Origin of the sequence: Bacillus salacetis, from assembly GCF_003581585.1 — a bacterium.
In the GTDB taxonomy this organism is placed as follows: Bacteria; Bacillota; Bacilli; order Bacillales; family Bacillaceae_B; genus Rossellomorea; species Rossellomorea salacetis.
On the sequence record NZ_QXIR01000008.1, the window covers coordinates 1 to 115,343 of the forward strand.

Annotated in this window: 110 protein-coding genes and 1 other annotated feature (1 of these 111 running past the window's edge); of the genes, 39 read left to right on the forward strand and 71 right to left on the reverse strand. The window is 43.5% G+C overall.

The window, feature by feature from the left end; all coding sequences use genetic code 11:
• Positions 1-701: 701 nt before the first annotated feature.
• From pepF to D3H55_RS07665, 11 genes are all read right to left on the reverse strand, one after another.
• Complete coding sequence (gene pepF, locus D3H55_RS07615) at positions 702-2,519, reverse strand: oligoendopeptidase F (protein WP_119546307.1); 1,818 nt, start codon at positions 2,517-2,519, stop codon at positions 702-704.
• Between the two features lie 129 nt (positions 2,520-2,648).
• Positions 2,649-3,761 carry a competence protein CoiA gene (locus D3H55_RS07620; protein WP_119546308.1) on the reverse strand — a complete coding sequence of 371 codons (1,113 nt, stop codon included), beginning with the start codon at positions 3,759-3,761 and terminating at the stop codon, positions 2,649-2,651.
• 304 nt (positions 3,762-4,065) lie between these two features.
• On the reverse strand, positions 4,066-4,734 hold the full coding sequence (mecA, locus tag D3H55_RS07625) for an adaptor protein MecA (protein ID WP_119546410.1): 669 nt from the start codon (positions 4,732-4,734) through the stop codon (positions 4,066-4,068).
• Positions 4,735-5,339: 605 nt separating this feature from the next.
• Positions 5,340-5,735, reverse strand: coding sequence for a transcriptional regulator SpxA (spxA, locus tag D3H55_RS07630; protein WP_113930503.1), 396 nt, complete (start codon positions 5,733-5,735; stop codon positions 5,340-5,342).
• 303 nt (positions 5,736-6,038) lie between these two features.
• Positions 6,039-6,611 (reverse strand): GNAT family N-acetyltransferase, encoded by a 573-nt coding sequence (locus D3H55_RS07635; RefSeq protein WP_119546309.1) that lies wholly within the window; start codon positions 6,609-6,611, stop codon positions 6,039-6,041.
• A 304-nt stretch (positions 6,612-6,915) separates the two neighbouring features.
• Positions 6,916-8,097, reverse strand: a complete 1,182-nt coding sequence (locus D3H55_RS07640) for a putative glycoside hydrolase (RefSeq protein WP_119546411.1) — start codon at positions 8,095-8,097, stop codon at positions 6,916-6,918.
• 231 nt (positions 8,098-8,328) lie between these two features.
• Positions 8,329-9,264, reverse strand: coding sequence for an ABC transporter ATP-binding protein (locus D3H55_RS07645; protein ID WP_119546310.1), 936 nt, complete (start codon positions 9,262-9,264; stop codon positions 8,329-8,331).
• Positions 9,264-10,334 (reverse strand): ABC transporter ATP-binding protein, encoded by a 1,071-nt coding sequence (locus D3H55_RS07650; protein WP_119546311.1) that lies wholly within the window; start codon positions 10,332-10,334, stop codon positions 9,264-9,266. The genes D3H55_RS07645 and D3H55_RS07650 overlap by 1 nt, the downstream gene beginning before the upstream one ends.
• 17 nt (positions 10,335-10,351) lie before the next feature.
• Positions 10,352-11,374, reverse strand: coding sequence for an oligopeptide ABC transporter permease (gene opp3C / locus D3H55_RS07655; RefSeq protein WP_119546312.1), 1,023 nt, complete (start codon positions 11,372-11,374; stop codon positions 10,352-10,354).
• The gene (gene opp3b, locus D3H55_RS07660; protein ID WP_119546313.1) at positions 11,374-12,303 is read right to left on the reverse strand and encodes an oligopeptide ABC transporter permease; all 930 of its coding nucleotides are present in this window, start codon (positions 12,301-12,303) and stop codon (positions 11,374-11,376) included. Before opp3b ends, opp3C begins: the two co-directional genes overlap by 1 nt.
• A 181-nt stretch (positions 12,304-12,484) precedes the next feature.
• Positions 12,485-14,167 (reverse strand): peptide ABC transporter substrate-binding protein, encoded by a 1,683-nt coding sequence (locus D3H55_RS07665; RefSeq protein ID WP_119546314.1) that lies wholly within the window; start codon positions 14,165-14,167, stop codon positions 12,485-12,487.
• Between the two features lie 504 nt (positions 14,168-14,671).
• Here D3H55_RS07665 and D3H55_RS07670 point away from each other — a divergent pair.
• Positions 14,672-15,046, forward strand: a complete 375-nt coding sequence (locus D3H55_RS07670; RefSeq protein ID WP_119546315.1) for a DUF3899 domain-containing protein — start codon at positions 14,672-14,674, stop codon at positions 15,044-15,046.
• Between the two features lie 39 nt (positions 15,047-15,085).
• Positions 15,086-15,310, forward strand: a binding site (T-box leader).
• Positions 15,311-15,376: 66 nt separating this feature from the next.
• Positions 15,377-16,366 carry a tryptophan--tRNA ligase gene (gene trpS, locus D3H55_RS07675; RefSeq protein WP_119546316.1) on the forward strand — a complete coding sequence of 330 codons (990 nt, stop codon included), beginning with the start codon at positions 15,377-15,379 and terminating at the stop codon, positions 16,364-16,366.
• Positions 16,367-16,684: 318 nt separating this feature from the next.
• Here trpS and D3H55_RS07680 read toward each other — a convergent pair whose 3' ends face one another.
• From D3H55_RS07680 to D3H55_RS07700, 5 genes are all read right to left on the reverse strand, one after another.
• On the reverse strand, positions 16,685-17,431 hold the full coding sequence (locus D3H55_RS07680) for a YjbA family protein (protein ID WP_119546317.1): 747 nt from the start codon (positions 17,429-17,431) through the stop codon (positions 16,685-16,687).
• A gap of 258 nt (positions 17,432-17,689) precedes the next feature.
• On the reverse strand, positions 17,690-17,938 hold the full coding sequence (locus D3H55_RS07685; protein WP_240628513.1) for a YuzI family membrane protein: 249 nt from the start codon (positions 17,936-17,938) through the stop codon (positions 17,690-17,692).
• A 186-nt stretch (positions 17,939-18,124) separates the two neighbouring features.
• The gene (locus D3H55_RS07690; protein WP_119546318.1) at positions 18,125-18,907 is read right to left on the reverse strand and encodes a DUF2268 domain-containing putative Zn-dependent protease; all 783 of its coding nucleotides are present in this window, start codon (positions 18,905-18,907) and stop codon (positions 18,125-18,127) included.
• A gap of 352 nt (positions 18,908-19,259) precedes the next feature.
• On the reverse strand, positions 19,260-20,498 hold the full coding sequence (fabF, locus tag D3H55_RS07695) for a beta-ketoacyl-ACP synthase II (protein WP_119546319.1): 1,239 nt from the start codon (positions 20,496-20,498) through the stop codon (positions 19,260-19,262).
• A 65-nt stretch (positions 20,499-20,563) separates the two neighbouring features.
• Positions 20,564-21,499, reverse strand: a complete 936-nt coding sequence (locus tag D3H55_RS07700; RefSeq protein WP_119546320.1) for a beta-ketoacyl-ACP synthase III — start codon at positions 21,497-21,499, stop codon at positions 20,564-20,566.
• A 246-nt stretch (positions 21,500-21,745) separates the two neighbouring features.
• On the opposite strand from D3H55_RS07700, the gene D3H55_RS07705 reads away from it, so the two are divergent.
• Positions 21,746-22,150 (forward strand): hypothetical protein, encoded by a 405-nt coding sequence (locus D3H55_RS07705; protein ID WP_119546321.1) that lies wholly within the window; start codon positions 21,746-21,748, stop codon positions 22,148-22,150.
• 106 nt (positions 22,151-22,256) lie between these two features.
• Here D3H55_RS07705 and D3H55_RS07710 read toward each other — a convergent pair whose 3' ends face one another.
• From D3H55_RS07710 to D3H55_RS07725, 4 genes are all read right to left on the reverse strand, one after another.
• A complete protein-coding gene (locus tag D3H55_RS07710) occupies positions 22,257-22,445 on the reverse strand; it encodes a ComZ family protein (RefSeq protein ID WP_119546322.1) in 189 nt (62 codons plus the stop codon).
• 4 nt (positions 22,446-22,449) lie between these two features.
• The gene (locus D3H55_RS07715) at positions 22,450-23,409 is read right to left on the reverse strand and encodes a BMP family ABC transporter substrate-binding protein (protein WP_119546323.1); all 960 of its coding nucleotides are present in this window, start codon (positions 23,407-23,409) and stop codon (positions 22,450-22,452) included.
• A 174-nt stretch (positions 23,410-23,583) separates the two neighbouring features.
• The gene (locus D3H55_RS07720) at positions 23,584-24,339 is read right to left on the reverse strand and encodes an NAD-dependent epimerase/dehydratase family protein (RefSeq protein WP_136035657.1); all 756 of its coding nucleotides are present in this window, start codon (positions 24,337-24,339) and stop codon (positions 23,584-23,586) included.
• 22 nt (positions 24,340-24,361) lie between these two features.
• A complete protein-coding gene (locus D3H55_RS07725; RefSeq protein ID WP_119546325.1) occupies positions 24,362-25,102 on the reverse strand; it encodes a hydrolase in 741 nt (246 codons plus the stop codon).
• A 315-nt stretch (positions 25,103-25,417) separates the two neighbouring features.
• Here D3H55_RS07725 and D3H55_RS07730 point away from each other — a divergent pair, with 315 nt between their 5' ends.
• The gene (locus D3H55_RS07730; RefSeq protein WP_119546326.1) at positions 25,418-25,600 is read left to right on the forward strand and encodes a YjzD family protein; all 183 of its coding nucleotides are present in this window, start codon (positions 25,418-25,420) and stop codon (positions 25,598-25,600) included.
• 95 nt (positions 25,601-25,695) lie between these two features.
• Here D3H55_RS07730 and clpB read toward each other — a convergent pair whose 3' ends face one another.
• Both clpB and D3H55_RS07740 read right to left on the reverse strand, forming a co-directional pair.
• Positions 25,696-28,290, reverse strand: coding sequence for an ATP-dependent chaperone ClpB (gene clpB / locus D3H55_RS07735; RefSeq protein ID WP_119546327.1), 2,595 nt, complete (start codon positions 28,288-28,290; stop codon positions 25,696-25,698).
• A gap of 101 nt (positions 28,291-28,391) precedes the next feature.
• Positions 28,392-28,571: a YjzC family protein gene (locus tag D3H55_RS07740; RefSeq protein ID WP_119546328.1), complete on the reverse strand. Its 180-nt coding sequence runs from the start codon at positions 28,569-28,571 to the stop codon at positions 28,392-28,394.
• Positions 28,572-28,969: 398 nt separating this feature from the next.
• Between D3H55_RS07740 and D3H55_RS07745 the strand changes: the two genes are divergently transcribed.
• Positions 28,970-29,782, forward strand: coding sequence for an undecaprenyl-diphosphate phosphatase (locus D3H55_RS07745; RefSeq protein ID WP_240628514.1), 813 nt, complete (start codon positions 28,970-28,972; stop codon positions 29,780-29,782).
• A 322-nt stretch (positions 29,783-30,104) separates the two neighbouring features.
• On the opposite strand, the gene D3H55_RS07750 is transcribed toward D3H55_RS07745, so the two are convergent.
• On the reverse strand, positions 30,105-30,413 hold the full coding sequence (locus tag D3H55_RS07750) for a metal-sulfur cluster assembly factor (protein WP_119546330.1): 309 nt from the start codon (positions 30,411-30,413) through the stop codon (positions 30,105-30,107).
• Positions 30,414-30,507: 94 nt separating this feature from the next.
• Positions 30,508-31,275: a prolyl oligopeptidase family serine peptidase gene (locus tag D3H55_RS07755; protein WP_119546331.1), complete on the reverse strand. Its 768-nt coding sequence runs from the start codon at positions 31,273-31,275 to the stop codon at positions 30,508-30,510.
• A 141-nt stretch (positions 31,276-31,416) separates the two neighbouring features.
• Here D3H55_RS07755 and D3H55_RS07760 point away from each other — a divergent pair, with 141 nt between their 5' ends.
• From D3H55_RS07760 to D3H55_RS07765, 3 genes are all read left to right on the forward strand, one after another.
• Complete coding sequence (locus D3H55_RS07760; protein WP_119546413.1) at positions 31,417-32,232, forward strand: Cof-type HAD-IIB family hydrolase; 816 nt, start codon at positions 31,417-31,419, stop codon at positions 32,230-32,232.
• Positions 32,233-32,358: 126 nt separating this feature from the next.
• Positions 32,359-32,511, forward strand: a complete 153-nt coding sequence (locus D3H55_RS24080; RefSeq protein WP_168412990.1) for a hypothetical protein — start codon at positions 32,359-32,361, stop codon at positions 32,509-32,511.
• A 1-nt stretch (position 32,512) separates the two neighbouring features.
• Positions 32,513-32,707, forward strand: coding sequence for a DUF3813 domain-containing protein (locus D3H55_RS07765; protein WP_119546332.1), 195 nt, complete (start codon positions 32,513-32,515; stop codon positions 32,705-32,707).
• A 35-nt stretch (positions 32,708-32,742) separates the two neighbouring features.
• Here D3H55_RS07765 and D3H55_RS07770 read toward each other — a convergent pair whose 3' ends face one another.
• A complete protein-coding gene (locus tag D3H55_RS07770; RefSeq protein WP_168412991.1) occupies positions 32,743-33,480 on the reverse strand; it encodes a BsuPI-related putative proteinase inhibitor in 738 nt (245 codons plus the stop codon).
• Between the two features lie 70 nt (positions 33,481-33,550).
• The gene (locus D3H55_RS07775; protein WP_119546334.1) at positions 33,551-34,405 is read right to left on the reverse strand and encodes a YitT family protein; all 855 of its coding nucleotides are present in this window, start codon (positions 34,403-34,405) and stop codon (positions 33,551-33,553) included.
• Positions 34,406-34,565: 160 nt separating this feature from the next.
• Here D3H55_RS07775 and D3H55_RS07780 point away from each other — a divergent pair, with 160 nt between their 5' ends.
• From D3H55_RS07780 to D3H55_RS07805, 6 genes are all read left to right on the forward strand, one after another.
• Positions 34,566-35,432: a DegV family protein gene (locus D3H55_RS07780; protein WP_119546335.1), complete on the forward strand. Its 867-nt coding sequence runs from the start codon at positions 34,566-34,568 to the stop codon at positions 35,430-35,432.
• Between the two features lie 61 nt (positions 35,433-35,493).
• Entirely contained in the window at positions 35,494-35,625 is a 132-nt protein-coding gene (locus D3H55_RS07785; protein WP_119546336.1) for a DUF3941 domain-containing protein, read from the forward strand.
• Between the two features lie 360 nt (positions 35,626-35,985).
• Positions 35,986-36,477: a YajQ family cyclic di-GMP-binding protein gene (locus D3H55_RS07790; RefSeq protein ID WP_119546337.1), complete on the forward strand. Its 492-nt coding sequence runs from the start codon at positions 35,986-35,988 to the stop codon at positions 36,475-36,477.
• Between the two features lie 211 nt (positions 36,478-36,688).
• A complete protein-coding gene (locus D3H55_RS07795) occupies positions 36,689-38,050 on the forward strand; it encodes a CoA-disulfide reductase (RefSeq protein WP_119546338.1) in 1,362 nt (453 codons plus the stop codon).
• Positions 38,051-38,132: 82 nt separating this feature from the next.
• On the forward strand, positions 38,133-38,993 hold the full coding sequence (locus tag D3H55_RS07800; protein ID WP_119546339.1) for an SDR family oxidoreductase: 861 nt from the start codon (positions 38,133-38,135) through the stop codon (positions 38,991-38,993).
• Between the two features lie 317 nt (positions 38,994-39,310).
• Entirely contained in the window at positions 39,311-40,213 is a 903-nt protein-coding gene (locus D3H55_RS07805) for a nuclease-related domain-containing protein (protein ID WP_240628515.1), read from the forward strand.
• 928 nt (positions 40,214-41,141) lie between these two features.
• Here the strand turns inward: D3H55_RS07805 and D3H55_RS07810 are convergent.
• From D3H55_RS07810 to D3H55_RS07830, 5 genes are all read right to left on the reverse strand, one after another.
• Positions 41,142-42,173 carry a LacI family DNA-binding transcriptional regulator gene (locus tag D3H55_RS07810; protein ID WP_119546340.1) on the reverse strand — a complete coding sequence of 344 codons (1,032 nt, stop codon included), beginning with the start codon at positions 42,171-42,173 and terminating at the stop codon, positions 41,142-41,144.
• A gap of 112 nt (positions 42,174-42,285) precedes the next feature.
• Positions 42,286-43,824, reverse strand: coding sequence for an alpha-amylase family glycosyl hydrolase (locus tag D3H55_RS07815; protein ID WP_119546341.1), 1,539 nt, complete (start codon positions 43,822-43,824; stop codon positions 42,286-42,288).
• Positions 43,825-43,865: 41 nt separating this feature from the next.
• Positions 43,866-44,708, reverse strand: a complete 843-nt coding sequence (locus D3H55_RS07820; protein WP_119546342.1) for a sugar ABC transporter permease — start codon at positions 44,706-44,708, stop codon at positions 43,866-43,868.
• A gap of 1 nt (position 44,709) precedes the next feature.
• Complete coding sequence (locus D3H55_RS07825) at positions 44,710-46,002, reverse strand: carbohydrate ABC transporter permease (protein WP_119546343.1); 1,293 nt, start codon at positions 46,000-46,002, stop codon at positions 44,710-44,712.
• A 160-nt stretch (positions 46,003-46,162) separates the two neighbouring features.
• Entirely contained in the window at positions 46,163-47,449 is a 1,287-nt protein-coding gene (locus D3H55_RS07830; protein WP_119546344.1) for an extracellular solute-binding protein, read from the reverse strand.
• Positions 47,450-47,710: 261 nt separating this feature from the next.
• Between D3H55_RS07830 and D3H55_RS07835 the strand changes: the two genes are divergently transcribed.
• From D3H55_RS07835 to D3H55_RS07850, 4 genes are all read left to right on the forward strand, one after another.
• Positions 47,711-49,468, forward strand: coding sequence for an alpha-glycosidase (locus tag D3H55_RS07835; RefSeq protein WP_119546345.1), 1,758 nt, complete (start codon positions 47,711-47,713; stop codon positions 49,466-49,468).
• A gap of 397 nt (positions 49,469-49,865) precedes the next feature.
• Entirely contained in the window at positions 49,866-51,212 is a 1,347-nt protein-coding gene (locus tag D3H55_RS07840) for an MATE family efflux transporter (RefSeq protein ID WP_119546415.1), read from the forward strand.
• A 168-nt stretch (positions 51,213-51,380) separates the two neighbouring features.
• Complete coding sequence (locus D3H55_RS07845; RefSeq protein ID WP_119546346.1) at positions 51,381-51,722, forward strand: P-II family nitrogen regulator; 342 nt, start codon at positions 51,381-51,383, stop codon at positions 51,720-51,722.
• A gap of 68 nt (positions 51,723-51,790) precedes the next feature.
• Positions 51,791-53,164, forward strand: a complete 1,374-nt coding sequence (locus tag D3H55_RS07850) for an ammonium transporter (RefSeq protein WP_119546347.1) — start codon at positions 51,791-51,793, stop codon at positions 53,162-53,164.
• A gap of 421 nt (positions 53,165-53,585) precedes the next feature.
• Here D3H55_RS07850 and asnB read toward each other — a convergent pair whose 3' ends face one another.
• Positions 53,586-55,442: an asparagine synthase (glutamine-hydrolyzing) gene (gene asnB, locus D3H55_RS07855; RefSeq protein WP_119546416.1), complete on the reverse strand. Its 1,857-nt coding sequence runs from the start codon at positions 55,440-55,442 to the stop codon at positions 53,586-53,588.
• A gap of 168 nt (positions 55,443-55,610) precedes the next feature.
• Between asnB and D3H55_RS07860 the strand changes: the two genes are divergently transcribed.
• Positions 55,611-56,171: a DUF2777 family protein gene (locus D3H55_RS07860; protein WP_119546348.1), complete on the forward strand. Its 561-nt coding sequence runs from the start codon at positions 55,611-55,613 to the stop codon at positions 56,169-56,171.
• Between the two features lie 99 nt (positions 56,172-56,270).
• Here D3H55_RS07860 and D3H55_RS24085 read toward each other — a convergent pair whose 3' ends face one another.
• The 5 genes from D3H55_RS24085 to D3H55_RS07885 form a co-directional block, all read right to left on the reverse strand.
• Entirely contained in the window at positions 56,271-56,435 is a 165-nt protein-coding gene (locus tag D3H55_RS24085) for a hypothetical protein (protein ID WP_168412992.1), read from the reverse strand.
• A 22-nt stretch (positions 56,436-56,457) separates the two neighbouring features.
• Positions 56,458-59,382, reverse strand: coding sequence for an EAL domain-containing protein (locus tag D3H55_RS07865; protein WP_119546349.1), 2,925 nt, complete (start codon positions 59,380-59,382; stop codon positions 56,458-56,460).
• A gap of 370 nt (positions 59,383-59,752) precedes the next feature.
• Positions 59,753-60,124: a YisL family protein gene (locus tag D3H55_RS07875; RefSeq protein WP_119546351.1), complete on the reverse strand. Its 372-nt coding sequence runs from the start codon at positions 60,122-60,124 to the stop codon at positions 59,753-59,755.
• Positions 60,125-60,226: 102 nt separating this feature from the next.
• The gene (locus tag D3H55_RS07880) at positions 60,227-61,132 is read right to left on the reverse strand and encodes a fumarylacetoacetate hydrolase family protein (RefSeq protein WP_119546352.1); all 906 of its coding nucleotides are present in this window, start codon (positions 61,130-61,132) and stop codon (positions 60,227-60,229) included.
• A 29-nt stretch (positions 61,133-61,161) separates the two neighbouring features.
• A complete protein-coding gene (locus tag D3H55_RS07885) occupies positions 61,162-62,346 on the reverse strand; it encodes a DUF418 domain-containing protein (protein ID WP_119546353.1) in 1,185 nt (394 codons plus the stop codon).
• Between the two features lie 128 nt (positions 62,347-62,474).
• Between D3H55_RS07885 and D3H55_RS07890 the strand changes: the two genes are divergently transcribed.
• From D3H55_RS07890 to D3H55_RS07915, 6 genes are all read left to right on the forward strand, one after another.
• Positions 62,475-62,696 (forward strand): spore germination protein, encoded by a 222-nt coding sequence (locus D3H55_RS07890; protein WP_119546354.1) that lies wholly within the window; start codon positions 62,475-62,477, stop codon positions 62,694-62,696.
• Positions 62,697-62,707: 11 nt separating this feature from the next.
• A complete protein-coding gene (locus tag D3H55_RS07895; RefSeq protein ID WP_119546417.1) occupies positions 62,708-62,938 on the forward strand; it encodes a spore germination protein GerPB in 231 nt (76 codons plus the stop codon).
• A 54-nt stretch (positions 62,939-62,992) separates the two neighbouring features.
• On the forward strand, positions 62,993-63,610 hold the full coding sequence (gene gerPC / locus D3H55_RS07900; protein WP_168412993.1) for a spore germination protein GerPC: 618 nt from the start codon (positions 62,993-62,995) through the stop codon (positions 63,608-63,610).
• Positions 63,585-63,764 carry a spore germination protein GerPD gene (locus D3H55_RS07905; protein WP_119546418.1) on the forward strand — a complete coding sequence of 60 codons (180 nt, stop codon included), beginning with the start codon at positions 63,585-63,587 and terminating at the stop codon, positions 63,762-63,764. Before gerPC ends, D3H55_RS07905 begins: the two co-directional genes overlap by 26 nt.
• Before the next feature lie 4 nt (positions 63,765-63,768).
• Positions 63,769-64,143 carry a spore germination protein GerPE gene (locus D3H55_RS07910; RefSeq protein WP_119546356.1) on the forward strand — a complete coding sequence of 125 codons (375 nt, stop codon included), beginning with the start codon at positions 63,769-63,771 and terminating at the stop codon, positions 64,141-64,143.
• 63 nt (positions 64,144-64,206) lie between these two features.
• Positions 64,207-64,425 carry a spore germination protein gene (locus D3H55_RS07915; RefSeq protein WP_113926600.1) on the forward strand — a complete coding sequence of 73 codons (219 nt, stop codon included), beginning with the start codon at positions 64,207-64,209 and terminating at the stop codon, positions 64,423-64,425.
• Between the two features lie 22 nt (positions 64,426-64,447).
• Here D3H55_RS07915 and hlpB read toward each other — a convergent pair whose 3' ends face one another.
• The 3 genes from hlpB to addB all read right to left on the reverse strand — a co-directional run bounded on the left by hlpB (position 64,448) and on the right by addB (position 72,258).
• Positions 64,448-64,753, reverse strand: coding sequence for an HNH nuclease-like protein HlpB (gene hlpB / locus D3H55_RS07920; RefSeq protein WP_119546357.1), 306 nt, complete (start codon positions 64,751-64,753; stop codon positions 64,448-64,450).
• 259 nt (positions 64,754-65,012) lie between these two features.
• Positions 65,013-68,792, reverse strand: a complete 3,780-nt coding sequence (addA, locus tag D3H55_RS07925) for a helicase-exonuclease AddAB subunit AddA (RefSeq protein ID WP_119546358.1) — start codon at positions 68,790-68,792, stop codon at positions 65,013-65,015.
• A complete protein-coding gene (gene addB, locus D3H55_RS07930; protein WP_119546359.1) occupies positions 68,785-72,258 on the reverse strand; it encodes a helicase-exonuclease AddAB subunit AddB in 3,474 nt (1,157 codons plus the stop codon). The genes addA and addB overlap by 8 nt, the downstream gene beginning before the upstream one ends.
• 356 nt (positions 72,259-72,614) lie before the next feature.
• Here addB and D3H55_RS07935 point away from each other — a divergent pair, with 356 nt between their 5' ends.
• From D3H55_RS07935 to D3H55_RS24090, 3 genes are all read left to right on the forward strand, one after another.
• On the forward strand, positions 72,615-73,751 hold the full coding sequence (locus tag D3H55_RS07935) for an MFS transporter (protein ID WP_119546360.1): 1,137 nt from the start codon (positions 72,615-72,617) through the stop codon (positions 73,749-73,751).
• Positions 73,752-73,880: 129 nt separating this feature from the next.
• Positions 73,881-74,489, forward strand: a complete 609-nt coding sequence (locus D3H55_RS07940) for a hypothetical protein (protein WP_119546361.1) — start codon at positions 73,881-73,883, stop codon at positions 74,487-74,489.
• A gap of 3 nt (positions 74,490-74,492) precedes the next feature.
• Entirely contained in the window at positions 74,493-74,756 is a 264-nt protein-coding gene (locus D3H55_RS24090) for a hypothetical protein (protein ID WP_168412994.1), read from the forward strand.
• Here the strand turns inward: D3H55_RS24090 and D3H55_RS07950 are convergent.
• From D3H55_RS07950 to D3H55_RS07970, 5 genes are all read right to left on the reverse strand, one after another.
• A complete protein-coding gene (locus tag D3H55_RS07950) occupies positions 74,751-75,926 on the reverse strand; it encodes a thiolase family protein (protein WP_119546363.1) in 1,176 nt (391 codons plus the stop codon). The genes D3H55_RS24090 and D3H55_RS07950 overlap by 6 nt on opposite strands.
• Before the next feature lie 20 nt (positions 75,927-75,946).
• Positions 75,947-76,687: a 3-oxoacyl-ACP reductase FabG gene (fabG, locus tag D3H55_RS07955; RefSeq protein ID WP_119546364.1), complete on the reverse strand. Its 741-nt coding sequence runs from the start codon at positions 76,685-76,687 to the stop codon at positions 75,947-75,949.
• A gap of 910 nt (positions 76,688-77,597) precedes the next feature.
• Positions 77,598-78,158 carry a signal peptidase I gene (gene lepB / locus D3H55_RS07960; RefSeq protein WP_119546365.1) on the reverse strand — a complete coding sequence of 187 codons (561 nt, stop codon included), beginning with the start codon at positions 78,156-78,158 and terminating at the stop codon, positions 77,598-77,600.
• A 20-nt stretch (positions 78,159-78,178) separates the two neighbouring features.
• Complete coding sequence (locus D3H55_RS07965; RefSeq protein WP_119546366.1) at positions 78,179-78,796, reverse strand: TVP38/TMEM64 family protein; 618 nt, start codon at positions 78,794-78,796, stop codon at positions 78,179-78,181.
• Positions 78,797-79,195: 399 nt separating this feature from the next.
• Positions 79,196-81,169 (reverse strand): S9 family peptidase, encoded by a 1,974-nt coding sequence (locus tag D3H55_RS07970; protein WP_119546367.1) that lies wholly within the window; start codon positions 81,167-81,169, stop codon positions 79,196-79,198.
• Between the two features lie 277 nt (positions 81,170-81,446).
• On the opposite strand from D3H55_RS07970, the gene D3H55_RS07975 reads away from it, so the two are divergent.
• The gene (locus D3H55_RS07975; RefSeq protein WP_119546368.1) at positions 81,447-81,836 is read left to right on the forward strand and encodes a YhjD family protein; all 390 of its coding nucleotides are present in this window, start codon (positions 81,447-81,449) and stop codon (positions 81,834-81,836) included.
• Between the two features lie 126 nt (positions 81,837-81,962).
• Here the strand turns inward: D3H55_RS07975 and D3H55_RS07980 are convergent, their stop codons facing one another.
• Positions 81,963-82,556: a competence protein ComK gene (locus tag D3H55_RS07980; RefSeq protein WP_119546369.1), complete on the reverse strand. Its 594-nt coding sequence runs from the start codon at positions 82,554-82,556 to the stop codon at positions 81,963-81,965.
• A 457-nt stretch (positions 82,557-83,013) separates the two neighbouring features.
• On the opposite strand from D3H55_RS07980, the gene D3H55_RS07985 reads away from it, so the two are divergent.
• The gene (locus D3H55_RS07985) at positions 83,014-83,253 is read left to right on the forward strand and encodes an IDEAL domain-containing protein (protein WP_119546370.1); all 240 of its coding nucleotides are present in this window, start codon (positions 83,014-83,016) and stop codon (positions 83,251-83,253) included.
• 38 nt (positions 83,254-83,291) lie between these two features.
• Here D3H55_RS07985 and D3H55_RS07990 read toward each other — a convergent pair whose 3' ends face one another.
• The 5 genes from D3H55_RS07990 to D3H55_RS08010 all read right to left on the reverse strand — a co-directional run bounded on the left by D3H55_RS07990 (position 83,292) and on the right by D3H55_RS08010 (position 87,860).
• A complete protein-coding gene (locus D3H55_RS07990) occupies positions 83,292-84,227 on the reverse strand; it encodes a hypothetical protein (RefSeq protein ID WP_119546371.1) in 936 nt (311 codons plus the stop codon).
• A gap of 58 nt (positions 84,228-84,285) precedes the next feature.
• On the reverse strand, positions 84,286-85,545 hold the full coding sequence (locus tag D3H55_RS07995) for a M48 family metallopeptidase (RefSeq protein ID WP_205685431.1): 1,260 nt from the start codon (positions 85,543-85,545) through the stop codon (positions 84,286-84,288).
• Between the two features lie 410 nt (positions 85,546-85,955).
• Complete coding sequence (locus tag D3H55_RS08000) at positions 85,956-86,267, reverse strand: AzlD domain-containing protein (RefSeq protein ID WP_119546372.1); 312 nt, start codon at positions 86,265-86,267, stop codon at positions 85,956-85,958.
• Positions 86,260-86,988 (reverse strand): AzlC family ABC transporter permease, encoded by a 729-nt coding sequence (locus tag D3H55_RS08005; protein ID WP_240628516.1) that lies wholly within the window; start codon positions 86,986-86,988, stop codon positions 86,260-86,262. The genes D3H55_RS08000 and D3H55_RS08005 overlap by 8 nt, the downstream gene beginning before the upstream one ends.
• Positions 86,989-87,122: 134 nt before the next feature.
• Positions 87,123-87,860 carry a YdcF family protein gene (locus D3H55_RS08010; protein ID WP_119546373.1) on the reverse strand — a complete coding sequence of 246 codons (738 nt, stop codon included), beginning with the start codon at positions 87,858-87,860 and terminating at the stop codon, positions 87,123-87,125.
• Between the two features lie 179 nt (positions 87,861-88,039).
• On the opposite strand from D3H55_RS08010, the gene D3H55_RS08015 reads away from it, so the two are divergent.
• A complete protein-coding gene (locus D3H55_RS08015; RefSeq protein ID WP_119546374.1) occupies positions 88,040-88,270 on the forward strand; it encodes a hypothetical protein in 231 nt (76 codons plus the stop codon).
• A gap of 41 nt (positions 88,271-88,311) precedes the next feature.
• Here D3H55_RS08015 and D3H55_RS24095 read toward each other — a convergent pair whose 3' ends face one another.
• From D3H55_RS24095 to D3H55_RS08045, 7 genes are all read right to left on the reverse strand, one after another.
• Complete coding sequence (locus tag D3H55_RS24095) at positions 88,312-88,464, reverse strand: hypothetical protein (protein ID WP_168412995.1); 153 nt, start codon at positions 88,462-88,464, stop codon at positions 88,312-88,314.
• Between the two features lie 47 nt (positions 88,465-88,511).
• On the reverse strand, positions 88,512-89,288 hold the full coding sequence (locus tag D3H55_RS08025; protein WP_119546376.1) for an enoyl-CoA hydratase-related protein: 777 nt from the start codon (positions 89,286-89,288) through the stop codon (positions 88,512-88,514).
• Positions 89,289-89,419: 131 nt separating this feature from the next.
• Entirely contained in the window at positions 89,420-90,973 is a 1,554-nt protein-coding gene (locus D3H55_RS08030; RefSeq protein ID WP_119546377.1) for a fatty acid--CoA ligase family protein, read from the reverse strand.
• A gap of 138 nt (positions 90,974-91,111) precedes the next feature.
• Positions 91,112-91,432: a hypothetical protein gene (locus tag D3H55_RS08035; RefSeq protein ID WP_119546378.1), complete on the reverse strand. Its 321-nt coding sequence runs from the start codon at positions 91,430-91,432 to the stop codon at positions 91,112-91,114.
• A 693-nt stretch (positions 91,433-92,125) separates the two neighbouring features.
• Positions 92,126-92,266, reverse strand: a complete 141-nt coding sequence (locus D3H55_RS24100; protein WP_168412996.1) for a hypothetical protein — start codon at positions 92,264-92,266, stop codon at positions 92,126-92,128.
• A gap of 110 nt (positions 92,267-92,376) precedes the next feature.
• Positions 92,377-93,363, reverse strand: coding sequence for a lipoate--protein ligase (gene lplA, locus D3H55_RS08040; RefSeq protein ID WP_119546379.1), 987 nt, complete (start codon positions 93,361-93,363; stop codon positions 92,377-92,379).
• A gap of 13 nt (positions 93,364-93,376) precedes the next feature.
• Entirely contained in the window at positions 93,377-94,111 is a 735-nt protein-coding gene (locus tag D3H55_RS08045; RefSeq protein ID WP_119546380.1) for an MBL fold metallo-hydrolase, read from the reverse strand.
• A gap of 201 nt (positions 94,112-94,312) precedes the next feature.
• Here D3H55_RS08045 and yhfH point away from each other — a divergent pair, with 201 nt between their 5' ends.
• Positions 94,313-94,447, forward strand: a complete 135-nt coding sequence (gene yhfH / locus D3H55_RS08050) for a protein YhfH (protein WP_119546381.1) — start codon at positions 94,313-94,315, stop codon at positions 94,445-94,447.
• 68 nt (positions 94,448-94,515) lie between these two features.
• Here yhfH and D3H55_RS08055 read toward each other — a convergent pair whose 3' ends face one another.
• From D3H55_RS08055 to D3H55_RS08075, 5 genes are all read right to left on the reverse strand, one after another.
• On the reverse strand, positions 94,516-94,857 hold the full coding sequence (locus D3H55_RS08055) for a nuclear transport factor 2 family protein (RefSeq protein ID WP_119546382.1): 342 nt from the start codon (positions 94,855-94,857) through the stop codon (positions 94,516-94,518).
• 1 nt (position 94,858) lies between these two features.
• On the reverse strand, positions 94,859-95,788 hold the full coding sequence (locus tag D3H55_RS08060) for a phosphotransferase enzyme family protein (RefSeq protein ID WP_119546383.1): 930 nt from the start codon (positions 95,786-95,788) through the stop codon (positions 94,859-94,861).
• 502 nt (positions 95,789-96,290) lie between these two features.
• Positions 96,291-97,301, reverse strand: a complete 1,011-nt coding sequence (locus tag D3H55_RS08065; RefSeq protein WP_119546384.1) for a DUF3231 family protein — start codon at positions 97,299-97,301, stop codon at positions 96,291-96,293.
• Between the two features lie 127 nt (positions 97,302-97,428).
• Positions 97,429-99,630, reverse strand: a complete 2,202-nt coding sequence (locus D3H55_RS08070) for a YhgE/Pip domain-containing protein (RefSeq protein WP_119546385.1) — start codon at positions 99,628-99,630, stop codon at positions 97,429-97,431.
• Positions 99,631-99,699: 69 nt separating this feature from the next.
• Positions 99,700-100,275, reverse strand: coding sequence for a TetR/AcrR family transcriptional regulator (locus tag D3H55_RS08075; RefSeq protein ID WP_119546386.1), 576 nt, complete (start codon positions 100,273-100,275; stop codon positions 99,700-99,702).
• 653 nt (positions 100,276-100,928) lie between these two features.
• Here D3H55_RS08075 and qoxA point away from each other — a divergent pair.
• The 5 genes from qoxA (at position 100,929) to D3H55_RS24105 (ending at position 105,046) form a co-directional block, all read left to right on the forward strand.
• The gene (gene qoxA / locus D3H55_RS08080; RefSeq protein ID WP_119546387.1) at positions 100,929-101,942 is read left to right on the forward strand and encodes a cytochrome aa3 quinol oxidase subunit II; all 1,014 of its coding nucleotides are present in this window, start codon (positions 100,929-100,931) and stop codon (positions 101,940-101,942) included.
• Complete coding sequence (qoxB, locus tag D3H55_RS08085) at positions 101,932-103,908, forward strand: cytochrome aa3 quinol oxidase subunit I (RefSeq protein WP_119546388.1); 1,977 nt, start codon at positions 101,932-101,934, stop codon at positions 103,906-103,908. Before qoxA ends, qoxB begins: the two co-directional genes overlap by 11 nt.
• Entirely contained in the window at positions 103,898-104,503 is a 606-nt protein-coding gene (qoxC, locus tag D3H55_RS08090) for a cytochrome aa3 quinol oxidase subunit III (protein ID WP_119546389.1), read from the forward strand. The genes qoxB and qoxC overlap by 11 nt, the downstream gene beginning before the upstream one ends.
• The gene (gene qoxD, locus D3H55_RS08095; RefSeq protein ID WP_119546390.1) at positions 104,504-104,806 is read left to right on the forward strand and encodes a cytochrome aa3 quinol oxidase subunit IV; all 303 of its coding nucleotides are present in this window, start codon (positions 104,504-104,506) and stop codon (positions 104,804-104,806) included.
• 84 nt (positions 104,807-104,890) lie between these two features.
• Entirely contained in the window at positions 104,891-105,046 is a 156-nt protein-coding gene (locus D3H55_RS24105) for a hypothetical protein (RefSeq protein WP_168412997.1), read from the forward strand.
• Between the two features lie 147 nt (positions 105,047-105,193).
• Here D3H55_RS24105 and D3H55_RS08100 read toward each other — a convergent pair whose 3' ends face one another.
• The 4 genes from D3H55_RS08100 to hemE form a co-directional block, all read right to left on the reverse strand.
• Positions 105,194-105,445, reverse strand: a complete 252-nt coding sequence (locus D3H55_RS08100) for a hypothetical protein (protein ID WP_119546391.1) — start codon at positions 105,443-105,445, stop codon at positions 105,194-105,196.
• Positions 105,446-106,350: 905 nt separating this feature from the next.
• Complete coding sequence (gene hemY, locus D3H55_RS08105) at positions 106,351-107,751, reverse strand: protoporphyrinogen oxidase (RefSeq protein ID WP_119546392.1); 1,401 nt, start codon at positions 107,749-107,751, stop codon at positions 106,351-106,353.
• Between the two features lie 33 nt (positions 107,752-107,784).
• Positions 107,785-108,714, reverse strand: coding sequence for a ferrochelatase (gene hemH, locus D3H55_RS08110; protein ID WP_119546393.1), 930 nt, complete (start codon positions 108,712-108,714; stop codon positions 107,785-107,787).
• Between the two features lie 36 nt (positions 108,715-108,750).
• Positions 108,751-109,794 (reverse strand): uroporphyrinogen decarboxylase, encoded by a 1,044-nt coding sequence (gene hemE / locus D3H55_RS08115; RefSeq protein WP_119546394.1) that lies wholly within the window; start codon positions 109,792-109,794, stop codon positions 108,751-108,753.
• Positions 109,795-110,142: 348 nt separating this feature from the next.
• Between hemE and D3H55_RS08120 the strand changes: the two genes are divergently transcribed.
• Entirely contained in the window at positions 110,143-110,655 is a 513-nt protein-coding gene (locus D3H55_RS08120) for an antibiotic biosynthesis monooxygenase family protein (RefSeq protein ID WP_119546395.1), read from the forward strand.
• A gap of 366 nt (positions 110,656-111,021) precedes the next feature.
• On the opposite strand, the gene D3H55_RS08125 is transcribed toward D3H55_RS08120, so the two are convergent.
• From D3H55_RS08125 to liaF, 3 genes are all read right to left on the reverse strand, one after another.
• Positions 111,022-111,672: a response regulator transcription factor gene (locus D3H55_RS08125; RefSeq protein WP_119546396.1), complete on the reverse strand. Its 651-nt coding sequence runs from the start codon at positions 111,670-111,672 to the stop codon at positions 111,022-111,024.
• Entirely contained in the window at positions 111,665-112,660 is a 996-nt protein-coding gene (locus D3H55_RS08130) for a sensor histidine kinase (protein WP_240628517.1), read from the reverse strand. Before D3H55_RS08130 ends, D3H55_RS08125 begins: the two co-directional genes overlap by 8 nt.
• Positions 112,661-112,733: 73 nt before the next feature.
• Positions 112,734-113,537 carry a cell wall-active antibiotics response protein LiaF gene (gene liaF / locus D3H55_RS08135; protein ID WP_119546397.1) on the reverse strand — a complete coding sequence of 268 codons (804 nt, stop codon included), beginning with the start codon at positions 113,535-113,537 and terminating at the stop codon, positions 112,734-112,736.
• Between the two features lie 274 nt (positions 113,538-113,811).
• Between liaF and D3H55_RS08140 the strand changes: the two genes are divergently transcribed.
• Positions 113,812-115,206, forward strand: a complete 1,395-nt coding sequence (locus D3H55_RS08140) for a hypothetical protein (protein WP_119546398.1) — start codon at positions 113,812-113,814, stop codon at positions 115,204-115,206.
• A 41-nt stretch (positions 115,207-115,247) separates the two neighbouring features.
• Here D3H55_RS08140 and D3H55_RS08145 read toward each other — a convergent pair whose 3' ends face one another.
• Positions 115,248-115,343, reverse strand: the end of a protein-coding gene (locus D3H55_RS08145; protein ID WP_119546399.1) for a phosphatase PAP2 family protein. Its footprint extends 225 nt past the window's final position; 96 of the gene's 321 nt are visible here — the last part of the coding sequence; its start codon lies beyond the right edge, outside the window; its stop codon occupies positions 115,248-115,250.

The following is a 115,343-nucleotide window of genomic DNA, read 5'->3' on the forward strand; positions in this document are numbered from 1 at the left end:
AAGGACATCAACACTGCAAATGAGCTCCTAACCTGTCTTGAGTTCCAGTTTCAAGGACATCAACACTGCCTAAGAGCCCCATACCTGTCTTGACTCCCAGTTTCAAGGACATCAACGCTGCCTAAGAGCCCCGTACCTGTCTTGACTCCCAGTTTCAAGGACATCACCATTGCAAAAGAGACCAAAACACGTCTTGACTCCCAGTTTCAAGGACATCAACACTGCAAAAGAGACCTAAACACGTCTTGACTCCCAGTTTCAAGGACATCACCATTGCAAAAGAGACCCAAACACGTCTTGAATTCCAGTTTCAAGGACATCAACACTGCCTAAGAGACCCATACCTGTCTTGAATCTCAGTTTCAAGGACATCACCATTGCAAAAGAGACCCAAACACGTCTTGAATTCCAGTTTCAAGGACATCAACACTGCCTAAGAGACCCATACCTGTCTTGACTCCCAGTTTCAAGGACAAAAACATTGCAAAAGAGACCCATACCTGTCTTGACTACCAGTTTTAAGGACATCAACATTGCAAAAGAGCCACAAAATGGTCGGAAATCCAGGTTGTAACTTGGATTTCCGACCATTTTAACACTCTTTATCCCAGTGGATATCTAGGATTTCTAAATAGCTGTCTTTGAATATTATGACCAAAAAGGGCTCATGATTCAACATCATGGCCCTTTTCCTCATACTATTAAGATAACATTTTTTCCATCTCAATCAGATTTTCTTCAAATACTTTCATCGCTTCTTCAATCGGCTGCGATACTGTCATGTCAACTCCGGCTTTTTTCAATACTTCGATTGGATAGTCAGAACTTCCCGATTTAAGGAACTCGATATACCTTTCGACTGCAGGCTGGCCTTCCTCAAGGATCTGCTTGCTCAATGCTGTTGCAGCACTGAAGCCTGTAGCATATTGATATACATAGTAATTGTAATAGAAATGCGGAATTCGCGCCCACTCAAGACCTATTTCTTCATCGATAGAAATTTCTTCATCCCCGAAGTACTTTTTGTTCAATTCATAGTACTCCTTTGTCAGCATTTCGGCCGTAAGGGCTTCGCCTTCTTGAGCTTTTTTGTGAATGATATGTTCGAATTCGGCAAACATGGTCTGTCTGAATACTGTCCCCCTGAACCCTTCAAGGTAATGGTTCAATAGGTATAAACGCTTTTTCTCATCGTCAATTGTGTTGAGCAGATAGTTATTCAACAATGATTCATTGCAAGTTGAAGCTACCTCTGCAACGAAAATGGAATAATTTCCATAAGGATATGGCTGGGATTTTCTTGTGTAATAACTGTGAATACTGTGGCCGAATTCATGAGCCAAAGTAAACAAGTTATTGACGTTATCCTGCCAGTTCATCAGGATATACGGGTTAGTTCCGTATGCACCAGAAGAGTACGCGCCGCTTCTTTTGCCTTTGTTTTCAACGACATCGACCCATCGGTTTTCAAACCCTTCTTTCAACAGATTGATGTACTCATCACCAAGCGGTGTCAAACCTTCCAGGATCATATCCTTGGCCTCTTCATAAGGAATATCCATTTTCACTTCTTTTACAAGCGGTGTATAAAGGTCATACATATGAAGCTTATCAAGACCAAGTACTTTCTTGCGCAGCTTGACATATCTGTGAAGCAGATGCAGATTATCATTTACCGTCTTCACCAGATTTTCATATACTGTTTCAGGGATATTATTTGCAGAAAGCGCCGCATGACGGGCAGAATCATAGTTCCTTACCTGCGCGCTGAAATTGTCTTTTTTAACTGTGCCGCTTAAAGTGCTTGAGAATGTATTTTGAAATTTCCCATACGTCTTATAAACTGCTTTGAATGCGTCTTCCCTGACACGGCGATCATCACTTTCAAGAAAACGGATGTAACGGCCGTGAGTGATTTCTACTTCTTCACCGTTTTCATCTTTGATGCTGGGGAATTCCATATCGGCATTATTCAGCATACCGAATGTATTGGCTGAAGCTCCCAGTACCTCAGATGCCTGGGCAAGAAGCGCTTCCTGTTCAGCTGTCAGGATATGAGGGCGCTGCAAATTAATCTCTTCAAGTGCATGCTTATAAAGCTGCAAGTCCTTATTCTGCTCCAGGAAGCTGTTCAACTGACTCTCTTCAATCGCAAGCACCTCTGGGACAAGATAAGCAAAAGAGCTTGATAACTGTGTATACAGCGTTTTTGCCCTGTCATCAAGTCCTTGATAATATGAATTGGTTGTATCCTGGTCATATCTCATATGGGAATAAGAGTACAACCTTCCCATTCTTTCGGATACCTCATCCTGGAACTTCAAAGCTTTATAAAGCTGTTCTGGACTCTCAGATAGCGTACCTTGGTATTTACCTGCTTCTTTGATCAGTTCCTGTACCTCTTTATACTCTTTTTCCCATACCTCATCGCTTGCAAAAATATCTTCAAGCCTCCATGTCAATTCTTCCTTGATATCCTTACGATTCGGGAGACTCTTTACTGCTGTTTCGTTTGCCATATGTATCCTCCATTCTTTCGCTTTTCGAAATTAAACCTACCCTCTTACATTCTCTATCAAAAAAGAAAATCCTGCAAGAGATGGGTTTTTTCACAAAGTAAACCAGATTTTAGCCATAGAGTCTTAACGTTATTTAGTATGTGATTGCAGAAGTAAATATTCATAACAGGAGACTTTTTTTATTATGTCTCTTTCTTCCAAAACCATTAAGTAATTTTGCAGGGCTTTCTTTCTTAATTCTTCTTCTATGAGGGGAAGCTTTCGATACTGAATAAAGCCACCCTCTTCTCTGCGCTTCAGGCAATTAATGAAATCAGACAGATGTACTTTTTCACCTGCCGCCTTTCCCTTAAGCACATCACACCAGAGGTAATACTGCCACTCGATCGGATTGCTTTTGAAAAGGAGCATATGCTCACAGGGTAACCCAATAAATACAGGGAGTGCCATTAGATGATCACGGTTTAAATAGAGAGATCTCAACAACAAATCGTTCACTCCCCGGTTATATTTAATTTTGCATTGCTTCCAAGAATCTTGGGATGCTGTAAAACGTTCACTTTGTTGACGGTTTTCGTTATTAAAGGGAAGCTGGAATGGAAAAGGTATGGAGGTAAGAGGAACGGAATAAAGATTGAAGGTAAATATGTTCACTGATAAAGGGAAAAGATTGAAATAAAAGTAGATGGTTTCCGTAGAGCTGTTATAAAGAGCCAGCCAGTAACCTGCATGAACGCTGTATCTGATGAAATTTTGCTGAAAGCTGGATAACAGCAAAGTTTCTGCACCATTTGCCTTCACAGGTTTCCCTAAAATCCAAATTGGATCTATCCCTCTGCTGAGGTATCCGGAAGTCCTTTCAGCAAAGGCGGCACTGCTGATTGGGGTACATTGATACTCAATAGCAAAATGCCTCTTATCCAGTTGAATGAACACATCCGGTCTTTGTCTGATGGAAGGGAAATAGCGCTCTAATGAAACTTCGTCAAGGAATGAAGAAAAATGATGGAAAAGCTGAATTTTCCCTTTGAGATGGCGGGCTGTCTCTGGTTCATGGCTGCCTTCACATCGGGTACCCGAAACATGGGCAAAATGGGGGATCTTAATCTCTCCAGCTTTGATGGTAACCGGGGAACCGCATTGAGGACAAACGAAATTATGTCCTTTTATCATTCTAATCTGTTCAATTGATAATCGAAAAAGCGAGACTATTTCTTTTCGATTGTTTAATGCTGTCAGCATGATTCACCTCCTGTCCCTATAAAATTCTAGATAACCCGCGCTTTTCCTTCTTTTTCATAGGCTCTTTTTATAGACTTTGTTGCTGCTCAATATAAATTTCCAATATATATTGATAATTCGCGGTAAAAACCCCGGTAAGCAAGAAAGAAAAGAGCTACTCTCCCTTTTTCGAGTGAAAGACCTTGGACTACAGCGGAAAATCCGGTACATGGAATTTCTCCGAAAGCTAAAATATATGCGTAAACAGCCTTTTCACAAAAAATAACGCATCCTCCGGCAGAGAATGCGATGAGTGATATATTATTTAACTGAAATGTTTGGTTACTGTGTTGAATACATCCTCATCCATGATGGATGTACCGTATTCACTCAACCGATGTACAGTCAAGCTGGACTCATCCGCGTATTCAAGCATTATGCTCAATACATTATCGATTTCTTCCTCTGTAAAGTGTTCATCTGAAAACTCAATGTGAAGGTAATAAGTTCCTTCAAAGGAAAACAATTTTGTAGAAAGATGCTCATATACAGAGGCTGCCATTTTCTTGGATAGTGATATGACATCTTCAAAATCCTTGAATTTAATCGTGAATTCAAGTGATCCTTCTTGATCTTCCTGATCCTGTTTCATTTGGAAGTGTTGATCAAGAAAGTCTTCAATCCGCTCATCAACAGGCAGGTCCTTCATTTTGTCTTCCGGAATCGGCAGCTCAAATTTCTGTCCATCTTTGGTGACTTGTGCACGTGTTACCAAAACCTCGAGACCTTTGTCGAGAGCTTGTACTTGAATCCATAATGGACCTTCAATCGTAAAGTTCTCTTCCTGATGGACTTCATCCATCATCTCCCAGAAAAGCTCTTCGCTTCGTTCGCGGTTATACCAGATTTCTTCCCGGTCGAAGCCTCTTTCCTCTATATCGCCATATGAAATATAAAACTTTACAGTATTGTCATTAATACGTTCTATCTCCATCAAACACCTCTCCCTTCTGTTCAATTTGGTGAAGGGACTGCACCCCTGAGCCATCAGCTCTGAAAATGATGTAGACTGTTTAACTAATCTCTCTTCCTGGCCCTCAGCATTCATTTTGCCATTCCCTTGAATGCCGGTGACAGTGAAGCATGCCCTGAATTATTGCCATATCCTGAGCAGTTGAATTAGTTTATACCTTGTACTCTTATTTTATGATAAAACATACAGAAATGGAATTAAAAATATGCCTATTTTTCAATCATAGTAAAACCAAATACATTCCAGTGTTTTGGTTATTTTAGCTTAAATTCACTGAGAATTCAAGTTTTAGTGCTTCTCCCTTATTACTAAGTTATCCTATGTCCTATGCTTTAAAACATTTCAATAGGCAATTAAAAGCCTGTCTTCATATTGATTGCAGCTGTCGGGATTCTCCATTTGGCCAGCCAGTATAGAGAATTTTTCCCTTGCAATAAATTATTCATCTCTTCTCCTTCTCTTTTTCAACATTTTGTATAAAGGCATGGTGAATGGACCATATTGAATAGCAACAAAGATCACACAAAAAAAACCTCCATGCCTGGGCATGAAGGAATAAAAATATATTAGTTGACCATACGCTGTGCTTCAAGCAATTGGAATGTACGCACTTTACGCGGAAGAAAACGACGGATTTCATCTTCATTATATCCTACTTGAAGTCTCTTTTCGTCCATAATAATTGGTCTGCGAAGCAAACCAGGATTTTGCTGGATAAGTTCGAAAAGATTCTGCAGCGGAAGAGCATCGAGTTCAACATTCAGCTTTTGGAATGTCTTAGATCGAGTAGAGATGATTTCATCTGTACCGTCTTCCGTCATTCTTAAGATTTCTTTGATCTCATCAATGCTTAACGGTTCTGAGAATACATTTCTCTCTTTATATGGAATTTCATGATCTTCTAACCAAGCTTTCGCCTTACGGCAGGATGTACAACTAGGTGAAGTGAACAAAGTTACCATGAACCATTCACACTCCCTTATATTATTAAGACTTATTTTTTTACAAGTAGAGGTTTCTTTTAAATAAAGGTTTCTTATTTAATAATTAATTTAAAGAAGAAATCTCTCTTATGTATTATACATGAAAAAAGGTAACTTGAATATAGTTTTAACTAAATTGTCAATGATAGATGCAAGCATTTACATAACTTTTGTTTCATTTAACAAATACCCGATTCTATAACACTTAAAACATTTTTTGTGCATTTATTCTTACTTGAGAATAGAAAAGCCTTATTGAAAAATTCAATAAGGCTTTCTCATTCAAATATCCTTCAGGATATCTGTGTTCTTGTCTTCTTCAATATTTAATACTTCATCTGCCGGCTGATAAGATGCACCATAAAATTTTGTGTCTTTATAGGTATGAATCAGTTCATAGGTTTTGATCATGGATTGATAAACCAATTCCTCAGATTCATTTTCAGGTGCCCAATATAAGATTTCCATTTCGTTGATTTCATGTGTGGCAAGGGACCTTCTGCGGTACCCGATGCTGGAAGCGTGTTCGAAACCTTCCCTCTTATAAAACCTCAGTCTCTTTTCGGAATCTGTATCTTCATAATCAACAGGTTCAACTTCAAGAATGATTGGTTTTCCCTTTTTCTTTAATTTTTCAATCAGCTTATGCCCGAGTCCTTGTCCTCTTGCTTTTGAGGACACAAACAGATAATCAATGAATATAAAATCTTTGAGCTCGGCGTACATCAACACATGGTACTCATCTTCGTCCTTATGATAGATATCACTGCGTTCTTTGAGCAATGTTTCCATATGTTCTTTTGATTTCATTTCTTCTACAGGGAAATATTGATTTAACTTCTCATACCAATGCATGGATCTACTCCTTTTGTTTAATTAAGTCAACTTATGTCGCTTATCCACAATACACATTTATTATTTCCTGCCTTCAAAAAACAAAACGGGAAAGCAAAGCCTGGATATTATTTGTATTCTAGGGATATTGATTGCCTTCAGGAAGATGCGAAGGCAGTAAGTGGGATAAAAAAGTGGATGTAAAGCGGTTTTTATTACCAATTTAATTCTATCGTACTGAGAGTAAAAGTCAAATCATATGCGGCTGTGCCGGCCGGACATCAGCAAAAAACCGACAGCTTGCACTGCCGGCTTTCAGGGGAAATCAAGGTGTGAAATCCACATTTTCTGTATAGGTATTTCCCGCATTCCATAGGAGATATTCATTGATTCCCTGCTCTTTAAGTGCTTTGATCTGTGCTTCGACTTCGGCTTTGCCATACTGTTTATAATTACCCGACCCAAGATAAGACGCTGTAAAGTCCTGCAGCCAAGGGCGGGAAACCGGAGGATTTTCCAGTTCAGCAAGCTTTTTGTTCTCAAGTTTCGCATACTCGGTAATCAACTTATAAGGTTCAAGATCTGGTTTGGCTATCCCGAAATAGGAAGTCCAATGACTAGGATAGATCATCGAAGAAATGACATCGACATGTTCAGAGATCTTTGAGAAATTCTGGCCGATTCCAGGGGCTTCCGGTAATGTAGCCGTATAACCGAAGATATCAACTGAAACATCAACCCCATAAGGCTCGAGCTGCTCTTTTGCATATGCCACAAAATCTGTTACTGCATGAACCCTTTTTTGAACATTGTCTTCATCTAAATCAGCATATTCCCCCATGCTGTATTTCAGTTCCGTGTCTCTCTTTTCAAAGCCTTCCGGGAAGCGGACATAGTCAAATTGGATTTCCTGGAATCCCATCTTGGCTGCTTCAATGGCAATGCCCACATTATAATCCCAGACTTCTTTCAGGAACGGATTAACGAAGGATTCTCCCCTTCCGTTTTTCCATACTTCATTGCCTTCCATATAGGAGAGCTCAGGCTTTGCCTTTGACAATACGGAATCTTTGAATACTACTACCCTGGCAATAGGATAGATCTGCTTTTCTTCCATCTTTTTGAGTACTTCGACAGGATCCTTTATATAGGGCTTGCCAATACCTTTATATTCGGATTCCTCTGTCTGGTAGGTGATGTTACCCCAGTCATCCTTGATATCAATTACCATGGCATTCAAGTCAGTATTATCAATTAAGTCTATCAAAGTATCAAAACGGCCGCCGCCCGCAGAGTGCCCTGTTACATAAACACCCCTGACAGCATCCGGATATGTAAATTCCAGGCCTGAATCATAGATGAAACGGGACATTTGCTTAGGCAGTGACTTTTCCTGTAAACCAAGCTCAATGGATGAGTGTTTCTGCATTGTCTTCCCTTCTGTCTCCTCAGCACTTGCGCTGGTAAACGGCAAGAGACAGAGGACTGATATCCCCATCGCTGTCATTGCACTTCTAAATTTCAAAATTAACCTCTCCCCTTAACATTTTAGTGATAGTTTACTAATTTCGTAATTTTTATATTATATACCCTATTTTACCAGTGAATGAGCAATATATAAAACATTTTTACTGACTAAAAGCGAGATTTCCTGGGGAATCAAATCACAACCGTTTAAGAGGCATCTGCCGGGGTATGCATATAAAAAGACCTCAGATAAAATCTGAGGTCTTCTATATTATTGTTTGTATTGTGCTTTATATTGAGCGAATTCCTTTTCAGAACAATATACAAAGTGACCTGGTGCAACTTCACGAAGTTCCAAATCATCACTTTCGGTATAATTGTGGACTGCAGGATCATAGGTTTTACGCTTTCTGGAACGTTCATAGTCCGGGTCAGGAAGCGGTATGGCAGACAGAAGCGATTGTGTATATGGGTGAAGCGGATTCTTATATAACGCATCACTTGGCGCCAGTTCTACAAGCTTACCAAAATACATAACTCCGATTCTGTCACTGATGTATTTAACCATTGAAAGGTCATGGGCAATGAAAAGATATGTTAAACCTTTTTCACGCTGAAGGTCTTTCATCAAGTTAACAACCTGAGCCTGGATTGAAACGTCAAGTGCTGAGATCGGCTCATCCGCAATGATGAAGTCAGGATCTACTGCAAGGGCCCTGGCAATACCGATACGCTGGCGCTGACCGCCTGAGAATTCATGCGGGTAGCGGTTTGCGTGCTCTTTATTCAGACCAACCGTTTCAAGAAGTTCATGGACTTTTTTCAACCGCGCTTCTGAAGAAGTAGCAAGACCGTGAATATCGATTCCTTCAGCGATCAAATCAGCTACCTTCATACGGGGGTTCAATGAAGCGTAAGGATCCTGGAAAATCATCTGCATTTTCCGGTTGAACTTTTTCAGTTCCTTACGGGATTTTTTCCCATGAACGTCTTCACCTTCAAACAAAACCTGTCCGTCAGTGGCATCATAAAGGCGGATGATGGTACGTCCTGTAGTGGATTTACCGCATCCGGACTCACCAACCAGCCCCAATGTTTCCCCTTTGTAGATGTCAAAAGAGATATCATCCACTGCTTTGACCATGTTGGGTTTTCCAGGGTTAAAGTATTGTTTTAAGTTCTTAATTTCTAGTAATTTTTCAGCCATTATGAGCGAACCTCCTCAAATAATACCGGCTCATCATAGTTGGAAGGCATTTTGCGCTGTCTCACTTTAACAGCTTCCGGCGGCTCGACATTTGGAGCATCAGGATGCAGCAACCAAGATTTGACGAAGTGTGTATCAGACACTTTATAAGTCGGTGGTTCTTGTTCGAAATCAATTTTCAGTGCATACTCACTTCTGAGTGCGAACGCATCTCCTTTTGGAGGGTTCATCAGATCAGGAGGAGTACCAGGGATCGCTTTCAGCTCTTGGCCAGTTTCTGTATCAAGTGTAGGCATAGATGCCACAAGCCCCCAAGTATAAGGATGTCTCGGATCATAGAAAATTTCATCCACTGTTCCAGATTCCACAATCTGTCCGCCGTACATGACAGCAACACGATCAGCAACGTTTGCCACAACACCAAGATCATGAGTAATGAAAATGATGGATGTGTCAATTTTGTTCTGCAGATCCTTCATCAATTCAAGGATCTGAGCCTGGATTGTAACGTCCAGTGCAGTAGTAGGTTCATCCGCGATAAGAATCTTAGGATTACATGCAAGTGCGATCGCAATAACGACACGCTGCCTTTGACCGCCTGAGAACTGGTGGGGATACTGCTTGAAACGCCCTTCAGGATTCGGAAGTCCGACAAGCTTTAACAATTCGATTGTACGCTTTTTCGCATCTGACTTACTCATGTTCTGATGCTTCAGAAGCGGCTCCATGATCTGCTTGCCGACAGTCATTGTCGGATTAAGAGATGTCATTGGATCCTGGAAGATCATTGAAATGTCTTTTCCGCGGATCTTTTGCATGTCTCTCTCTGATGCTTTTGCCAGGTCTTTGCCTTCAAAAACCATTTCACCGTTTTTAATGAAGCCTGCTGGTTTAGGTAGCAGCCTCATAATCGCTTTGGTTGTTACAGACTTACCAGAACCTGATTCACCAACGATCGCGAGTGTTTCACCTTTATCAAGATGAAAATCGACTCCGCGAACTGCTTTTACTTCTCCCCCGTATGTCGTGAAGGAGACTTGTAAATCATTAACTTCTAATATTCTACTCATTTTTTCTACTCCTTCCACTATTTACGCATCTTAGGATCAAGTGCATCGCGCAATCCGTCGGCAAGCAGGTTGAATGCTAAAATGATTATAGAGATAACCACAGACGGAATCAGCATCATGTGAGGGTAAGACTGGATAGACTTGTAACCCTCATTCACCAATGATCCCAAAGATGCTTGAGGTGCAGCAATACCCAAACCGATAAAGCTAAGGAATGCTTCCATGAAAATGGCCGATGGTACTGTAAACATCGTTGTAATGATAACAGGACCCATGACGTTAGGAAGCAAGTGTTTCCAGATCAACCGGTTGCTTGTCGCACCGAGTGTACGGGAAGCCAATACAAATTCCTGATTTTTCAATTGCAGGATCTGCCCACGGACTATCCGCGCCATACCGGTCCAACCGGTAATTACCATCGCCATCGTAATGGTGAATAATCCAGGCTCAAATACAAGGATAAACAGTATTACGACGATCAAGTTTGGTATACCAACTAATACTTCGATAACACGCTGCATAAAGTCATCAATTCTGCCGCCGTAGTATCCAGAGACACCGCCGTAAGCAATACCAATGATTAAGTCAATCAAAGCTGCAAGGACACCGATGTATAAAGAAATTCGTGTTCCCTGCCATGTTCTGGTGAAAATATCGCGTCCTAAGTCATCTGTCCCAAACCAATAATTAGTTTCGACTTGTCTTGTTTCATAGGCATTAACCCCATTGTGGTCGATACCATCGAACCACGGCATCCAGGAAAGCGCTTCAATTTTAGGAGGCAGCTTTGCATGGCGGATATTTTGTTCTTTATACGTGAATTCATTCAGACTAGGGCCTATAATCGCCATAATTATAATGAGAATCATTAGTACCAGGCCAATAATGGCACCTTTATTCTTGAATAATCTGAGCCAGGCATCATGCCAGAAACTCAGGCTTGGTCTGCCTATAACTTCGGATTCCGACTCACTTGCCCGCCTAGGTTGGAAGAGGTCAGGATTTAAGTTTTCTAGGTCTTTTCTGTTGTTTACTTCCATTATTTCTTCCCTCCAGCCAAACGGATACGAGGATCAATTATTCCATAAAGGATATCCACCAGGAATATCACGCCAATAAATAGGACACTGAAGAATAATGTTACACCCATGATTACCGTATAGTCATTCGTGTTGATAGAGCTGACGAACTGAAAACCAAGACCAGGAACGGCAAAAATTTGCTCGATTACAAGTGTACCTGTCATGATACCTACAGTCATTGGTCCTAATATAGTTACAATTGGAATCAATGTATTTCTGACAGCATGTTTAAGTATTGTTGCACTTCTGGAAATTCCTTTTGCTTTTGCCAAAAGGATATAATCAGTACCTAATACCTCAAGCATTTCTGTCCTTGCAAAACGGGCGATGGTTGCTACAACTCCTACTGTCAAAGCCAAAGTAGGTAAAATGGTGTGTTTAAATTCTCCCCACAGGGCAACTGGCAACCATTCCAGTTGTACACCAACCCAATATTGCAGAAGACTTGCAAAAACGAATGATGGAATGGAAATTCCTAACACCGCTAAAGTTGTTGCACCGTAGTCTATCCAGGAATTGTGCCGTAATGCTGCAAAAATCCCTAAAGCTAACCCAATGATTGTTCCTAGTACGATTGCTTGGAAACCAAGTTGTGCGGAAGGACCAATACGATCACCGATAATTTGTGTAACCGGGCGATTGTCGTACTGGAATGACAAACCTAAGTCGCCTTGCGCTAAGTTCGTCATGTAAGTTACGTATTGTACTGGGAGAGGATCATTCAAACCATACTTATCTAGGATGATTTGCTGCTGCTCTGGTGAAAGCTTTTCTTGGTTTGTTAGTGGAGACCCAGGAAGGAGCTTCATCAGAAAGAATGTGGCTGTTGCGATAATTAATACTGTAATAAACATATAAGCAAGTCTTTTCAAAGTGTATTTGATCACTCTTTAGCCCCCCTTTTTCTATTTTTTATTTTTTGGCTACCTTACATATTATATCTTATTTCGACAAATTTTCAATCTATTTTTTAAATTGCAATTACTTTCACGATTCAGTGGAAAAGGAGAGTGTATGCCAATGCATACACTCTCCTTTTGAAAGTTTGTTTCATTGAGCGGTTATATGTTACTCAATGTAAGCCCATTTGTAAGTGAAGTCAGCACCGAAAGCATGCTTAAGGATTCCGTGTACATATGGACGTTCAAGGTATGACGCACCAGCTTGGTACATTGGGCTGATCGCTGCATCTTCGAACAAGATCTGTTCAGCTTTCAGTAATGCTTCCCAACGAGCTTCTGGATCGCCAAGCAATGTAGTTTTCGCATCTTCAACCAACTTGTCATACTCAGGGTTAGAGTAAGCCATTTGGTTATGAGCTCCGTCAGTAACGAACATATCAACGAATGTCATTGGATCTGGATAATCCGGACCCCAGCCTGCGAATGAGAAGTCATATTCACCTTTAGTTTCTAGGTCAAGCTTTTGTTTGAATGGCTGTTGAGAAATTGTTACAGTAAGTCCTTCAAGGTTTGATTCAAGCTGTTCTTTCAGGTACTCACCAATTTTCTTAGAGCTTTCAGAGTCGTAGTTCAATAGTTCAAGAGAAACTTCGTCGAACCCTTCCTCTTCTTTAGCTTTAGCCCATGCTTCTTTAGCTGCTTCAACATCAGTTTCATTGAAGTTCCCGTTAGTTTCACGGTAGTCAGCTCCATCAGGACCGAATACGAAGTTCTTTGGAACTAGGTAGTATGCAGGGATGGAACCATTGTTAAGAAGGACTTGTACCATACCTTCCTTGTCCCACGCCATGTCGATTGCTTTACGTGCATTTACGTTTTTCAACACTTCATTCTTCTGGTTAAGACGAAGGAAGTAAACAGAAGTCTTTTCACGAGTTTTGAAGTTTTCGTCACCTTTGTACTGGTCTACGAATTCAGCTGATAATCCTACTGTGTCAGCTTTGTTAGTTTCATACAGGTTAACCCCTGTAGCAGTATCTTTAACGATGTTCCAGTTGATTTCTTCCAATTTAACTACGTCAGCTTCCCAATAGTCAGGGTTCTTCTTAACCTGGAAGCTTTGCTCATGTTTCCAGTCGCTAAGTACGAATGGACCATTGTAAACAGATGTGTTTGCTTCAAGGCCATATTGATCGCCTTGTTCAGTGATGAATTTTTCATTTTGCGGATAGAAAGTTGCGAAAGAAAGCAATGCTTTGAAGTAAGGAACTTGAGTTTCAAGTTGAACTTCAAAAGTCTTCTCATCTACAGCTTTTACGCCAAGTTCGTCAACTGGAAGTTCTCCAGAGTTAACTTTTTGAGCGTTTTTGATGTCATACATGATATAAGCATATTCTGCTGCAGTATCAGGATTCAAAGTTCTCTTCCAAGAATAAACGAAGTCGTTTGCTGTTACAGGGTCGCCATTGGACCAGACAGCATCTTCACGGATTTTGAAAGTGTAAGTCTTGCCGTCTTCGGAAACAGTTGGCTCTTCAGCAGCCATACCAAGAACCGCTTCATCGTTTTCACCTAAACGATATAGACCTTCATATACCTGGTTCATTACGATGAATGAAACCTGGTCAGTTGCTAGAGAAGAGTCCATTGATGGGATCTCAGAACTTTCCAGCAGGTTAAGTACTTGCGGTCTTTCTTCTTTCTGTTCTTCACCTTCACCGCCGCCGTTGTTTCCGGAGTTGGAGTTGGAGTTGCCGTTAGCAGAGTTGCCATTGTTTCCTCCGCAAGCAGCAAGGAATGTAGTTAGTGCCAATAGTAGCACCAGAAGAAATGAAAACTTTTTCTTCATCTTGAAATTGACCTCCTCGTGTTTCATATTTATTTATCTTCCGATTTGTCAGAAGATTCGTTTTCTATTATACAACATACAGAAATTATTGCAATATTAATTTAACAGTTTTTTTGCAAAATTATCACATCTATCTGTAAACCCTGTAATATCAAGGTTTTGACCACTTATTAACCTTTCAGTTTCTGTTACAATCTTTACAAAAGTGACTTTCATAGCATTAATTTCCATAATATTCATATATTCTTTTTACTGTTTTTTAATACTAAGACTAATTTTTATTCAATTAAATGAATGGATATTGTTTATTGGTAAGAAGATATCATTCTGAAAGATTTTTCTATCGTCCTTCTATTTATAGTAATTATCAGAATTTAAAGAAAATATAACCTCTTGTAAATGCTCCGGCATATTAAAAACTTCCTGCATATATATTTAAAATCCCTTGATAATGACCGCCAAGGTTCGATATACTTATAAAAAAAATAATGTTGGTGAAAATGATTGAAAAAAGTTTTATTTGCAGTACTTATTATATATTTGCTTTCAGCCGTATTTTCGTTATTTTACGACGATGGGTTCCAGCTGGAGATCATCAATATCTCCTTCCTTATCGGAATGGGGCTGGCAGTCACAGGCGGGCTGATGAAGGTGGTCGAGTCTGGATTTTTCAACGGCATCCAATACTCGTTCAAACGTTTTCGGAGAAGCACAAAAGAGGGAAACTACATCTCCCAATTTGATGATATGGATCAGACAAAGGAAGCTCATGAAGAATATAATAAGAATAACAAGTTTGCACTGACGAATCCTTTTCTATTAAGCGGAGGTATTGCTGTTGTTGTTGATTTGCTTGTCTCTTATCTCTTCTACACTTGATTTCTGTATTCCTATTCTCTTATAACCATTTCGAATACTGAACTTGCGATGACAAAGAGTAGTACATATAAGCTGTTTTCTCAGAGAGTTTGTGGCAGGTGGAAACAAACAGGCGGCTGTATGGAATGGACTTTCGAGCTTCACTTGTGAATGATAGTAGCTTGTGACGGCAGCCCGCCGATATTGGGGCTCCATGTTTCATGGACCAAGAGGCCTTCAGGGCAACTTAGGGTGGCACCGCGGAATAAATCATTCGTCCCTATCACTATTAATGGGATGGATGATTTTTTTATGTAAATACCAAGAGTAAAATTAATTGGAGGAAATGAAATGCAGACAATATTCAGCGGGATTCAACCAAGCGGAACAATTACTTTAGGAAATTATATCGGGGCATTAAAACAGTTCACTGAACTGCAGGAGGACTATAATTGTTATTTCTGTGTTGTGGATCAGCATGCAATTACTGTACCGCAGGACAAGGCGGAATTAAGAAAGAACATAAAGAGCCTTGCTGCTCTTTATGTTGCCAGCGGAATCGATCCGGATAAGTCGACACTTTTCATTCAATCAGAAGTGCCCGCCCACGCGCAGGCCGGGTGGATGCTGCAATGTGTAGCGTACATCGGGGAACTTGAGAGAATGACCCAATTTAAAGATAAATCACACGGTAAAGAAGCTGTATCCGCAGGGCTGCTGACATACCCGCCGTTGATGGCCGCGGATATCCTATTATATAAGACCAATCTGGTTCCAGTGGGTGAAGACCAGAAGCAGCATCTTGAACTGACAAGGGATTTGGCTGAGAGGTTCAATAAGAAATATAATGACATTTTCACTGTACCGGAAGTCCGCATCCCAAAAGTCGGGGCAAGGGTGATGTCCCTTCAGGATCCGCTTAAGAAAATGAGCAAATCGGACCCTAATCAAAAAGCTTTCATTACGCTCCTGGATACACCCAAGCAAATTGAAAAGAAAATCAAGAGTGCAGTTACTGATTCTGATGGGATTGTAAAATATGATAAAGAAAATAAGCCGGGGGTTTCAAACCTGCTGTCGATTTATTCTATCTTATCAGGGAAGAGTGTGGAGAACCTGGAAAAGGATTACGAAGGTAAAGGCTACGGAGATTTCAAGGGAGATCTCGCACAGGTAGTCATTGATGCACTTGCCCCTATCCAAGAAAGGTATAATGAACTGATCGATTCTGCGGAATTGGATGAGATACTGGATAAAGGTGCTGAAAAAGCAAACTTCACGGCAAACAAAATGCTGATGAAGATGGAAAAAGCCATGGGACTTGGGCGGAAGAGACGATAATATTGATGAGAAAAGGCAGCCATCGAGGGCTGCCTTTTATTTGGTTGTTACATCATTCATCTGGTATGTATCCTGGTTGGTTTTTTTTGTAGTTCCCCTCTCTTTTGGACTTTAAGACCTCTCTACGCGCCTTTTCTCCTTAGCTTCCTTCCTTTTTTGGAATTAAAGATCTCTCTACGCTCCTTTTCTCCATTCCCGCACTTTTGGACTTTAGGAGCGCTCTATGCACCTTTTTAGCGAACTTTTCCAAGGAAACCCACATCCTTGTGTTTCTTCATTTTGTCAAACAGATTAAAAAGCAGCCACGATGGCTGCCTTTTAATTCACTTTTGGACGGTTCTCCAATTCCCATAGTTTCTCAAAGAATGGCTGTCCTTTTATTAGGTTTTCGCAGAAAAGCAGGTGTTTTTTTGACCAGCCTTCTTTTGTTTCTTCAAAGAGGCTCTGCCATGCTTCTTCAAAATCCATTGATTGGATTCTTTCATAATTTCCTGGTGACCATTCTGTACACCAGTAACGGATTTCGGCTGTATTCTTAGAGGAGTGCAACTGATCGAGCGCCATGAACATCAACTGTTTCAATTGCCGTTCCCTTCTCGTCAATCCACTCATTATTGCCGGCTTTGGTGAAAGGATGTGGTAATCTTTAGCTTTTCTTTCAAGCTCGAAATTGTAAGTATAACATTCTTGATCTTCTGTCATTTCATAGACCAGCTGCTCTTGACGTGGTATGATGCGGCTTTTTCTTATAGGGATGGAGTACCCAATGGTGTCCACGGCAAGTATGCCTGTCCCATCCGTGACAATAAAACAATATTCCATCTGGATCCGCTCGTGGTTTTTCCGCAAATATGCTTTTTGATAAATGTCATTCAATAGTGCCTGAGGCAGATCTGACAAATCATTTTCTATGAAGTGGAAAAACCCAGGTGTTACTTTAATCAGCGGAACCTGATCGAGAAGTTCGATTGTGTCCTCTTTTCTCCATTCATGAAAGTGACATACATTATATCCGTTTTCTTCACCTTCGAACCAATTAACCCATACATCATGAAGATATAGCATGATTGACCCCTCGTTTCACCCTATTTGTCAATCAGTATAGGCAAATTTCAGCCAGTTTATTCCTGTATAAGTCCTTCAATTTTCCAAAACTGCCTGATTGGCCTATAAAACTTTGTGAAGGTTCTGCATGACGTTTTTTCCATAAAAATCGCACAGAATTTCAAAACCTAACTATTTTGGTGCTGCAGGCAATCCCTCAGCACGCAGTTAAATTAACATAGCTTTTCAAACAATCATAGAAGCACTAAGTGGAGAAGATTATCTTTTCTTTGGAGGTGAATAAATGGAGAGCGTGACCAGCAGGAGGCCAGCCAGAAGAAGATAGCCTTCCACTCTGCCGGAAATGAAGAGGAAATAGTCCTGAAGTGTGAGGCCTGTTGCCAGTAAATTAAGGTACATAATCAAGGTTACACCGCCAGATACAGAAAGGCCGTAGCCTATCAACAAAATGAAAACTCGAAACATCATCCCTTCCGCCTTTACCGTCCAGATTTTGAAAACATTCATAACCTCACCTTTTCTGCTTGTCCATCTATTAGAAACATATGAAGCGATAAGGGTAAATATGTATGCTGCTAAATAACAAAGCTATTAAGGAGTCCTCCATATCGACCTAGTTTAAATCATGTATTATTGCTTCAGTCCTTTTATCAGTGAACACTTTAGAAACTAAAAAAGAGAGGATACCCCCTCTCAGCTTTCCGTTTCCTGTTCATCCTCTATAAACACAGCAGCATCAAGGGTCATCATTTCCTTTGCAGCCGTTCCATACTTTTTTCTGTATTTTTCAACGATATAGTATCCCATTGCATACCCCAGTAGAGCAGGATACCTGCCCCTGCCAAGAAGCAGCTGATCATGCCTGGCCTCCTGCCGTTTTAAGTGCAGCTGGTTTTTGAAATGCTGATTCCATAATTTCTCAAGCAAGTATCCGCTGTATTTCTTAGTCCAATCACTAACATACTGATTTCCGCAATATTCTTTAACCGCATCCTCTGCCAATCCTTCAAAGATGATGGAATCCAGAAGCGTATATTGTTCCGGGTCTTTTTCCAAGAGATTCATCCTTGTGCAATGATGGTATTCATGCAGAAACAATGCCTCCCATTCCTTTGCATCCTCATCGTCTGATATGAACAAGTAAATTTCATCTCTAAAAGAAACCCCGGATTTCTTAAAGCCATTCGAGAAAAAGCCTCTGCTCTCCTGTACGGGAAAGATATAGATGGGAACGGACGGCCCTTTCCAAAGAGTACGGTATTTTTTGTATAATATGTCCATCTTCTTCCATGCCTCTCGTTTTATTAAAGAAGCTGTCTGTTTTTTTGTGTTCGCCGATGGCGAGTACATCCCAAACATCTTTAAGTATCCGTATAATTCTGCAGCCTTCCTTTTTGTTAACCCCTTCTTCATCAGCATTTCTTCAGGGGCATGTGCATCTTCCTCCAGCCAGCTGTGTGTTTCGATGACTCCCATGGACGTCCTCCTCTTTTAGAATATAGAATAAATAAAAGCACAAGCGTCTAGTCTAGATCATCCCCGACAGGCAAAAGACGATCCGGCGGACCGATTCAAAAAGGCTGTTTTCGCATATATTGTTGCTTTCGGAAAAATCCCAGGTGCCGGATTTTCCCCCTGTATACAAAGGTTTTACTCTCGAAAAAGAATGAACAGCTCTTTTCTTTCCTGCTCACCGGGGTTTTTACGGCGATTTACAAGGATATTATATGAAATATATATTGAATAGCGGCAAAGTCTTCGAAAAGAGCCCTAAAAAAAAGACTGTTTCAAAAGGATTTTTTATATCCTTATGAAACAGCCTGATCATTTATTTATATTTTTTAAAGACGATTGTTGCATTGTGGCCGCCGAATCCAAGTGAATTACTCATAGCGACGTTCACTTCCGCTTTCCTTGCTCCATCAGTTACATAGTCAAGGTCACAATCAGGATCTTGTGTTTCCAGATTGATTGTAGGCGGGAGGACATTATCTTGTAGTGCCAGTACAGAGAAAATCGCCTCGACACCGCCTGCTGCTCCAAGCAAGTGGCCGGTCATTGATTTGGTTGAGCTGACAGCCAATTTATAGGCATGATCGTGGAAGACCTCTTTAATCGCCATTGTTTCATACTTATCATTATATGGAGTGCTCGTTCCATGCGCATTGATGTAATCCACATCTTCTGCAGAAAGGCCGCCGTCTTCAAGGGCAATCTTCATTGCTCTTGCTCCGCCTTCCCCTCCTGGTGCCGGTGCTGTGATGTGATGTGCATCGCCTGTTGAACCGTAGCCGACGATTTCCGCATAGATTTTTGCTCCCCTGGCCAGAGCGTGTTCAAGATCCTCAAGGACGATGATCCCTGCACCTTCCCCCATCACGAAGCCATCACGGTCAGCGTCAAAAGGACGGGATGCTTTAGCAGGATCCTGATTGGTTGATAATGCTGTGTTCGCACAGAAACCAGCCATTGACATTTTTGTTATAGGTGCTTCAGTTCCGCCTGTTACCATGACGTCTGCATCGCCTCGCTGTATGACTTTGAAGGCATCGCCAATTGAGTTCGTTCCTGTAGCACAAGCTGTAACGGTACATGAATTGATTCCCTTTGCTCCAAGAAGGATGGAAACCTGTCCTGCTGCCATATCAGGAATGATCATCGGCACGAAGAATGGACTTACCCGGCGGTAGCCCCGTTTCTGGAAAGTTTCAAACTGATTTTCAAATGTTTCCATCCCGCCGATTCCCGATCCAATCCAGACACCTACGCGATTAGCAATTTCTTCAGTTATATCAAGGTTGGCGTCTTCCACGGCCATCATAGAAGCTGCCACTGCATATTGAGTGAAGCGATCCATCTTTCTTGCTTCTTTACGTTCTACATATTGTTCCGGATCGAAATCCTTCAGCTCTGCTGCTACCTTTGCGGGATATTCATCCGCGTCCAGCCTGGTCAACGGGCCGATTCCGCTTTTACCTTCCAAGACATTAGACCATGTTGTTTCAACATCATTTCCAAGCGGAGTCACTGCGCCCAATCCTGTTACTACTACTCTGCGTTTATTCATTCAGTTCCATCTCCTTTTTATGGTCATAGAAGACTTGATTTAATTTCAATTTGCAAGCTGTGAAATCATCGTCCCCATCTTAGGGCGATGGCACCCCATGTCAATCCGCCGCCAAAGCCCACCATTACAAGTACATCATCATCTTTGATCTTTCCTGCTTCCAATTCTTCTACCAGCGAGATCGGTATGGATGCCGCTGATGTATTACCGTATTTATTGACTGTTTTGGACATCTTTTCTTCTGGAAGCTCAAGCCGTTGCCTTGATGCCTCCATAATTCTGATATTAGCCTGATGGGGAATAAGGAAATCTACATCCTCTTTTTTCAATCCGGCCTTTTCAATTACGTTGATACTGGATTCACCCATTTGTCTGACAGCAAACTTGAATACTTCCCTGCCATTCATGTAAATATAGGAGTCATCCTGGAATAGATGTTTTCCTCCAGAGCCGTCAGCTCCAAGTTCGAAGGAGAGTATGCCTCTTCCCTCTGAAACCGGACCCATGACAACTGCCCCTGCTCCGTCACCAAACAGGACTGCTGTGTTTCTATCGTTCCAGTCAGTGATTTTGGAAAGTTTTTCCACACCTATGACCAGGATATGTTTGTAAGCATTATTTTCGATGAACTGTTTCGCTGTGATCATTCCATACATGAATCCTGCACATGCAGCGCTTAAATCCATAGCTGCCGCGCGTTTTGCACCAAGTCTTTCCTGGAGCATTGTCGCTACAGAAGGAAATGGCTGGTCAGGCGTGACCGTTGCCACAAGTATCATATCAATCTCTTCCGCTGATATGCCCGCATCCTTGATTGCTGCCTTTGCGGCCTCGTAACTTAAATCAGACGTGTTCATATCGTCACCGGCAATCCTTCTTTCTTCGATTCCCGTCCTCGTCCGGATCCATTCATCTGATGTATCTACCATCTTTTCTAAATCTGCATTCGTTAAAACCTTCTCAGGTACATATCTCCCAATCCCGATAACTCCAGCATTCATTCAGAGTCCCTTCTTTCTGGTTTAATTGGCGCAGCACGTTTGCCTCTTTTGTTATAAATTGCTGCGTACGTATGAAGTGGGTGGTTATATCTAATATTTATATCAATTATTATGACTTGGTACTAATTTTAACGAAAATCAGGTACTCATGCAATAGTTTTTAATCCCAAGTTATTTTTCATATATACACGTTTGTCTATACGTGCACTGTAAATTTACATATTTTAATTAAAAGGAGTCTTTAAAATGATCTTTTCGTTATTTAAGATCATTCAAATCGTGAAATTCACCAAGAAAACTCTGGCAGGTAAGAAAGAAAAGAGATGCTTTCCTTTTTCGGATGAAAAACCTTTGAATAAGGGGGCCCGCCCTTGGGATATTTCCGAAAGCAACAATTATTGCGAAAGCATCCATTTTGAAAGAAAGGAGATGGTCTGGATGGAGCACAAACCGCTAAGGCAGCACCCCTTCGATATAATGGTCAGGGGGAGACAAGAGGGTTTGCATGAGGAGGAACAGGGCAAAGAAGAAAATGAGACCGGGAGTGGAGATTTGTTTTCAAATATAGAAACATTGATGACCGCAGTTTCTGATTTAAAGCCTCTTTTGAATAAAGTCATGCCTTATATTACGAAATGGACTAAATCGTAGAGACAAAAAAAGATTGATCTTCAAACAAGATCAATCTTTTTTACAGGCTCCTTCCGCTGCTATCTTCAATTATATATCAGTATATTCGCGAAATCAGTCTATACCATTACTTATTTTCTTCAAGGGCGTCTTTCCTTCCCAATTCGTATGCCTCATTCATGACTTGGGTGAACATGTTCATGAACGGCTGGATCATATCCATTGATAATTCAATGCCTGACTGATCCAATTGCTGCTTTGCTTCTGGCAGATACTTCATGGCGATTTGCATGAATTCCATATTCTTATCCTGCATCTGTCTATTCCTTCCTTTCCTCCGGTAAATTACCGGTTTTAATATAGGCTTGGATATCGTCTTTGATGGCTTTCCGGAACTCCTTATCCACTGCAGGGCTGAATCTGCCCATGGATATGACTTTATCTTGAAAGTCGAATGGGATATTCCCGGAATCCAACTCATCATTGGCAAACCTCTCCGCTACCACTTCATACAGTTTGTCCACATGCTGCACTGTACTGGTCAATACCGTTGATTCTCCCATATCTGACTGGTCGGATACATACCCAACAGCATACAAGCCTTTTTCCTTCAGCTTTTCGATCATAGGGACATTATAACCGTCACCTGCCGGGTATACAATATCCACCCCTTGTTTCAACTGCATATGTAACATGACCATCGCCTTTTCGGTATTATCCCAGTCATCGGTATAATCCACGAGAACGTTCACATCAGGATCCTGATATTTTGCTCCATCAATATACCCTTCGACCTCCGGCTGCCAGGCATAGGAAGCGATCACGCCGATATTCCGGCTTTCCGTTTGATGGGCAGCAGTCATCCCACCGAAAAACCCCATTGCATATCCTTCAAAGTTCAGGCTGGTAGTATTGGAATGGTTGGCATTTCCATTGAAAGAAACGAAATGGATATCCGGGTACTTCTCCGCAATTTGATTAAAGAATGGGGCATACTCCTGTCCATGGCCGAAAATGAGATTGACACCCTTCTTGTCGTACTCTGCCACAGCCTTCTCGACGGCCTGTTTGGTTGTGATCCCTTCCTTGTAGAAGACATCCACACCAAACTCTGATTGGATCTTCAATAATCCTTTATATCCTTTTGTACCCCAAACTTGATCACTTATTGTTTCAGTAACAAGCAATCCCACATTGCCGAGGCTTCCTTTGTCCCCCTGCTGGGAGCATCCGGAAAGTAACAACAGCAGAACCAGGATGATACAACCTGTTTTTTTCATTTAAGCAACTCCTTAAGGATGCCAGCCAATCGCAAATCTCACCGTTGCTGGCAGCTTTATCCGCACCTCAATGCGAATCCCCTGCAGGAAACATCCTATTATGCAAGAGTTTGACTCTTATTATTTTACATGGGTTTATGAGTGAAGAAAAGAAAAATTTAACAGGGCTCCTCCTCAACAGTTTCTTTGTTTATCCAGGACATCCTTAAATAGGGAGGAGGAATGCACCTTCAACTTTTCCACATTATCTGGAATTATATCATTCAGACGCCCCGGCTCCTTGATTTCGGGTCTGCCCAACAGTCCGAGGATTTCACTCCAGCTGTCTGAGCTGCCTGTTGTAAGTTGAATGTTTTTGGATTGGCTGATGTTTTTGATAGTAAGAATGGCGCTTGCGGCATCCTTAACAAAAATCGCATCCCGTATATCATCCACATAATTGACACTTTGTTCTGACTCATCCAGGATTTGCTGAAACAAAAAGGCCCCGGGCTGATGAGGACCGAATAGGGTCGGAATGTAAATCTTATAGTGCTTTTCAAATTGATCCTCAGTGTAGGCAAGCAGCTCCATCAGTTCATTCTCCCTTGTGCCATCTGGTATAACAGAAGGAAGCAGGACAATGGCTTCCGCTATAGTGGAATGGTTGTTTTCAAGGAATTTCTTTATTTCCCCTAAGTGACCATCGGATTTATTGACTGTAAAATGGTCATACAAATTGATGTATGCCCTCTCCGCTGAACACCCGTTCAGCAATGCCTGCTGAAGTGGCTGGTAGGTAATATTGGCGTTTCTGCCCACCTCCAGCCACCTTCTGCCTGCCTTGTCTTCAATATCTACCGCGAGCACTTCAAATCCTTCCTCAAGAAAAGCCAAGCAAAGTTCAAATCCCAAAAAACCCAGTCCGCCCGTAATGACTGTTTTACTCATTATTTCTCCCCCCGCTTCCTCATTATAATTCTTCATGCTGTGCATAGTAGGATACAACCTTCAATGAAGTTTTGTATCTCTTCTCAGGAAGGATAATATATATTTCTCCAGGAAGATCCTTGTCATTTCTTTCTATATATATATCTTTTATGAGAGGGAATTGGTTTTTATAACGGGAGGTGTTGATTGACTGGATTGTATAAATGGGTGTTTCCGCTGCTTTAAGTCTGTCACCTGAAATTATTTTTTTATTTATCATCTCTTCACAATGGGCCTCTTCAACGCCATACGCAAGTGTGATTTCTTTCTTCAGCTTTTTATAAAAAAACTTTTGTTCTTTTTCCTGAGAAAAATGCTCATATAGAGAGACACAGGGTGAAAGCAGGACAACCGAACGCATCTGGTGTCCCATCACCGGCAATAGCTTCTCGATTAACAGCCCTCCCATCCCTTCCGCCAGTACATGAACTTTTTCATTTATGATTTCCCTTCTTTTTACATAATGATAAAGGCGCTGGGTCAGGCTCACCGCTTTTTCACTCGCCCAGTTTGCTCCGTATAAGTTCGAGTAAAACACGATATAGCCTTTGTCCATCAATTCAGAGATGATCGACCTTCTTGTCTCCTGCTGTAGCCAGAAGCTGCTCTGCTCATCCACATAGTGATTAACATCCCCCAGAATAAGGACTGCAAATCCATTTGGGCGGAAAGGATAGTGCACAATGCAAGGTTCATTGTCGATTTTGAATATACGATGGTTCATGTGAAATTTCTCCTTTTAACGTGCTGTCGTTCCCCTCAATCAATTCCTTGTATTAGCGGTCAGCTAAACATAAATCGTCATGATAGTTTATGACATTATTGTACAAATGTTTGGGAGACAGCCTATAAAGCACGAAATTATACACCTGTCCCCCTGCCAGAAGAAAAGGTTTACAATACTGTCATGAAAATGATTTAATATTTTCTGCAAATATGGTACTATAAAACAGAAATTGAATTATTGAAGGATTGCAGTTCCTTTCCGGAATCGATGACACTTTGTTATACATAGATGCAATGAATTGAGGTGAATGTTTTGAGATACTTCTGGACTTTCTTTTGGACTTTCCTGCTGGTGGAAATGCTTACCTATGTAGTGACTTCCATGACCGGCGCTCATTTTGACTTCATGACAGGATTGATCCTGGCGGTGGGTGCGACTATCCTGATTTTTGTGGTTACGTTGGTCATTCCAAACGAACCTGTAGAAAAGCATTAATGCACAAAAAGGAGAATCCGTTCCGGCGGATCCTCCTTTTTTGTATTGTAATGAACGGTTCATCTGCGCACTGCATCCGTTCAACTGACAACCTGTTATTTTTTTAATATAAGGCGTTCATTTTCTATGTCTATAATGACCTCGTCTTCTGATTTGAAATTCCCAGCTATGATTTCCCTGGCAAGCTTGGTTTCAATATTCTTTTGGATATACCGTTTCAATGGCCGGGCACCATAGACAGGATCATAAGCACCTTTAGCAATGAATCCTTTGGCAGCCTCACTGATGACCATATTGATATTTTGTTCCTGTAATCGATTTTGAAGCTCCCTCACTGATTTTTCAACAATCCCCTTGATATTCTCAATACTTAACGGCTTGAAAAGGACGATATCATCAACACGATTCAGGAATTCCGGCCTGAATGAAGACCTCAGCTGCCCCAGCACAAGATCTTTTGTCTTTTCATCGATTTGATCAGTACCCTCTTGTCTTTCAAGCAGGAATTGGGAACCGATATTCGATGTCATGATGATTACGGTATTTTTGAAATCCACTGTCCTGCCTTGTGAGTCGGTGATCCTTCCATCATCAAGGACCTGCAGCAAAATGTTGAACACTTCAGAGTGTGCCTTTTCAATCTCATCCAGCAATATGACTGAATACGGCTTTCTTCTGACTGCCTCAGTCAATTGACCTCCCTCTTCATAGCCGACGTACCCCGGAGGCGCACCAATCAATCTTGAAACAGCATGTTTTTCCATGTATTCGGACATATCGATACGTATCATCTGTTCTTCACTGTCAAACAGCGTATTGGCAAGTGTCTTTGCAAGTTCGGTCTTACCGACACCGGTCGGTCCGAGGAAAATAAATGAACCGATTGGCCTTCCCGGATCCTTTATACCTGCTCTTGCTCTCAATATCGCATCGCTGACCAACTGGACAGCATCTTCCTGGCCGATGACACGCTCATGAAGGATATCTTCAAGTTTGAGGAGCTTTTCACGCTCTCCTTCAACCAGTTTGCTGACAGGAATACCTGTCCACCTGGCTACGATTCCTGCTATTTCTTCCTCCGTGACCTCTTCTCGAAGCAAGCGGTTTTCCTGTTCATTCAACATTTCTTTTTCCATCTGCTGAAGCTGGCGTTCTGCTTCAGGAATTCTTCCATGGCGGAGTTCAGCAGCTTTGTTGAGATTGTAATCTCCTTCAGCTTCTTCGAGCAGTCTCCTGAGCTGGTCCAGCTCTTCCCTTTTTTCCTGAAGGGAGTCGATCTTCTCTTTCTCCTTTTGCCACTTGGCTTTCATTGCATTGCCTTCTTCTTTAAGGTTGGCAAGCTCTTCCTGCAGCAGTGACAGACGACTTTTGCTTGCATCATCCTTCTCCTTCAATAACGCAGCTTCTTCGATTTCAAGCTGCATGATCTTCCTTGTGACTTCATCAAGCTCTGAAGGCATGGAGTCAATTTCCGTCCTGATCAAAGCACAGGCTTCATCCACGAGGTCTATGGCTTTATCAGGCAGGAACCTGTCGGTGATATAACGGTCGGACAGGGAAGCGGCAGCAACAATGGCCTTATCATGAATATTGACTCCATGATGAATTTCAAAGCGCTCTTTCAATCCTCTTAAGATGGATACTGTATCCTCCACGTCAGGCTCTTTGACCAGTACCTGCTGAAACCGTCGCTCCAAAGCAGGGTCTTTTTCAATATACTTTCTATATTCATTTAAGGTAGTTGCCCCGATGCAATGAAGCTCCCCCCTGGCGAGCATTGGCTTCAAGAGGTTCCCGGCATCCATTGCCCCTTCTGTTTTCCCTGCCCCGACTATCGTGTGCAATTCATCAATGAACAGCAGGATGTTTCCATTGCTGCGCTTCACTTCATTCAGGACGGCTTTTAACCTTTCCTCAAATTCCCCCCGGAATTTCGCACCCGCAACCAGCGCTCCCATATCCAGTTCAAAGATCTGTTTATCCTTCAGGCCTTCCGGCACATCTTTGCGGACGATCCGCTGTGCCAGGCCCTCAATGATAGCTGTCTTTCCAACCCCTGGCTCTCCTATGAGCACAGGGTTATTTTTTGTTTTCCTTGATAAGATTCTGATTACATGCCTTATTTCCCCATCGCGTCCAATGACAGGATCCATCTTCCCTGACTTCACTTCTTCAATTAAATCTCTGCCGTATTTCTTTAGTGCTTCATACTTTGCTTCAGGATTTTGAGTATTCACTCTCTCTCCTCCTCTAATGTCTTCTATAATGAAAGAAAGTTTATTTTCGGTAACATGGTTTTGCTCCAGAAAGTCCGTTATCGGATGACGCTTTTGCTTGTATAATGCCAAAGCCAGATGTTCTACTGATAGATAGTCATCTTCCAGCCTCACTTTTTCTTTGTCAGCATCCTGAAACAGCCTGTTTAGTTCCTGAGATGCATACTGCCCGTACGCTGCTCCTTCTCCGGAAACTGAAGGTTTTTCTGAAAGCTTATCATTTATAAAATTTATCAGTGCGTTTTTCTCTATGTCCAGCCTTGCATAGGTGGAAGCCAATAAACCATCTTCCTGCAGGAGAAGGGCTTTCCATAAATGCAGGATGGTGATGTCAGTATGCTTATGTTCAGCAGCAAGCCCGCCTGCTCCAGCCAGTGCCTCCTGTACCTTATAGGTAAATCCATCAATATTCACAGCATTCCCTCCATTTCGTTTGACCATTATTGACCTTTAATATCATTATAATTATTTACAGAAAAAAGTAAAGCCATCCGCTTTGGAATGGCTTTACTTTCTTAAAACTTAGGCATATATGTCCAATACCGATTCTGGTTGGAGGTTTCCGGAAAACGGTCCCCCGCCTTCATTTTGACTTTCTTTGGGTTCATGACCCCGCTGCCGGTTTCACCGATTTCAATATATATCCCATTATTCGGCGCTTTTTGTCCTGAGCGAAATTGTCTTGACTGGCCCATGTCAGCTCCCCCTTTTTGTCAAACTTTTCAATAATCGAACTGCGATTGGATTAATCGCTTACTTTTACTATGACTTTCAACCAGTGAAAAGATTCGCGGCTTTTATTGCCATTCCCTGGTTTTGCATTTCGATATTCGCCATCATACTGCTGGTTGAGCTTTTTGAGCTCATGATTCCTTGCCGGGAACAGTTCCCTCAAACTCACTCAACTTTGAGGAAATGCAGATTAGCGGTTTTCAGGCTACTGTGCATGGCCGCTCATGATCAAATTGGACCGGTCGATAGGTCCCTTCTTCAATTTTTTTCCTACGGACCCTGCCAGTTTTGTCTTGCAGGCTGTCCTTCTTTGATGTTAAATAGATAAATGTGGAGAAATTAATCTTTGGAGGAAACTAAATTGACTGAAACTACATATGAGCTGCTGAAATATCTTTTTCTCGGTTTATTTCAGGGCTTTACAGAACCCATCCCCATTTCGTCAAGCGGACATTTACAGCTCGCACAGCATTACCTGGATATCAACCTTCCCGGATTGACTTTCGAGCTCCTGGTAAATACAGCATCTTTATTTGCTGTACTGATCATATACCGAGGGGATATCATGCGTCTTGTCATGAACGGACTTGGTTATTTCAAGGAGAAAAGCCCTGAGAATAAACGTGATTTTCATTTTATTATTTACCTGATCGTCGGGACCATTCCTGCTGGTGTGATCGGCGTCTTGTTTGGTGATTTTATTTCAGATAATCTTTCTTCAATCAAGACCGTTGCCATCACTCTCATCATTACAGGGATCGCTTTATGGCTGATCAGAAACATGCGCGGCCGGAAACACGATGGTGACCTGACTATGAAAGATGCCATCATTGTCGGTCTTGCCCAAGCAGTTGCCTTGATTCCTGGAATCAGCCGCTCCGGTGCGACGATTGTTGCAGCGATGGCCAGGGGAATGAATCAGGAAACTGCTTTGAGGTATTCATTCCTGTTATATATTCCTGTCAGCCTGGGCGGAATGGTTCTTGGACTATCCGATTTATTGGATGACCCTAATCTCAGCACTATGATGATGCCTTATACAGTTGCCTTCCTTGGTTCATTAGTCGCTTCCTATTTTTCTTTGAAGTGGTTCATGAATGTCATGGCAAAAGGAAATTTGAAGATATTTGCGATTTATTGTGTAATCGTCGGATTACTGGTGTTAATTTTTTAGGAGAACGGATGGATTCCGTTCTTTTTTTGTTGGTTTCAGCTTTTCAGTTCACTCGGCGCAGATTGGAGATCCACTTAGAATCTGTCTAAGGGGTACATTTCTCAGCTGATCTTGCCCTTTCATACACCATCAGGCCAATGTAGGGATACGTTGCTCCACTTGTCGTGCCCTTCAAACACCAACCGGCCAATTTTGCGGTACGTTTCTTCACTGATCCTGAGACAGCTTCTTACCTTTGCAGGGATTCATTTCTTTTATAAACTCTGCGAGACCTTCTAATAAAATAAACCGCCCAGGGCATTCTGGGCGGTTTCGATCAAACTTATCTGATTCCCAATGCGATTTTAGCATAACGGGACATCTTATCCTTGCTCCAAGGCGGATTCCAAACAATATCAACTTCGGTTTCCTTTACTTCAGGCAGGTCGGAAAGCGCTGCTTTGACCTGATCGACAATCGTTCCGGCAAGCGGACATCCCATGGATGTAAGGGTCATCGTTACGATTGCTTTTCCTTCATCGTCCAATTCCACATCATATACCAATCCGAGGTTGACGATATCTATGCCTAATTCAGGGTCGACCACTTGTTCAAGTGCCCCCATCATGCTGTCTTTCATTTCCTGATCCATCTTTTGCTTTCACTCCTTATCTAACCCTTTTTCTATTTTTATCTTAACAAAGAATGTTATGTATAGAAAGTGATACGGTTCCATCTAGGAAGGTCTATAGGTTATCGGCAACCCATTGGACACTTCTGAGCACTCCATCCCGTGAAACCTTATGGCCGCCAAGATCATCAGTCATGAACTGTAAATCATGCAGTTTCGGATGGTCATTTCCCGAAAGCGTTTTGTAGAAATCGTAAGCTGGTTGATAAGGAACCACTGTATCCTGTTTTCCATGCCAGAAGAACAAGGATTTCCCTTCCAGGACCTCAGGCTGTCTACTCAGATCATAATTCCCAAGCATATCCATCATTGAATTCAACTTTTCTTCTGAATAAGGAAGAGTGTATCCCCTCTTTTTCAGCATACTGATTTGCGCATTCGCCAGATCCACATAAGATGGGCATCCCATCAGGCTGACGGCTGCCTTGATCCAGGGAAACTTGGTCAGTGCTCCCAGGGTGACAATCCCGCCCATGGAAGTCCCTGCAACGCCGAGGCGCCCCTCATTGATGAGACCGTTCTTGCTGTAGTGATCCTTGAGAATGCCTAATTCCTCTATGGTCGTCAGGACGATTTCCCAGAACTTAGTGCTGAGGCGGGTTTCGTCGAGTCCTTCCCCTCTTTCTCCGTGGAGCAGTGTGTCGGGCATCAGGACCCTGTATCCTTTCTCCGCAAGGTAGTAGGCATAATGCAGATTATGTTCTTTGGCACTGGTGAATCCATGGATGAAAAATACGGCAGGCAAAGCACTGCTGGCTGATTCATCCATACTGATATTCAGGACTGGTATGCTGCCGATTATATCTTTTTTTATCGTGATCATTGAAATACTCCTTTATAAAAAGCCATTTGTTAAGAATACTTTAAAGTTTACATAAATTAGTTTACCACGGTGGACTTCTGTTTTACGAAACATATACACTATAGATGTATTATAAAATGATTGGAGATTGATTTTATGAGCATGGATAAGCATTTAATCGTTTTGGATTTAGATGGTACATTATTGACTGATGAAAAGAAAATTTCCGAAAAAACCAGACAGACCTTACATAAAGCAAAGGAACATGGTCATGAAGTCATGATTGCGACAGGACGTCCTTACAGAGCCAGTGAGATGTATTACAAAGAATTGGTGCTGAATACACCGATTGTGAATTTCAACGGAGCTTTTGTCCACCATCCCCTTGATAAGGAATGGGGCATTTTCCATGAACCTATGGAAGTGGATGTAGCTAAAGACATCGTCCAAGCCTGCCACGACTTCGATTTCAATTTCAGGAATATCATTGCCGAAGTCATGGATGATGTCTATTTTCATTATCATGATGAACGCTTGATCGATGTATTCAATTTCGGTGAGCCGAATGTTACGACTGGTGATTTGCGCAGCTACCTTAAAGAATCCCCTACCAGTATGCTGATCCATGCAGATGAGGAACATGTAACAAATATCAGGGAACATCTCAGCAGCGTCCATGCCGAAGTGATTGATCACCGCCGATGGGCAGCCCCTTGGCATGTCATTGAAATCGTCAAGAGTGGATTGAATAAAGCGGTAGGTATTGAAAAGGTCGCACAGCATTTACAAATCCCTCAAGATCGGATCATTGCATTTGGTGATGAAGATAATGATCTCGAAATGCTCAAATATGCAGGTTTCGGGGTGGCGATGGGAAATGCCATTGAACCTTTGAAAAGCGTAGCCGATGATATCACACTCAGCAATGAGGAAGATGGTATTGCCGCATTTTTAAACGGCCATCTCCGCCTCGGCTGATTTACAACAGACAACAGACTTTAACAGTGCTGGCAAAAATTCTGCACTCTAATAAGCTGCAGTTCTGCCCATACTAACAGAGAGCACGAGAATGTTGGTGCTTAAACTGACTAAGGGGTGCTGAATATGGGCAGAAGCAATAAATCGAAAAGATTTGTGCAGCAGGGAAAAGATGCGGTTTCAAAACATGATGACCGGATCCCTTACCATTCCACTCTGGCTGAAGCTGAAGCGAAGAAATTGGAAAACGTTGAAAACTCTTCACTTGGAGGCATATAAGATGGGCAACCGCTTATTTCAGGAAGCCCGCCAGTATGTCCAACTAGCCAAAGAGGCTTCATCAGCAGGCAGCGAAGACACCCAGCAAACCATTCAACGTGCCAAAAATGCTCTTTCATCTGCTTACACAAATACGAATAGAGCAGAACAGCAGCAGCTTCGAGGTTTACAGGATGAACTGAATCAGCTTCACTAAAATCAGAAGCATTTGGCAATTGCCAAATGCTTCATTTAATTTAATCTCAGTGTATAGTTATGATGTATTGTTCCTTCTTTCAGGTCCCGTTCATACAGATTCACCAGCACTGGCCTATCTTTTGGAAACTGCCCGGTATCTATTTTAAAGGCAAAGTCAAAAGGGACCCAATTTGGATATTCTTTATTCACTTTCACAAGCGTTTCCTCTTTCAACATATGGTGGCCATCTTCCACAGTATAATAGAAGCTGCCCGCTGATACCTTTGCCTCACCCTTTATCTGGAAAGAACCGTCATTTTTCGATAACTCTACATGTCTGAAAGAAGGATTTTCCTGTGCAACTGCAATGGCAATATTTTTGGTGAAATCAATATTGACAGGTGTACCATTAATATTTTTCACCATGAGAGAGGCATGGATTGTATACTTTCCGGATGGGATCCTTTTTCCATCTGATGATGTGTACTTCCATTGATCTCTCCATATCTTCGTTTCCCCGCTCTTTACTCTCACCCGCTGAACTGCCTGAAGGAATGCTTTATTATCACTATATCTATAAACCTTATTGCCGGCATGATCCCGCACTTCATAATCGTAGAATTGGCTCGTAGGAAATTCCAGAACCATCTCTGCGGGAGTATTATTAAATATCCTGAATTGCAAGTCTGCAGATTCTGGATTCCCGGTAATCTCCACGTCCCAATCAGGCTGCTGGGCGAGTGTACCTCCAGGCAGGCAGTACAGCGACAGCAGAATAATAAATAAATTCACAGCCACTCTTTTCAAAGGCTTACTCCTTTCACTTACGGATGTGCCTTTATTATTCTCAACTTTCCGGGTATTAGTCTCTCCGGAAGAAACCGAAAATCCCGGCTGTTTCAACAATATTAGTAAAGGCACCCGGATCCACTTCTTTGATAATGTGTTCCAGATCATATAACTCATAACGGGTAATAACGATGAACAGCATCTCTTTTTCTTCATTTGTGAATCCGCCTTTTGCCGGCAAGGTTGTAATGCCCCTGACAAGCTTGGAGTGGATTGCTTGTTTCAGCTCTGCTGAATTTTTTGTAATGACCATGGCTGTAAGCTTTTCATGTCTTGTATGGATGGCGTCAATCACCCTTGTGGAAACATAAAGTGTTACCAGGGTGTACAGTGCTTTCTCCCACCCATAAAGCTGGCCGGCAGTAAGAATGATGACTGAATTCATCAGGAAAAAATATGTACCGACCGGCCGATCTTTCAAACGGGAAAGGATCATGGCGATTATATCCATGCCTCCAGTGGATGCACCCCATTTTAACGTAATCCCGACGCCAATTGCGGCAATGACTCCTCCAAACACAGCATTCAGCAGGATATCCGGAGAAAGGTGGGTAATCGGAATGAATCCAAGGAAAACGGTAGTGGACAAAACAGATACAAAACTATAAAATGTAAATGATTTCCCTACCTTCAACCAGCCCAAAATGGTAACAGGGATATTGAGCAGCAGCAGCAGGATACCGGTAGATATATTAAAAGGTGTATAATCCGATAAGACACTTGATAACAGCTGTGCAATACCTGTAAATCCGCTGGCATAAACATTTGCCGGTATTAGGAATAAATTCAGGGCCAGTGCATTCAGAAGAGCCCCGAACAGCACGACTACCACTTTTTTTGATTCCAGCACTACAAAGTCACGCGACATTGCATTCCCTCCTAAAAAAAATCTTTCTTTCTTTATTTATCCCAAAAATGAAAAAATCAACAAACCATTGTCATTTTTTCTATAAATGGCTAGACTTAGTATATATAGCTTATGTTGTTTTCTGTCAAATACATAAATTTATAAGGGGTAGTTAGTCAAAATGAATATTCGATTATTTGCCGATAGTGCTTCAGATCTTCCAAATGTTTTCTATGATGAGTATGACGTAAAGCTGATACCTCTTCGTGTCCTTGTCGATGATAAAGAGTTTGAAGATATGGTCACAATCCAGCCTAAAGAAGTATTCCAGAAAATCCGGGAAGGACAAATGCCAAAAACATCCCAGGCATCCCCCGTATTTTTCGAAAAAGTTTTTACCGAACTTGCCCAAAGCGGGGACAAAGGAATTTATATTACTTTTTCTTCAGAGCTTTCAGGTACTTATCAAACAGCGGTCATGATCAGGGATCAGGTCAAAGAGGATTATCCGCAGCTGGACTTGACCATCATTGACAGCAAATGTGCTTCACTGGGTTACGGCCTGGCAGTAAGAGAAGCAGCAGAGCTGTTGAAACTGGGGGCATCCGCTGACAAAATCATTTCCTTTGCTTCCAATAGATGCGAGCACATGGAGCATCTATTTACAGTGGAAGATCTTGATTATTTAGCCAAAGGCGGCAGAGTATCAAAAGCTTCAGCTTTCCTTGGCGGCCTGTTGAATGTTAAGCCGCTTCTGCATGTTGAGGACGGCAAGCTTGTACCGATAGAAAAGATCCGCGGACGGAAAAAGGTTCTTAAACGGATCCTTGATGTCATGGAAGAACGGGGCCAGAACCTGGAACAGCAGGTCGTGGCCATCAGTCATGGTGACGATGTGGAGCTTGCACAGGAAATGAAAAATCTGATACAGGAAAGATTCCAGCCAAAAGAAATTTACATCAATATCATCGGAGCTGCAGTCGGATCGCACGCCGGCCCCGGAACACTGGCAATTTTCTTTTCCAATCAATACCCTGCAGCTGAGTAATAAGCCTCCCTCTTTCAGGAAAAACTAAACCTGAAACAGATATAGAAGGGAGACTTTCAACATGCCGCATACTTCAGATAATGATAAAAAAGCGAAAGACAATAACGCCTTGCATCACGAGAAGAATATGATGGAAGAGAAGAACCGGAAAAGAGGAAAGAACCAGTACTCTAAAAAAACCGACCATCTCTGATTCCAAAGGAGCGGCTGCAAAGAAAAGCAGCCGCTCCTTTCGCATATATTGTTGCTTTCGGAAAAACCCCAGGTGCCGGATTTTCCCCCTGTATTCAGAGGTTTTTCTCTCGAAGAAGAACAAGCAGCTCTTTTCTTTCCTGCTTACAGGGGTTTTTACGACGATTTACCATAATTATTTGAAATTCATATTGAATAGCATCAAAGTTTACGAACAGAGCCTTGTGAGGAAACACGAGTTTCCATGGAGCCCCACTCGCTGCGGGAATGCTTGTTAAAAGTTGTATGGTGTCAGTGCGTTGTCTATAATGGTAATAAAAGGCCGATGCTGCCTAAAAGCGATACATAAGGAGGTTATACCATGGCAAAAGAAAATTCATTCGATGTTGTTTCACAGGTTGATTTTCCAGAAGTGACAAATGCCATCAACGCGGCATTAAAAGAAATCAAAACCCGCTATGACTTTAAAGGAAGCAAGAGTGATATCTCCCTCGACAAGGAGGAAATCGTCTTGGTGTCCGACGATGAATATAAAATGAATCAGCTGAAGGATGTCCTGCTCAGTAAGCTCATCAAAAGAGGGGTGCCTGTCAAAAATCTGGACTACGGAAAGCTTGAAGGTGCATCCGGCGGTACAGTCCGCCAGCGTGCTAAATTAATGCAGGGCATCGGAAAAGAAGATGCAAAAAAAATCAATACACTCGTAAAAAACTCAGGACTGAAGGTCAAAAGCCAGATTCAGGATGACCAGATACGGGTAACAGGAAAAAGCAGGGACGATCTTCAACAAATCATGGCTTCTGTCAGGGAAGCTGACTTGTCAGTGGATGTACAATTCGTGAACTTCCGTTAATAAGACGCCGTTTCTAATCATGCCGGTTGGGTAAAATAAATCCAACCGGTTTTTTTTATTGATTTTTTAAACCAAGCTGCTAATTAATGCGAACTTCTAAGGATCTTTCAATAACCTTGCAGATAATCATAACACCCCTTTTTATACCCGGGGAAATGGAGAATTTTTCCAGAAAGCAGCATTGTAATATACATTCAAAGGAGGACTGAATTTGAATAAAAAAGTGCTCATAGTGGGAGGCGTCGCCGGCGGTGCCACAACCGCCGCCCAGCTCAGGAGAATGGATGAAGAATGTGAGATCATTGTCTTTGAAAAAGATGAACACATTTCTTTCGGAAACTGCGGAATGCCCTATTTTATCGGCGATGTCATAAAAGAGAGGGATCATTTGTTTGCAGCCACTCCAGAATCAATGAAAAATAAACTGAATATTGATGTGCGTACCTTCAACGAAGTCCTATCCATTGACCGGGAACAAAAGATAATCAGCGTGAAAGATGCCCGCTCAGGAAAGGAATACCAGGAAGCCTATGACAAGCTGGTACTCGCACCAGGGGCATACCCATTCATCCCCCCTATTGACGGACTGGGAAACAGCCATTATTTTTCACTTCGGAACATTGAGGATATGGATGAAATCAAAGAATTTATCGAAAAAAACAAACCTGCTTCCTGTTCCATCATCGGAGGGGGATTTATAGGCATCGAAATGGCTGAAAACCTGTCAGGGCTCGGTATAAAAGTCAACCTTGTAGAGGCATCTCCTCATCTCATGGGTGTCCTTGATGAAGATATGAGCGAGATGATTGAACAGGAACTGAATAGAAACGGAATCAATGTATACCTCAATGATGGAGCCGAGAAAATCAGGGAGGACGGCACCCTGGTGACCCAGCGGGGAAATGAATTGGAATCCGATTTCGTCCTCCTGGCAACAGGGGTGATGCCGCATACAAAATTGGCCGCGGACGCCGGCCTCTCTATCGGCATTACACGCGGAATCAAAACAAATGAGTATATGCAGACAATCGACGAGTCCATTTATGCTGTAGGCGATGCTGTTGAAACCATCAGTGCCATTACGGGAAATCCGATCAGGATTCCGCTTGCCTGGCCTGCTCACAGACAATCTTATATCGCAGCTAAACATATCACAGGTGATCCGGTCAGCTTCAAAGGGCTGCTGGGTACCTCTGTAGTTAAGATTTTCGATTTGACTGCAGCCTCCACAGGTTTGAATGAAAAGCAGCTTTTAGCTGAAAACCTCCCCTTCAAGACAGCTGTCCATACAGGAAGATCGCATGCAGGCTATTATCCGGGGGCAGAAAAAGTAAAGATCAAGGTACACTTCCATGAAAAAACAGGAAAAATACTGGGCGCACAAATCATCGGAGGAGAAGGGGTTGATAAAAGGATCGACATTATTGCCGCTTCCATAAATGGGAATATAACAGCCGACCAACTTCAGGAAATCGAAATCGCCTACTCCCCGCCGTATTCTTCACCGAAGGGCCTGCTAAACATTATCGGGTATAAAGCAGAAAACCTGTTAAAAGATAAACCAGTTGATTAGGTTTTACAAATTACGGGTAAAAGAAATTTGAATTTCATGGCGGTTTTCTTATTCTCTACCAAAACAAAGGAGTGTTGTTTGCATGAATCAAAATAATAATGAATTTCCTCCGCAGCATCAGGACCATCAGCCAGGAACAGAAAAAGAAATGCATCCCCAGCCCAAATACCTGGATGACAATTACAAAGGCAGCGGCAAACTGAATGGCAAAGTCGCCCTCATCACAGGAGGCGACAGCGGTATCGGAAAAGCTGTAGCTCTTTATTTTGCAAGAGAAGGCGCAGATATCGCGATTGCTTACCTTGACGAAGACCAAGATGCCGAGGATACAAAAAGCCTTGTAGAGAAAGAAGGCAGAAAATGCATATTATTTTCGGGAGACCTTGGAAGTTCTGCCTACAGCGCCGAAGTGGTCCAAAAAACCGTCGATCATTTTGGACAGCTGGACATCCTGGTCAATAACGCCGCAGAGCAGCACCCTCAAAAAAGCCTGCTCGACATATCCGACGAGCAGCTTGAAAAAACGTTCCGTACCAATGTCTTTTCATTCTTTTATCTGACCAAAGCCGCCCTTCCTCATCTGAAAAGCGGCAGTTCCATCATAAATACAACCTCCGTCACAGCTTATGCGGGAAATGACCAGCTGCTCGATTACTCTTCAACCAAAGGAGCAATTGTTGCATTCACAAGATCTCTTTCGCAATCGCTGGCTTCAAAGAATATCAGGGTCAATGGTGTCGCACCCGGCCCAATATGGACACCGTTAATTCCATCTACTTTTCCCGAAGACCAGGTAGCAAAATTTGGCGCGAACACACCCCTCGGCCGTGCAGGACAACCGTTTGAACTGGCACCAGCATACGTGTATCTAGCAAGTGATGATTCCCAATATACAACCGGCCAGGTCATGCATGTCAATGGCGGCAAGATTGTGAACGGATAAGAGGACGAGGAGTCCGGGACAATAACCTAATAAAAAGCTCTCTTCGCAAAGATTGCGGCTGAGTAAAAAGAATGGATTCCGCTCCGTCTACTTTCAGGAAATAGCGGTAATTACCCTTAAAAGCAACATCTTATAAATAGAGCCTAATAACATGAATGAACCGCATGAAGTCAAGCATATACCCTTGACCTCATACGGTTTTATTTTCGGTTATTCAACTTAATGCAATTAGTTCTCAACTTATGTCCCATTCTCTATTTTTTCGGGGGAATCTTATTGGAAATTCATGGTATGATATAAGAAAGGAGTGATGACTATTGATATTTAAAAAGCGGACAAAATCAAAGGAATTAAAAATTTACCAGTCCCTCGATTCTCGCAAGACTTTAAATTCTAAAGAGAAACATTACTTTGCAGGACTTGAGAAAGGATTCATTGGGGAGAAGATGTTTGATGAATGGCTCCATCCTGTTTTAGAAAACCGAATTCTATTGCCTGATATGCAGTTTATGCCGGACACCACTTTCGTTCAAATTGATACCATCCTTATAACTTCCAACAAAATTTATTTGTTTGAAGTTAAAAACAATGAAGGAGATCATATTATTGAAGGTGATAACCTTCTAAGAACCGACCGCACAAATACAAAAAACCCTATTCTTCAATTAAAAAGAAATGAACCTGTCTTCCGCTGGATAATGGAAAACCTCGGGTACCGCATTCCCATCCAATCTATCGCCGTCTTTGTAAATCCCCGGTTCCATCTTTACAACGCCCCCGCTGACCTCCCTATTGTTTTCCCCAATCAAATTGAGCGTTTTATAGCAAAACTAGAAAAAAGCCAATCCTCCTTAAAGAGAAGCCACTCTGAACTTGCAGCCAAGCTACTTTCGACTACTATTGCCGAAAACCCTTATGCTAGAATACCTGATTATCAATATGAGGAACTAAGTAAAGGGATTATTTGTCCCAAATGCAGAAGATTATATACTGCTTATTCCAAATATTTAAGCTGTCGGTATTGCAATTTTAAAGAAGACTCAAATTCGGCAGTCTCAAGAAGCTTAAAAGAATTTAAAACGCTGTTTCCCGAAAGAAAGTTAACTGTCTCCCAAGCAATGGAGTGGTGCGGGATAGTCAAAGATAGAAAAACCATCAAGCTTTTTCTTGCCAAAAATTTCAAACTTGTTTATTTAGGCAGATCATCTTACTATATTTAAATGAGAATCATTATAATAAAAATTATTTAGCTTCCTTTACCCGGCCAACCTCCTGCCGCTTTCCCTTCTCAATGGTCCTTTTAGCTCCTTATTGGACCGGGACAAAACAGATTTCCCTTTCTCATTGGCCCATTTAGCTCTCTATTGGACCGGCTACAACCTGTTCTCCCTCCCTCACTGGCCCATTTAGCTCTCTATTGGGCCAGGGCCAACCCGCCTTCTCTTTCTCACTGGCCCATTTAGCTCTTTATTAGGCCGGGGCCAACCCGCCTTCTCTTTCTCACTGGCCCATTTAGCTCTCTATTAGGCCAGGGCCAACCCGCCTTCTCTTTCTCACTGGCCCATTTAGCTCTCTATTAGGCCAGGGCCAACCCGCCTTCCCTTTCTCATTGGCCCATTTAGCTTACTATTGGGCCATGGCGACACAGATCTCCCTCCCTCATTGGCCCATTTAGCTCTCTATTGGGCCGGGGCAAAACAGATATCCCTTTCTCATTGGCCCATTTAGCTCTCTATTGGGCCGGGGCAAAACAGATATCCCTCCCTCACTGGCCCATTTAGCTCTCTATTGGGCCGGGGCAAAACAGATATCCCTTTCTCATTGGCCCATTTAGCTCTCTATTGGGCCGGGGCAAAACAGATATCCCTTTCTCATTGGCCCATTTAGCTCTCTATTGGGCCGGGGCAAAACAGATATCCCTCCCTCACTGGCCCATTTAGCTCTCTAATGGGCCGGGGCCAACCCGCCTTCTCTTTCTCACTGGCCCATTTAGCCATTTATTGGGCCGGATTCAACCAGTTTTCATGTTCTCTTTGGTCCATTAACCCACTTTTAACCCAACACCCCCGTATCTTGTGTACAAAGCATCCTGATTCCTCCCGTCCCCGCCGCCAAAACAAAAAGCCAGCCCGTAAAAGGCTGGCTTTTTCACAAACCGAACTTCACATCAGTGCATGAAGAGCGTTCAACAATCTTATGGGGAATCGTTATCCGTTTTACCGGCTCGCGGGGATCCTCGATTTTCTGGATGAGGTTCCTTGCTGCTTGGTAGCCGAGGTCAAAAATATTGATATCGACCGATGTAAGCGGCGGGCGGGACATTTCTGCCAGCAGCACGTTATTGAAGCTGATGATCGAGATGTCCTCCGGGACTCTGATATCCATTTCGTTCAATGTATTCAATACCCCCAGAGCCATCAAATCGTCGGCCACCACCAGGGCTGTCGGCGGATTTTCAAGGGTCATTAATTCCTTAACCGCTTCCTGGCCGCCTTCTCTTAGAAATTCCTCGTGAACGATATAATCATCTCTAAGGGGTATTCCTGCTTTACGAAGAGATTTCTCATACCCCAGCAGCCTTTCAACAGTCACGACCAGGTTCAAATCACCGCCTACAAAGCCAATGCGGTCATGTCCGGCATTCAGCAGGTGATCTGTTACCTCTTTTGTGGCTCTGAAATTATCATTATCCACGTGGGTGATTTCATCAGCGTATTTGAATGGCTTGCCGATCACTACAAATGGGAAATCTCTTTCCTTTAAGTACATCATGACTTTGTCTTCCACTTTGGAATAAAGGAGGATGATCCCGTCGACCCTGCCTCCTTGAACCATTTGGATGATGCCGTCATAGATTTCCTCTTCACTCTGTCCGGTTGTCATTTGCAGAGCATATTGCTTTTCATGAGCTCCTTCACTTAAACCGCGGAGTACTGTCGGAAAGAACGGATTTTGAAAAAAAGTATCCGCCGACCCCGGCAGTACAAGTCCGAGAACTTGTGTGGACTGGCTTGCCAGACTGCGGGCAATGAAGTTTGGATGGTACCCCAGCTGCTTCATTGCTTCTCTTACCTTTTGTTTCGTACTTTCGCTAATACGGGAATTATTGGCTATCACCCTGGAAACAGTTGATGGAGCAACGTTAGCGAGCTTTGCCACATCCTTTATTGTTACAGCCATATCTTTCTCCCCTCTCCCGAAAAAGCCATCTATCGTTTTGCATGTATTTTTTCAGACAATTGTCAAAGCAGATGCACAAGAAATATTCCCTGGCAATCTGCACTCTATCCAGTTACTCATTCTTCCGATTTTCACGGCCTTTTTTCCATACATAATAAATGAAGATCATGAAGATGACATAAACTGCTGTCAATGCTCCAATAAAGCCATAATTCAGTCCGCTTTTTGGTGCAAGGACATAGATTTCCGCCTCTTCCCGGTCCAGGATGAGGTCATACGTATCCCCGTCAGCACGGACAAGGTCCTCATCTAACAGGCCTCTGAGTTCCATTCCTTCGGGCAGCTGAGGAGTTTGCAATTTCACGCTTTGCGATTTACTAGTATTGTTGATGGCAACAATCATCGTTTCGCCTTCGTATTCCCGTTTGAACACTGCCATTCCATCCTTTTCATGAAGAAGTTCCATACTTCCTCTTGTAAGGGCTGGATAGGAGTTCCTGATCTTTCCAAGTTTCGTGATGTATTCAATCAGTTCTTTATCTGTCCTGAAATCCATCAGCTTTCTATTATCCGGATCTTCCGCCCCACTCAACGCAATCTCTGAGCCGTAATAAATGATTGGCAGTCCTGGAACAGTGTACATATAGGACATTGCCAGCTTCCAGCGAGTTCCCGGGAACTGGTTGTTCTGGGTTATCAGGTTTGTAAAACGGACCATATCATGATTATCAATGAATGTGCCCATTAGATAAGGATTTTCGAAATAGGTTTGGTTGTACTGCCAAAAGTTAAACAGTCTGTCCATACTGACGTCCGGCTTCTGGAAAACTTCGCGCATTTCCTGTGCTTGGGGGAAATCAGCAAATCCATCAATACCTACACCCTCATATTTAGCTATATTGCGGGGATCGTAATCAAAGACCTCGCCTAACAAATAGAAGTCTTCCTTTTCAGCTTTTACTGCCTTTGTGAATTCTTTCCAAAAATCTTGCGGCACATGCCTGACTGTATCGAGACGGTAGCCGTCGATATCGGTTTCATTGATCCACCAGCGGGCCGCATCAAGCAGGTACTCCCTCACTTCCTGGTTTTCCGTATTCAAATCAGGCAGATCATAGAGCCAGTCATTTTGCAGGCTCTCATCATCATTCATATTCATAGGCTGCTTTTCATGAAACCAATCTTCTTTTCCAGGATCATTCAGCCATTCATGGTCCGGGCCCACGTGATTGACCACAAAGTCCAGGATGATTTTCATATCCCTATTATGTGCTTCTTCAACAAGTTGCTTGAATTTTTCAATCGAACCAAAATGTTCATCTGTATTGTAAAAGTCCTTGATCCAATAACCATGATAGCCCTTTTCCTGGTTATCGAAGACCGGTGTCAGCCAGATGGTCGTGAAACCCATCTCCTTTATATAATCCAGCTGATCAATGACCCCTTGGAAGTCTCCGCCCTGATAGGCTTTAGGATCCTTCCTGTTCACATCAAAATCATTCGACTGATCTCCATTGTTAAATCTGTCTATCATCAAAAAATAAATCGATTCGTCTTGCCAAGTACGTTCTTCTTTTTCAGCAGCTCCTGCAGGGAGGGCGTAAAAAAGAAGAAACGGGATTAGAATAAGAGATAATACTCTTTTTTTCATCTCCGCTCCTCCTTAAAGTTTATAAGTTTACGCCTATAAGATTATCCTTTTGTGCCCCCAGCCGTCAATCCGGAAACAAAGTATTTCTGGAAATACAGGAACAGCAGGGCAATGGGAATCGCAATTAAGACCGATCCAGCTGCAAATGTTGTGAACTCCGCACCAAATTGTTTCGCCACCATATCATAAAGCGCGACAGGAAGAGTGAATTTCTCTTCTGTCCTAAGCAGTATGCTTGCAAGGATAAAGTCTGCAAATGGAGCAATGAAAGAAAATAATGCAACCACTGCAATAATCGGCTTTGCGAGAGGCATGACAATCTGGAAGAAGATCCTGAAATGCCCTGCTCCGTCCATTTTCGCTGATTCATCAAGCTCCTTGGGAATCGTGTCCAAATAGCCTTTCATCAGCCAGGTGTTCATTGGGATCTGTCCGCCGACGTACACCAGGATCAGACCCAGGTGGGTATCAAGCAAATTTGTTACAAGTGCCAGCACGAAAATCGCAATCAAAGCTGCAAAGTTCGGAATCATTTGAAGGATCAGGAACGTCATCAAGCCATTCTTTCTCCCGACAAAACGATATCGGGAAAAGGAGTATGCTGTCAGGCTGACCATCAAAACGGTCAATGCCATTGTTGATAGACTGACTTTTAAAGAATTCCAATACCAAATCAAGTAGTTGCTTTGTTCTAAATCAAATAGTTCTTTGTAGTGTGCCAATGTTGCATTTTTAGGGATGATGCTTGATCCCGAAAGACTTTGTCCAGGGTTAAAGGAAGAACCTACAATCCATGCAACCGGGTATAATATAATCGCGCACATTACAGCAATGGCTATATAAGATAACGTCAATCTGATGAGTTTCTGTTTTTTTAGATTCATATCACATCATATCCTCTTCTTGGAATGATTTTGTTCTTCTGAACTGCCATACAGCTACTGTGATAACGAAAATGGAAAGCAATAGAGTAATTGCAGCTGCTTTAGAGTATTGTGCAGAAGTCATGGTCAAGCTGTAGATCCATGAAATCAGGATATCGGTACCGCCTGCGTTTTGGCCTGTCAGGGCTGGCCCCCCGCCATTGAACAGGTAAATAACATTAAAGTTATTAAAATTGAATGTGTATTGCGTGATTAAAATCGGCGCAGTGGCAAACAAGACAAGCGGCAAGGTTATGTTCTTGAACTTCTGCACACTTGAAGCACCGTCCACTGTCGCAGCTTCGTACAATTCATTCGGAATGGACTGGAGAACGCCCGTGGTCATTGCGAAAATGAACGGGAATCCAAGCCAAGTCTGGATGAATATCAGGGCGATCCTTGTATAAAGAGCTTCTGTCATCCACGGAAGGTCACCGATTCCAAGAAATACAAGGATGTCATTGTTGATGGTACCAAATGATTCATTGAACATTCCTGCAAAGATTAAAATGGAAACGAAAGATGGAATTGCCCACGGCAGAATGAATATTGTCCGGATAAGGGCTTTTCCTTTAAGATCCTTCTGATTTACCAGGATTGCCAGGAAGATGCCAAGTGCCACTTGTGTTGTAGTTGCCATGAATGTCCAGACGAGCGTCCATGCCAATACAGTCAAGAAAGTACTTCTCCATATATCAACCTTGAAGATATCGATGAAATTCTGGATACCAACCCAATCCACCAAATTATTAGGCGGCGAGTGATATAAATCATAGTTTGTGAACGCGAGCAGCACAACAAAAATGATTGGGAAAATAACGACAAACACAAGTAAAAGGAAACCAGGGGACATGATTAAATAAGGAAAACCGTTGTCTACGAGATTCCGGTACTGCTCCCTGATGGTACTCAGTTTTTCTCCTCGGTCCCTTTTTGCTCCACACTTGAAAGCGTCATAAAGATTGTACGCATAAAAACCCAGTCCGAATAAGAGAATGATGATTGCAAGAATCCCATATACCATCAAAAAGATGGAGTGGTCATAGTAAGGTGCACCAGTATCCTCACCAAGAGTGAAGATGCCCCAAAGACCATAGTCGATTAAATTACGGAATACCAAGATAAAGGCCGCAGCCATTATAAGAAAGAATCCGCCCTTTAGTTTTTGATTGTTGTAGAACTGACCCAAGCCGGGTATTAAGGAAAGGGCAAGCGCTGTTTTGCGGTGTTTGGTTTGATAGGAATTTTCAGCCATCCTAAATTCCCCCTTCTTCTCTTTATATTTTTATAAGCTTCAGAAGCTTCATAAAGAAAGAAAGCTTCTTCCTTCATGAAGGTCCTGAATAGGAAAGTCTTATTAACTATACAGTAAATATAGGGGACTGGCCCAATTAAGTGCCAGTCTCGGCTATCATTTAGTTTGAGTGGTTTGCTTGAATGTTCTGCTCGATCTGATCAACAGCCGAATCAAGAGCTGCTTTTGGTTCCTGTTTGCCAGTCACCACTGTTTGCAGCGCATTTGCCATCGGCTCCCAAACTGTTCCCATTTCAGGGATGTTCGGCATTGGAACAGCATATTGAGACTGCTCAGCAACCGCTTTTGCACCTTCATTTTCAGCAATTGCAGGATCATCTACAAGAGCTGTATTTGTAGGAACCTCTTGAGTTTGTTCGAAACGAAGTTTTGCATATTCATCTTGAGTGATGAATTCAATGAACTTCTGAGCCCATTCTTTGTTTTTAGAATAACCTGATACATGCCATCCTTTGACACCCATGAATGTTTTCATAGGCTCACCATTAGGAAGCTTAGGCATTGCAGCCACCCCAATGTCGATGCCGGCATCTTTGTAGCTTTGGAAAGACCATGGTCCGTTCATGACAGAAGCAACTTTACCTTCATTGAACAGTCCGTCCATTGCAGCTCCGCCATTTTCCCCAACGATCCCTTTAGGGAACAATCCTTCTGTATACCATTTTTGAATATATTCTGCGCCTTCTACAGCACCTTCATTATTCAGCCCTAGATCTGCAGGGTTCAGCGCGCCATCGTTTTCAGCAAAAACATATCCGCCGTAGCCGCCGATTGGTGCATGAGCAAAGTAATAGTTATCCCATAGTGCAAGGAAACCAAAGTTTCCGTCTTTTGTGAAATCAGTTGCGAAGTCGTACACTTCATCCATAGTAGCAGGAGCTTCCTCCATCAGTTCTTTGTTATAGATGAAAACTGGAGTTTCTGAAGACTTCGGAAGACCGTAAAGTGCTCCTTCATACGATTGTGCAAGAATAGAGGATTCCGAGAAACGATCGATAACGTCCTGTTCTGCATCCAGCTCTGCAATATGACCTGCAAGAGCCATTTCTCCGATCTGGTCATGCGGCAATGTCAGTACGTCCGGGCCTGTCCCAGCCGGACCATCCAAACGCAGCTGTTCTTTCATTTTGTCAGCCATTTCAACTTCTTTGACTTCAAGTTCGATGCCGTATTCTTCGGTGAACTTAGCACCTACTTCATCAAGCCATCCTGCTTTATCTTTATCTTCCCAAACGATCAGCTTTTCTGGTTTCTTTGTGTCATCTGCCGTTTTTTCTTTATCTCCCTGGTTATTGTTCCCTGCTCCTTCTTCACGATTAGGTCCGCAGGCAGCCAATGCGCCCAAAACCAGCATGATGACCATCAATAACGATAGTGATTTCTTCATTCTGACCCCTCCTGTATATATGAAAAATAATATTGAACAACCGTTTGCACAAATCATCAAAAAACAAAGGGTATACGTTACCGCTTCCAAATCTGTGAAACCGATTGCACAACCTACCCTTATTATAATGCTTATTTTTCTTTTGACAATACTTTTTTCGAATTTTTGTAAACGTTTTATTTTTTGCTGTGGAATGTCTTCATTGACTTTAAGAGGGATATGCAATAACCTTTAAGGGAAATCGAACTGGGAGGCTTGAAGATGCTATTAGAAGCTGTCTATCACAGACCAAAAGATAATTATGCATACGCTTGCACTGATAGAGAAATACATATACGTATCCGCACCAAAAAAAACGATGTGAGGAAAGTCGCTTTGCTGCATGGCGATCCTTATCAATGGGAACAAGGGAAATGGATCTACGCTTCAGCAGAAATGGTGCAGACCGGATCTGACCAACTGTTTGATTACTGGTTCGCTTCAATTGAACCCCCCTTCAGGAGACTTAGGTACGGGTTCCTTCTGGAAGACGAACAAGAATCTCACTTTTATGGGGACCGGGGCTTTCTGCCGGGACCCACGAATGATGTCGGCGACTACTTCTGCTTTCCGTTCTTGAATTCCGCCGATGTCTTCAAGGCGCCTGCCTGGGTCAAGGATACTGTATGGTATCAAATATTCCCAGAGAGATTTGCAAACGGTAATAAAGAGTGGGATCCTGATGGCACCCTTCCTTGGGGAAGCACCGACCCAAAGCCTGATAATTTCTTTGGGGGCGATTTACAGGGGGTAATTGACGGAATACCTTATTTAAAAGAGCTGGGGATCACCGGGATCTATTTCACACCGATCTTTAAGGCTCATTCGAATCATAAATACGACACGATTGATTATTTCGAGCTTGACCCTCAGTTCGGCAATAAAGATACACTGAAAGAACTAGTGAATGCCTGCCATGATAACGGGATCAAAGTCATGCTCGATGCCGTTTTCAATCACAGCGGGCTGTATTTCGCACAGTTCCAGGATGTATTGGAAAATGGTGAGCGATCCGTGTACAAGGACTGGTTTCACATAAGGGAATTCCCTTTGAGAAAAGAACCACTGCCTAATTATGATACATTTGCATTTGAACCATCCATGCCGAAACTTAATACAGAAAACCCCGAAGTGCGTGAATACCTTCTAGAAGCGGGGCGTTACTGGATTAAGGAATTTGATATTGACGGCTGGAGACTGGACGTTGCAAATGAAGTTGATCATTCATTCTGGAGGGAGTTCAGAAAAGAAACGAAAGCCATTAAGCCTGACCTGTATATCCTCGGGGAAATCTGGCATGACTCGATGCCCTGGCTGCGGGGTGACCAGTTCGATGCAGTCATGAACTATCCTTTCACAACCAATATTTTGAATCTGTTTGCAAAGGAGTCCATCGGCCCCCGCCAGTTTGTGGAAAGCATGACGCAGGTGGTCCATATGTATCCGAAGAATGTCATGGAGGCAGCCTTCAACCTGGTCGGAAGCCATGACACCCCCCGCATCCTGACCGAATGTGGGGATAATAAAGAAAAAGTCAAACAGATCTTTACGATCATGCTTACCTTCATCGGATCTCCATGCATATATTATGGGGATGAAATCGGAATGACGGGAGGAGCTGATCCCGGATGCCGCAAATGTATGGAATGGGACAGCTCAGAACAGGACAGAGATTTGTTCTCCCATATCCAAAAGCTCGTTTCTTTAAGAAAGAAACATAGACTGCTTGCAAACGAAGGAACCTTTACCTTCCTTCCAGTCGAAATGAATGAGGATTGCATTGCTTATACTAAATCCGACGGTGATAAAACCTGCTTAGTCGTATTGAATACCACTGACAAGAAAACGGTATATCCCCTGCCCTTCAATCTGAAAGGCAGGAAAATCACTGACATTTGGCTGGACGATGAGTTTGCTGCAGATACGGATGACTTAGGAGTCGAACTCGAACCCTTCAGCTTCAGCATACTCCAATTTTAATATTCTCCTCCCGTCAGTCCATAAGTGGTCTTACGGGAGGTCTTTTTCTTTTTAGCTGGCTCTTTCGTAAACTTTGTTGCTATTCACTATAAATTTCAAATATAGTCCTGGTAAATCACCGTAAAAACCCCCGGTGAGCAGGAAAGAAAAGAGCTGCTCGTTCATTTTCGAGAGTAAAATCTTTGAATGCAGGGGAAGAGACGGCACCTGGGATTTTTCCGAAAGCAACATTATACGCGGAAACAACCTTTTGGAATAACCAGTTGCAGGAATGCAGATAGAATTTTTTCCTGATTTTATCCTGATATCAAAACTATCCTTTCTATTATCAGTTATAATAAGGAGATCCTCTTTATTTAACTATTAAACTATGTTCAGAAAAGAGATGACTTGCATCATGAGCCTAGATAAGAAGAAATTAAGTCTTTATGCGCTGACCTGGCCGATTTTCATTGAGATTTTTTTACATATGCTGATGGGGAACGCCGATACGCTGATGCTGAGCCAGTATTCAGATAATTCAGTAGCTGCAGTCGGGGTTTCCAATCAGGTATTATCCTTGATTATTGTCATGTTTGGGTTTGTCGCGACCGGTACCTCCATATTGGTATCACAGAACCTTGGCGCAAATAAATTAGAGACTGCACGCGAGGTCGCATTTGTCTCCTTAAGCGCAAACCTCGTCTTCGGTTTTTTGTTAAGTATCCTCATTTTCATTTTTAATGACCAGATTCTTAATTTGATGGATATACCGCAAGAACTCCACGGAGAAGCTTCCTCCTATTTGACCATTGTTGGAGGTTTTTCCTTCATCCAGGCTTTGATTATGACGGCCGGTTCCACTCTGCGAAGCTATGAGTTTACGAAAGATGCTATGTATATCACCATCGGCATGAACATTTTAAACATCATAGGGAACTATTTGTTCATTTTCGGACCTTTCGGAATCCCTGTCCTTGGGGTTGAAGGAGTTTCAATATCGACTGTGGCTAGCCGTACCATCGGTCTTATAGCAATCACTTTTGTATTAATGAAGCGGATCCCGGGTATATTTTCTTTCAAAAAACGTTTTCCGGTTCAGCATATTAAAGATCTGTTACGGATCGGGATCCCTTCCGCCGGAGAGCACCTTTCTTATAACGGGTCCCAAATGGCTATTACCTACTTCATTGCCATAATGGGGACTGAAGCGTTAACGACAAAGGTATATGCACAGAACCTGATGATGTTCATCTTTTTATTCGCCCTTGCCATCAGCCAGGGCACCCAAATCATGATTGGCCATATGGTTGGGCGACGGGATTTTCAAGGAGCTTATGAACGTTGTATAAAGAGTTTAAAAATCTCCATCATCATCTCATTAGGGATGGCTGTCCTGTTTGCTTTGTTCTCCGGACAGCTGTTGAAGATTTTTACCAGCAACGAGGAAATCATTTATCTGGGGAGCATCCTCATCTGGCTGACCATCATCCTCGAACCTGGAAGAAGCTTCAACCTGGTTGTCATAAGTTCACTGCGTGCAGCAGGTGATGTAAAGTTCCCAGTCTATATCGGCATCCTTTCCATGTGGGGAGTGAGTGTCCTTCTGTCTTATCTGCTGGGTATCGTGTTCGGGCTCGGTTTGATCGGTATTTGGATATCCTTTATAGCTGATGAGTGGCTTCGAGGATTGATCATGCTCCGGAGATGGAAATCACGTATTTGGATGAACAAAAATTTCATAGGTAAAGCAGAATCAAATTAAAAATTTGAGTGGAGGGCACGTCCTCCGCTCTTTTTTTGTGAAGTTTTTTGACGTAAAGCGTTTTCATTAAAAATTATCGGTTGATTTTTCCTGCAATTCAGAATATGATAAAAACCATAACTAAATGATGTTAGTTTTCCTCACATAAAATAAAGGAGTTGAATGTATTTGAAAAAAATTGAGGCTATCATTCGCCCAGAAGCATTCCAGGCACTAAGGGAAGGTCTTACCTCAAATGGATTTAATGGTTTGACTGTCTCCGAAGCTGCAGGCTGCGGAAAACAAAAAGGGAAACAAGGACTGTTTCGCGGCAACACTTATGAAATTGCCCTTTCCCCCCGCGTGAGAGTGGAAATGATCGTTGAAGATTCCGAGACCGAAGAGATTATCGATTTAATCTGCGAGTACTGTTCGACTGGTAACGTCGGGGATGGGAAAATATTCATTTCAGACATTCGGGATGTCATCCGTATTCGTTCTAAAGAGCGGGGAAAACAGGCATTTATTTAACACACTTCTAAAAAACTCGATACCAGACCTTCAGCTTTTAACCATTACAAAACAGGAGGAACCTTATAATGTTGAAAAAAGTTTCAGGCATATCCGCTTTACTTTTGTCAGCCGCCACTCCCGCCTTCGCTGCCCCTACCGCCCAAAGTGTCCAGACTTCCGTGGACGGAATGTGGGTAATGGTGGCAGCACTATTGGTCTTCTTCATGCATGCTGGTTTTGCCATGGTGGAATCAGGCTTTACCCGCTCGAAAAACACACTTAATATCCTCATGAAAAACTTTCTGACGATTTCTATTGCTTCAATCCTTTATTTTGTGGTGGGATTTGGCCTGATGTTCGGAAGTTCCGCCAACGGCTTTATTGGAACTGACGGCTTCCTTCTGTCAGGTCGTGATGACATTGGCTTTTTCGTCTTCCAGGCTGTATTTGCGGCAACATGCGCAACCATTATCTCCGGAGCTGTAGCAGAACGAATGAAGTTAAAAAGCTATATGCTCATCACCGTAGTCATCACAGGCTTCATCTACCCTATAGTCGGCCACTGGGTATGGGGCGGAGGATGGCTGTCGGAACTGGGCTTTGTTGATTTTGCCGGATCCACTGTCGTTCATATGAGCGGAGCGGCAGCAGCCCTTATTGTTGTCCTTTTCCTCGGACCCCGAATCGGCAAGTATGCCAACTCAAAAGTAAATGTCATTCCGGGACACAATATCCCGCTGGGAGCTCTTGGAGTCTTTATTCTATGGTTTGGATGGTTCGGGTTTAACGGGGGCAGCACCCTGACAGCAGATCCCGACTTAGTGCCGAGAGTCATCACAGCTACATTATTGTCAGCTTCGGCAGCAGTCCTTTCTTCAGCATTTTATACGTCTTTCCGCTATAAACGCATCGATCCTTCCTTAACGCTGAACGGAGCCCTCGGCGGGTTGGTCGGCATCACGGCAGGATGTGCGAATGTATCCATTGCAGGGTCGATCTTCATTGGATTGGCAGCTGGGATTCTGATGGTTGAGGGTGTCCGTTTCATTGAAGTGAAATTGAAGGTGGACGATCCAGTAGGCGCCATTGCTGTCCATGGGCTGTGCGGGATCTGGGGAACTGTTGCAATAGGATTCTTTGACGTCTCCAATGGGCTTTTCTACGGCGGAGATGCTTCCTTATTAGGTATTCAGGCACTTGGTGCAGCAGCAGTATTCCTTTGGGTGGCGGTTTCCACTGGTGCAGTCGTGTATCTTGTCAATAAAGCCGACAGCATCCGTGTAAGCCGCGAAGACGAATTGGCCGGACTCGACTTCTCTGAACACGGTGCCACTGCCTATGAATTAAGCGAAAATATCCTTACTTCCCATTCAAATCAGCCCAATACCGCCTTTGGTAAAGAGCTTGTCCGTAAACTCGATGGCTTGAGTGTCAACCCCACAAAAAAACAATATCATTGATTGAAAAAGGAAGAATCCCCTTCAGCATGCTTTGCTGGAGGGGGTTTTCATGTTGAATCGGTCTTGAAAAATATGGTGAAACTAAAACCCTTTTGGATTCGTTACTCTTGGTGCCTTTTAGCAGCTAAACCATCATCACTTTTGGGGTAAGCTTGTCCGGGAACCTTAGATAAAATTTAAACTGCAATACACTTTTGCTTGTGGTGTCTCAAGAGCGTTTCATCTCACTATAACACTTCGTTTTTGGGATTTGGGTGACTCTTGAACCCTCCATAAACCAACACCTCCTTTGCTTAAACGACCACGCTGTTCCATGAACCTCCTATAAAGCCAAGCACTCGCTGCTATTTGTTTCGTGCTGATTTTCCGTGAAAGAACAAAGGAACCCATACCCGCCAGCCGGGTATGGGTTCTCTTGTAATCAATCTACAATATTAATATTATAATCTTTAAACCATACGTGAATCTGGGCGAGATGCGCAAGAAGCTGAGGGCCAGTCATCAACTGGCCGAACCAAGGGGTTTTAAATGCTTCCCCGTTTGTTTCTGCCACTGCTTTCAGCCGGTTATGATCAAAGAGTTCATATAGCACGCTTGATTTATCCTTGAGAATCTCGTCAAGCCAATTTTTCACGAGGGAAGTATACACAGGGTTGTGCGTTTTGGGATATGGGCTTTTTTTACGGTACAGGACTTCATCAGGCAGGGTCCCTTCCAAGGCTTTTCTCAGAATGCCCTTTTCCCTGTTTTCGTGCATTTTCATTCCCCATGGTATGTTCCATACGTATTCAACCAGGCGGTGATCAGCAAAGGGCACCCTTACTTCCAGGCTGGCTCCCATGCTCATTCTGTCTTTTCGGTCAAGCAGGGTTGTCATGAACCAAATGATATTCAAATAGAATAGCTGTCTCCGCTTTGCTTCAACGGCTGATTCCCCTTCCAGCACAGGGCTTTCAGCTACCGTTTCGTCAAACTTGGAGAGAACGTATTCCCCAAGGTTCAATTTACTCCGCAGCTCTGGTTTCAAAAGGGACTGCCGTTCTTCAACAGATCTCATCCACGGGAAGCCTTTCCTGTTGAAATCTTCTTCGTTATGAAACCAAGGGTAACCGCCAAAAATCTCGTCAGCACATTCCCCCGAGAGGCCGACAGTGAATTCGTTTTTGATCTCACGGCAGAACCAGAGCAGAGAGGAATCAACATCCGCCATCCCTGGCAAATCTCTGACATGAACAGACTCTGTCAGATAGTTTCTTAATTCTTCCTGCGTGATGATGCAGTTATGGTGGATGGTGTTAAATTTTTCCGACATTAAGTTAATCCACTTGCTGTCAGCGTCCGGCTGGAATTTATTTGACTTGAAGTGCTGATCATTTCCCTCGTAATCAATAGAGTAAGTATGCAGCCTTCCCTTTCCTTCCTTCTTATATGACTGGGCTGCAATGGCCGTTATGGCACTGGAATCCAGCCCTCCCGATAAGAAAGTGCATAGCGGGACATCCGAAACCAACTGTCTTGTGATACTGTCCTTTACCAAGAAGCCCACTTTTTCCACGGTCTCATCGAAGCTGTCTTTATGTTCAGCACTCTTTACGTTCCAGTACCTCCAAATTTTCAGTCCGTCCCTGGAAAATGTCATCGCATGGGCCGGCCTCAATTCATTGATGCCTTTAAAAACTCCCGTGCCCGGTGAACGTGACGGTCCCAACCCCAGCACTTCCGCCAAGCCTTCCCGATCCACTTCCGCACTTAAAGATGGATGCGCAAGCAATGCTTTCAATTCAGAACCGAACAATAATGAATTATTTGTTTCGGAATAAAACAAAGGCTTAACGCCAAGCCGGTCTCTTCCAAAAAACACTTGCTGCTTTTCACTATCCCAGACAGCAAATGCAAAGATTCCATTCAGATGATCGACACATCCCTCCCTCCATTCGATATAGGAAGCAAGCAGTACTTCTGTATCCGAATGGCCCTTGAATGTGTATCCCTTTGACATCAGAACTTTTCGTATGTCCTCTGTATTGTAAAGCTCACCATTATAACAAATGACAAACCTGTGCCCACCCCGTTCTTTTGCCATTGGCTGTCTTCCGCCTTCAGGATCCACTACTGTAAGCCTTTTGTGGCCAAATGCCGTATGGGTGTCCAGCCAAACATTAGTATCATCCGGCCCCCTTTTGGTCAGCGTTTCGGCCATGGATTCCATCACTTTCTGCGCACCTCGTAAGTCATCTTTAAAGTTGATCCATCCTGTAATTCCGCACATTTTGGTCATCCTTTCTGTTCCAGGCAAAATTGGGCTAGATGCAATATGGATTATCATATGCAATCTTCGGAAAATGGTTAATTGTCTTATTTCATTTTCACTTTAAATGAATATGCTAAATTAGGCCCATAATGTAGATAATGTTGATATAACATCTTCAACAAGGGAGGGAATTGGGTGAATAACCTGTACAGAAAAAAGCTCCTTCAGCGGCAAAATCGCTCCTACACACTAGGAACTGTAGAATTCATTCACAATCAATGGGTATTTTTCGATGATGAGTTGGATGAAGCAACGGACTTGGAATTTTACACACAGCAGGAGGTCGAAATTTACCGGGAACAAGGATGGGAAAGAGGTATCTTGGAGTCTGAGGGCATTGTTAAAACTGCCTACGATAAGATGACTCTTAATAATACAGAAACAATCCGCATTAAAAAATCGCTGATTTATTCCCTTGAGATGCTGATTGAGGAATTGAATGATGACTCTTTTTTCCAGTTTCTGACCAGCTTGAACTCTCTGGATTTCTCTTTGTATGACTGCATATTCTGTCATAATCACCTCTCTTTTCTTGAAGACAGGAAAATAAGAGAAGGGGTGAACTTTTTGACGTTTGATAATGGAGACAATGTTTGCTTAGTGCAGCATCATTTCACCTATTATAAGAAACAGCGTGACCGGTTCGAGTTCACCTTAAGTACTGGAAAGAGAATTGTCATTGAAAAATTCGAATAAGAAAATGTGATGATCAGAAAGAAATTGGGATTCCCAGTTTCTTTTTTGTTTATCCTGAAAGTAATTAGAAGCTGCTGCCCTCAGGCAGCAGCTTCTAATTCAATCCGATGATTTTCTTTCTTTCTGTTCTTCTCTTTGTTTGAGTGCTTCTTTCAAATCCTTTTGTGTAAGCAATGGTGTGTGTTTATGGCTGAAAGCAGCTTTTACAGATAAAGCAAATATGGAAATCGCCGCTATTATTATACAAAGAATCCATGCTTCCAAATTTCTTCACACCCTATTTCATTTAACCTTTTGTCATTACTGCTTGTGAATCGATCATCCACATTTCCATCTCTTCAGGTGAAACCGGTCTGGAAATCAGGTAACCCTGGCCCAAATCGCAATTCAGGGCATCGAGGAGCTCCAGCTGCTCGCTCGTTTCTATTCCTTCTACAACCACCTGCATCCCCAAACCTTTTCCCATTGTTGAAACAGCTTGTACAATGGCATAGTCCGGGCTGCTTTCCTCAATGTTTTGGACGAATGACTTATCTATTTTCAGGACATGCAGCGGCAGGTCCTTTAAGTATCCAAGTGAAGAGTAACCTGTCCCAAAGTCATCAATGGCAATTTTCACCCCCAAAGCTGACAATTCCTCCATTCGGTCGATTGTATGACCTGAATGCTGTATCATCACACTTTCAGTCAATTCAAGGCATAAGTTTTCCGGAGAGAGCCCGGATACTTTCAAAGCGTGATTGATTTCATGAGTGAATGACGGCTGTTGAAATTGGTTGGCAGAAACATTCACTGATATATAAAAGTCAGGGAACCCTTTTTCCTGCCACTTATTTGCCTGCTTGCAGGCTTCCATAAGAACCCAGCTTCCGATCTGCCCGATAAGCCCTGTCTCTTCGGCAAGCGGTATGAATTCCATCGGCGATACGGCACCCAGGTATGGATGATTCCAGCGCAGCAGCGCCTCTGCGCCGATGACTCTTCTTCCGCTGAGCTCAACAATCGGCTGATAAACGATACCCAGCTCGTTTCGTTCTAATGCTTTCCGGAGATAACTTTCCATTTTGACCTTCTCCATGGCCTTTATATTCATTTCATCTGTATAGAATATGATCTGATCCCCGCCATTTGATTTAGCCCAGTTGAGTGCCGTATCGGCATTCCTCAGCAAGTCCGAGAGATCTGTACCATGATCAGGATAGACGCCAACGCCGATACTTGCTTTAATGTAAAACTCCTGGTTTCCCTGCATGACTGGAATTTGGATATGTTCTGCAATCATTTCAGCAACTTGCTTTATCTTCTCGTCCGTCACATTTTTGCTGATCAGGATAGTAAACTTATCGCTGCCAAACCTTCCCAGATAAGCCCCCTTTGGAAGAACATTCTTAATCCTCTCTGCCAATTCAATGAGGATCCTGTCTCCGGCTGAATGCCCCAGTGTGTCATTGACAAGCTTAAACCTATCGATATCGAGGAAAAGAATCCCCAGCCTTCTCCTTTTCTTCCTTGCCCTCTCAATGAACTCTTCTGCAATCTCCCTGAACTTCACTCTGTTGGGAAGGCCCGTTTCAGAATCGAAATAGGCTAATTGGGTGATTCTTTCTTCTGTCTTTTTTTGTTCGGTTATGTTTCTTCCAATGCCAAATAACCCTACACATTTACCCTCTATAGTGATTGGAATATTTTTTATATGGAATAACTGAACCTCTCCTGATTTCGAAGGGATCCAAAGGTCATAAAACTGTTCTTTGCCGGATAACGTCCTGTAGAAATGCCTTTTTATACGGGGGACATCTTCTTCGAAAATATAGGAAATCGATAATTTTCCGATCAGCTCTTCCTCTGTATAGCCAAAGGTTTTAAGGAAGGTCGGATTGATTGAATTGAATCTTCCTTTCAAATCGGTTGAATATACAAAATCGGTATTATTATCAAATAAAGAACGATAGTATTCCTCAGAGATCTGGATATTCTGATTTAACTTTTCAATATCGTATGAGGACGCATTGATAAGCTGAGTCAATGAAACCCTGGTATTTCCTTCAGGAGTGAGTATGTATTGGAACCTTTCCCTCTCCAGGGGGGGAAGATGACCTCTTTCAGAAATGGCAAGACAGGTAAGGGAATGAGAATATAATTCTGGTGGATTATCATTATCCATAAGGATTTCCCCATGGGAAAAGAAACCGGATAATGAAGAAACCTCCCCCATCATCTGCATTTCCGACTCGGAAAAATCAGTGATGAACTGCCTCCTGGCCACGCAGTTGAAAATAAACATCGACTCCACTGGTTTTTTCCGGAGACGGTTTAACTCCTTTAATGAACAATCCACAATTGCTTCAAGATCAGCAAATGCAAAAGTCAGGCTTTCTCCCTGCTTTACCTGTTTACTCATCTCTATGGAACCATTGGAGTGGATCCTTGTTGGAAACAGCGTGGAAGTGGAGTCTTTCCGTTTCACAAGGAACGGGAATTCAACCCCTGATTCGGGGAGGTGTGCAACAAAACGTTCCCCCAGGTAATGCTTTAACACCTTGAGGGGCTTTTGATGATCAATCTTCTCGATTATTGCTCCTTTTGATTTGGTTACAGTTAACGGTCTTCCGACTTCTTTCCACTGCTCATTGATGAATGTGTGGACATGAAGGTTGGAGTTATTCAACGCTGCAGCTGCGATGCCATTTTCGGATTCACTGTTTTCGGTGAGGACAATGGATTGTTTCTTGCCCGCAGTCACTATGGAGACCCCTCCCCCCACGGGAATTTGAGGTGTGACTGCGTGGAATCCTTCAAGAACTTCCTGAGGATTCATATCAAGATGACTGGCAAATAAGATGACTGCCTTTGTTTCCATATTGACTAATTCCTCAGCGAGCTGCCGGCCTCTTTGAAAGCCGTCTTGGACCTCTCCCGCTTCAAAAAGCGTCGACACAACTTCTGTTTCCTCCAGCACTGTAAAAGACAGGACGGGAGATTGGTTTATGATTCTTCCATCAGCAACCTGGCCTTCGGTACTGCATCCAATGATAACAGCTCCAGGCAGTTTTGAAAGAACCTCCGACCTGAGTCTTTTCGCTTCAGCCATTGACAGTTGTCCCAGGAACATTTGAACCAGAATGGACGGATACAGATCAATCTGGCTGCTGCTGATGTACCGGTATAGTTCTTCTTTGGAATGATATGTATGATTGAAAGACTTCGCCATTGAAACACCACCACTCTCGAACCCAATCTATGTAAGTCGTTTTCGTATCTAATATTAGTAAATTTGTTCTATATCAAAAATACCACAATTTTCAGATATAATGTATAGTATTTTTGTTATTTTTGGAGAATGATGGAGGTTATTGAGGTAATGAGGCTGGATAAACAGTTGTTTCCATAAGAATTGATGCAAAATTTGTTCACCCTGGGCACCAGGGGTTCTATCCATGAACAGAAAGAGCAGGTTCTTTTCTATCATTTTGCGGCCAAATGAATCAAGGCGATTTGTTCGGGCATTCTTTTTAATGGAATTGAACTTTGGCGATAACCTATATAAAAAGGACTGTTCACGTTTGAACAGTCCTTTTTCATTAAACCATAGACCATAGACCAATCGGCAGCCAAGCACCTAGATATATTGTCAAAATCAGGGCGATGATCAATTGAGCCCAAAAGATACCCGTGCTCTTGCCTTTGTTCGTCCGTACAAGGATCATTTCAAACATGGCAATTACCCAAAGTCCGCCAAGCAACTTTATACCGTATTGCATCGGATAGATCCCCTGGTGTTTCCAGAACAGCAGTGCTCCTGTCAAGATGATCAACAGGTAAAACAGCCTCAAGGTCATGTGAACAATTTTCATGGCTTTTTTCTTGCCGCTCTTATGTAGATACAAGGCTGTGAAGAACAAAATAATTCCGATTACCCAGGTTGTTATATGGGCATGCGTGTTATCAAACATCTTAATAACCCTCCTTGAACATTTCTTAACATCTTCATTATCTTACCATACTCGTCTTCTCGTACACGAATTATAGCCGGCTCCGACATAAAATTGTAACTTCTATCCGATTGTATTGATCAGTCTTCCAATGGAATCAATTGAAATCTCGATAGAGTCACCAGCCTTCAGGAAACGGGGAGGCTTGAAGCCTTTGCCGACACCAGAGGGAGTGCCTGTTGCTATGATATCCCCCGGCTCAAGTGTCATACCGGCAGATAATTCGGCAATGATCCTTTCAATTGAAAAAATCATATCACTCACAGGTGCCTCCTGCCTGACTTCCCCGTTTACACTCGTCGTAATTGTGAGAGCTTCAGGATTTTGAATTTCATCAGCTGTTACTATGCACGGCCCAATCGGACATGTAGTATCAAGGCTTTTGCCCAAGAAGAACTGCTTGTGCTTCTTTTGAAGATCCCGTGCTGTGATGTCATTCAAAATGGTATAGCCAAATACGTAAGCCAGCGCTTCTTCTTCAGGTATGTTGATCCCTTTTTTTCCAATGATGACTGCAAGTTCACCTTCGTAATCCAACTGTGATGTCAAGGCTGAGTGGGAATCAATAACCGCTGATGATCCCGTTACCGAAGTTGGTGCTTTTGTGAAAATCATGATGTGTTCAGGAATATCTGCTTCGCTTCCCATTTCAATTGCGTGTTCCCGATAATTTTTTCCCACACACATTATATTTTTCTCCGGTTTGGTTATTGGGGAGAGCAGAGCGATATCCTTCCAATCATAGAGAAATCGGGCCGGATCTTCATGAGCATTTCCGAAATGAATCAATTCTGTCAGCCTTGACATTGCCCCCTGTCCACCTTGAATGACACGCAGTAAAGATCCCGGAAGTATGTTCATTCCATCATAATCCTGTTCAAGCGCTGCTAAATTCCACATGGTCTTTCCTGTTTCCTTTACAGCTCCGAATCTTTCTTCTTCATTGATTTTGAACGATGCAAGTTTCATTTCTCACCCTGCCTTTATGATTTTATTCATTATTCTCCAGCCTGTTTATTCCGAACCCTTCTATATGTAAGGGTTCTCCATAGCCTTTCCATGGGACCTTGGCGGAACTTTGACAGCCATATTTCGGAAAGGATGACTTGAATAAAAAAGATTCCTGCTGCAAGCCAGGTTCCGGTCGCCAGTGTAACTCCCCCATATAAACCCAAGCCATAATTATAGAATATGAGCGTTCCGATGATGGACTGGGTCAAATAATTTGTCAGGGACATTCTACCGGCAGCAGCCAATGGCTTTAAGACTGCTGAAATTTTTCGGTTAATCAATAATAATGCTAATAGAATCGCATATGATACTGATAAGAATGGCGCTCCCAGCATATCTTGGATATAAGAATAGGCAACATTGGCTTCCACTGTGAACGGAAGTGATTTAAGTGCTAAGCCGACGCCTGAAAAAATCAGCAGCAGTGTAATCCATACTTTTTTTTCACGATGGATGCGTTCAAGAATATGTAATTTACCTGCTCCAGCACCGATCATCATCATCGGCAGGATCGACAGCATCAAGAAGATGATATTGCCAGGGCCATTAACATTATACCAATCTTCGACTCTCTGAAGGAAAATCTCTTTGAAGCTTCCATTGCCGTATGCTTCAATTGAGCTTGTAATATTTGTCAGATCAGAGTAAAAAGCCACTCCTGTTTGATCAACCAGACTCATCAGGACCATCAGAATACTGAAGAACAACTGTGGAATCAGGAATAACAAGGCCCCTATCCAAAGCAGTGCTCTTCCTTTTAACTTCATGAAAACCAGCAGTATAAATCCAAATAATGCATAGTTGGTCAGTATATCCCCTGACCAAATCAAGAAGGCATGTACACAACCAATGAGCAGGAGTACAAAAAGCCTCCTTACAGCCAGCGGAAAGAAGTCAGCTCCCTTTTCCATTGATCTTTCATATTGCAGGGCCAACCCATATCCGAAAAGCATGGCAAACAGCGGATAGAAGCTCGATTGCACCAGGATATCGATCCAGGGAAACAATGCCTGATCTCCAGGGGCTTTCCACCAGGAGTACTGATCAATATATAAAAACGGGGAATGAAAAGAAATCATGTTAATTATGAAGATGCCCAATAATGAAAAGCCCCTGATCACATCCAGTGAGAGGATCCTTTCCTTTTGAGCTACCGGTTGAAATACCTGCATATACCTGTCTCCTTCTCATCATTGTCTATTCCCTATTGTAACTTGTTTTGGAAGATTAGGCGATTATCACATCCACCTCCTTTTCTCATAAGATACAGTATCAATACAGCAGAAAAGGTGTGAACAGTATGCCGGCATTTGTAGGAGCTGTTCAAGTTGTCAGCGTAGGTTCAAGCGGTGTATTCCATATCGGTGATGTATTTCAGATCAGGCCTGTATCGACCGCCAAGACATTTGCCGGCGCAGGCTCCTTCATTACTGGCGAGGGAATCTCTGTTTACAACGAAAACTCTGTAACCTATACGATCGATGATGATACGCTTGACCAGGGAATCAATTTCAATTTGTGAGTGTGATGATAATGAAACTTTATGTACAGCAGTCCATTCATATTCGAATGATATCCATAGGCGGGATGTCCAACTCCTCCGTATTTCAAATAGGGACATCTGGCCAGATTTCATCCTCATCACACTTGTATAATACAGGAGGCTTTGTAGAACCAGCCCCTGAGCCTGTGAAGCCCGGTTCACAGCAATCACAGCTTGGAGATGAAATCGTGGTTCCACTTGCTTCACCGACCCCGGGTTAAAATTGATCAGAGAAAGAGGTGCCGGAATTGCAGCAGTATTATACTCTTCAACAGATGTATCAGTATATAAGTGAACAAAATAAGAGAATTCAAAACCTCGAGAGCATCATCCAGGAGCTGCAGCAGGAAGTCACTTCTCTCAAAGATAAACCGTCCATCAATGTTGAAAATATTGAATACCGATTCGATCAGCTCAAAGTGGAAACATTGGAAGGAACCCTCAATATTGGACTGAATCCAGGAGAGCTGGAGAAAATCGAAGATCTGGCCGTCGAGGCACAACCTTCACCGGCTCCGGTCCCTCCTGTTAAACAGTTTGATATGGAAGATGTCCAAATGTCGATGATGCCGAGGATTAATGGCTATATCGAAAAAGAAGTACCTGTAATCATCCATGATACAGAAAATCAACTGGGTATTACTTTAGATGAATCTTATCATCACTTAATTAAAGAAGATATTAAGAAGCAGATTCCCCAAAGGCTGCAATTCTACATTCAGTCGATTCCTGGCAGCGAAAGGCAGCAGGGGGAAGCGTCATGGGAAGAAACAATTTTTTCAAGGATCAAAACCGATATCAACAAAGCCATTTACTCCTTCATGGCCAACCTGCCGGACAACTTAAAAGGAAAAGGAGATGCAAATCATGGACCTTCAAGTGATCAATCGTGAGTTATGTGTCAACACATTGAAAATTGATGCAGTGGCGAGTTCTTCCCTGCTCCTGATAGGTGATGCAAACACCATTCAGCTTGCTTCAACTTTTGACACTCCGGCCGAGTCGCTGATTATCGGTCCCTTCGTCCCATTGACTCCGAAAGGGTGATTGGATGAACGGAAGGTATTCCATCGTAAATGATTTCAAGCTTCGCACACTATCCTTCAGTGCTGTACTGGAAATCGGTGATTCAAACGAAATCACCTCTTATCAAAAGGCATTTGCAGTCCAGCGTGAACGACAGTTCTTTTTTTCAAGCGAGGGGGATTTCAATCAGTATCCTATCTATAGCGAATTAATTCCTCTTCCGGTTCCCAGTACCCCTGTCAACTTCTACAAAGTTGATGAAAGCCCGATTGTCGTGAATAATATCGATATTATAGGTTCTTCCTTCTCTTCTGTCCTTCATATCGGCCAAACAGGCAATGTTTATATGGAGGCGAGGGTAAAGCACATCAGGCAGCTCCGTGCCCGGGGAGATGAGTGAACATTTGACCAGTGGCTTTCATAAAGTAAACTATAACCATTTGAATATAAAGGATGTTTTTCTATGCCGGCTATTATAGGCCCTGTCCAAATCTTGAGTGTAGGCGGAGGGAATGTCCAGTTCGGTGATGCCGGAATTATTTCTCCTAAATCCAGCCAAAAAACAACAGGGGGCTCCGGCGGCTTCAACACAGGTCCTTTCCAGCTTACTTATAACGTATTCAGTGCCAATACAACATTCGACTGCAATGTGATCGACCAGCCGATTACAGGAAATAATTAAGGGAAGGATGATGAAAAAGCCATCACCTTCCCTTTCGTTTTCGCTCATTTGATTTCTTGGATCTCACCAATTTGGTTGCAGGCTGTTTCCTGATCCACTTCACAAACTTGGCAATCTTATAATCCTCCCTGAGACTTTCAATGGTAAATAACCGTGCTGCCAGTTCTTCATTCGTGTACAAGGAATGTATCTGCTTATGGCACGCTTTGCATAGCTGGACAGTCGGCAGAAATGTCCCCCCTTCTTCTTTCGGTGTAAGATGATGTCTGGTTGTTTCCACTTCATCCCGCAGACACAGTTCACATATCCCAACAGAGTCCTTTCCCATTTCAAACACCTCCATCTTGCCTTTCTCTTTGGATGATCGAGACATCCCTTCCATGTCCGGGACAAAACCCTGAAGATTCTCACTCCCGTTAACCCTTTTTCCTCGCCGGGCTACAATAGCCCGCTGATTCTTCTACACCCTCCGCCCATTTAATTGTGTACACTCTCTTTACCTCGCCTGTCTATTTCTTTATCCTGTCCATAATATAACCAAAACACCAAAAGGGCCCGGTAACTAAGTTCCGGGCCTTTCAGTCAATCTAGTCTTTTTCCACTTTCATTTCACGGCCCACATCAAAGAAATACAGGTACCGCTCATTGACAGTTTCCTTCCATATCCTTTCGATGGCTTTCGTATACAATCCGACCTGCACTCGATAACGATCCAGTAAAACCGGCTTGGCCTCATCATATCCGCCTGTATATCTTTCTTCGATACTGTCCGTCTTATAATCCAGCAGAACAATACTGTTTCCATCCCTGAAGATCAAGTCGATGATCCCCTGGACCAGGACGGTTTCAGCAGCATCCGCAGAAGCTGCAGCATCAATTTCCTGAACCGGCACCGCCATACTGAAAGGAACCTCACGATGTATTTCTTCTGCCCCCAGCACCCTCCTGCCGAGATCGGTTTCAAAGAAAGCCAGTATTTTATCTTTATCGACTGCTTCTGCTTGCTCGTCAGTCAGCAGCTCTTTTCGCTGCAGCTCATCAAGGAGAAGCTGCAGGGAGATTTCATCAGGTTTGTCTGCAAAGGATATATGCTGCATGACCATGTGCATGGCCGTTCCGATTTCAGCCGGGGTCAGCTGCTTAGCCTGCAGGAATTTGGGACGCCTGAAGACCGGTTTTTGGATTTTCCTTACCATGCGGTCACTGCTTGCCTCATCAGAGATTTCAAACATTCTTTTGATTTCTGAAACAGATTGCTTAGATGGAAGCACAGCAGCTTTTGGGTAAGGATAATTCCAAGACAGCCTTTCAGCAACTTCTTCCTTCTCAGAAGAATCTTTATCAACCGGAACTCCTGCCTTCACCTTCTCCTGCCAACCATCCTCTTCTTCAGGCTGTTCGTCTTCCATCACCATAAACGCTGCTTTCGGAATGACATCCAGCTTCCAGCATGACGGATGTTCCTGGATTTCAGGAGGAAAGGGTCCGGGAGAACCCGCACCGCCATGTAAACCGATAAAATCACGATGCCTGATAAGAGAAGGGCCGATCCAATCCATGAAACTTAAGGCTTTTGCCCTTTCAAAATCGGGAAGGAGCCATTCTTTATGGCGTGCAGCGGAACTCCATTGTTTGATCGACCTCCCTGCATCTTTCACTGTGCCAATTAAATAAAGCTTCTCCTTCGCCCTTGTAAGAGCTACATACAGCACCCTCATCTCTTCAGCAATAGTCTCAAGCCGTTTTTTCCTCTTGAATGCAAGCTGAGGGAGAGATGGGTAGCTGATTCTTTTTTCCGGATCAAGGTATTTCGATGCAAACCCGAACTCCTTATCAAGGAGATAGGACTGATTCAGATCCATCAAGTTGAACTGACGGGATAACCCGGCGACGAATACCACCGGAAACTCCAGACCTTTACTGGAGTGGATCGTCATCATCCTGACAACATCCTCCTGCTCACTTAAAGCCCTTGCCGCCCCGAGGTCATCACCGCGTTCCCTCATGCGGTCAATGAACCTGAGAAAGCGGAACAGCCCCCTGAAAGATGTCTCTTCATATTGGCGCGCCCGGTCATACAGAGCCCGCAAGTTTGCCTGCCTCTGTTTTCCGCCCGGCATTCCGCCTGCAAAGTCATAGAACCGGGTATCACGGTACAACTGCCAAACCAATTCCGCAAGTGCCCCCTGGCGTGCCTTGGTGCGCCACACCGTCAAGCTTGAAAGGAATTCACTCAGCTTTTCATATACTTCCCCGTTGTTGACATCACTCAGCTTTTTATCAGTATACTTTTGAACAGCTTCATAAAAGGTACCCGACTTCGAATGAATCCTGACTTCTGCAAGACCCTCTTCATCAATCCCGACAATCGGCGACCTCAATACTGACACAAGCGGTATGTCCTGATATGGATTATCTATCACTTTCAATAACGAAAGCATAATTGCTACTTCAGTGGCTTCAAAGTACCCCGAAGATAGGTTGGCATATATAGGGATTCCATGTTTTTTGAACTCTTCCATGATTTCAGGTGCCCATGGCATCGAACGGAGAAGGATGACGATATCCCTGTACTGAAGCTTCCTGTGACGTCCGGCCTTTGGGTCGTACACCTGCCTGCCCTCACTGATCAGCTCCTTGACCTTCCGGGCCATATAACGGGCTTCAATCACCGACTTTTCCAAGTCTGTCTCATCATACACAAGGCCCTCCAGCTCGGGATTTCCTTCATTCTGCCTCGATGTCATATCATCCGACTGATCAATGACAGCCACTTCGACAGGGTACTTTTCGTCTTCCGGATACGACGCCCCTTTAATCAGCAGCGCATCCTGATCATACTCGATATCACCGACATTTACTCCCATTATCTGCTTAAAGAGAAAATTGGTACCTTCCAGGACCTCCAACCTGCTCCGAAAATTCCTGGACAAGTCTATTTTCATTCCTGTATCGGTACCTGAAGAAGTGAAACGGTTGTATTTGCCCAGAAAGAGATTCGGCTCAGCAAGCCGGAAACGGTAAATGGACTGCTTCACATCCCCCACCATGAAAAGGTTGCCCTCTGATTCTTCGTCTTCGGTCACTAGACTCAGAATGGATTCCTGTACAAGGTTGGTATCCTGGTACTCATCGACCAGCACCTCTTTGAACTGTTTTCGATATGCCCGGGCAGCAAAGGATGGTTTTAATTCCTGATCCCCTCCATGGTCAGTCAAAATAGCCAAACAGTAATGCTCAAGGTCTGCAAAATCCACTACGCCTTTTTCATTCTTAAGGGCATTGAATTTTCGGCTGAATCCTCTTACTGCTTCAACAAGGGACTCGACCACACCTCTCATTTTCTTCATGTCCTTCAAGTAAGTCTCAGGTTTACGGGAAAAGAAATCCTCCGCAATCTTCTCGATCATTTTCTTTCCTTTGTCCCGGAGCGCCTTCGCTTCTTCAACCAAATCAGGGTCGTATTCGCCGCCCTTGCATGGTTTCAGCCTTGAAAACTTGATATTTTGAAATAAGGCCTGCCCTTCACTCCAGGAATTCTGGAAAGATGCGCCCAACTGTTCCGTCAACGCCAGGTCGTCAAGGAAGTTTTCAGCTCTGGGAGCGGGTCCACCCGGTTCCTTGGCAAGATCGTAAGCCTGCTGGAACAAAGCCTGAGCCCCTTTGATGCTCAGTACAATATCAAATTTCAATGCATTGATGAAAGGCAGCTCTTCAATATCCCCTTCCTCATCAACATCGTACATATCGACCAGATTCCCAAGCCAGGCATCCGGATTCGGGTGGGATCTTGAAAAATCATAAAGGTTACGTATCATATCCTGGAGGGCAGCGTCACTGCGGTCATTCGTGAACGTGTCCACAAGCTTGTAAAAAGAGTCATTATCCTCTTTTCCATACTCCTCTTCAAACAAGTCATCAAGGACTTCATCCCTTAGAAGCTCGCCTTCTGTGTCATCGAGGATCCTGAATCCCGGATCTATGTCTATCAAATAATAATACTTGCGTATGACCTCCAGGCAAAATGAATGAAGAGTGGAGATAGATGCCCTGTTCAGCAGGCTGAGCTGTTTCCTGAGATGATATGATCCCGGATCTGCCGTTATTGCCTTTTCCAGCGCTTCTCCGATCCTGTGCCTCATCTCTGCTGCAGAAGCATTGGTAAACGTGACCACCAGCAGCTCGTCCACATTGATGCCGTCTTCTTTATCAAGAATCTTTTGAATGATCCTTTCGACCAGGACAGCCGTTTTTCCGGAACCGGCTGCGGCCGCCACCAGGATATCCCTGTCTTTTGCCCAGATTGCCTTCCATTGGTCATCCGTCCAAGTGGCGTCATGGGGTTTTAGGGGAAGATTATTATTCATGGGCATCCATTTCTCCTTTCATCTTGTGCAGCAGGTCTGCCGGTTTTCCTTCTGTAAAAATACGGTATTCGTTTTCTTCCATGGAAGAATCGAACTGGCATACAGGCTTGAACGCACAGAATTGACATGGTGTCCTGTCCTTTAATTTATAGGGAGCGATATCTGTTTTGCCGGACATGATATCATCTCCTGATTTCTTATACAGATTCCTTACATGGGAGCGCATCAAATCAAATTGATCCCTGTCTGCCGCTTTGGTCTTTGAAGATAAGGTGCCATCTTTTTTCAAACCGGCGGAAATGATGCTCGAACTGCCGGATTCCAAGGATTGGTCCATCAGCCGGACGACATCCGATTCTCCCAGCACCAGCCCCTTCATCTTGAAGCTCTTGAAGATTTCCTCCTCTATCTCTTCAAGTGTCAGGATCTTTTTGCTATTGACCATAGGGTTATGGACATGGAAATAAAAGACACCGGCAGGGTGGGCATCGGCACCAATCAATTTTCGTGAGTGGGTCAGCACTATATCCAGGTACGTCAGCATTTGCAGCGACAGCCCGTAATACACTTCTGTAAGGTCAAGATCCCTTGCGCTCGATTTATAATCGATGATGCGCAAATAGACACCCTCATCACTTTCCGCTTTATCGACCCTGTCAATCCTGCCCTGCAATGCCATTTTCGTACCGTTTTTCAGGGTAAAGGCAAAAGGGGGAAGTTCTGCTTTCGGTCCAAAACCCAACTCAAGTCCGACAGGGACGAATCCGCTTGCTTTGGCGTGTTCACTTAATATCAATGAAGCTCTTCCGATAACATCCTGTAACTTTTTCTTTATATAATGATGGCGGTTTGAACTGAGTAAAATCTGATGCTGCAGCTTTGGAGCAAGTGACATGACCGCATCTTTGGCCAGTTCAAGGCACTGAGCCTTCGTCAGCTGCTTCCAAGACAACCCGCTTTTGTCAATCTCTTCGGAAATCCACTTCAATGCTGCGTGGAACATGTCACCGATATCCGGTGCTTCCAACCGGTAAATATCCCGCTCCCTGAGCTTAAGCCCATGATTGGCAAAATGAGAGAACGGACATCCATGGAACATCTCCATTCGTGAAACGCTTGCCAGTATTTCATCTCCATACAATTCCTGGCTCGTTTCTTCTGTCAGTTTCTTTCCTATATTTTGATAGAACAGACTGGAGAGGATGTGTCTTGCCCTTCCTTTCCAAACGGGGTCGGAAATGTAGTAATTATAAGCATCCCACCAGAACTCCTCTATGTGATATCCCCTTTTCTTCGCCTGCAGACCGGATGTCAGATAGGAAATCGTCACATTCGGATGGCAGACATATGCAAGTTGTTCATCCTTTGGCAGCTCTGAAGGATCATTGACCAGCAGGCTGATTTCTGACCGAGGGCACAATTCAGACAGCCTCTTAATATATGGGGAAGGCAGCAGGGCTTTCCCCTCTTCATTTGCAATCGGATATGATACATAGAGTCTTTCTGACGGAGTCGTGAAGGCCTTGTAGGCAATGAACTCCTCATCAAGCAAACGGGTCTTGCTGCTTGGCGCAATAGTAAAACCGTTTGCTGTAAGGTTTTCCCTGTCTTCATCAGAAAAAATCCCATCTTCTGTGATTTTAGCAGGCAGGACTCCGTCATTGACCCCTATCACAAAGGCCGCTCTAAGATCCGCCAGCCTCGACTGCTCAAGGTTGGCAATCATGACCTGGTCCACAGCCGGCGGGACCAATGAGAACCTCATCGATTCGATCCCCGCATCCATGATGGATGCAAACTTCTTCATTGTCACTTCTTCATCACCGAGGATTTCGACGAATTGATCAAGCAAATCCATTACAGCATTCCAGGCCTGGTCGTGCTCCCTTGCGGAAATGATATCCCCGCGGCTCTCAGCTTCTAGGCGGAGTCTCTCCAGCTTAGCAGGAATATCGAGTTCTTCCAGATAGAGATAAAGAATCTCGCATAGGTCCTGTCCCGTTTTTCCTTTTTTCAACCGGCGGCCAAAACGGAGGATGGGAGCTGAGATAAACAAACGTAATTCATTGATTTCGTGCTCCATGTCCCGCTCTCTATCTGTCTGCGGCATATCAGCCTGCTCAAGTCCGCGGAATCTCCTGTAAATCCAGCGGTCTTTCTTCGTCCATTTATCCCCCTGGATTCCATATGCAAGGACACAGTTTTCCAGCTTGTCCATTTGTTCCCTCAACTGTCTCGGATTTCGGTCGTAAGGAAACAGCAAATCGGTTTTCACCGCCCTGAATACAGGTTCATACCGCCAGTTGCTGTTCATGATTTCGAGCGTTGAACGAATGAACTCGATTAATGGATGATTGAGCATTTTCCGCTTTTGATCGATAAAATAAGGAATTTCATAATCGTAAAAGACCGTTTCAATGATATCCTGATACTCCTGCCCATTCCGGACTAGGACAGCCATATCCTTATACCGGTAATTTTCGGTACGGGCCAGACGGCGGATTTCCCTGGCAACCCCTTCTATCTCCGCACGGCGGTTGGAGGCTTCGAGGATGTTCAAGCCGGACTCATCCTCAAACGGAAGTACCGGCCTATTTTCAAAATTCTTCTCAATGTGCTCCAAGCCCCGGTTTCGGAACCTGTTTGCCTTCCCCAATATGATCCTGTCTTCAATCCCGCCCCGGGAATTCTGCGCCAGCTGCTCCAGTGCACCATAGGTTTCGGTGGTCATCCTGAATAAGTCGGCCGATTCCTGTTCCGCTGTCAATGAAACAGTGACACTCGGACAGTAGTCCATCAATTTTCCGATGACTGCATATTCCTGGGGGGTAAAACTGTGGAATCCATCTATATAAATCTCCGCATCTTGAAGGAAATCCGATTTCTCAATCGATTCTTCCAGCAGTGTAAAATAATCTTCCGAATCGATATATTTTCCAGATAAGTTTTCTTCAAAGCTGTCATAAATTAATTGCAGGTCATGAAGCTTGTCTGAGAGGGCCTTGGATTCACGCCCGGCTTCTTCCCAGTTTTCCCGTCTATCTGAAAGCTCTTCCGGAGAGATACAATAGCGTTTAAATTCGGTAAGCATCACTTCCACATGTTCGATGAAGCCTGCCTTGTCCGATGCGCGCGAAAATAATTTCAACTGATCTTTTTTATCATCGATAATCTTCCGAATCAGCATGTTCAGACCGATATTGGACAGATGGTACCTGTTAAGCCCTCCTGTATCCTGGAGGATTCTCCACGCAAGCCTCGTGAAGCTGTAGACCTGCGCCCGGATCATCCCGTTGATCCCTTCTTCGTTTACCAGATTGTATTCAGAAAGGAATGTCATCTGGTCTGGAACTAAATAGATGACAGGACTTCCATTTGGTGCTTGTCTCAGCTTCTCTTTGATTTCATTTAAAATCATATTGGTTTTGCCCGTTCCGGCACGCCCCAAAATAAATCTGACCGACATGTTCCCACTCCCTGTTTATCTATTAATTAATCATTATATGTTGTACCTGTTAATTTCCGTTCCGGATGCACGCCTGCAAACCACTCTACACAGTTGTATTAGCGTAATATGTCATGAAAATCAATGAATGGTTTTTTCTAAACGCATTATTCTGCTTAAGGTTTCGATACCACACCCGCTGAACAATTCCATTATATCCATGAGGTATGTCAAAAAATTGTCTAGGTCCATTATAATACACTCGATGAATTCTGTCGGGAAAGACAGTTTCGTTATTACTGGAAAGTTTTCGGTTATTGAAACTGGGTAAACGGGGCAGGCCCGCATTTCATAGTTTATTGCAGGGAGGGATTTGTATGGAACGCTCTACCTTGCGTGTAGAAGCCCTGTTGATCATCATGGCTGTTTTCGTTGCGTGTAATATTTATACTCTAATTCCGATATATGAAGATGTTGGCTCTTCCATATCCATAGCGCCTGAAAAAGTCGTCTTTGCAGGAAGTGTATTCACTTTTTGTTATGCTGCCGGCTTATTTTTGTTTGGCAGCCTTTCAGATTTACTTGGAAGGAAGACCATCATTGTATTCGGTATGGGGATTTCCGCTCTGGCAACAGCAGCAGTCGCGTTGTCAGCCGGGCAGTGGAGCTTATATATCACCCGGGGTCTCCAGGGGTTTTTCCTTGGAAGTTTTGCACCTGCAGCTTTTGCCTATTGCTATGAACTTTTTGAGGCAAAAAAGCGTACCTTGCTTCTTGCTCTCATCAATTCAGGCTTCCTGGCCGCCGGTATTCTCGGGCAAATCATCAGCGATTTTCTAACAGAATGGTTCGGCTGGCAAATCGTCTTCTATTTCTTTTCAGCTGTGTACGGAAGCTTATTCCTGGTCGGGCTGAGTGATCTTCCTGCTGCAAATCTTTTTGCAAAGAAAGGGTTTGCGATCGCTGCCTACTTTTCCATTTTGAAAAAACCCCAGCTCTTGATGTGTTATGGAATCGTGTTTCTTCTTCTTTTCTCATTCGTGGGCTATTATGAAACTTTATCCCGCTTCCATCCCGGGACTTCCGGTGAAATGCTCGCAATCCGCTCGGCAGGATTAGCTGGAGCAATCTTATCTATTTTCACGGGTTTTTTCATTAATCGATATGGGGAGACCAAAACCTTGTTCTTCAGCCTCGGCTTGGGCTGCGCAAGTATCCTGCCGCTCTTGTTATCTTCCGGCCCCTTCGTTTATCTCTTATCATCCATTCTATTTGTTTCTGCCATTTCGCTACTCCTTCCAACAATCATCACCTTCATCGGCAGCTCCGCTTCAGAAGACAGAGGGAAGGCTTTAAGCTTGTACTCATTCATTCTACTGACTGGTGCCAGCCTGGCTCCTTTGGTCATGATGGTGCTTTCACATAAAGAGTCGTTGTACCTGCTCATCAGCGTATTTGCCATCCAGGGGATTGCCGGATATTTCATCGGAAGGTCCACCACATCGAAGAATTAACTACTTTATGGCTGTTTCCGCATTCATTGATGCTATCGGAAAAATGCCAAGATTTTTTTGGGATCATTGCTTAGAAAAACGTCCGAATCCCTGGTGATTTCGGACTGAAATTCGGGGGATGGTGAAAAAGTGTCCGAATCATGGGCGGATTCGGACAGAAATCCAGCGAATCGCGAAAAAGAGTCCGAATCACGGGTGGATTCGGACAGAAATCCGGGGGATGGTGAAAAAGTGTCCGAATCACGGGCGGATTCGGACAGAAATTCAGCGAATCGCGAAAAAGTGTCCGAATCACGGGCGGATTCGGACAGAAATTCAGCGAATCGCGAAAAAGAGTCCGAATCACGGGTGGATTCGGACAGAAATCCGGCGAATCCCCAAAAAGTGTCCGAATCCAGGGTGGATTCGGACAGAAATCCGGCGAATCGCGAAAAAGTGTCCGAATCACGGGCGGATTCGGACAGAAATTCAGCGAATCGCGAAAAAGTGTCCGAATCACGGGTGGTTTCGGACAGAATTCCAGCAAATCGTCTAAAAGAGTCCGAATCACGGGTGGATTCGGACAGAAATCCGGCGAATCGTCTAAAAGAGTCCGAATCACGGGTGGATTCGGACAGAAATCCGGCGAATCGCGAAAAAGAGTCCGAATCACGGGTGGATTCGGACAGAAATCCGGCGAATCGTCTAAAAGAGTCCGAATCATGGGTGGATTCGGACAGAAATTCAGCGAATCCCTAAAAAGTGTCCGAATCACGGGCGGATTCGGACAGAAATTCAGCGAATCGCGAAAAAGAGTCCGAATCACGGGTGGATTCGGACAGAAATTCAGCGAATCGCGAAAAAGAGTCCGAATCATGGGTGGATTCGGACAGAAATTCAGCGAATCGCGAAAAAGTGTCCGAATCACGGGCGGATTCGGACAAAAATCAAGCGAATCATCAAAAAAAGTCCGAACCCCTGTTGGATTCGGACAGAAGCCCGGAAGGCCCGGGCTCTGTATTATAAGCTTTCAATAAACACCGCAGCCCCCATGCCTCCCCCGACACATAGGGACGCAATCCCTTTTTGCAGTTCCCTTCTTTTCAACTCATGGATCAATGACACGACTATCCGTGCACCTGTACAGCCCACAGGATGACCGATGCTGATTCCACTCCCGTTTACATTAGTTTTGTTCCGGTCCAGACCAAGTTCTTTTTCCACTGCGATATACTGTGCAGCGAAAGCCTCATTCACTTCAAGTAGATCCGCTTCTTCAAGAGACCAGCCCGTCCTGGCAAGACTTTTTTCAACGGCCGGCACCGGCCCCCTGCCCATCACCTTCGGATCGACCCCCGCAACCGAACATCCTGAAATCCTGGCCAGTGGTTTGAGTCCGCGCTTTTCCGCCTCCTCTTCTGACATGAGAATCAGAGCTGCGCCTCCATCATTAAGGCTTGAGGAATTACCAGCTGTCACGGTTCCCCCTTGTCGGAAAGCTGGCTTAAGAACGGACAGTTTCTCCGCTGTCAATCCTTGACGCGGACCTTCATCTTTCGTAATGGTTTTCGTTTCTTTCCTTGATTTCACCGTTATAGGAACAATCTGGCTGTCAAAGCGCCCTTCTTCTGAAGCTTTTACAGCTCTTTCATGACTCAGCCTTGCCAGTTCATCCTGTTCCTCCCGGGTAATATTATGGATCTCTGCAAGGTTTTCCGCTGTTTCACCCATCATGATCCCATGGATCGGATCCTCCAGGGCTTCCCATACTGAGTCCCGGATTTCCCCGTGCTGCAGGCGTTGTCCCCATCGGTGCCCATTCATGATATAAGGGCTTGAACTCATTGCCTCTACGCCGCCTGCAAGTACAATGTCCGACATGCCTGTCTGAATCTGCATATAGCCGGAAATGATTGCCTGCATGCCGCTCGCACATTGTCTTTGAATAGTGTAGCCTGTGGTCGTATCGGCAAATCCTGCTAAAAGGGCTGCAGTCCTTGCTGTATTAGGTTGATCGGTCCTTTGGATGCAGTGACCAAGGATGACCTCGTCAATATCCCCTGGCCCCAGGTTACTGTCTTCAGCTGCTGCTTTCATTACAGGTACAATCAAATCGGTCGGCAGCAGATCCCTGAAGGCCCCGCCGAATGCTCCCACAGGAGTCCTGAAAGCTGATGTTATCACGACATTTTTCATATTATTCTCCATCCCTTCATTTACATCATTATCCCGCCATCGACTTGAAGAACGATACCATTTACATAATCAGATTCTTCAGAAGCCAGGAAAAGATAAGCGTTTGCTGCATCTTCCGGTTTGCCGAATTTCCCCAGAGGTATCAAAGCATTCATTTGGGCTTTTACCTTCTCCGGGATTTTGGCAGTCATCTCTGTTTCAATCACTCCCGGCGCGACAGCATTAACATTGATCCCTTTCGCACCAAATTCTTTGGCCCATGTTTTGGTCATTCCAATGACAGCCGCTTTGGATGCTGCGTAGTTGGTTTGTCCGACATTCCCGAAAAGTCCGCTGGCGGAGGCAGTATTGATAATTTTTCCCTTACCGCTGGTTACCAGGGCTGGCAGAAATGCCTGGGTACAATGAAAGACCCCGGTCAAATTCACCTCCAGTACGCGCTGAAAGTCCTCTTCACTCATTCTTGCCATCATGCCGTCCCTCGTGATTCCTGCATTATTGACCAGAATATCAATCCCTCCGAATTCCCTTGTGACTGTTCCGGCCAACCTGTTAACGCTTTCACGATTTGCGACATCAACCTGATAAAAGACAACTTTATATCCTTTTTCCCTCATCTTTTCAGCTTCATCGTTTCCTTTTTGTTCATCATAATCAGCCATTATGACCCTGCAGCCTTCCACTGCAAATTTCCTTACTGCAGCCAAGCCGATTCCATTGGCACTTCCAGTTATTACAGCAGTTTTATCCTTCAATCTCATATATGTATCCTCCCAACATAAAAAACACCTTGCTGGTTGAATATTTCGACAATAACATCCATTTTCCCTCTAATTCAAACACTTTTTGCATAGAGCCACTTAAGCTTGCTGGATGCAGCGGTGAATACTTCTCCTTGGTTTAGTGCACTTTATGATTAGTATTTCAATAATAGACCTTATTGAAAGGAGGGACTGGGATGAAAAAGAAGCTGCTTTATATGCTCCTTGCCGCAATGCTTGCCACTACAATGACGGCATGTGACGACGACCCTGGCGAAGACGAAATAGGCGACGGTGAAATAAATGATGAGGAATAGGTGAAAACGGTAAGACCTGCCTGGCGCAGAACCTACTGAAATTCGATGACCCGGTTTTTGAGCTGTCCCCTGTTTATATTTTGCGGGATTCCCGCTGATTAACGGGTTATATGTTCCAGATTTGTTACTTATCGGACAAAACTTTCCTAATCACTTGTTTTTTTAGCGCGGGGCCCATCTATACTTCGGTGTAATTTCTATCACTGGGGCCGGGCGTGGCTCCGTTCATTATACGGTGTGTTTTTTTCTCCATTCACCAGGGTTCACAGACCCTCGACTCCTAAGGCACATTCCTCACTTACTCGTACCCCTTCACCACAGACACTCGACTCCTAAAGGCACGTTCCTTACCTAATCGCACCCCTTCACCATAGACACTCAACTCCTAAAGGCACGTTCCTCACCTAATCGTACCCCTTCAACATAGACCCTTGTCTTCTAAGGGCTCGTTCCCCCATAATCATACCCCTTCGCTATAGATTCATAACTTCTAAAGGCCTGTTTCCCAAAGCCACCTCCCCCCTGGCCCACCTCTCACAAAAAGACAAACAAAAAAACGCCTGATCCATTTCTGGAATCAAGCGCTTCCTTTATCAATCACCGAACTGGACATCGAATTCATTCAGCGGCCAGTAACGAAGGTTTACTTTTCCGACAACCTGGTCCTGATCCACAAATCCGAAGTAACGGCTGTCCATGCTGCTTCGTCTGTTGTCCCCGAGTACAAACACCATTCCCTCTGGGACCTTCTGTTTCCCGGTGATTTCTTCCAAAGTGAAATCGCCGGTCAGTTTGGTGCCGACCATTTCTTCTTTGAATATATCCAGATAAGGCTCTTCTTGTGCTTCACCATTGACATATAATTTATCATCTTTATACTCTACAGTGTCCCCAGGCAGGCCGATAATCCGCTTTACATAATCCTCGTCTTCATTGGCGTGAAAGACTACAACATCAAAACGGTGAAGGTCACCAACCTGATAGCCTATCTTATTGACGACAAGCTTATTGCCATCTTCAAGAGTAGGCATCATCGACTCACCTTCTACGACATAATTCGAAAACAGGAAAGTCCTGATGACAACAAAGATGACCAAACCGATTCCTAATGCTTTTATCCATTCAACACTTTCTCTTTTGATGCTGTCTCTCAATCTAATTCCTCCTACCCAGGTCAACCGCGGGAGTGATCTTTTTCTACCTTTTTATTGATTCGTGCTTCCACCCGTTTACCCGCAATCCAAAGTACAAAGATACCTGCGAGTACCAGCGCTGTACGCAGCGGCTGTTGAAACAATGATACAATATCATGCCCGATAAAGCTAATGGTGAAGATCATGACGATTTTTCCTGCGACTACTGCCAGCATGTACTGAAAAATATTGATCCCCGATAATCCGGCTACAATATTGACCAATGCTGATGGCGTGAACGGAAAGCACAACAGCAGGAATAAGGGGCCGAACCCGTGACGATCCACCCAGTTTGTCAAGCGGTGAACCTGCCTGTTATTTTTCAGGAAACGAAAGAACCGTGTATGTCCATATTTCCTGACAAGCAAAAACACCAGCAGTGCTCCAAAGGAAGCTCCCATCCACGAGAACAAAAAACCGAACCACAGTCCGAATGCATTGACATTCGCCAGCACAAAGACAAATAGCGGAAGGAATGGAAGGAAGGCTTCCAGCATAGGCAGCAGGATCCCGGGCAGAGGACCGAACGAACGGTATTCCCTGATTAAATCCATTATATTTTCAAGTGTGAACCATGCTTTTATCATCTCGATATCCATACTATATCTTTCCCCTAAATAACCACAGAGCAAAACACCATTTTTCATTTTAAATTTTCATTGAAAGCTAAAGTTCTAGTTCATTATACCTGAATATTGTAAATTCAGGACTTATTTGAAGTATAACATAAGGGCCTGCCATCTAAATGGATTGTCACAAAAATGAAATATCATTTACACTGCGGTTCAGTCTGCTTGTTTTTTTGGGATGGGTTCTCCTAATTTGCTGCATTTAGAAATTCCACTTTCACCTGGCCTATTGACTTCAAAGGTCAGCAGAAAATCATCCGCTGAATAAGGACGCAGAAGGAGCCTGGAACCCTTTTTTAATCAGCATACCAAAACAATTTTATCAATATACACCCGGCAAATCCTGTTACTGGGTGCACGGGAAGAAATTCAGATATATTTTTTGAACCATTCTTTAATGTAGTTCAATCTGGCCACTCTCAAGTTCGGTTTGCCGTTTCTTGAGAGATTATGATTGGATTCAGGGAACCGCACCATCTCTGTTTCCTTCCCTTGTCTCTTGATCGCAATGTACAGCTGCTCGGCCTGCTCGATCGGACAGCGGTAATCTTTCTCGCTGTGCAGGATCAATAACGGCGTCTTGATGTTATTCGCATACGCAAGCGGGGAGTGTTTCCACAGCTTGTCGATATCATCCAGGCCGGCATCGATCTGCCACTCGGAAAAGTAATAACCGATATCGCTGACACCATAAAAACTGACCCAGTTGCAAATCGACCTTTGGGTGACTGCTGCTTTGAACATGCCAGTATGCCCGACAATCCAGTTTGTCATGAAACCTCCGTAACTTCCACCTGTTACGCCAAGTCTCTCTTTATCAATGAATTCATAGTTTTCGAGAACATGGTTCACCGCCGCCATCACATCTTCATAATCTCCGCCGCCGTAATCTCCCCTGACCGCATCGACAAAACTCTGGCCGTATCCATGGCTGCCCCTTGGGTTGATGAACAGCACAGCATATCCTTCTGCTGCGAGCATCTGAAATTCGTGGTAGTATGTGTTTCCATACATCATATGAGGCCCGCCGTGTATCTCAACAATCAGGCCGCACTTTTCCCCTTCTTTCAGACCGGCCGGTTTCATCAGCCAGCCATTGATATCCCACTCGTCCTTGCTTTTAAATGTAATGGCTTCTGTTTCGGCAAGCTCAACCTGCCCGAGGAAATCATCATTTACACAGGTCAGCTTCTTCAAGTCGCCGGAAGGAATGTCAAGCATGAATAAATCTCCGGGCAGCAATGGATCACTGATTGCCAAGATGGCTTGTTGATTCTCTCCGTCCACATCAAACCCGTAAATATGCTGATCATTCAGCAATGCCGGATAAATGGCACCGTCCCGGTTTCCATAATAAAGAACTGTATTTCCGTTATCTGTAGTCATGAAATAAAAGCTTTCATTATCCGGGGACCACTGTATCCCGGGATTCGTCACACCCTGTTGAAAATCGATGACCATCAGATCTCCTGCCGGGCTGTCGAGATCCTTTGTCATGCAGCTGAGCGATTCTGTCTCCAGTCCATACAGCCAGACCTTTGTCAGAGTTGCATTTTGAAATTCCCTTTCATGGCCGAGCAGTGCAATGGAACGGCTGTCAGGCGACCATGCAGCATTCCCGAAATAACCGGTTCCGTTTGTGATCTTTTTCTCGCTGGAATTTTCTACATCATATAAAAATAAATCGGTCTGGAATGAGGTGTCCAGGTCTGCACTTTTGTCTGCGCCATAAGCTATGTATTTTCCGTCAGGAGACCATGACTGCAAAGAGTAATCTGTATCTCCCCCTGTTATCGGTTTCATGTCATCAGTCTCCAAATCAAGGATGGCAATATGGTTTCTTTTCCCCTTGAAAAAACCGCTGTCATCGGACTTATACTTCATTTTCTTCACTTCAAGCGGCTGAGGATCCTTATCTTCTTCCTTTCCTTCGGTCAGGGATTCCCCTTCTTCCATTGCTGTTGAAAAGGCAATATTTTTTCCGCAGGGGGACCATAATGGCTGCGCAGCGCCATTCGGGCAGAAAGTGATTTGCTTCGCTTCTCCCCCGTCCCGTGCAATCAGGAATAACTGGCTCTTATCCGAGCGGTTTGAGACAAACACTACTTTTTCTCCATCAGGCGACCACCTTGGCGATGAATTTCTGTTCGTTCCGAATGTCCACTGAACGCTTTTCCCCGTCTCGATATTGACAAGATACAGGTTCGATATGTATTCATTTTTTTCTTTATCCATTTCCGTCAGCACATAGACTGCTTCTTTCCCATTGGGTGATAGTTTGGGGTCGGAAACAGATTTCAGTTGAAACAAATCCTCTGCAGTAACTCCTTTTTTGTTTGTCAAAATGCCAACTCCTTTTCTGAATCGATAGAATTTCTATTTTAAAAAATTCGACAGTCCATGCTCAATTCCTTTGTCTTAATCATTTTCCCGAACTTTTTTTGTAATTAGGGATTGGCTCCATTTTCGTTTAAAATTCAATTCAATCAACCATACTATGGAAAAAAGTTTGAAATTCGACCGCGTTCTGCAATATTGGATATTGATAAATCAGTAAAAAGTACGTAAAATAAATATACGAACAAATGTTCTGTAATTCCTTATAAAAAGGAGCATAATTATGACCAGGATTTCTGAGGAAGATCGAAACATCTTAGAGCAGGCTATTTACCTGCCAATGGTCTTGACTGTGCTGGACAGGGACTTTGCTGTTGTGGAAAAAAGCCCCTTCAAACTGAAAAGACCTTATCTGGAACTGATCGAGGAAACGATGAAGATCATTCAAAGCGAGCTTGCAGGTGTAAAAAAGTACATGAAGCACAACGGAATGAAAGTGGAAAGAATCAAGACCGATGATGCCTTTACTATGTATCTGTTCCTTTACAGAGGATATGAGGAGCATCATAATTACTTCAACCCGCGCCTCCGCAACCGGGTCGAGGATTTGCTGAGACATTACTTGTATCAGCGCTTCCTGAACACCGGGACCCAGGAAAGCAAAAAAGCATAAGGAATCCCCTCCTCAGGCTGACCGCAGACCGCCTCCCAAGAAAACACTCTAAATACAGCGCAGAAAGCCCGGCAGAAAACTTCCTGCCGGGCTTTGGGCTGTCTCAGCTTCCATCCACACTACTCATCAATACGGTTGCCTGTCCTTCCCCGGGGCCTTCTCTCCCCAGGAATAAGCAGGGACCTGCTCTGATGCCCTGCTTGAATAAACAGCGAAATTGCGCGATGAAGAATTCCTCTCTGAATGGACGATCCGATGCTGGTAATTGATCCTTAACATTGCGGTCCTCATCATCTGCTGTTCAAAACTGGCATATGAAATGGGAAGCGTAAAGCTGCGGCGGTCCCTGAATGTCACACTGATTTCACTGCTGTTCAATTTCGTATGGGAAAGTACATGATCCTGGGATACCCACATGCAATGGGATTTGACTGGTGAAGTGGTTGGAAAAAGATAAATAGACGAATGAGGATCTACAATGATGGGGGCTTTATGTGTAATGCCAGTCAATCGTTTTGTGCCGTCTTTCCGGCCTTGGTAAGATGATCCGAAAAATTCACAGCTTTTTTTGATGATGTCAAAAGGCTTAAACGGTGATAACAATGTTTCACTCTCTTCATGGATTTCGGTATACGTCCTGGAGCCATATTCAATCGGCATAATCAGCATCGTATAGGGATTGATTTCATATTCTTCAATAATTCGAGATTTTTCGACCATTCCTCTGCCTCCTCTACAATTTCTCTACCATAATAACATAATATTCCAAAAATTACATCAAGTTCCTGGAGGTTCGCCAGGAATAATTTATCAGAAAATTTAAAATTTTACGTTGTTTTCTTTGAAGTTATCTCATATAATAGAAAAAAGTTCTTTCACCGGAAACACCGGAGGGCCCAAAAGGAGCTTTTTTAATAAGCACAGCCAAGACCTGGTTCTTCTGCCATCATTCGTTTCATGTAACGTGTTTTGTGCAAAGTCTGTTTCGCAATTATTACTTCGGAAAAGTCCCTAAAGAAGGATTTCCTCCTGGATGCCCGAAGCTTTATTTCCCACCAGGGAAGCAGCTCTTTTCTTTCTTATCTGCAGAGATATCGGATGAATTTTGGATAGCCTGGACCAAATGGAACAACTGTTTTGAAAAGAGCCATATAAAAAAGACTTCAGGGGTGAGTTTATGGATAAAAAGAAAACCTATTCAGAATTGATGAGAGCTTGTGCAAAGACAGGGAAAACAGCCGCCGAGATGACTTTGAACGAAATTTATGTGGATATGGTATTGAATGAAATCAGCTTACTGAATCAAAAAAAGAAGCTGAAAGAAGAGCTGGATTGTGCCCTGGATCAGCATAACAGACAAAAATTCATGACACTGTCGCTTCAATTGAAAAAGTTGAACGAAGAATATGGAATATAACCAATGGACTGACTTACAAAGTCAGTCCACCTTCATTTTTACGCATTTTCCAGGTGTTTTCGTTTTTTTTCTTCTATATCTTCCGTTTCCCGCTTGAGCCCGTCTGCCTGTTTCTCCAGCTTCAACGAAAGACTTTTCACCTTTCTCCTTGTTTCAGAGACCTGTTCCGCGGTCCTGCTGATTTTGTCCTGCACCATCATATCGGAGAAGAAGTTATCAAAAAACATATCCGTCATGTTCAGGAAACCGGAAACCTCCAAGGTTCCAGAAGCTTCCATATTCAGATCCTGTAGTTCTCTTTCCAACGTTTTCAGGTATCTCTGGGCTCCATGAAGTGCCCGCTGTGCCTCATCCATCTTTGAACGCTTGGCCGCAGTTGAGATCATCCCTCCCCCGGCCAGATCAAGCATCCCCCAGTTCCCCGCGCTCCTAAGAAAGCCAGAAGCTGTCTCCAGCTTCTCACCTGCCCTGGCCGCAGCATCTTCCGCCTCCTTTACTTCTTTGAGTTGAGCTTTAAGTTCGGATGATTGTTCTGCCAGATTGTATAAAAGCTCACTGAGATTTGAAGAAGAATCATGTATCATCTTTTCTTTTGCCTCCAGCAGCATTTCGTATCTCTTATCAGGTCTCCCCAGGTCCATGATTTTAGTTGAGAGTTCCCTTTCTTCCTGCTGCAGTTCTTCAACCGTCCATTTCCACTCATCATATTGAAGCTTTGCTTTCACGGCCTCTTCTTTTTCAAGCTCCAGACGCTCTTCCTTTTTTCCTGCCATCGTCAACAGCAAACCGGTGACCGACCAGCCTTCCAGTTTATCTACGTCCTCATTTTCTTTTTCAAGATGTTCCTTGAATCTTCTCAATTTCCCTTTCGCTTCCATAAGTTCATCCCTCAGCTGACTTTGTCTGCGGGTCCATTTTGTATGTAATCTCAGATCCTCTTTCACTTGATCAAGTTGTATATTGATGTCTTTCATTAAAAAATCCCTCCCATTAATTATACGAATGGGAGGGATTTTGGTTTCATCTTCCGTGTCATTCACCCTTCTCATGCTCTTCCAGCATAATAAGCCTCTCCAGCATTGTCGGATGTCCATAGCGGAATATTTTAACCAGGAGAGGGGGATTGACCTGGCTCAAACCTACTCTGGATAATTCTTGAAAAGATGAGATGGCTGCTTCCGTATCATCCGTCATTTCAATCGCATACCGGTCGGCACGTGTCTCCTGATACCGGGAGATGAAATTGGAGAATGGACTGATGGTGAACATCAGTATGGAAGTAATTAAAAGGAATACAGGCAGCGAACTAAGACTGGAAACTTTGTCTACTTTCATTTTCCCGCCGTGTCTTTTAATAAGAAAATCCATCAATTTGGCTGCAATCCATAGACCAAAGAAAGAAAATACTAAGTACAGCGCAATCCCGATGTAAATATGTTTTTCGACATAGTGAGCCATTTCGTGTGCCATGATAAAGAGAATCTCTCTCTCGGAAAGCCTGTTGATTGTCGTATCCCACAAGACGATCCTTGAATTTGAGCCGACTCCGGTCACGTAAGCGTTCAGGGAATTGGTTTTCGAAGACATATCGACTTCATATACATGATCAGAAGGTATATTTGCCCGGTCAGCCATATCCAGGATCTTTTCCTCCAGGACTTTATCCTTTAGAGGGGTAAAATCATTATATAGAGGATCAATCAGGACAGGCTGGATAAACATCATGAAAATGCTGAATGGTACAGATAATGCCCATGCAGCCAGCCACCATCTTTTTGGGAATTTCCTGACCAGCCAATAAAGGACGGTGATGATAATGAACATCGTCAGGTAATTCACCCAGAAATCTGTCAATTCATCCTTCATCCACTCGGAAAAACTTTGTGTTGAAATATCGTAAGCCCTGGAAATTCTGTACGAAATATATTGGAAAGGAAAAATCACCAAATTCGAAAGCAGTGACAGCCAGAATAAGTATATCGCTGTCTGAAGGATCCTGAACCTTGATGTTGCCTGGGACCATCGCTCAAATGCCCTTGAGGCGCCAAGGATCAAAATCAGAAAGTAAAACAGCCACTCGTAAGGCGTGGAAAGAAAAAACAATAGATTCTTTATTTTGGAATACTCTTCACTCAGCATCAGTTCCCTGCTGTTCATAAATGTTTCCGGATCGGCACTGCTCCCTTTATAAACATCAGGCAAAGATGAATCAGCCAGGAAGTACAGATAAATGTAAAAGAATATCCCTAAGAACAAATAAAGCAGTACAGCCCTGAACGCCCATTTCCGCAATACAGATTCCTCCCTTCATTTCCTTCTATACTATATGTAATGACCTGTCCCTATAAATAGAACAGGCAGTTTCAGCAAATCTGACATCCCTGCCCTGCCGTTAGTTAGTGTACCACTAAAATCCGAGCCTATTAGAAAGGCTCTTTTGGCTATTAAATGTAAATTATAAATGATGCCCTGTAAATTCACCGTAATTCCGGCAGGATACAGGAGAGAAATCCAGCTCTTATAAAGGCGAAAACCTTAGAAAAGACTAAAATCGAAAGCCCCTAGCTGGGATTATGACCCTCTTGAAGTATTGGATTATGGTTCGAAGCGATGGACTCTCAAGGGTAAGGTGGAAATTCGTGAAATTATATCCAAAATAAATATTTTACTACAACAAAAAGAGAAGAACATCAGATTCTTCTCTAAGTAAAAAACAAGGAATACACAGAGAGCACGGCAATGGCTCCCAAGACGACCACAATAACATTCGCACCGAGATATGCCAGCAGGAACGCTGCCGCTGCTCCAACAGCCCCGAACCAGATGTCCCCACCCTGAATCAAAAGGATTTTCGGAAAAATCAATGCACCCAGAACAGCAAACGGAACATTTTTCAAGACCCCCTGCAAAAAGGAAGGAAGCTCCTTTCCCTGGAACATGATGAGCGGAACTAATCTGGGGATATACGTAACGACAGCCATTCCGATTATCATGATAAGAATCGTTTCACTCATTTTGCGCGGCCCCTTTCTTTTTCAGGCTGGCAACAAGCTCCACAAGTACAGCAGAAATGATTGTGGCAAACATGATCGCCCAGCCTTCAGAGATGGCAGTCGTAAAAAGGAATACACTATTCAAGGCAGCGGCGGTGGCAGCCAGATAGACCACTTTGACACTTTTTTTCATGGACGGTACGAGCAGGCCCACAAACATGGCATACAAGGCAACCCCCATGCTTACTTGCAGAAATTCAGGAAGAACCTGCCCGATGATATAACCGAGTCCCGAGTTCACAACCCAGCTTGCATAGGAGATGAGGATGACACCAAAAGCAAAGGATGTCTTCGCTCTTCCATCCTTTACGGAAATTACCGTAAAGGTTTCATCCGTTATACCGAAAGAATAAACAGCCTTGATCCAGCCCTTTTCTTTCTCCAATTTCTCATTCAGCGAGGCAGACATCAGGAAGTGGCGGATGTTCACAATGAAGGTGGTTAAGATGATTTCAAATACCCCTGTCCCGATCGCGATCAAGCTCAAGGAAATATACTGCGCTGCCCCTGCGAAGACAAGCAGGCTCATCAGGACCGTTTCATATAGAGTCAATCCGGTCGTCCGTGCCAGCAGCCCGAATGTCAGGGCAACCGGAAAATAGCCGACTGCGATGCTGATTCCTGCCTGGAGGCCGGTACGGAACTCGCCGCCGGGTTTTCTTGTATTAATCAATGCTTCCACTTTCAATCCCACCCCATTTATGTAAAATATATCAAATCCGGAATAAATAATTTCATTATATTATAGCGGGGAAGATATTAGTATACAAGAATAATTGATAAGATCGAGTTATGATCGTCTGCTATTTTATCTTATCAACTTAAGATAACAGTTTTCACTACAGCAAAATATTCCCTGATCATATAGTTGACCTGAATGAAAAAATCGGATTCCCCGCTTAATCCGCTGCAATGAAGTCCGAGTTTTTCCCCGGTTAATTTCGCACGATAGACATGGTAATCACTGGTGATAATCAAGATATGCCCATCGGCTGAACCGTTTCTCTCAAGGATCCGTTTTGAGTTTTCAAGGTTCTCGAATGTGGTTGTCGATTGATTTTCTTCCGTGATTCTATCAGGGTTGATTCCATGTGAAATGAGATACCCGGCCATCGCTTTCGACTCTGGTATATCTTCACCCTTTCCTTGACCGCCGGAAACAATGACTGGGACTCCAGGATGATCAATAAGGTATTCTGCTCCTGCCTTCAGTCTAGTTTCCAAAGTCCGGGAAATTTCCTCCCCTTTCAAACCCGCTCCAAGAATGACCGCATAATCGATGTCTGAAGGCACTTCGGTGTCCATCTCTAAGACAAGTAAAATTTGAACCGCCGCAAATGAAAGAAGAAATACAGAGTACCCCAGCAGGACAGCATTATGAATGTATCGTAAAATCCGGATTTTCCTCCTCGGATAAGAATAATACAAAGACGCCGTTAAAAGAATGTTTGCCGTAACGAATATGATTCCAAATGTAATTCCGAACAAGACAGTAAAAACCAAAAATAAAAGGATGATCACTGTACAAAAAGATAGATAGTGTTTAATATTCATGAAAATACCTCATCAGCTTAAATTATCTTCATTTTACCATGATCTTGACCTATATCAGCAGCTCGTAACCGCCATGATACCCAAAAAATATAATTCTAGGAATAACTGTAGATAGGATAGGAGGCAAATGGTAAAATGGACCCAGCATAAGTATCCTTACATAAATTGGATGGTGTTTTATGAAAGAAATTTCAAGTATACATAAATGTGAAAACTGCGAGCGTCTCCTGCCCTGGGTCTATCCTCTTTCTCCTCTAGTCGATTCTCCCTCATTCGCTGTATTCAATTTGACCACAGGTCCCCAGCAGGTTGACCTTGTTGAAAAAGTGAATGACGATTCTTACAGGTTCCGCCTGTTCTGTAACTTGTGCGGCTATACCAATATTTTCAGTTATGAAGTGAAAAATTAGAAGGCTCTTTTCGATAAACTTTGTTGCTTTTCATTATAATTTCAAATGAAGTCCTGGTAATCGCCATAAAAACCCCGGTGAGCAGGGAAGAAAAGAGCTGCTCGTTCTTTTTCGAGAGTAAAACCTTTGAATACAGGGAAAAATGCGGCACCTGGGATTTTTCCGAAAGCAACCATATATGCGAAAACAGCCAATTAAAAAGAAGCATATCGACACAGGATATGCTTCTTTCCTTTATATATTATTTTCCTTTGAACTGAGGCTTGCGCTTTTCACTGAAAGCGACCAGGGCTTCCACCCGGTCCTCAGTGGGAATCGTGATTTCATAAGCTTTTCTTTCGATTTGCAGTCCTGTCTGCAAGTCGGTGTTCATCCCGTTTTTGATGGCGAATTTGGCTTGCTGCAAGGCAACCGGTCCATTCGAGAGCATTACTTCAGCAAAGGCGATGACATCTTCCATAAAAGATCCTGCAGGTGCTGTTTTTGTCAGCATACCGATTTCCAAAGCTTCTTCCGATTTGAGCCTTTTAGCGGTGAGGATCAACTCCATCGCTTTTGACTCCCCAATCAGCCTTGGAAGGCGCTGGGTCCCTCCCGCTCCCGGAATGATGGCCAGGCTCGTTTCCGTCAGCCCCATTGTCGTCCCGCTTACAGCGATCCTGAAATCACAGGCAAGGGCCAGTTCCATGCCTCCCCCGAATGCATAGCCATTCATCGCTGCAATCGTAGGCTGCGGAAGAGTGGAAACGGAATTGAACACATCCCCTATCTTGTTCACATTCCTTCTCACTTGTTTTTCTGTCAGAGTCTTTCTTTCTTTTAAATCGGCTCCGACACTGAACGCTTTTTCTCCCGCTCCTGTGAAAACCACTGCACGGACGTCCGGGTTGATTCGAATGGATTCAACCGTTTTTTCCAGTTCCACCAAGGTGTCATAGTTAAAAGCATTCATAGCATCAGGCCTATTGATTGTGACGATGGCAAGATGCCCTCTTTGTTCAAGCAAAATAGATTCCATATATGTATCCCCCTTGTGTTGAAATAAAACAGAGCGCTTCCACTACTTCTTTCGACAAAGAACGTGAAAAACCTTTAAGAAAAAGAGCTCATTTCCGAAAGCGGATGCTGACGGAAACAAGCCCATGTTCATTAAGACTGCAGAACTTGCTGCTTCAATGCTCTCCGCAGAATTTTTCCTGTCGTGTTTTTGGGAAGCTCCTCCAAAAACTCTATGGAACTTGGAAGTTTGTACTTAGCGAGGTGTTCACTGCAGTAGGCGGTAAGCTCCTGCTCTGTTAAAGAGCCGCCCTTTTTTACAACAAAACACTTCACTGCTTCTCCCATTTCCGGATCAGGAACACCGATAACGGCCACTTCCACTACCTCCGGATGGCTGTACAATACCTCTTCCACTTCACGAGGGTACACATTATAGCCGCCCACAAGGATCATATCTTTTTTACGGTCGACTATTGTAAAATAGCCTTCCTCATCCATATTGGCCAGGTCTCCTGTATAGAGCCAGCCGTCACGGATCGCAGCTGCCGTTTCTTCAGGCATCTTATAATAGCCTTTCATCACATTCGGGCCTTTGACAATCAATTCTCCCACTTCACCGACTGGTACTTCACCGCCGAGTTCATCGACCACTTTATTCTCTACATTGACGATGGAAGTACCGATCGAGCCGGCCTTCCGTGGTCGGTCGAGCGGATTGAAGCACGTCACAGGCGATGCTTCAGAAAGACCGTATCCTTCAGAAATCATGACATTGAACTTTTTCTCAAAATTTTTAAGAAGTGCAACAGGAAGAGAAGCTCCTCCTGAGATGCAAAGCCTCAAAGAGGAAAAATCTTCAGGGTTTCCTTCCTCATACTGATAAAGGAAGTTATACATTGTCGGTACCCCTGCAAAGACTGTCGGCTGAAATTCCTTTGCAAGTTTGAAAATATCCTGCGGGCTGAATTTCGGTGTAATCAGGAGTGTCGCCCCTGTCATCAGCGGAGCGTTCAAGACGACCGTCAAACAGAACACATGAAACATCGGCAGCGTCGTGACGACTTTGTCATCTTCATTCATCTTTAGATATTCCCCGGTATCCCTTGCATTGGAATAAAGATTTTTGTGACTGAGCATGGCTCCTTTCGGCTTGCCGGTCGTGCCCGAGGTATACAAGATGACAGCCGTCTCATCTTCTTGAAGATCAGGTCCTTTGTACGTAGTATCACCGGAGCTGACCACCTGTGAAAACGATTTCAATTTAGAGTACGCCGAAAGCTGTTCAGGCTGCAGCCCCTTCGCCTTTTCATCCCCTGTTTCACAATAAATGAAGTGATGGACTTCAGGCAGATGATGATGCATTTTTTCCACAAGCGGGAGCATGATATCAAGGGTGACAACAGCTTTTACGTCCCCATTTTTCATGATGTATCCGATTTCGTCCGGTGTATAGATCGGATTGATTGGTATGACTGTAGCCCCGGCTCTCATTGCCCCATATAGCGCAATGATGAAATGAGGTGAGTTGCCCAGCACAAGTGCTATATGATCCCCTTTGCCTAAACCGAGTTTTTCAAGCCCGCTGGCAAACTTATTGACAGCTCCATTCAATTCTCCGTATGTACTGGACTGGCCCATGAAATAATAGGCAGGCTTCATGGCATGGCTTTTTGACGACTCTTCTAAACGTGCAGAAAGATTCACGTTCTCCCTCCCCTTCTTTAATAATGAATGAATAGTCATTCATTTAAAAATTAAAAGTTTTCAAAATATATTTTATATAAAGAAAACATTTAATTCAAGGGGTCAGGTTCTATTTGGGCAAATAAGTTGCTATCCGCTTTAAGGTGAATGCCTACCGCCGGCGGTAAACTTCATTACTTTTGCTGAAGAAATTTTGAGAACAAGAATGAAGTCCGGCAGTTTCTCTGGACTTGCCCATTTATCTGGTAGGTCCTCCTGGATTTGGGCTGTTGTTCCGGGATGCACTATATATTGCTTGGCATCGTCCGATTTAGTCTGTTCTTCCTCGGATTGCCCCGCTTTTTGCATCACTCTCTCCGATTTTGGCCTATTCCCCTCGGGATTGAACCATTTTTCCGCTCTGCCATCAAAGATTTGGTCTATTCCTCCTGGGATTAAACCATTTTCCCGCTCTGCCATCTCAGATATGGCCTATTACCTCGGGTATTGCACCATTTTTCCACTCTGCCATCTCAGATTTGGTCTATTACCTCGGGTATTGCACCATTTTTCCTCTCCTCCATTTCAGATCTGGTCTATTCCCCTCGGGATTAAACCATTTTCCCGCTCTGCCATCTCAGATTTGGTCTATTCTTTCTCCGATTGCACCAAAAAGAAAAACCGCATTTGAACGTTCATTGAGTCAGACGTAGACAAAGTATTCCGATTAAGTGTCTCCCAGACTATTGATAACTAGGATTGATTGGAGCGGAAGGCGTACGACCTCGTGCGGGATTAGCGGGACAGGTGAGACCAAGGTTACGTACCCTGGAACGTAACCACGCAAGCGAATCTGCCTTTAGCGGCCAGCGACTAGCAGAATTTCGGTCTCCTTCGTTGCGATAAGTCATCATCAACTCACTATGTCCGTTGTGATTCCTTTATTTCATCCAGGAGCCCTCCAATCTGTACGTCGCTGACCGGCCGCTTACGCTTGTTATGCAGCCGAGGAGGCTTAGCGCCGCCCCTCGGAGTCGGGCGCCTGTAGCGGAAATCAACTATTCATTTTATTTAAATATAGAAGAAAAGCTTGTAGACATGGTCCAAACCTCGGACTTTGTCTACAAGCTGACGCCTGGGATCAAGATTCCAGGCGCTTTCACTTTTCTATTGTTAGAAGAAATTTTTGACTACTTGTTCCTCGCGTCCGCAGACGGTGCACTTGTACTGAATCTCAAGGGCATCTTCCACGGCATCATGGATGGTTTCTTTCTTGTCGGTTTCACAATATCTTTTAACCTGAGCTTTTTCCATTTGAATTCACCACTTTCTTCAAATCTGCTCTATACTATGTTTTATCCATAAGGTGCAGTTATTAACCTTTTTACATAAAAAAAGTTACAAGTGAACGGAAATACTCCTGATTAGTAAATCAAGTTGACGATATCTTCTTTTGTCACGTTTCCAAAGTAGTGTTGAATCTCCACGCCTTCAAGGGCATGCTGGACCTCGGCTTTTTCATATTTCAATCCTGTCAGTTTGTTTTCAATCTCACTAACATCGCCTACACCAAAGAAGTCACCGTATATCTTACAGTTTTCAATGATGCCTTTATTGACTTCGAGCCTTATGTCAATGGATCCGACAGGGAAGCGATGGGAATGCTGAAGGTTGAACTTTGGAGACTTCCCATAGTTCCAATCCCAGTTTTGGTATCTTTGCTCGGACAGCTCATTGATGTTCTTCCAGTCCTCTTCAGTCAGCACATACTCCTCGACTTCATTCTCATCAAAGATATAGCGGAGGAGCATGGAACGAAATTCAGTGATGGTGATTTTCTCTGTAAGAAACTCGGATATATTCGCTACTCGGCTGCGGATTGATTTAATTCCTTTGGATTCTATTTTGTCTTTCCTTACTTTCAGCGCCGAAACAACATTTTCAATCTCTGAGTCAAACAGAAGCGTCCCGTGGCTGAACATCCTGCCTTTTGTTGAAAATTGTGCGTTGCCGGAGATTTTCCGGCCTTCTGCTTCAATATCATTCCTTCCGCTTAATTCGGCATTGACTCCCAACTTCTTCAAAGCCTTGATGACAGGCTCGGTGAACTTCTGGAAGTTATGGAAGCTCTCCCCGTCGTCTTTGGTGATGAAGCTGAAATTAAGGTTCCCTAGGTCATGATAAACCGCTCCTCCCCCTGACAGACGGCGGACGACATGCAAATTTTGCGCTTCCACATACCCGGTATTGATTTCTTCTATTGTATTTTGGTTCTTTCCAATGATGATTGAAGGCTGGTTGATATAAAACAGCAAATAGTCCTCGTTAATATCGAGGTTCTTTAAGGCATACTCCTCGATTGCCAAGTTGATGCGCGGGTCTGTAATGCCTTTATTATCGATGAATTTCATCTGAAACTTCCTCCTAAATAATGAATTGCAAATCTTTTTCAGCGAGGATGATCTCCCCGTTATAAAGTGTCCCTGCTTCTTCTTTAAGTGTATTAAGGTCCCCGTAATGAGGAAGATGGGTAAGAACCAGCTTTTTGACCCCTGCTTCCCCTGCTGCCCTTCCACTGTCAAAGCTGTTCATATGGCCGGCACCGCTTCCATCCATGTCTCCGTAAAAATTGCATTCACAAAGAAAAAGATCCGCTTCCTTTGCGAATGGAATGAACGACTCCTGGTAGGCGGAATCCGCTGTATAGACGAGGGTTTTTCCTCCTGCTTCAATTTTCATGGCATAACATGGGACGGGATGCCTGGTCTTCAAAAAAGAAATTGAAAACGGACCGACCTCCAAAGAAGCGGCAGGATCATACTCCATCCCCTTCATGAGATCTTTATATGTAAGTGACTCAAAACCCTTCTTATCTTCATTATGTGCATAAAAAGGAAGGGTTTTATCATTGCCCCTAAGGTATTTCTGTATCAATAATGCATGCTGCAGGACTCCAATGTCTGCAGTATGATCAGGATGGTAGTGAGAAAGAATCGCCGCATCCAGGTCATAGGCTTCTATATGGTTCTGCAAATAAGACAATACACCGCTTCCACAGTCAATCAGCAGGTTGAACCCCTGTTCTTCAAGCAAATAGCCGGAACTGGCTTCATTCCGCTTGGGATATCCGCCCCAGTGTCCGATAACAGTCAGTTTCAAAGATTTCTCCCCTTTCAACTTGAGGTATGAGAATGATTTTCATCCTACCTCCACTATACTTCAATACGCCTATTTTTTCATTATTTTAAGATTTAGATACAAAATTCATTGACTAAAATCAATCTGTTATAATACAATATAAATAAGTTGATAAACAGTTATATAACAAAAGGGTATACTAAAAAACGGAGGGTGATCAACATGTTAACGAATGTGGTGGATTTTTTCAGAAACTTACCTAAGAAGCAATGTGTGCAATGCGGAGAGCATATCGACGAGCAGCATGAGTGCTATGGTAACCATTGCGATAACTGTCTGTCGGATCACGACCTGTAAAAATAAAAATGGCTGAAGCGAGAATCCGCTTCAGCTTTTTTGTTGAACATCCCAGTCTCTAAGATATATTAAACCACAAACCAGACTTTGGAAATTTTTTCGCCATCAACTTCATACATTGCCACAGCATACGCTTCTGCACCGTTGGATCTGCCTGTCACATACTCATGGTCAATAGCGACATTCCCTTTTGTAATGCGGTTCAGAAGCTCTGCATGATTGCCGGGATTCTCTCCAAACATCCAGCTGTACCGCTCCCTTAATTCACCGATTCCCCGATAAATCACCTTGTTCGAGGGAAATTCCATGACTGTTACATCCTCCCTATAACAGTCGAGAAATCCCTCAATATCCTGTGCATTGTAAGCTTCAAGCTGCTTTTGAGCCAGTTCTTCTGCTTTGTTCTTCATTTTATTGACTCCTCTGCTCCATTTCATTCTCCACTTCGAATCCAGCCTCATATTGAGCCCTTTTGTTTTCCAGTTTGATGATCAACTCATTCACCCACTCAGGCTGTTCAGGGTTCACCTTGACATCCATTGAATTAAGCAGCAGTTTATATGTCAGCAACTGACGATAACGCAAGAACATCGGAATGTCTTTCACTTCCTGGTCCCCTATTGGCCGGGCCTGCCTGTATCCTTGCAGGAACAGGCTGAATTTCTCATCCTGTAAGTCTACTACATCTTCAAATAGATCTCTTAATGCGAAGGCGATATCCGCCGCATACCATCCCGTCAAACTGCTTTCGAAATCGATTATCTGCGGTTTACTGCCTTGCCATATGATATTATCCAATTCTAAATCAAAATGAATCGGCCCATAGGATTCCTGGGTTTGCTGAAGTCCATACAGCCAGTTCCGCAAATAAGATTCTTCACGTCTGACTGCCATAGGCAAGTTGTCCCCATTTCCCCCCAACAAGCTTTCCAGCCTGGTGTGATCTGTTAGCCAGGAAATCCCATTGGAAACTGCGTGCAAACTGCCCAATGCCCTTCCCCATGCTTCCATCCGTTCACCTGTCATTTCATCTATTTCCAGCTGCTCTCCCTCAAAAAAGTTAAAGACCACTGCTTGAAAATTCCCCGCATCAGTAACGATTGGTTCTATCAAGTTCCCGTTCACAGAAGGAACAGGCATGTTGACAGTTAATCCCTGATTGGAAAGCAGCAACAGGAAATCCATTTCTGCCTGCAGCCTGAGTCTGTCCTCACCAGGCGTCAGCCTTAAGATGAATGAATCCTCCCCGCTTTTGAACGAAAATACAAAATTGCTGCTGACCCTTATGAACCGCTCAGTACCTTCATGGCTGTTCCATAAAGAAAGAGCTTTCAATGTCATTTCCTTACATAAGGCTGTTTTCGCATAAATTGTTGCTTTCGGAAAAATCCCAGGTGCCGGATTTTTCCCCTGTATACAAAGGTTTTACTCTCGAAACAGAACGAGCAGCTCTTTTCTTTCCTTCTTACCGGGGTTTTTACGACGATATACCAGAATATTAGTTGAAATTTATATTGAATAGCAATAAAGTTCAGAAAAGAGCCTTACATGAAGATGATTGTAAAAAATCATGCATAATAGAAAGCTTCATCATTCGGTTTTCCCCCTGAATAGTCAGAACGAAAGAAGTCAGGATGGCCGATTATCCGAAACCAAAAAGGCTGCAGCATAGAATGCGACAGCCTCAATGAATTATGATTTATCGTCTGTATAAAAAAGGAGCAATAAGGATATCGGTTTTCTATCGTTCAAATTAAATTTTTTCGGTAACACGATATCACCCCTAACTGTAATATTTTTCCTAACAAGAATAGTTTACAAATACAAGTTATTTTTTGTAAAATTATTTATTTTTCCTTCTCAATTCTTCTCTATCCAGAGTTTGGGGAGGTTTTTCGAACCAGCCATTCTTGATCATGATTTTTGTTCCTTCGTCTGCGAATCTGCCGAGGTTAAGAATCAGCCTCTCATACAGCATGGCAATGTCCTTTCTCATGGAAGAAGCAAGTGCCATCCCGTAATCCCCCATTCCGATGGAGTTCAAAGCAGAAATTTGAAACATCATGAGCTTATCTGAAAATGGGCTCTCTGTAGACGAGGTGATGGTGGAATCCCAAGTCGAAGGATAGGAATCATTGTCTATCTTTAAGCATTCTATGAATTTCTCATTGTGTTTGAGGGCTGATTCATATCCTTTTTTAAAGTAATCAGATACTCTTTTCGACTGTGCTACCTGGCTGAATCCCATCAGGAGAGTCTTGGCTACATTCGAGACTTCTATGTTTGTACCCAGGTGGGCAACCTCCAGAGCAAGCAGCGGGCGTTTCTCCCCAAAGATGCCGCCCATAAAATCTGTTTCCTTAACAAACTCGACATCTTCTGGATAGGCCATATATGGTGACCTGATGAATACTCCCTTTTCCAGCATGATTTCGCATGCCATATCAAATAACTTATCCGACTGATGAAGCCATTTGCTGTATAGTCCGCGGATATCCTTCCGTGCCAGGACTCCTTTCGCAAGGGAATAAGCATTCAATCCGCTTCTTCCTACATGATGGATATACCTTAGATAGGTAACGTCGGAAAACAGCTTAGGGGCATCAGGATTCACATCCCGTTTTCCAAAACCATACGGGACCGGAAGTTTTTCCTCATGGAATAGCTCACCAATGACTTCGATGTGTTCCCTTGCAATATCGGATGCATACTTGATCACCGGGTCGACATCTTTATCTTCCGTAGTCTTCAAAAAATGGTGCAAAATGCAATATGCCATGGTATCTGCCATGTAAGTATTCCATAACATGGAAATTTCTGAAGTTGTTAATTTGGTTTTATGCTTTATATCCATTAGTCACCTCTTCGAAACTTCTATCGTTCCGTTATTATGAACCAGAATCGCTTTAAAAATGTAAATTATTTTCCAAATTAAAGAAAAAAGTGCTGCACCGGTTTCCATCCGATACAGCACTTTTCAATTATGCGTTTATAATTTCATTATTATATTTTTTCTTAAAGTAACCTGAAAAGTAAACTGCTGTCAGGCCGGCAAATACAAGGAAGTAGACAGAGAGAATTCCCGTATTGTGCCACATATAAGCAAAATCACCACTTGAAATGACTGCTTTGAAAGCCGAAACCGAATAGGTCATTGGCAGTAAAGCACTCACAGGCTGCAGCTGGGAAGGAATCAACTCGAGCGGGAATGTACCGCCGCTTGTAGTCAACTGCAGAATAAGGATGACGATAGCGACAAACCGTCCTGGATCTCCCAAAATCGTCACAAGTGTCTGCACAAGTGCAATGAATGTAAAACTTGTTACAATTGACACTGCTATGAATAGTGGAACACTTTGCACTTCAATCCCCAGTCCAAACAACAGGATGCTGTCAGCTATCAGCGACTGGATGACCCCAAAGACCATTAAGACCGCAAGCTTTCCTCTGAACCAGGCAAAGCCCGATGCCGGTATTAAGGCAGGTTCTCTTAACGGGTACACAATGGAAATAAGCAATGCACCAACGAATAAGCCCAGTGAAAGGAAATAAGGTGCAAAACCGGTACCATAATTGGGAACGTGATTGACGGCATCTTTTTCTACTTGAACAGGCTCTGCCATCATGTCGGATGTTTCATCGTTTGGCTTGAATGAATTGGCTTGTTCTTCAGCGCCCTTCAATTCCTGACTGAATTCAGAAGTCCCATCATTAAGGGATTTAGTTCCATCTTCTAATTGTGATGAACCATCAGCTGCTTTTCGGGAACCGTCCGCTAATTTTCCTGAACCGTCCTGGAGCTGGCTCAAACCATTCTGCAGTTGGGTGCCTCCGGAAGCAAGTCTCTGGGAACCGCTGACAGCACTCGCCAGCCCCTCATTTGCTTGTGAAAATTTCCCGATAAAATTGGATTGTCCCTCTGATAACTCTTTTGTTCCTGCTGCCAGATTTGCAGCACCAGTATTTAACTCTGAGAAAGCACTGTTTAAATTCTTGTTTCCTTCACTTAGAGCTTCTAGGCCCCCTTGTAGTTGAACCGTTCCATTCTGCAGTTCTTTTGCACCTGCAGATAAGTTGGATGTACCAGTTTCAAGTCTGCTGCTGCCTTCTTCAAGCTTCTCCAAGAGACCAGTAAGCTTGGCGCGCTGATCGTCAGGCATCGACTCCAAGACGGGAGACAACGACTGGTCAAGCACAGCAAGTCCCTGGCTGAGTTCTGCCGCTCCTGCCTGAACAGTGGATGCTCCATCTGCAAGTTTACTTGCTCCTTGTGCTGCATTGCCAGCCCCGTTTTTGAGCTGATCGGTAGTAGTCATGATTTTCTCAAATCCGGCAGCGGCTTTATCTGTGCCCGCTGCCAGTTCTGCGGCACCGGCAGAAGCTTTGTCAGAACCCCCTTGCAATTTCTCTGCACCGCCGTATAACTGGCTGTACCCATTTGAAACTTTACCCAGTCCTTCTGATAGTTCCTTTGTTTTGGCAGCGAGTTCATCTGCACCGCCTTTCACTTTAGAAAGTCCGTTATCAAATTCGAGGTTTTTCTCTGCCAGTAACGTCAGGTTTTCCTTCAATTCTGAAGCACCGCTGGATACTTTATTTGTTCCATCGTTCAGTTCGGAAGCCGCCTTGCTTGCATCAGCAAACCCCTGACCCATCTTATCAATATTTTCAAACATGGTTTCAGCATAGGTTTCTGTTACGGTCTTGGACAAACTTGCTTTGATTTCTTTTACAGCGGTATCCCCGATTTGTCCCGAAAGAAAATTGAATCCTTCATTCGGAACATATTTTAACGAAAGCTTCTCAGGATGTTCATCCATAAGGGTCGTAGCATTGTTTGAGAAAGATTCGGGAATTTCAACCAGCATGTAATATTCCTGATTTTTGAGGTTTTCATAGCCTTCTTCTTTATTAACAAAATGGAAATCAAATTGATTGCTTTCCTTCAGCTTCTGCACCAATTCATCACCAAGCATCAATTCCTCACCTTCGAAGTCCGCGCCGCTGTCATTGTTTACAACGGCAACAGGCAGGTCCTTCATCTGGCTGTATGGATCCCAAAAAGCCCATAGGAACATCCCGCTGTACATAACCGGAATGAACATTACAGCAAGAAGCGGAATGAGCAGTTTTCGATTACCGATGATATTTTTCAGTTCTGCTAAAAATAATGATTTCTTCATCTTCATCCTCCTATTGTGAATGGATGACCATTTTAGACATTTAGTCAACCAAGGGTAAAAAAGAAAGAATTACCTCGAAGATAACCCTTCAAATAAATACAATTCAAACAGCTTAGCTATTTCATCTTTTTCGAGTGGAACGTGGCTCTTCTCCCAATCAAAGATAAGGGAAACATACAACTGGAGCATGACAAAAGCAGTAAGTTCAGGATTACACTCCCTGATTTCTCCTCTCTCCACAGCATCCTGGATCTTCACTTTAATATAGGAAACAACAGCTTCCTCGAGCCGTTTTCTTACTTCGATTACCGCCGGCGTCCCCATCTCCTGTTCTTCCTGGAACAACTTGATCGTCAACTGGTGTTCTTTCCTGAACTCCAGGATCCTGAATAACGCAGCATGAACATTTTCATAAAAAGAATTGTCCTCAACGATGACTTCCTCTGCCGCTTCTTTCATTTCTTTGATGAGTGAACCGATAATTTCATCGAACAATTCTTCTTTATTTTTGAAGAAGGTATAGATCGTTCCTTTTCCTACATTCGCAAGCTTTGATACTTGATCCATTGTTGTTGCTTTATAACCGAATAAAGAAAAAGATTTGGTTGCAGCTTCTACTATTAATTTTTTACGGTCAATGGACATGCACTCACCCTTTTTGACTGATTGACCAAAAATGAAATTTAGTCACATTTGATTCGATAAGTACTATACCATATATTTATCCGGAAGACAATAAGATTCAACGAAATTGTTTATTGTTCAAATAGTTACTTATATATTGTCCCAGAAATAATCTCGTTTTGTCAGCAGTGTTTCGCATGGTAAGCATTAATAAAATACCGTAAAGTGTACTACTTCCTATCTGGCGAAATGCTCATTCTTCTTTCAGAACAGCAGCCTGCAGATGCTACGTATTGAAAGGTATCTCTTCAATAATCCATGTAATTCAAAAGCAGTACTTCTTCATTCATATGAAATGGGCTGAATATCTTAACGAAATTCCCTCGCAGAAAAACGTTCGAATTCTTGTCACAGATTTCGCCAGGCCAGATAAACCTTGTTATATCAAGCTCTCATACTTCTGACAAGCAACCGCATGCTTGCTGTAAAAATCAACCTTACTTTTTTTGTAACAAATTGATCATGCCTCATGTGATATTATTCACTTACTGGAAGGCGCAATTGTGCTAAATTGCTCTTCTGACAAAAACTAAATTTTTTTCTGGAAGTTTGTGAAGTACTGAGCAAATTTTGAACAATTTGTGACATTTATAAAAAGAAGGTGAGGAACAGAGATGAAATCACTAAAGCCTTTAATGATATTGCTGCCTTTATCACTATTGCTATTCTTAAGCGGCTGTGAGACGAATATGGTTGTTTTCGAACCGCAGGGTCCTGTGGCAAGATCCATCACAGATCTGATCAACTGGTCACTTATTTGGATGTTAATTGTAGTAGTATTCGTTTTTGCATTATTTGCTTTTATCATCTGGAAATACAGAGAAAAGCCAGAAAACATGGATTATGAGCCGCCTGAAGAACATGGCAGCACCCTGCTGGAGGTCATCTGGACAGGGATTCCGATCCTTATTGTCATCGCTCTGACGATCCCGACAGTTAAAACACTATATGCTCTAGAAGAAGTTCCACAATCTCTGGAAGATAAGGAACCAATTACGATTCATGTAACGGCTGCAGACTGGAAATGGATTTTCAGTTACCCTGACGAAGGGATAGAAACAGTCAACTATGTCAACATTCCGGAAGATACTCCTGTGTTGTTCAAGCTGACATCTGCCAGCACGATGCAGTCCTTCTGGGTACCGGCATTGGGCGGCCAGAAGTACGCCATGGCTAAAATGGAAACAGAGCTGTACCTTGCTGCAGATAATCCTGGTTCATATATGGGTAAAAACTCGAACTTCAACGGGCGGGGGTATGCAGAGATGGAATTTGAAGTCCTTGCACAAACACAGTCCGATTATGATGAGTGGGTCCAAGAGGTAAAAGACACGGCACCTAAACTCACAGAAAATAAGTATGAAGAGTTGTTAAAGCCCACTCACTTAGGCAGAATGACTTTCAATGATACGCACCTTGCTTGGGTGGACCATTCAGATATGAAATCGAAAACATATACAAACCCTGAACTATATCGTTACCACGGATATCAGGGAAAAACGTTTGAAGAAGACGATAACTACAAAAACGCTGATGAAACGGATGAATCTGAAAAAGATGAAGATTCACACGGCGGGCACAGCGAAGATGAACACGACTCTCACGGAGGTGAACACCATGGGCATTAAATGGGATGAATTTTTCGTCACAGGAGACCCCCTTATTTTAGGAGCCCAGATCTCCATCGCATTGACAATGATCGGTATCGTGTTTGGTGTTACCTATCTAAAAAAATGGACCTGGCTGTGGCGGGAATGGATTACGACTGTTGACCATAAACGTATCGGGATTATGTATATTATTTCGGCTGTACTGATGTTTTTCCGCGGAGGAATTGATGGACTGCTGATGAAAGCACAGACATCAAGACCGGAAATGGAATTTTTGAATGCACAGCATTACAATGAGATTTTCACTACACACGGCGTAATCATGATTTTGTTCATGGCGATGCCTTTCTTGATTGGATTAATGAACGTTGTCGTCCCGCTGCAAATTGGTGCACGTGATGTGGCGTTCCCACAATTGAATGCTTTGAGCTTCTGGCTGTTCTTTGCAGGTGCGATGCTTTTCAACTTATCATTCATCATCGGCGGATCTCCGGATGCCGGATGGACATCGTACTTCCCACTCGCTGGTAAAGAATTCAGCCCGGGTATAGCGAATAACTATTATGCCGTCGCCCTTCAGATTGCCGGTATCGGTACTTTGATGACAGGGATCAACTTCATTGTTACGATACTGAAAATGAGAACAAAAGGCATGGGATTAATGAAAATGCCTATGTTCACCTGGACGACTTTAATCACTTCTGTCATTATCGTTGCTGCCTTCCCGATCTTTACAGTAGCGCTGGCACTTATGACGACTGACCGTATTTTCGGAACACACTTCTTCACTGTTTCCGGCGGCGGTATGGATATGCTCTGGGCCAACCTGTTCTGGTTATGGGGACACCCTGAAGTATACATTGTAGCTTTGCCTGCTTTCGGTATTTTTTCCGAAGTCATTGCTACTTTCTCACGAAAATCATTATTTGGATATAAATCCATGGTTTATGCGATTGTCGGTATTGCGATATTGAGTATGGTCGTATGGGTCCACCATTTCTATACAATGGGCTCCGGTCCTGCGGTTAACTCCTTCTTCTCGATTACGACCATGATGATTGCCGTTCCGACCGGGGTCAAGATCTTTAACTGGCTGTTCACGATGAGAAAAGGCCGGATCAAGATGACTACTTCCATGCTGTGGGCATTAGCCTTCATTCCGACGTTTACAATCGGAGGAGTAACTGGTGTCATGCTTGCGATGGGTGCAGCTGATTACCAATACCATAATACATTGTTCCTGGTTGCCCACTTCCACTATGTATTGATTCCTGGTGTTGTTTACGCTGTATTTGCCGGTTTGTACTACTGGTGGCCAAAAATGTTCGGCCACATGCTGAACGAAAAGTTAGGAAAATGGCACTTTTGGTTATTCAATATCGGATTCAACGTAACGTTCATGCCTATGTTCTTCCTGGGACTTAAAGGTGCGGTACGCCGTTCTTATACGTTCTCGGCTGAATCAGGCTTCTCTGGCTTATTCTTACTGTCTGCAATCGGATCAATCATCCTTGCAGCCGGTTTCGCCGTATTCTGTTATAACATCTATTGGAGCATCCGCTACGCAGACCGCAACATCTCAAGCGACCCGTGGGATGCAAGAACCTTGGAGTGGGCAACTTCTTCTCCAGTTCAATATTACAACTTTGCAAAACAGCCTGAAGTGAAGAAGATTGATGCATTCTGGCATATGAAAAAGAACAATGAAGGCTTGACGTTAAGCGACTCTGAGATCAAGAAAATCCACATGCCAAGCAACTCAGGCTTGCCGTTCATTATGTGTGTGTTCTTCGGAATCGCCGGTTTCTTCCTTGTATTCGAGTGGCAGATCGCGACAATCATCGCTTCGCTCGGCATCATAGCCGGACTGATTTATCGTTCGTTCGACTACAATGAAGGGTATTACATCCCGGTTGATGAAATCAAAGAAGTTGAACGTTCTTGGAGAAACAAAAAAGGAGAGGTGAACAAACATGTCAGCTAAAGTCGATACCTCCCTTCCTTTAGAATATCAAACAGAGCAAAACCGCTTGAATATCCTTGGTTTCTGGATATTCCTTGGAGCTGAGATTGCCCTCTTCGCTACATTGTTTGCTGTCTATTCTGTGGTGAGCCACCGCTATGCCGGTGGTCCGACACACCAGGATATATTCATGATTAAAGAAGTCATGATTCAGACTGTGTTGCTTTTGACCTCCAGTTTCACATGTGGTCTGGCTATATTTGAAATGAGACGGGGCAATTTGAAAGGCCTGATCACCTGGCTGGTCATTACACTCGGCCTTGGAGGCGGATTCCTGTTCATGGAGATCAGCGAATTCATTCATTATGTCCATGAAGGTGCAACCATTCAGACAAGTGCCTTCCTTTCCAGCCTGTTTGTACTGCTGGGAACACACGGTGCCCACGTTACTTTCGGTATCTTCTGGGCTTCTATGGTAATTATCCAGCTTGTTAAACGGGGACTCACACCTGTAACAGCCCGCAAGGTCTTCATTATCGGGTTATACTGGCACTTCCTGGACGTCGTCTGGATCTTCATCTTTACTTTCGTTTATCTGAAAGGGTTGGTGATGTAAATGGAAAAGAGTACTAAGAGATATCCGATAAGCCATGTCGTCGGATTCATCATGTCTCTCGTCCTTACCTTTGCAGCAGCATGGGCTGCTTTAAAAACATCTCTTTCATTCACAGTCATAATGTGGGTCATTGGTTCCCTCGCCATCGTTCAGGCGGGTCTCCAATTATTCATGTTCATGCACGTCAATGAAGGAGAAGACGGCAAAGTACAGATCATCAATATTGCTTATGCTGTATTCTGTGCAGCCGTCATCGTCATCGGTTCCATCTGGGTATTGACTTCCGGCCATGCCGCCCACTAAGAAAGCGGAAGAGGCCTGTCGGCACTGTACGGATTGAAGGGCGCCTGCTTGAGATAAAGGAATCACAACGAACGTAGTGAGTTGATGTTGACTTATCGCAAGGAAGGAGACCGAAATCCGCTAGGCGCTGGCCGCTGGAGCTGGACAACAGAAAAGCGGAAAGACCCCGTCAGTGGCGTACGGATTGGAGGGCTCCTGCTTGAGATAAAGAAATCACGAAGAGCGGCAGCAATTCGATGATGACTTATATCGCTAGGGGGCAGACTCAAGTCTGCTGGCTGGACCAGGAACCCGACAATAAAAACGCACCATGATACCGTTCAATGCCGTATCGCTGAAATTCAAAAGGCTTGGAGATTCAAAATCTCCAAGCCTTTTTGCATTTAATTATAATCTGGTTTTGACCATACCATTAATTTCAGGTCTGCTCTTTCCTGTAAACTCCTCAATAAGAGGCAGGAAGATCATGGTTCCGAAGATAAACATGAATCCGACCATCACACCGATCCCGATCGAAAGCAAATAATCCTGTGTGGCACCGCTTACAAAAAAACTGTAAAAAGTAATCAAGAGTCCAATCGCAGTACCACCAGCAGATAACCATTTTACAGCTGCTAATGTTTGGTGTTTGTTTGCCATCCGTTTCTCCCCCTTTATATTCTATTTTATGTTTGTTCACAGATTTGTCAAATAAAATTCTTAAAAAATTCATAAATGGTTTTTCAGACTATTTTAAGATAGTGGTTTTTATAGTTCTATCAAATTCATTCTCTTTGGTGCTGGGATACGTTTCCGTTCGAATCGTGCCCTTACCTCTCCTGTTTCTCCTCTCAAGGGGTATGTTTCCGTTCGAATCATGCCCTTACCTCTCCTGTTTCTCCTCTCAGGGGGTACGTTTCCGTTCGAATCATGCCCTTACCTCTCCTGTTTCTCCTCTCAGGGGATACGTTTCCGTTCGAATCGTGCCCTTACCTCTCCTGTTTCTCCTCTCAAGGGGTATGTTTCCGTTCGAATCGTGCCCTTACCTCTCCTGTTTCTCCTCTCAGGGGGTATGTTTCCGTTCGAATCATGCCCTTACCTCTCCTGTTTCTCCTCTCAGGGGATACGTTTCCGTTCGAATCGTGCCCTTACCTCTCCTGTTTCTCCTCTCAAGGGGTATGTTTCCGTTCGAATCATGCCCTTACCTCTCCTGTTTCTCCTCTCAAGGGATATGTTTCCGTTCGAATCATGCCCTTACCTCTCCTGTTTCTCCTCTCAGGGGATACGTTTCCGTTCGAATCATGCCCTTATCTCTCCTGTTTCTCCTCTCAGGGGATACGTTTCCGTTCGAATCGTGCCCTTACCTCTCCTGTTTCTCCTCTCAGGGGGTATGTTTTAGAGTAAATGTACCACTTCAACCTCAACTACCATCCTTTAGAGGAATAATAAGATAAATCCTTTAGCGCTTTAAAGCACCCGGGGACAGTCCCCGGGTGCTTTAAAGCGCTAAAGCGTCACAATATAAAAAAAGCATGCACGGTGATTCCTGCGTGCATGCTTTCAATTTAAGATAGGTATTCCAATACGTTTTGAACTGCTTTTTCGCCTTGATCGATGCAGTCGGGAAGACCGAGGCCTTCGAAGGAACTTCCTGCGATGAATATGCCTGGAAGTTCGTTTCTTACGTTGTTCTGCATGGACTCCAGGCGGTCTTTATGGCCGACTGTATATTGAGGCATGGCATCTTTCCATCTTGAAACGATTGTAAATTCCGGTTCCATTGAGATGTCCATGATTTTGTTCAAATCCTGAAGGACAATCTTTTCGATTTGGCTGTCAGAAAGATCGACCACCGCTTCATCTCCTGCCCTGCCGACATAGCATCTCAGAAGGACTTTGCCTTCAGGAGTCGAATGGGGCCACTTCTTGTGTGTCCATGTACAGGCTGTGATTGTATAATCACTGTTCCGTGAGACGACAAAACCTGTACCGTCGATGTCCTTTTTGATTGCTTCTTCAGGAAACGCCATTGCAACAGTAGCCACTGAAGTAGCTGGAGTGTTTTTTAAGTGATCAAAGAAGCTGTATTGCGGGAACATCGATGGGATGGTCGGATGCGGGGTTGTCACGACGATACTATCCGCTTCCAGCCTCTCCCCGTTATTCAGCATTAAAGAATACCTGTTGTTCTCATCCTTCTCGATTTGTTCCACCCGAAGCCCTTTCAATACGGAGTCTGGAGCCAGCTGGTTTTCAATACCATCCACCAATGACTGCAGGCCCCTTGTCAGCGTAAGGAATATCCCTTTTTTCTTACCGTCTTTATTCGTCGGAGCCGGGCTTGTCTTTTTCATCCCAAGAATCAAGCTTCTATGCTTTTGTTCCACCTGGTAAAACTGCGGGAACGTTGACATCAGGCTCAACTGATCGATATCACCGGCATAGATTCCTGACAACAGCGGTTCAATCAGGTTTTCAACAACTTCATCACCGAGTCTTCTTCTGAAAAATTGTCCCAGTGACTGGTCGCCCTTAGCACTGGATCTTGGTAATACAAAATCAGCTGCGGCTCTTGCCTTGCCCTGCATGGAAAACAAACCGGTGGTAACAAAAGGAGCCATCTGTGTTGGAACTCCCATTACAGAGCCTCCGGGCATTGGATGAAGCTCTTCATTCACAAGGACATAAGACTTGCCGGTTGAGTTGTTGACAAGTTCATTATCCACACCGACTTCCTTTGCAAGTCTGGCAGCACTCTTTTTTCGTTCAAGAAACGAGTCCGGCCCTCTTTCGATCACAAAGCCGTCCTTTGTCACTGTCTGGATTTTTCCTCCAAGCCTATGGCTCGCTTCAATCAACTTAATGTCAAGTGGACGTCCGGTCTTCTCGGCTTCTTTTTGTAAATAATATGCTGTTGTTAATCCTGTAATTCCCCCGCCGATAATTACTGCCTTTTGCTTCTCCACTGGTCCATCGCCTTCTTTTTATAGTTTTAATTCTTATTTAAGATGTTTCATTACAACCGCTGCCAAAGCGTCTATGAACTCAGGTTTAGCGTTTGGCATTTCCGGTCTGTAGTAGCTTGCGCCGATTTCGTCTGTTACGACTTTACACTCATAGTCATTGTCATAGAGTACTTCCAAGTGATCTGCAACAAATCCCACTGGAGTATAAACAAATGTGTTATAGCCTTTTTCTTTATGAAGCTCCCGAGTCAAATCCTGGACATCAGGTCCCAGCCATGGGTCAGGAGTATTTCCTTCACTTTGCCAACCTACAGCATATTCTGTAACTCCTGCACCTTTAGCAATCATATCTGCTGTTTCCTGCAGCTGTTCAGGGTACGGATCTCCATCTTTCAGGATCCTTTCAGGGAGACTGTGCGCAGAAACGATTAATACTGCCCCGTTCCGCTCTTCTTCCGACATCTTTTCATAGGTTTCTTTTACTTTCTTAACCCAATAATCAATGAATTTCGGTTCATCATACCAGCTTTCAACGGATGTAATTTCCGGACCGCCGATTTTAGCCGCTTCTTCCTTTGCACGGCCGTTGTAGGATTTAACACTGAACGTGGAAAAGTGAGGTGCCAGTACGATGGAGACCGCTTCTTCGATTCCATCTTCATGCATCTGCTGCACAGCATCTTCAACGAATGGTTCGATATGCTTAAGGCCAAGGTACATTTTGAATTCTACCTCATCTTGCAAAGCATTCAGGCGCTCCTCCAAGGATTTCCCTTGATCAAGCGTGATTTTCGCCAATGGAGAGATTCCTCCGATGGCTTCATAACGGTGCGTCAGATCTTCAAGCATTTCTGGTGAAGGTGTTCTGCCGTGCCGGATATGAGTATAATACCGTTCGATATCTTCTTCTTTGTAGGGAGTCCCATATGCCATTACAAGGAGTCCCATTTTTTTCTTTGTCATTATTTTCACCTCAATATAAGATCCGTGTTGTATGAATTAGCCTCTCAGTTTCTCAGCACTGTATTCGTGTACGAATGAAGTCAGCTTCTTCAGCGTTTCCGGTTTGACAGAAGGGAATACACCATGGCCAAGATTGAAGATGTGACCTGGATTTCCGATTCCCTGATCAATAATCGCTTTTGCTTTTTCTTCAATGACATCCCATGGAGCAAGCAGAATAGCAGGATCCAAATTTCCCATGACCGTTTTGGTGATACCATTTGAGCGTGCTTCCGGAATTGGAAGTCTCCAGTCGAGACCGACCACATCAATCGGCAGGTCATGCCATTCCATAGAAAGGTGGCTTGCGCCGACACCGAACATGATCAATGGCACATTCTCTTTTTTCAATTCTGCAAAGATTTTTTCCATTACCGGTTTGATGAAAGTACGATAGTCCTGCACATTCAGTGCACCAACCCAGGAATCGAAAATCTGGAAAGCGGAAGCCCCTGCTTTGATCTGCGCACGGCCGTAAGAAATGGTCATGTCCGCAAGCTTGTCCATTAAGGTGAACCAGGCTTTCGGTTCAGCATACATGAAGGCTTTTGTCTTATTATAGTTTTTAGAAGGACCGCCCTCAATCATATAGCTTGCCAAGGTAAAAGGTGCACCTGCAAAACCGATTAATGGGACTGAAAGCTGTTCTTGTGTCAGGAGCTTGATTGTGTCCAATACATAAGGAACGTCGCTTTCCGGATCGATTTCCCCCAGCTTCTCAACATCCGCAAGGGATTGGATCGGATTTTCGATTACCGGTCCGATTCCTGACTTGATATCCACGTCCACTCCGATCGAAGGAAGCGGAGACATGATATCTTTATACAGAATAGCTGCATCCACATCATACTGTTCTACCGGCAGGCGGGTAACATATGCGCAGATTTCAGGCTGGTGGGTAATTTCAAAAAGGGAATACTTTTTCTTAAGTTCCCTGTACTCAGGCTGCGAGCGGCCCGCCTGTCTCATATACCATACTGGTGTATAGTCCGTCTTCTCCCCTCTTGCGGCTTTTAAAAATGTGTCATTCATCTTCTTCATATTTATATGTCCACCCTTCTGTATTCCTCTATGTACACCATTGTATTATATTATGGCTCAAGAATAAAAAATGAAGCAGTTATAGTAACCTATCCGTTCATATATCCCGTTTTCACTATAGACTTTTCCACTATAAAAGTATAGTTCGTGACTCCAAATGTCATAAATTTGCCGATTTTTCTATGGCTGTTTGTTCAAATTTGCAGCAGTTGATTTGCGGGAGGATGCTGAAAGCGATATCATGAATGTGAAATCGCTTTCCTTTGCTGAATAGAAGAACAGGCGAGTTTTACCCCCGGAGGCAAAGGGAATGTTAAAACTAATCTATAGTGGCAGGAGTGAAATGAAATGTATGTTTATATGACAAGTGGTACTCATGAATTTCTAAAGACGTTGGAAAACAAACATTCTGATCAAACAATCATCTTGATGGATAATGCAGATACATCCGTCTTGGTACATGAAACAGAAGGAAAATCCGTTTTCCAGGAACCGAGGCGTTATGAAGTGATCGATTCAACAGGTGATCTTCAAAAACACGGATTTGTGGTCATCAATAACATCCCTGTTTCAGATGAAGGACGCCCTGTATTTGAATACCGTTTTAAGAATCGAGCCGGTTTAATTGAAGAAGTGGATGGCTTCATCGCAATCAGGGTGCTCCGGCCGGTTGATACTGATACTTATGCTATTCTAACTCAATGGGAGGATGAGCATTCCTTTAAGCAATGGCAGGATTCACAGCAGTATGCAAAGGCCCACGAAAAAAGGGGTACCGAGGATGGAGTCGATGCACAAAGGAATATGTTCCCCCGTCCTTCCTTCGTAACCAAATACAGCATTCCTGCAGACGAGGACTAAGGCCGCCCTTAACCTTCCCGGCTGCTTGGTTTATGGCCCCGAGGGGCTGCGTGTTGGAGCTGGATGACTAAAAGCCGGTCCGCTGTTATATGCGGGCCGGCTTTTGCTTTGCAAGAAGATGGGCATTTTATCGTCCCGTGGCAGAGTGTTATTCTACTAATCACCCTGGTATAACTAATTTAACGGTTTATAACCGAGTGTTTTCCTCTTAATCAACCGTTTTTAACTGCCCCACCGATATATAACATGGGGTTTCTCCCTTAACCACACGGTTCCAATTGCTCCGCTGGTTTATAACATGATGATTCTCTTCCCTCTTAACCTATACAATTTAGTTTGGATTCCTTCCACCTTAAAGATGCCGTGTCAATCCACCTGCTTATTCAGCAAGATTCCATTTCGATTGGCATAGATGGCTGCCTGGGTACGGTCGGCAACCCCTAATTTGCTGAGGATGTTGCTGACATGGGTTTTGGTCGTTTTGATACCGATGTACAATTCTTCTGATATTTCCTGATTTGTCATTCCTTCTCCCAAGCATTTCAGGACATCGAGTTCTCTGGCAGTCAGGTCTTCATGGAGCTTTTTTTGCTGCGGGCGGAATCGGTTCATCATCTTATCCGCGACCTTCGGGGCAATAACACTCTCTCCCTTTACAGCTTTATAAACAGCGGAAATTACTTCGTCGGCACCGGCTGTTTTTAAGAGGTAGCTGTGGGCACCGGCTTCAATGGCGGGAAACACTTTTTCGTCATCGTAATAGCTTGTAAGTATAATAATCTTGCAGGCAGGCAGGAATTCCAGTATTTCCTTTGTTGCCTCAATGCCATTTCCATTTTCCATCAACAGGTCCATCAGGATGATTTCCGGCTGATAAAGCTTTGCCAGTTTAACCGCTTCTGATCCACTGGACGCCTCGCCCAGGAATTCAATCCTGTCTTCAGTCAGCAGGTATGTTTTCATCCCCAGACGGACCATTTCATGATCATCGACGATCATCACTTTTATTTTATCCATTATGGTTCTCCCCCTCTTCCCTCAATGGAATGCGAATATTAATGTATGTTCCTTCATTTTCCTTGGACCGGATCTGAAAGATGCCCCCTATTTCTTCACAGCGCTCTCTCATCGTCTGCAATCCATAGCTCGTCATTTTTTGCTGATCGACACTGAAACCCCTTCCATTGTCACTGATATATAAATTCAGATTCGAATCAGTTTTTCTTGTTGAGATCTTGACCTGCGTTGCTTCTGCATGCCGCAGTATATTGGAAATCCCCTCTTGTACGATCCTGAATAAATGGGCTTCGGCTCCCTTAGTCAAGCCTTCAAGATGTTTGAAATCCGCAGAAATATCGATAGGGGTCTTTTCCTTCAGCTCCTGGATAAGCTTCTTCAACCCCTCCAACAGGCTTTCTCCCTTTAGATCAATCGGTCTTAAATGAAGCAGCAGCGCCCTCATTTCCCCTTGGGCTTTCGATGCAATTTCTGCAACTTGTATCAAGATCGGTTCTGCATCTTTAGGTTTTTTTTGAACAGTACGAACGGCAGCCGACGACAGCATATTAAGAGCGAAAAGCTGCTGACTGACCGAGTCATGCAGGTCTCTTGCCAGCCGATGCCTTTCTTCCATGACAGCCGCCTGGTGAGCCTGATCAGCCAACTCCGACTTTTCATCTGCGAGCCTTTGCAGGGACTTGACCTGCTCCTGGATATAAACTGCAAGCTGATTAAGCTCCTCCGTCAGGATACCGATTTCATCCTGCCTGCAGTCATCAACCCGCGCTGAAAACTTACCGCTTCTTAGAACAGAAACAAAAGTTGATATATCATCAAGACGGCCTTTAAACAAATACCCTGTCCTGAACCCGAAATAAATGCTCAACAGCAAAAAAATAAGCAGAACAAGCAAAGTAAGATACAAGGACCCTGCAAGTGTTATATGAGGGTTTTCCGAAATCAGGATATAGAACTGAATAATCAGGAAAAAGAAAAGTGTACCCATTAAGCCCATCATAAAAAAACTTTTCAGAAACCAAAAACGTATATTCGATGATTTATTCAATGGCTGCACCTCTTTACACCTTATTGATCCGTACAGAACCAATACTGAATTCTATAATGATCTTTATTTTTTTCTCTGCGTTTTCATATCCAGGGGTCCGATAATTCATATTCGGTTTGATATCGGAAGACTTCTGTCCGAACAATTTAATATCCCCTATGCTTCCATCAATTTTGATGTCGACAGGGATATCTTCCGGAATGAGCATTTTGACATCTCCTATCCACCCTTTCAGGTAAATCGGGGTTTCGCCTTCCGGAATATAAGCCTTGCTTATATCAAAATAGTAATTTCCAATCATATTACTAAGCCTCATCGATTCAAGCGGCCAATTGGGCTGGTTGTATTTAACATCTCCAATGAAATTACCCTTATTTACTTTAATCCTTTCCTTGGTTTCCCCATACCTTTTCTTGAAAGCAGCCTCCTCTTCTTCATCGGTAAGGCCGTCACTTGAAAAAGTAACCCTGATCTGGCTTTTTTTCCATAAAACCATGAAAGCAAAACCAATTAGACTGACAGGCCACAGCTTCCACCAGTCACCATAAGTGAAGATAACCGCCTCAAAACTGGAAAGGATCAGGAGAGCTCCATAGATTAAGAAAAAGAGCCCAAAGGTGAATTTAAGCATCCCTCTCCACTTTAGGCCAGAGTACAACCATTTCAGCCCCTGCAGTACAAACAGCAACGGGAGTAATATGACAAATAACTGTTTTATTTCCAAGGAAATGACACCAATATTAATTAAAAGCAATACTATGCCACTCAATAATAGTACTGCTGAGAAAAACCATTGTTTTCCGCCAGAATTCTTCATTTCGACACCGCCTTTGCCATTCTCTTTTCATTTCGATGAACAAGTTTAAAATCCTTTTTTATTTTTCTGAGTCCTTTTATAAGACCGCTACATGTATTCACAGTTTACCTGAAATATTTTCTTATTGAGAGGTGCACCGGCAGGAATTAGCCTCCGTCTGGAGACGGAGTTCTTGTATGTACCTTTCACAATCACTTTCGGACTGAATATTCTGTATTAGCAAAGGGCAGAAGCCTTTTTTTGTGAGAGCATATTAAGAGGGGGAGGATTTATTATGCTGGTGGAATTGACTGCATTACACTGGCTGTATTTGGGATTTATCGGGTTAATCATCCTTTTTATGATATTCAGGAAAGATACCACCATTGTGTGCATAGCCGGGATTTTTCTTATTGCTTTGTTTGCAAAAGGTTCATTGACCGGTTCTGTGAGCAGTGTTTTCAACAGCTTCATTTTTGCCATAACCGAACTGCTTCCGACAATATTAGTCATTTCAATTATCGTCGGGATGAGCAGAAGCCTCACCAAAACCGGGATTAACGATGTCATGATCAGCCCATTTGCCAAACTGATCAAGACACCCGCTCTCGCATACTGGACGATCGGGATTGTCATGATGCTCATCTCTTGGTTCTTCTGGCCTTCTCCTGCAGTAGCCCTGCTTGGCGCTGTGCTGGTTCCTGTGGCTCTCCGAGTCGGTCTGCCGGCACTCGGAATCGCCATGGCAATGAATTTGTTTGGCCATGGAATAGCCCTTTCCGGTGACTTTGTCATACAGGCTGCCCCGAAGCTGACCTCTGATGCGGCAGGCCTCAATGTTTCCCAGGTTATCCAGGCAAGTATCCCATTGGTCGCAGTGATGGGGATTGTCACTACTGTGACAGCCTTCCTTTTGTTAAAAAGAGATATGAGAAAAGGAAAACTGGTTGTCCAAAAGACCGAGCTGCAGGATTCTTCTAAAGAAGTAGGACCAGAACTATTAAGCGGTACCGCCAAAAAGCTGCTTGCCCTCATGATTCCTGTCCTCTTTGCGTTGAATATCATAGCCATGTCGGTTTTCGATCTTCAGGGAGGGGATGCAACAGCATTAATCGGGGGTACCTCCATTTTCATTCTGCTGATCATTTCACTTGCCGGGTATAAGGCAAAAGGTCTGGAACAAACTACAAGTTTCATCATTGAAGGGTTTCAATTCGGTTTTAAAGTATTTGGACCTGTCATTCCTATCGCAGCCTTCTTCTATCTAGGGGATTCCGGATTTACAGCGATTATCGGTGAGGGTCTCTTACCTGAGGGCTCCTCCGGGATCGTCAATGATCTCGGCGGTGCCCTGGCTGCTGCTGTTCCACTGTCAAAGGCTGTTGGCGCAGTTACATTGACAACTGCAGGAGCTATTACAGGCTTGGATGGTTCAGGATTTTCAGGAATTTCCCTGTCCGGTTCAGTAGCACTATTATTCGCTGACAGTATAGGTTCCGGAGCAGCGACATTGACTGCTCTCGGCCAGATCTCGGCAATATGGGTTGGAGGCGGCACACTCGTACCCTGGGCACTCATACCAGCCGCCGCCATCTGCAATGTAGACCCTTTTGAACTGGCCAGGCGCAATCTGGTACCCGTTATCATCGGACTGATTGCGACAACGATCACAGCTATGTTTCTAATTTGAAAAAGCTGAATCTAAGAGGCGTATGGCATGCCTCTTATGATTCAGCTTTTTAATTGTGCAGAACCGCTTATCCTCCTGTAAAGGAATTCACATAGTATATAATAGGAAAAGCTGATTAATAAACCTGCTAATACATC

Coding starts and splice junctions, on each gene's coding strand:
- pepF (WP_119546307.1), bottom strand. CDS start 2,519: ATGGCAAACGAAACAGCAGTAAAGAGTCTCCCGAATCGTAAGGATATC.
- D3H55_RS07620 (WP_119546308.1), bottom strand. CDS start 3,761: ATGCTGACAGCATTAAACAATCGAAAAGAAATAGTCTCGCTTTTTCGA.
- mecA (WP_119546410.1), bottom strand. CDS start 4,734: ATGGAGATAGAACGTATTAATGACAATACTGTAAAGTTTTATATTTCA.
- spxA (WP_113930503.1), bottom strand. CDS start 5,735: ATGGTAACTTTGTTCACTTCACCTAGTTGTACATCCTGCCGTAAGGCG.
- D3H55_RS07635 (WP_119546309.1), bottom strand. CDS start 6,611: ATGCATTGGTATGAGAAGTTAAATCAATATTTCCCTGTAGAAGAAATG.
- D3H55_RS07640 (WP_119546411.1), bottom strand. CDS start 8,097: ATGACAGCGATGGGGATATCAGTCCTCTGTCTCTTGCCGTTTACCAGC.
- D3H55_RS07645 (WP_119546310.1), bottom strand. CDS start 9,264: ATGGCTGAAAAATTACTAGAAATTAAGAACTTAAAACAATACTTTAAC.
- D3H55_RS07650 (WP_119546311.1), bottom strand. CDS start 10,334: ATGAGTAGAATATTAGAAGTTAATGATTTACAAGTCTCCTTCACGACA.
- opp3C (WP_119546312.1), bottom strand. CDS start 11,374: ATGGAAGTAAACAACAGAAAAGACCTAGAAAACTTAAATCCTGACCTC.
- D3H55_RS07665 (WP_119546314.1), bottom strand. CDS start 14,167: ATGAAGAAAAAGTTTTCATTTCTTCTGGTGCTACTATTGGCACTAACT.
- trpS (WP_119546316.1), top strand. CDS start 15,377: ATGCAGACAATATTCAGCGGGATTCAACCAAGCGGAACAATTACTTTA.
- D3H55_RS07680 (WP_119546317.1), bottom strand. CDS start 17,431: ATGCTATATCTTCATGATGTATGGGTTAATTGGTTCGAAGGTGAAGAA.
- D3H55_RS07685 (WP_240628513.1), bottom strand. CDS start 17,938: ATGAATGTTTTCAAAATCTGGACGGTAAAGGCGGAAGGGATGATGTTT.
- D3H55_RS07690 (WP_119546318.1), bottom strand. CDS start 18,907: ATGGGAGTCATCGAAACACACAGCTGGCTGGAGGAAGATGCACATGCC.
- fabF (WP_119546319.1), bottom strand. CDS start 20,498: ATGAATAAACGCAGAGTAGTAGTAACAGGATTGGGCGCAGTGACTCCG.
- D3H55_RS07700 (WP_119546320.1), bottom strand. CDS start 21,499: ATGAATGCTGGAGTTATCGGGATTGGGAGATATGTACCTGAGAAGGTT.
- D3H55_RS07705 (WP_119546321.1), top strand. CDS start 21,746: ATGATCTTTTCGTTATTTAAGATCATTCAAATCGTGAAATTCACCAAG.
- D3H55_RS07710 (WP_119546322.1), bottom strand. CDS start 22,445: ATGCAGGATAAGAATATGGAATTCATGCAAATCGCCATGAAGTATCTG.
- D3H55_RS07715 (WP_119546323.1), bottom strand. CDS start 23,409: ATGAAAAAAACAGGTTGTATCATCCTGGTTCTGCTGTTGTTACTTTCC.
- D3H55_RS07720 (WP_136035657.1), bottom strand. CDS start 24,339: ATGAGTAAAACAGTCATTACGGGCGGACTGGGTTTTTTGGGATTTGAA.
- D3H55_RS07725 (WP_119546325.1), bottom strand. CDS start 25,102: ATGAACCATCGTATATTCAAAATCGACAATGAACCTTGCATTGTGCAC.
- D3H55_RS07740 (WP_119546328.1), bottom strand. CDS start 28,571: ATGGGCCAGTCAAGACAATTTCGCTCAGGACAAAAAGCGCCGAATAAT.
- D3H55_RS07750 (WP_119546330.1), bottom strand. CDS start 30,413: ATGGATCAGGAAATGAAAGACAGCATGATGGGGGCACTTGAACAAGTG.
- D3H55_RS07755 (WP_119546331.1), bottom strand. CDS start 31,275: ATGATCACGATAAAAAAAGATATAATCGGCAGCATACCAGTCCTGAAT.
- D3H55_RS07760 (WP_119546413.1), top strand. CDS start 31,417: ATGGATAAGCATTTAATCGTTTTGGATTTAGATGGTACATTATTGACT.
- D3H55_RS24080 (WP_168412990.1), top strand. CDS start 32,359: ATGGGCAGAAGCAATAAATCGAAAAGATTTGTGCAGCAGGGAAAAGAT.
- D3H55_RS07765 (WP_119546332.1), top strand. CDS start 32,513: ATGGGCAACCGCTTATTTCAGGAAGCCCGCCAGTATGTCCAACTAGCC.
- D3H55_RS07775 (WP_119546334.1), bottom strand. CDS start 34,405: ATGTCGCGTGACTTTGTAGTGCTGGAATCAAAAAAAGTGGTAGTCGTG.
- D3H55_RS07780 (WP_119546335.1), top strand. CDS start 34,566: ATGAATATTCGATTATTTGCCGATAGTGCTTCAGATCTTCCAAATGTT.
- D3H55_RS07785 (WP_119546336.1), top strand. CDS start 35,494: ATGCCGCATACTTCAGATAATGATAAAAAAGCGAAAGACAATAACGCC.
- D3H55_RS07790 (WP_119546337.1), top strand. CDS start 35,986: ATGGCAAAAGAAAATTCATTCGATGTTGTTTCACAGGTTGATTTTCCA.
- D3H55_RS07800 (WP_119546339.1), top strand. CDS start 38,133: ATGAATCAAAATAATAATGAATTTCCTCCGCAGCATCAGGACCATCAG.
- D3H55_RS07810 (WP_119546340.1), bottom strand. CDS start 42,173: ATGGCTGTAACAATAAAGGATGTGGCAAAGCTCGCTAACGTTGCTCCA.
- D3H55_RS07815 (WP_119546341.1), bottom strand. CDS start 43,824: ATGAAAAAAAGAGTATTATCTCTTATTCTAATCCCGTTTCTTCTTTTT.
- D3H55_RS07820 (WP_119546342.1), bottom strand. CDS start 44,708: ATGAATCTAAAAAAACAGAAACTCATCAGATTGACGTTATCTTATATA.
- D3H55_RS07825 (WP_119546343.1), bottom strand. CDS start 46,002: ATGGCTGAAAATTCCTATCAAACCAAACACCGCAAAACAGCGCTTGCC.
- D3H55_RS07830 (WP_119546344.1), bottom strand. CDS start 47,449: ATGAAGAAATCACTATCGTTATTGATGGTCATCATGCTGGTTTTGGGC.
- D3H55_RS07835 (WP_119546345.1), top strand. CDS start 47,711: ATGCTATTAGAAGCTGTCTATCACAGACCAAAAGATAATTATGCATAC.
- D3H55_RS07840 (WP_119546415.1), top strand. CDS start 49,866: ATGAGCCTAGATAAGAAGAAATTAAGTCTTTATGCGCTGACCTGGCCG.
- D3H55_RS07850 (WP_119546347.1), top strand. CDS start 51,791: ATGTTGAAAAAAGTTTCAGGCATATCCGCTTTACTTTTGTCAGCCGCC.
- asnB (WP_119546416.1), bottom strand. CDS start 55,442: ATGACCAAAATGTGCGGAATTACAGGATGGATCAACTTTAAAGATGAC.
- D3H55_RS07865 (WP_119546349.1), bottom strand. CDS start 59,382: ATGGCGAAGTCTTTCAATCATACATATCATTCCAAAGAAGAACTATAC.
- D3H55_RS07875 (WP_119546351.1), bottom strand. CDS start 60,124: ATGTTTGATAACACGCATGCCCATATAACAACCTGGGTAATCGGAATT.
- D3H55_RS07880 (WP_119546352.1), bottom strand. CDS start 61,132: ATGAAACTTGCATCGTTCAAAATCAATGAAGAAGAAAGATTCGGAGCT.
- D3H55_RS07885 (WP_119546353.1), bottom strand. CDS start 62,346: ATGCAGGTATTTCAACCGGTAGCTCAAAAGGAAAGGATCCTCTCACTG.
- D3H55_RS07890 (WP_119546354.1), top strand. CDS start 62,475: ATGCCGGCATTTGTAGGAGCTGTTCAAGTTGTCAGCGTAGGTTCAAGC.
- D3H55_RS07895 (WP_119546417.1), top strand. CDS start 62,708: ATGAAACTTTATGTACAGCAGTCCATTCATATTCGAATGATATCCATA.
- gerPC (WP_168412993.1), top strand. CDS start 62,993: ATGTATCAGTATATAAGTGAACAAAATAAGAGAATTCAAAACCTCGAG.
- D3H55_RS07905 (WP_119546418.1), top strand. CDS start 63,585: ATGGACCTTCAAGTGATCAATCGTGAGTTATGTGTCAACACATTGAAA.
- D3H55_RS07910 (WP_119546356.1), top strand. CDS start 63,769: ATGAACGGAAGGTATTCCATCGTAAATGATTTCAAGCTTCGCACACTA.
- D3H55_RS07915 (WP_113926600.1), top strand. CDS start 64,207: ATGCCGGCTATTATAGGCCCTGTCCAAATCTTGAGTGTAGGCGGAGGG.
- hlpB (WP_119546357.1), bottom strand. CDS start 64,753: ATGGGAAAGGACTCTGTTGGGATATGTGAACTGTGTCTGCGGGATGAA.
- addA (WP_119546358.1), bottom strand. CDS start 68,792: ATGAATAATAATCTTCCCCTAAAACCCCATGACGCCACTTGGACGGAT.
- addB (WP_119546359.1), bottom strand. CDS start 72,258: ATGTCGGTCAGATTTATTTTGGGGCGTGCCGGAACGGGCAAAACCAAT.
- D3H55_RS07935 (WP_119546360.1), top strand. CDS start 72,615: ATGGAACGCTCTACCTTGCGTGTAGAAGCCCTGTTGATCATCATGGCT.
- D3H55_RS07950 (WP_119546363.1), bottom strand. CDS start 75,926: ATGAAAAATGTCGTGATAACATCAGCTTTCAGGACTCCTGTGGGAGCA.
- fabG (WP_119546364.1), bottom strand. CDS start 76,687: ATGAGATTGAAGGATAAAACTGCTGTAATAACTGGAAGTGCCAATGGA.
- D3H55_RS07965 (WP_119546366.1), bottom strand. CDS start 78,796: ATGGATATCGAGATGATAAAAGCATGGTTCACACTTGAAAATATAATG.
- D3H55_RS07975 (WP_119546368.1), top strand. CDS start 81,447: ATGACCAGGATTTCTGAGGAAGATCGAAACATCTTAGAGCAGGCTATT.
- D3H55_RS07980 (WP_119546369.1), bottom strand. CDS start 82,556: ATGGTCGAAAAATCTCGAATTATTGAAGAATATGAAATCAATCCCTAT.
- D3H55_RS07985 (WP_119546370.1), top strand. CDS start 83,014: ATGGATAAAAAGAAAACCTATTCAGAATTGATGAGAGCTTGTGCAAAG.
- D3H55_RS07990 (WP_119546371.1), bottom strand. CDS start 84,227: ATGAAAGACATCAATATACAACTTGATCAAGTGAAAGAGGATCTGAGA.
- D3H55_RS08000 (WP_119546372.1), bottom strand. CDS start 86,267: ATGAGTGAAACGATTCTTATCATGATAATCGGAATGGCTGTCGTTACG.
- D3H55_RS08010 (WP_119546373.1), bottom strand. CDS start 87,860: ATGAATATTAAACACTATCTATCTTTTTGTACAGTGATCATCCTTTTA.
- D3H55_RS08015 (WP_119546374.1), top strand. CDS start 88,040: ATGAAAGAAATTTCAAGTATACATAAATGTGAAAACTGCGAGCGTCTC.
- D3H55_RS08025 (WP_119546376.1), bottom strand. CDS start 89,288: ATGGAATCTATTTTGCTTGAACAAAGAGGGCATCTTGCCATCGTCACA.
- D3H55_RS08035 (WP_119546378.1), bottom strand. CDS start 91,432: ATGGCAGAGCGGGAAAATGGTTTAATCCCAGGAGGAATAGACCAAATC.
- D3H55_RS24100 (WP_168412996.1), bottom strand. CDS start 92,266: ATGGAAAAAGCTCAGGTTAAAAGATATTGTGAAACCGACAAGAAAGAA.
- lplA (WP_119546379.1), bottom strand. CDS start 93,363: ATGAAATTCATCGATAATAAAGGCATTACAGACCCGCGCATCAACTTG.
- yhfH (WP_119546381.1), top strand. CDS start 94,313: ATGTTAACGAATGTGGTGGATTTTTTCAGAAACTTACCTAAGAAGCAA.
- D3H55_RS08055 (WP_119546382.1), bottom strand. CDS start 94,857: ATGAAGAACAAAGCAGAAGAACTGGCTCAAAAGCAGCTTGAAGCTTAC.
- D3H55_RS08060 (WP_119546383.1), bottom strand. CDS start 95,788: ATGACATTGAAAGCTCTTTCTTTATGGAACAGCCATGAAGGTACTGAG.
- D3H55_RS08065 (WP_119546384.1), bottom strand. CDS start 97,301: ATGGATATAAAGCATAAAACCAAATTAACAACTTCAGAAATTTCCATG.
- D3H55_RS08070 (WP_119546385.1), bottom strand. CDS start 99,630: ATGAAGAAATCATTATTTTTAGCAGAACTGAAAAATATCATCGGTAAT.
- D3H55_RS08075 (WP_119546386.1), bottom strand. CDS start 100,275: ATGTCCATTGACCGTAAAAAATTAATAGTAGAAGCTGCAACCAAATCT.
- qoxA (WP_119546387.1), top strand. CDS start 100,929: ATGAAATCACTAAAGCCTTTAATGATATTGCTGCCTTTATCACTATTG.
- qoxB (WP_119546388.1), top strand. CDS start 101,932: ATGGGCATTAAATGGGATGAATTTTTCGTCACAGGAGACCCCCTTATT.
- qoxC (WP_119546389.1), top strand. CDS start 103,898: ATGTCAGCTAAAGTCGATACCTCCCTTCCTTTAGAATATCAAACAGAG.
- qoxD (WP_119546390.1), top strand. CDS start 104,504: ATGGAAAAGAGTACTAAGAGATATCCGATAAGCCATGTCGTCGGATTC.
- D3H55_RS24105 (WP_168412997.1), top strand. CDS start 104,891: ATGTTGACTTATCGCAAGGAAGGAGACCGAAATCCGCTAGGCGCTGGC.
- D3H55_RS08100 (WP_119546391.1), bottom strand. CDS start 105,445: ATGGCAAACAAACACCAAACATTAGCAGCTGTAAAATGGTTATCTGCT.
- hemH (WP_119546393.1), bottom strand. CDS start 108,714: ATGACAAAGAAAAAAATGGGACTCCTTGTAATGGCATATGGGACTCCC.
- hemE (WP_119546394.1), bottom strand. CDS start 109,794: ATGAAGAAGATGAATGACACATTTTTAAAAGCCGCAAGAGGGGAGAAG.
- D3H55_RS08120 (WP_119546395.1), top strand. CDS start 110,143: ATGTATGTTTATATGACAAGTGGTACTCATGAATTTCTAAAGACGTTG.
- D3H55_RS08125 (WP_119546396.1), bottom strand. CDS start 111,672: ATGGATAAAATAAAAGTGATGATCGTCGATGATCATGAAATGGTCCGT.
- D3H55_RS08130 (WP_240628517.1), bottom strand. CDS start 112,660: ATGGGTACACTTTTCTTTTTCCTGATTATTCAGTTCTATATCCTGATT.
- liaF (WP_119546397.1), bottom strand. CDS start 113,537: ATGAAGAATTCTGGCGGAAAACAATGGTTTTTCTCAGCAGTACTATTA.
- D3H55_RS08140 (WP_119546398.1), top strand. CDS start 113,812: ATGCTGGTGGAATTGACTGCATTACACTGGCTGTATTTGGGATTTATC.